Consider the following 115,343-nt stretch of genomic DNA (forward strand, 5'->3'; position numbering starts at 1 on the left):
TGGTTAATTGTTGCCATAATTCCAAGCATAAAGAGTTTCTTAATAATTTCAGACGGCTCTTTGCTTAATTTTTTAGCAAGCTCACCTACTGTAAGACTTCCAGAGAAAGTAATTTTATCTGGTGTTTCTACAGTTTGTGTTTGTTGTCTTCCAGCAAAGTTATCTTGACGTTTGTCTTCATTTCCTTTGCCTTTTTTCTTTTTCTTATTGCTGTTCTTTTTACTACGAACAACTTTTTCTTCTACTTCAAACTCATCTGCAACAGAAGGTTTTTCTGCTTGATATTCATTATCTAATTTGTTTACTACTTCATCGTCTAACATTGTCATATGATTCGAAACCTCGATATTCATTTCTTTTAGTTTTGTCATAAGATCTTTACTTGAGATATTATGTTGTTTTGCATATTCATGCACTCGAATTTTACTCATACCTTCACCCCCGGTAATTTGTATCGAGCATGCTACACAGCTTTTTCGCAAAGCCTTCATCTAACACAGCTACAACGACTCGCTCATCTCTCCCAATCGCATGCCCTAATTGTTGTCGATTTTCGACCTTTCTCATTGGTACGTTGTAATACGTCGTTTTATCCGTGATGCGTTTTGTAGTATTTGCTGACGCATCTTCAGATAGCAATACAAGTTTTGCTTTGCCACTTCGTACTTCTTTTAAAACAAGTTCTTCACCCGAAATAATTTTCCGAGCCCGGTTTGCTAGTCCTAAAAACGATTTCCAATCGGACACTTATTTCGACTCCTTCTCAACAAGCTCAAGAAGCTCTTCGTATAGAGAACCGTCGATTTTCGCTTTTAGATGATGTTCCAAAACATTTTTCTTTTGGGCTTGAAGAATACTTTCTTTATCTTTTGATAAATAAGCACCTCGTCCTGATTTCTTTCCAGTTAAATCAATGGACACTTCTCCCTCTTTGGAACGAACAATGCGAACGAGCTCTCGTTTTGATTTCATTTCTTGCGTTGCAACACATTTTCGTAACGGAACTTTTCGATTGCTCATACTCATCACCTCTATTCGATTTCGTCTTCAACTGAATCGAATCCGAATGCGATTACGCTATCTTCTTCTGTTACAATACCAAGTTGTTTCGCATCAGACTCACTCTTAATATCAATTTTCCAACCTGTTAATTTAGCTGCAAGACGTGCATTTTGTCCACGCTTACCAATAGCTAATGACAGTTGGTGGTCTGGAACAACAACTGTTGTTGCTTTTTCTTCTTCATCTACAAGCACTTTAACAACTTGTGATGGGCTTAAAGCATTTGCAACATATTCTACTGGATCATTTGACCAGCGAACGATGTCAATCTTTTCGCCTTTTAGTTCGTCTACAATGCGTTGTACACGTTGTCCTTTCGGTCCTACACAAGAACCTACTGGATCAACATCAATGTTCTCTGCATGTACAGAAATTTTAGAACGATCGCCAGCTTCACGTGCTACAGAACGAATTTCAACAGTTCCATCATAAATTTCAGGAACTTCCATTTCGAATAAACGTTTTAAAAGACCAGGATGTGTACGTGATACGTAAATTTGTGGTCCTTTCGTTGTTTTTTCTACTTTCGTAATGAATACGCGAATACGATCATGTGGTTTGTACTGTTCGTTTGGCATTTGCTCACTTACAGGTAATAAAGCTTCTACTTTCCCTAAGCTTACATAGATGAAACGAGCATCTTGACGTTGTACGATACCCACCATGATGTCTTCTTCACGGTCACTAAACTCAGAGTAAATAACACCACGCTCTGCTTCGCGCACTCGTTGTGTTACAACCTGTTTTGCAGTTTGTGCTGCAATACGACCGAAATCTTTTGGTGTTACTTCAATTTCTAGTACGTCACCATCTTGATAGTTTGGATTAATTTGTCTTGCTTCTTCAACAGAAATTTCAAGACGTGGATCAAACACATTATCAACAACGTCTTTACGTGCTAATACTTGAATTGTTCCCACTTCTGGGTTAAAGCTCACACGAACGTTTTGTGCTTGGTTAAAATTGCGTTTATAAGCAGAGATTAACGCTGCTTCAATTGCATCAATAATAATATCTTTGCTAATTCCTTTTTCTGACTCTAATACGAGCAAGGCATCTAACAACTCAGTGCTCATGAAGATCCCCCTTCTAACTAAAACGTAACAGCAAGTCGCGCATTTGCAACTTTGTCCATTGGAATTTGGATTTCTTTTTTACGTGTTTTAATTGTTAATAATAATGTAATTGTAATACCATCGTAGGAAAGTAGCTTTCCTTCAAACATTTTTTCACCATCAATCGGCTCATATGTTTTAATTGCCACTTGTTTTCCTACCGCTTGCTGGAAGTCTTTCTCTTTCTTTAATGGGCGTTCCGCTCCAGGAGATGATACATCCAAAAAGTAAAGATGAGGAATTGGATCCTCTTTATCTAAAGCTTCGCTTAAACGTTCACTTACCGCACCGCATTCTTCAATGTCGACTCCCTTTTCAGAATCGATGAATACGCGTAAGAACCAGTCTTGTCCTTCTTTCACATACTCTACATCTACAAGTTCAAGATTTAACTCTTCAACGATTGGCTGCGCAAATGCTTCTACAACTTCTGTGACTTTCTTATCCATAAACAGCCTCCTTCCTGCCGCCATGTACCATTTACAAGAAAAAGACTCCGTCCATAAAACGGTCTATCTTATTCTTTCTCGTTAGCTAACAAAAGCCCCTGCCGTTAAGCAGGGAATATCTGTCTTAGTATTACCAAATTTAAGAAGTAAAACTTGTAACAAAATATGTATATACGACAGAAATTTCTTACCTCTCCACATCAATAAAACGTAGATAGTAACACGAAAGAGTGGGTTTCCCCACTCTTTTTTTCACACAATATACATGACATGGTTATCTCGGTTAATAGTATACCATAGCAAATGTTGATTTGCAAAGACTTTTCCTACCTATTAGAACAGTGATAACTGGTTTTGATCAGGTAGATCGCCTAAGCAACCTTGACTATCTAAATACTCAATAATTGTTTTCGAAACCTTACTGCGCTGCTGCAGGTCTTCTTTTGATAAGAACTCTCCATTTTTGCGTGCTTCTACAATACTTAAAGCTGCGTTTGTACCAAGTCCAGGTACTGCATTAAATGGAGGAATTAAGGTATCCCCATCAATAATAAATTCTGTTGCATGCGAACGGTATAAATCAACCTTTTGGAATGAGTATCCACGCTCACACATTTCCAGTGTCATTTCTAGTACTGTTAATAAACTTTTCTCTTTCGGCGATGCATCCAAACCTTTTTGCGCAATTTCATCAATTCTTACACGTATTGATGCTGAACCTTTCGCCATCGCCTCTACGTCAAAGTCATCTGCACGAACTGTAAAGTATGCCGCATAGAATAGAAGCGCGAAATGTACTTTAAAATATGCAATACGTACAGCCATAAGTACGTAAGCAGCCGCATGGGCTTTAGGGAACATGTACTTAATTTTCTTACATGAATCAATATACCAACCTGGTACATTATTACTTTTCATGTCATCTTCCCATTCTTCCGGTACACCTTTACCTTTACGAACTGACTCCATAATTTTGAAGGCTAATGATGGGTCTAAGCCTTGATAGATTAAATATACCATGATGTCATCACGACAACCGATAACCTCACTCAGCGTACATGTACCGTTATAAATTAACTCGTTTGCATTACCAAGCCATACGTCCGTACCATGTGATAGTCCAGAAATTTGGACTAACTCAGAGAATGTCGTAGGTTTCGTCTCTTCTAACATCTGCCTTACGAATTTCGTACCAAACTCTGGTATACCAAGTGTACCTGTTTTACAGTTAATTTGTTCTTCCGTTACCCCTAACGTTTCTGGCCCAGAGAAAATTTTCATTACTTCCGGATCGTCTGTTGGGATTGTTTTCGGATCAATACCACTTAAATCTTGTAACATACGAATAACAGTTGGATCATCGTGTCCTAGTATATCAAGTTTCAATAAATTATCATGAATGGAGTGGAAATCAAAGTGTGTCGTTCTCCACTCCGCCCCTATTGAATCTGCCGGAAACTGTATTGGTGAGAAATCAAAGATGTCCATGTAATCTGGCACAACGATAATACCACCTGGATGCTGTCCGGTTGTACGTTTTACGCCCGTACATCCTGCTACTAAGCGATCAATCTCTGCATTTCGAATCGTTAAGTTATGATCATTTGCATAACCCTTTACATATCCATAAGCAGTTTTTTCCGCAACTGTACCAATCGTTCCTGCACGATATACATAATCTTCACCGAACAGTACTTTCGTATAGTTATGGGCACGTGGTTGGTATTCCCCGGAGAAGTTCAAATCGATATCGGGTACTTTATCTCCTTTAAACCCAAGGAACGTTTCGAACGGAATATCATGTCCATCTTTTACGTATGGAACATTACATGTAGGACATTCTTTATCTGGTAAGTCAAAACCAGAACCTACAGAACCATCATTAAAGAATTCTGATTGCTTACACTTCGGACATACATAGTGTGGTGGTAATGGATTTACTTCTGTAATTTCCATCATCGTTGCAACGAATGATGAACCTACCGACCCACGGGAACCTACTAGATATCCGTCTACTAATGATTTTTTTACGAGCTTATGTGAAATTAAATAAATTACGGCGAATCCATGCCCAATAATACTTTTTAATTCTTTTTCTAAACGAGCTTCTACAATTTCAGGTAACTCTTCACCATAAATGCTACGCGCCATTTTATAACTCATGTCACGCGTCTCATCATCTGCACCTTCAATTTTCGGTGTATATAGATCATCTTTCACTGGATGAACATCACCAATTAATGATGCAACCTTTTGTGTATTCGTTACAACAATTTCTTTCGCTACGTCTTCACCTAAGAATGAAAAACACTCTAACATTTCATCCGTTGTACGGAAATGTACAGGCGGTAATGAATGTCGGTTTAACGGATTGGCTCCGCCCTGCGAACTGACTAAAATTTTACGATACATCGCATCCTCTGGGTCTATATAATGCACGTTTCCTGTAGCAACAACTGGTTTATCTAACGTCTCACCTAGTTTTACTAAGTTAGAAATAATCGTTTTTAATTGCCCCTCATCTCGAACAAGTTCACGCTCTACTAAATGACGTAACACCTCTGGAGGCATTACTTCAATGTAATCATAGAACTGCGCAATTTCTTCTACCTCTTCAGGAGCTTTTTGCATCATCGCCTCAAACACTTCACCTTTATCGCAAGCCGTTCCTACTAAAATTCCTTCACGATATTTTTTTAATAGTGATCTTGGTACTCGTGGTACACGATAAAAGTAATTTAGGTGAGAATAGGAAACAAGTTTATATAAATTTTTCAACCCTACATCTGATGTGGCAAGTAACGTCATATGACTTGGACGTCCACGCTTATACGCATCCCCTTGCCCCATACTATCATTCAATTGATCGTGATATTCAAATCCCTTTTCAATCACATCTTTTAACATTTTCACAAGTAAGTATCCCGTTGCTTCTGTATCATAAATCGCACGGTGATGTTGCGTTAATTCAATATCAAGCTTTTTACACATCGTATTTAATCGATGGTTTTTCATTTCCGGGAATAAGAATCTTGCAAGTTCTAACGTATCAATAACAGGATTATTCGTTTTTTCTAGTCCAGCCTTTTTAAAACCTACGTTAATAAAGCCCATATCGAAGCTTGCATTATGAGCAACAAGTGTATGGTCGCCCATCCATTCCTCAAACTTTTTAAACACTTCGTCCACTTCTGGTGCATCCGTTAACATATCATCTGTAATACCTGTTAATTCAATAATCGTCGCAGATAATGGTTGATGCGGATTTGCAAAAGATTCAAAGCGGTCAATAATTTCGCCACCTTTTACTTTTACAGCCGCTAACTCGATAACAGTATCATATACAGCTGATAAACCTGTCGTCTCAACGTCGAAAACAACATACGTTTCCTCTGCAAGTAAACGATGCGCTTCGTTATATGCAATCGGTACACCATCATTAACTAAATTCGCCTCTACACCATATATAACTTTAACCCCAGCCTTTTTACCCGCAGAATATGCCTCTGGGAAAGACTGCGCAACCGCATGGTCTGTAACAGCAATAGCCTCATGTCCCCATTTACCTGCTTGGGCAACAAGTCTAGAAACAGGAGTAACAGCATCCATTTGGCTCATCGGTGTGTGAAGATGCAGCTCTACACGTTTTTCACCTTCTGGCGCTTTATCTTTACGAGACGGTCCTGTTATTTCATTTATATCATTTGCAATCATTACTAAATCTCGAACGAATGTATCATTTTGAACAGAACCACGCGCTTTCACCCACATTCCTTTTTTCAAGGATTGCAGCATTGGAATATCTTCTTTGTCACGCGAGAACATTTTGATCATAATTGAATCCGTATAATCTGTTATTTTTAAAGTTAATAACGTACGACCACTACGCAGCTCTTTCGTTTCTACATGGAAGACATACCCTTGAACTGTTTTTCTTCTTTCTTCATCTTGAATTTCTCGCATCGGTGTAATCTCTTCATCCGGCTTAATAAGATATCCGAGTACAACCGGTCCTTCATGCACAACGCTACTTTCTTCAGCTTGCTTCTTCGCCATTTCTTCCATAGCTTGTATAACACGTTCACGATCTTCTTGCTGCGTTTGCTCACGAAACTTTTGCATTTCTTCTGTATTTTGCTGTATATGTGTGTCTAACTGAAAACGCGGGAATCCAAAAGTTTCGTATTGATCCCCTACTGGTTTCGCAACGTTTTTCTTTAAAGCAGTAGATTCCAGCTCATTATTCACATTTATTAGCAACTTCACGCCATTCACCTGTGGAATCTGCTTCTTTAAGTAAGCAAACATAGGTGAAAATGTAATTCGTTCCGTACAAAGTGGCCAATACGCCCTCACTTCTTCTTCTGTAAATTGTTTATTCTCTGTTTCTAATGCAAATGTTGTTCTTGCAATATGAGAAAATGATTGCTTAAGCTTTGTTTCTAGCAATTCATATAATTCTGTAGGCAAAATACGTGGCACTTGTAAATCAAAATGCCAACTTTTATTCGCTTTATCAATAACGAGCCTTTCAATACCACCACCTTGTAAATATTGATTTATAAGGTCGTCTGGTATTTGCAATTGCTGGAGCAAAATTTGAAATCGCTTTTGTTGTTCATTTGTTAAAGACATAAGCACTCTCCTTCCATTTGCTATTATAAATTGAAACGTACTACAAAGAAAGATTTCTCCCTTCTTCTTTTACAAAATACGTTTACAAAGAAAGAGAAGGTACCTCATTACGAGGTACCTCTTCTTATTTTAAAATATTTGCAATATATGTTTGAAGTTCTTCTACTTTCACTTCTTCAGACTCGCCTGTAGCACGTACTTTCACTTCTACAATACCTTCGTCTGCTTTTTTACCAACTGTCACGCGAACTGGAAGGCCGAATAAATCCGCGTCTGCAAATTTAACACCTGCACGTTCTGCACGATCATCTAGTAATACTTCGTACCCTTGTTCTTGTAATGAGTTGTAGATGTTTTCACCCATTTCACGTTGTGCATCAGATTTCATATTTACTGGAATTACATGCACATGGAACGGTGCAACAGCTTTTGGCCAAACTAAACCGTTCTCATCATTAAACTGCTCTGCGATTGCTGCCACTGTACGAGATACCCCGATACCGTAACAACCCATAATAAGTGGTTGTGTTTTTCCGTTTTCATCTAGGAATGTTGCGTTCATTGCTTCACTATAACGAGTTCCTAATTTGAATACATGACCAACTTCAATTCCGCGTGCGAAAAGAATTGTTCCATTTCCATCTGGAGACTGGTCTCCTTCTTGAATGAAGCGTAAATCTGTATATTGACTTACTTTAAAGTCACGTTCTGGATTTACATTTACATAATGGAATCCTTCTTCGTTCGCCCCTGAACATCCGTTAACAATTGATGCTACAGCATGGTCTGCGATAATTTCGATATCACCCGTTACACCAATCGGTCCTAAAGAACCAACTTCACAGTTTAATAATTCTTTCACTTTTTCATGAGAAGCAAGCTCAACAACTGAAGCACCGTATACATTTTTCACTTTTACATCGTTCACTTCATGATCACCACGAACAAGTACAACTACTAATTTCTCATCTACTTTAAATACCATAGACTTAATGCACTTGTCAGCTTCAATGTTTAAGAATGCAGATACTTCTTCAATTGCTTTTTGATCTGGTGTTGCTACTTTTTCAAGTGCCTTTTCTGCTTCATCACTCTTCGTATACATAGCTACAACAGGAGCCATTTCGATGTTTGCTGCATAATTAGATGTATCAGAGTATGCAATTGTATCTTCGCCAACTTCAGATAATACCATAAATTCATGCGTATCTTTTCCGCCCATTGCTCCAGAGTCAGCAATAACTGCACGGAAATTCAAGCCACAACGAGCAAAAATGTTAGAGTATGCTTTGTATAAGCGATCGTATACTTCATCTAAGCTCTCTTGTGTAGCATGGAAAGAGTATGCATCTTTCATTAGAAACTCTCTTCCACGTAATAAACCGAAACGAGGTCTTTGTTCATCACGGAATTTTGTTTGAATTTGGTACAATGTTAACGGTAATTTTTTATATGATTTCACTTCATCACGTACAAGATCCGTAATTACTTCTTCATGTGTCGCTCCTAATGCGAATTCACGAGCGTTACGATCTTTCATACGCATTAATTCAGATCCGTAAGAATACCAACGGCCTGATTCTTGCCATAATTCTGCAGCTTGCATCGCTGGCATTAATAATTCTACAGCTCCTGCGCGCTCCATTTCTTCTCGAACGATACGTTCTACTTTGTGTAGTACTTTTAATCCAAATGGTAGAAAACTATAAATACCAGAAGCATTTTGACGCATAAAACCTGCACGAAGTAGTAACTGATGACTCTTAATCTCCGCATCAGCTGGAACTTCACGTAATGTAGGACTGAATACCATACTTTGTTTCATTTATTCGCACCTCTTCATTTTACTCTTACACGCAGTAAAACCCCTCACCTCGAGTTAGGTGAGGGATTTTATTCTACGAGCTCTATTTCATTATAAGTTTCACTTTATTTTACAAGAAAAACTTACGAATGTCATTCCAAGTTACAACTAACATAAGTAACATTAATAATGCAAAACCAATAAAGTGAACCATTCCTTCTTTTTGGCGGTCAATTGGTTTCCCTCGTAACGCTTCAATTAAGAAGAAGAACAAACGTCCACCGTCTAAAGCAGGGACTGGTAGTAAATTAAATAAACCAAGGTTAATACTTAAAACTGCTGCTAAACTTAATACACGCGTAAATCCATAATCTACAACTTGATCTGTTAGATTATAAATTCCTACTGGACCTGACAACTCATTAATAGAGAATTGACCAGTTACTAATTTCACAAGTGAATCAAAAATTAGTTTTGTCCATTGGTATGTTTGTTCAAATCCTGATTTAATAGAACCCATTACTGTTTTCTCTACTGGAGAGTAAACACCAATTCTACCTACTTCGTCTTTTCCTTCTTTATCAAGCGTTGGCGTTACTTTCACATTAAACTGTTCATTATCACGCTTTACTTGTAACGTAATTTCTTTATTTGGGTTTTCACGTACAACGGTAACAACATCTTTCCATGTACTTGTGTTTTTCCCATCGATTGCTTGAATTGTATCATTTTCTTTTAATCCGGCTTGCTCGGCTGCACTATTCTCCATTATTTTTCCGACCATTGGCTTATCAACAGGAACACCTTGTACAAATCCAAGTATCACAAAAATAACAAATGCTAAAATGAAGTTCATTGCAGGACCTGCAAAGATTGTTAAGGCACGTTGACCCAATTTCTTGGAGCCGAACTGCCTATTATACGGAGCAATTTGTATTTCTTCACCAGCAGTAATAATACGAGCCTTTTCATTCACTCGGAATGTTTGAAGCTCTTCCTCGTACTCTTCATAGCCCGAAATTGTTAAATTATGCTCTAAATCAGCTTGTTCGACTTCAATGACACGAACATTTGGATACTTTTCATATCCGTCAAAAACTAATTTCGCAACTTCGTCTTTTTCATTTAATACAAGGCCAACCTTTTTTCCAGCCTTTAACTCAACTGTGTCTGCATCTTCGCCAGCCATTCTTACATAGCCACCAAGGGGCAGTAATCGAATCGTATACACCGTTTCATTCTTTTCAAATGAGAATATTTTCGGACCAAAACCAATCGCAAACTCACGGCATAAAATACCTGCTCTTTTTGCGAAATATAGATGCCCTAGCTCATGGAAAAATACGAGTGCACCGAAAATTAATATAAAGGCAATCGCTGTATTCAATTCCATAACCACCTTTGCTAAATTTGTTCCATCACAAACCGTCTTGTGGCTGCATCAATTTCCAGAATTTCCTCTAAGCTCGGACGTGCAATGACATTGTGATGGTTCATTGCTTTTTCAATGAGGTCTTCCACTGTTAAGAAACCAATTCTCTTTTGTAAAAAAGCTTCAACAGCTACTTCATTCGCTGCATTCATTACAGCTGGCATACTTCCGCCTGCTTTTCCAGCTTCATACGCAAAACGTAGGCAACGGAAACGTTCTTGGTTCATTTTCTCAAAATGCAACGTCCCTATTTCCCATAAGTTTAACTGTTTTGTGTCTGATAGAGGCAGTCGATCAGGATATGTAAGTGCGTATTGAATTGGTACTCGCATATCAGGTGAGCCAAGCTGTGCCATTACACTACGATCTTCAAATTCAACCATAGAATGGATAATACTTTCTTTATGTAAAACAACATCGATTTGCTCATAAGGGATACCAAAAAGCCAATGTGCTTCAATTACCTCTAGCCCCTTATTCATCATTGTAGCAGAATCAATTGTAATTTTCGAACCCATTGACCAGTTTGGATGTCGAAGCGCATCTTCTACGGTCACATGATGCAATTCATCTCTCGTTTTATCACGGAAACTTCCACCGGAAGCCGTTATAATTAGTCGAGAAATTCTTTTTTCATTTTCACCATTCAAACATTGAAAAATAGCTGAATGTTCACTATCTACTGGAAGTAACGAAATATTATGTTTTCGTGCCGCTTCCATTACAAGATGGCCTGCAGTTACTAACGTTTCTTTGTTTGCAATTCCAATTGTTTTTTTCGCCTCAATTGCACGAAGTGTTGGTAACAATCCTACGCTACCTACAACAGCATTTACTACAATCTCCGCATCTGGATGTAATGCTACTTCTAAAAGTCCTTCACTACCATATACAACTTTTGTATTCCCAGAGACAGCTTGTAATTTTAAAACATCTTCCTCTCTTTGCACAGAGACGATTTGCGGAGAAAATTCTTGAATTACCTTTACTGCGTAGTCAATATTTTTCCCTACAGAAAAAGCAACGAGACGGAATTGGTCTGGGTGCGAGCGTAATACATCTAACGTTTGTATACCAATTGATCCGCTTGCACCTAATAAACTAATGTTTTTCATGACTCCAACCCCTCGTTCATTTATTAATTATATTGTAATAAGAAGTAGAGAATTGGTAAAACAAATAACCAACTATCTGTTCGATCTAATATACCACCATGTCCAGGTAAAATTGTACCTGAATCCTTTACGCCATAATGACGTTTAAATGCAGATTGTACTAAATCACCAATTTGTCCAAAAATAGAAATGATAATTGTCAACACAATTAAAATCCCTACATTAGCCTCCACTGGGAAAAACATATTGTAAACAAGCGCCACAACAATTCCACAAACGATGCCGCCTAATGAACCTTCAATCGTTTTATTCGGACTAATTTCTGGCCATAATTTTCTTTTTCCTAATGCTTTCCCTACGAAATATGCGCCTGAATCAGTAGCCCATATAACAAATAATGCGCAAAACACATATTTAATTCCTAAAATTCTCGTTTCATTCAAATATAAGAATCCCATTGCAACATATGTTGTTGCCATTAGTAAAAAGGAAGCATGGTCAAAAGTAAATGTATTCTTAGAAAGGACTGTATATGATAAAAGTAATAAAACAATCACAAATGTGATTTCTAATTTACCTAATCCAATCTGCGTAAACAGCCCTGATGCACTACTTGGAATTAAAATAACCCATAATAATACTGCAGCTAAAACTGTTGGTACTGAAATAAGCGTAAGCTTATTCATACGAATTAATTCATATAAACCTATAGAAGCAAGTGCATACACTAAAACCGTAAAAGGCACGCCACCGTAAATTACGATGGGAATGAATAGCGCGGCAGCAACCACTCCAGTAATAATTCTCTGTTTCACTACCAAACCCTCTCTTTCTACACGCCTCCGAATCTGCGCCCTCTATGTTGAAAGTCTGTAATCGCATTTAGCAAATGTTCCTCGGTAAAATCTGGCCAATACACATCTGTAAACCAAAATTCCGAATATGCAATTTGCCATAACATGAAATTACTAATACGTAGCTCTCCGCTCGTACGGATTAACAACTCTGGGTCAGGTAAAGAACTCGTCATTAAGTAGGAAGAAAGCATTTCTTCACTTACATCTTCAACACGAATTTTCCCTTCCTCACTATCTTTCACCATATGTTGCACAGCAGAAACGATTTCATCTCGACTTCCATAGTTTAACGCGAAATTAAGAATTAATCCCGTATTCTCTTTCGTATCTTCCATGGCCTTTTCCATCGCTCTGCGTGTATGCGTAGGAAGACGATCTTGTTGTCCTATTACTCGGACTTGTACGTTCTCTTCAATCAATTCTGGTAAAAAAGTACCTAAAAATTCTTCCGGAAGCCTCATTAAGTAGTCAACTTCCTTTTTCGGCCTTTTCCAGTTCTCAGTTGAAAAAGCATAAAGAGTTAATACTTTCACATTAAGTTTGCTTGCAAATTTTGTGATTTTCTTTACAACTTGCATGCCTTCATGATGTCCCGCAATACGAGGCATCGCTCTCCTCTTTGCCCATCTTCCATTACCATCCATAATAATGGCAATATGTTCTGGGATATATCCTTTTTTCACTTCTTCAACGAGATGATCAAACGATGCGACCTTTTTACTTTTAAAAAAAGGAAAGTTTTTAAACATCATTCATACCCTCCAGCAAGCAGACGTATGCCTAAAAGTGTAAAAAGACCCCCTTAAGAAGAGGGTCATATTTGCGAAAGTATCGCTATTACACTTCCATGATTTCTTTTTCTTTGTTTTTTGCGATTTCGTCAACTTTTGCAATATATTTATCAGTTTCTTTTTGGATATCTTCAGTATATCCTCTTAAATCATCTTCTGTAATCTCGCCAGCTTTTTCAAGCTTCTTAAGATCATCGTTACCGTCACGACGTACGTTACGAACAGCAACTTTTGCTTCTTCAGCATATTTTTTCACAACTTTTACAAGATCACGACGACGCTCTTCTGTTAATGCAGGGAATGCAATACGAATTACAGTTCCATCATTAGAAGGATTTAAGCCTAAATCTGCTTTTAAGATTGCTTTTTCAATATCACCGATAGAAGTTTTATCATAAGGTTGAATTACAAGTAAACGTGCTTCTGGAACTGTAATGTTCGCTAATTGCACTACAGGTGTTGGTGCACCATAGTAATCAACTTGTACCTTATCTAATACAGACGAGCTTGCACGACCTGCGCGAACTGTTGCCAATTCACGAGAGTAAGCAGCAACTGCTTTTTCCATTTTTTCATTTGAAGACTTCAATACTTGTTGTCCCATATTTATTTCCCCCTTACAACTGTTCCGATATTTTCGCCTAAAACGGCACGTTTAATGTTACCTTTTTCCATAACCGAGAATACAATTAATGGAATATCATTGTCCATACATAAAGAAGAAGCTGTTGAATCCATTACACCTAAACCTTCTTTTAATACATCTAAGTAAGTAAGTGTTTCGTATTTCGTAGCTGTTGGGTCAAGAGATGGATCTGCATTATATACGCCATCTACATTGTTTTTCGCCATTAAGATAACATCTGCTTCGATTTCTGCTGCACGTAGTGCTGCCGTTGTATCTGTAGAGAAATATGGGTTACCTGTACCTGCTGCAAAGATCACAACACGTTTTTTCTCTAGATGACGCACTGCTTTACGACGAATGTAAGGCTCTGCTACTTGACGCATTTCGATTGAAGTTTGAACACGAGTTTGAATTCCAATGTTCTCTAGGCTATCTTGAAGAGCTAATGAGTTCATAACTGTTGCTAACATACCCATGTAATCTGCTCCCGCACGATCCATTCCCATTTCACTTCCGATTTTCCCACGCCAAATGTTTCCGCCACCAACAACAACAGCAACTTCTACATCAAGTTCTGCAATTTCTTTCACTTGTTCCGCAACTGATTTAATAACAGATGGGTTAATTCCAAATCCTTGTTCGCCAGCTAACGCTTCTCCGCTTAGCTTTAATACGACACGATTATATTTCGGTTTACTCATAATGAACCTCCAATTGCTTACATCTTTATTTTAAAAAAGGGAACACAATGTGTTCCCTAATCTTTATTAGTTGCTACCTTTTACTTGGTTCATTACTTCTTCAGCAAAGTTGTCTTCGCGTTTTTCGATACCTTCACCAACAGCGTAGCGAACGAATCCTTTTAGTGTTCCGCCTTTAGACTCAACGAACTGACGAACTTTCATATCAGGGTTTTTAACGAATGCTTGGTCAAGTAAGCAAATTTCTTCGAAGAATTTGCCTAGACGGCCTTCAACCATTTTTGCAACGATTTTTTCAGGCTTGCCTTCGTTTAAAGCTTGTTGTGTTAATACTTGACGCTCATGCTCAACTTCTTCAGCTGTTACAGCATCGCGGTCGATGTATTTAGGGTTAACTGCTGCAATGTGCATTGCTACATCTTTAGCAGCAGCTTCGTCAGTAGAACCTTCAAGAACTGTTAATACACCAATACGTCCACCCATATGTAGGTAAGCGCCGAATGCATCAGCATCAGTTTTTGTTACGATTTCGAAACGACGAAGTGTAAGTTTTTCACCAATTTTAGCGATTGCTTCGTTGATGTGCTCTTCTACTGTTTTGCCGCCTTCGATTGTTTGAGCCATAGCTTCTTCAATGTTAGCTGGTTTGTTAGCTAATAAGTGAGCAGCTAATTCTTTAATTAATGCTTGGAAACCTTCGTTTTTCGCAACGAAATCAGTTTCAGAGTTTAATTCTAAGATTAAACCTTCGTTACCGTTTGTTTCGATGAAAGTTAAACCTTCAGCAGCGATGCGGTCTGCTTTTTTAGCAGCTTTCGCAATACCTTTTTCACGTAAGAAGTCAATTGCCTTCTCCATGTCGCCATTAGTTTCTGTTAAAGCTTTTTTGCAGTCCATCATACCTGCGCCAGTTTTTTCACGTAATTCTTTTACCATTTGTGCAGTGATTGCCATACTATTCATCCTCCTAAAATATGTATTTATACCTTTTATAAAGGTGTTTATACCTTAAAAAAGGTGATAAAAGGCCGAACCCCTTATCACCTTTCCAACTTTGTTACGCAGTAACAGTTTCTTCACCTTGTTTTGCTTCAAGGATCGCGTCTGCCATTTTAGATGTAAGAAGTTTTACAGCACGAATTGCATCATCGTTTGCTGGGATAACGTGATCGATTTCGTCTGGATCACAGTTTGTATCAACGATACCGATGATTGGAATGTGTAATTTGCGTGCTTCAGCAACTGCAATACGCTCTTTACGAGGGTCTACTACGAATAATGCACTTGGAAGACCTTTCATATCTTTAATACCGCCTAAGAATTTCTCAAGACGCTCTAACTCTTTTTTAAGTTGAACAACTTCTTTCTTAGGAAGTACTTCGAAAGTACCATCTTCTTGCATTCTTTCGATGTCTTTAAGACGCTTGATACGCTTTTGGATTGTTTGGAAGTTTGTTAAAGTTCCACCTAACCAACGTTGGTTAACGAAGTACATACCAGCACGAGTTGCTTCTTCTTTAATAGCTTCTTGTGCTTGTTTTTTAGTACCTACGAATAAGATGTCTCCACCTTCAGCAGCGATGTCGCGCATCGTTCTGTAAGCTTCCTCAACTTTTTTCACAGTTTTTTGTAAGTCGATGATGTAGATACCGTTACGCTCTGTGAAAATGTAACGCTTCATTTTTGGGTTCCAACGACGAGTTTGATGTCCGAAATGAACACCAGCTTCAAGCAATTGCTTCATAGAAATTACTGACATAATATAGTTCCTCCTAAATGGTTTTTGATATCCTCCGTTTACTTCATCTCTAAGCGAAACTACAAACGTAGCACCAACACTTAAATCAGTAAACGTGTGTACTTTGTACTGACACCACTGCTTACTATATCATACTGAAATATTACAATCAAGTCGAAAATGCGAACAATGTAAAACTTTCTTTGTTTACACTCGAATTCTAGTATTACCGACCTGCATTTCTTTTAAGCAAAAAAGGAAATTCAATTCATAGCTTTTCCACAGAACACGATTATGTCGCTTTTTACAAACAACATCAATCTTTTATACACAAAAAACTCTCCTCAAAAAATGAGGAGAGTTTTATAAATTAGTTTGTTTTTAATTTAGCAAGTTCCTGTAGAAACTTGTCGTTTAGCACTTTAATGTATGTTCCTTTCATACCTAAAGAGCGTGATTCAATAACACCAGCACTTTCTAATTTACGTAGTGCATTTACGATTACAGAACGAGTAATTCCTACGCGATCAGCAATTTTACTTGCAACAAGTAAACCTTCTGTTCCATTTAATTCTTCGAAGATATGCTCAATTGCTTCTAACTCACTGTAAGATAATGAGCTAATCGCCATTTGAACAACAGCTTTACTACGTGCTTCCTCTTCGATTTCTTCCGCTTTTTCACGTAAGATTTCCATACCTACTACAGTTGAACTGTATTCAGCAAGGATTAAATCATCGTCTAAGAACTCTTGACCAAGACGAGCTAACACTAATGTGCCTAGACGCTCACCGCCACCAACGATTGGTACGATTGTAGTTAAACCTTGACCGAATAATTCTCTATTTTCTACTGGGAATGCTGTGTAAGCACTGTTTACATCTAAGTTTGAAGATGTTTCTGTAATGTTGAATAAGCTTTGCGTGTATTCTTCCGGGAATTGACGCTCTGCAAGCATTTGTTTCATACGCTCATTCTCAATTTGTTGGTGAATTGCATAACCTAGTAATTTACCACGACGACTTACTACGAATACGTTCGCTTCGATTACTTCACACATTGTGTCAGACATTTCTCTAAAGTTTACAGGCTTTCCTGCTGCGCTCTGTAATAACGCATTTAATTTTCTTGTTTTTGCTAATAATTCCATTTCAAAAGTTCCTCCTACATGTTACTCACATATTTTTTCATCACTTGGAAACTAGGGCGAGTCACCTGATGACACTATTACAAAATAAACTGGCTCACATCTTTATTTTTAGCAATCGTTGCTAATTTCTCCTCAACGTATTGAGGTGTTATCGTTATTTTCTCTAACGTAATTTCAGATGCTTCAAACGATAAATCTTCAAGGAGTTTCTCCATAATCGTATGAAGTCTTCTTGCTCCAATATTATCTGTATCCTGATTAACTTGATAAGCAATCTCAGCAATCTTACGAATAGCTTCGTCTGAAAATTCAATTTCTATACCTTCAGTCGCTAATAAAGCCATATATTGTTTAATTAACGCATTGTCAGGCTCGATTAATATTTTAACAAAATCATCTGTCGATAATTTTGTTAATTCTACTCGAATCGGAAATCTCCCTTGCAGTTCCGGAATTAAATCCGACGGTTTAGACATATGAAACGCTCCAGCTGCAACGAATAAAATATAATCCGTTTTTACTGATCCGTATTTTGTCGCAACATTCGATCCTTCTACAATTGGTAAAATGTCACGTTGCACACCTTCACGTGATACATCTACGCTATTCGACTGCTTACCAGCAATTTTGTCAATTTCATCGATAAAAATAATCCCGAGCTGTTCAGCACGATAAACAGCCTCTTGTGTAACTTCATCCATATCAATTAAGCGCTGTGCTTCCTCATTTGTCAAGAGTTTTCTTGCTTCTTTCACAGAAAGTTTACGTTTTTTTGTTTTTTTCGGCATAAAACTTCCTAACGCATCTTGGAAATTCATTCCCATTTGTTCCATGCCAGTTCCTTGTAACATATCGAACATGGAAGACTGTTGCTCAGTCACTTCAATCGATACAATTTCATCTTCAAGAAGTCCTGCAGCAAGCTTTCTTTCCACGTCTTGACGTTTCTTTTCGATTTCAACATCTTCCTGTGCATCAGAAGTTTGATTCGAATTTTGAGCACCGCCAAATAGCATTTCTAATGGGTTTTTAAATCCAGATTGTTTCTCCGGACTCGGCACTAGAATTTCAACAAGACGTTGGTTCGCTTGTTCTTCTGCTTTGTCTTGTACTTTAATTACCATTTCTTCTTTCACGATGCGAACTGACGTTTCCACAAGGTCACGTACCATCGATTCTACATCTCTACCTACATATCCAACTTCTGTAAATTTGGTAGCTTCAACCTTAATAAAAGGCGCTCCAACGAGTTTCGCCATTCGTCGTGCTACCTCTGTTTTACCAACACCTGTCGGTCCAATCATTAAAATATTTTTAGGCGCAATTTCATCACGTAGATTTTCAGCTAATTTACTTCGACGATATCGATTTCTTAAAGCTACAGCAACCGCTTTCTTCGCATCTTTTTGACCGATAATGTATTGATCTAATTTTTCCACAATTTGACGCGGAGTAAAATGTAAATGCATATAAAATGCCTCCCTTACGATTCTACAATTCTTCCACAATTATATTGTGGTTTGTATAAACACAAATATCACCAGCAATGTCTAAACTCGCTTTCGCAATTTGCTTCGCTGTTAAATGTTCACTTGCATATTGCTTTAAAGCACGACCTGCAGAAAGCGCATAATTCCCACCAGATCCAATCGCTAAAATACCATCATCCGGCTCAATCACTTCTCCTGTACCTGAAACAAGAAGCATAGTTGTTTTATCCATGACAATAAGCATCGCTTCTAGCTGACGTAACATTTTGTCGCCACGCCATTGTTTTGCCATCTCAACTGCAGCACGCTGCAAGTTCCCGTTGTACTCTTCTAATTTCCCTTCAAACATTTCAAAAAGAGTAAATGCGTCAGCAACAGAACCTGCAAAGCCAGCTAAAACTTTCCCTTGGAAAAGTTTACGGACTTTACGAGCTGTATGTTTCATTACAACTGCATTTCCCATTGTCACCTGACCATCTCCAGCCATTGCACATTCTCCATTATGATGAACTGCAAATATCGTTGTAGCGTGGAAATTTCCCATAGAAAAAACTCCTTTATATGTTTTTATAGCTTTAAAAGCAATTTATGCCCGTGGGTGATGCTTCATGTAGACCGAACGCAATCTTTCTTTAGAGACATGCGTATAAATTTGTGTCGTCGACAAATTCTCATGACCGAGTAGCTCCTGTACAGTACGTAAATCTGCCCCTTCATCTAACATATGTGTAGCAAATGTATGCCTTAACATATGGGGACTTATCCGCATTGTTAGTGAAGCCTTCTTAATGAGTTCGTTTAATACATAGCGTACCCCTCGACTTGTTAGCGGCGTGCCTTTCGCATTTAAAAATACCATATGAGAGTGTTCTTCAGTTTTGTGAGCTAACTGTTTTCTCCCGTTCTCTATATAAGTAATTAAAGCATCTTGCGCATAGCTTCCGAACGGAATATACCTTTGTTTTTTTCCTTTTCCCATTACTAAAATTGTTCCCACCGCGAAGTCAATATCGGTAAGTTGTAAATTGACACATTCACTCACACGGATTCCAGTCGCATACATCAACTCTAATAAAGCTTGATTCCTTTGACCTAGCGGCGTTTCCGTATCAGCAACTTCAAATAATTCCTCTAATTCTTCAGCATATAAAAACTTTGGGATTGACAATTCTTTTTTGGGGAGTGACGCAAGTGCAAACGGATTATCTTTCCGATAACCTTCACGCATCAAAAAACGATATAAACTTCGTAAGCTTGATACTTTTCTTGCGACAGATTTACGGGCTAATTTTTCATCGTGCAACGTCGTTAAGTACAAACGAACATCCGCGTATGTAACATCTAAAAAAGAGGATATGCCTTCTCGCTCCATAAATTGCACAAAATGTTCTAAATCATTTTGATAACTTGCAATTGTATATTTTGAATAATTTCTTTCAATTTGTAAATATCCAACGAATAATTGTAACAATTTCTTCACATTCACACAATTCACCTCAATAAAGGCTACTAAATCGTATCACAACTTAGTAGCCTTTGCAAGAAATTTAACTAAATATTTACAAAATTTTGAATTGTTTCTAAAGCGCGTGTTGCATATGCTTCATTTCGTTCTGCTTTTCTCTTAATTTTCTTCTCTAACGGTGCAAACAAACCGAAGTTTGCATTCATTGGTTGGAAGTTTTTCGCGTTTGTCGCAGTAATATAATTCGCCATACTTCCCATTGCAGTTACAGGCGGTAATACAACCGGTTCTTCACCTTTCACAAGTCGAGCAGCGTTAATACCCGCTAGTAATCCTGACGCCGCCGATTCAACATATCCCTCTACTCCAGTCATTTGGCCAGCGAAGAATAAATCATCACGTTGTTTATATTGATATGTTGGACGAAGCAAGTTAGGTGAATTAATAAACGTATTACGATGCATTACACCATAACGTACAATCTCTGCGTTTTCCAGTCCTGGAATTAACTGTAACACTTCTTTTTGTGGTCCCCACTTTAAATGCGTTTGGAAACCTACGATATTGTATAATGTTCCCGCTGCATCATCTTGACGTAACTGAACAACAGCATATGGCGTTTTCCCTGTTTTCGGATCTTCTAATCCAACAGGTTTCATCGGTCCAAATACTAGCGTCTGTCTTCCTCTACTTGCCATAACTTCTACCGGCATACAACCTTCAAAGAAAATTTCTTTTTCAAATTCTTTTAAAGGTACTGTTTCAGCAGCAATTAAAGCCTCGTAAAAACGGTCAAATTCCTCTTCCGTCATTGGGCAGTTTAAATATGCAGCTTCACCTTTATCGTAACGAGACTTTAAATATACTTTATTCATATCAATGCTGTCTTTCTCAACAATCGGTGCTGCAGCATCATAGAAATAAAAATAATCTTCACCTGTTAATTCTTTTAATTGTACAGCAAGATCTGGAGACGTAAGTGGACCTGTCGCGATAACAGTAGGCCCTTCTGGAATTTCAGTAATTTCTTCATTCATCACAGTTACGTTCGGATGGTTTTTCACATACTCCGTTACCTTTGCCGCAAATTCATGACGATCTACAGCTAAAGCCCCTCCTGCTGGTACAGAGCACTCATCAGCTGCACGAATAATAACAGAGTCCATTAGACGCATTTCTTCTTTAATAACACCAACAGCGTTTGTTAATGTGTTTGCGCGAAGCGAGTTACTGCATACTAACTCTGCAAATTTATCTGTGTGATGAGCTGGCGTTTGCCTTACTGGTCTCATTTCATATAATTTTACTTGGACACCACGTTTTGCAATTTGATAAGCTGCTTCACTTCCTGCAAGACCTGCGCCAATGACGTTTACTACTTGTGTTGTCATATTTATCACCTTTCCTTTTCTTCCCGAAAAAAATGTGAGCAGTTACGCTCACATTTGTTGTTCTTCTTCATAATCACACGAAATACATTGTACTTGCACGCCTTTTTTCAACTTCTTCTCTACAAGCATACCTTCGCACTTCGGACATTTACGACCAATTGGTTTATCCCAAGATACAAAGTCACACTCTGGATACGTACCGCATCCATAGAAAAGACGTTTCTTTTTATTACTACGGCGTTCAATAATTTGACCTTTATCACACTTCGGACAAGTAACACCGATTTCTTTCACAATCGGCTTTGTATTACGACAATCTGGGAAATTCGAACAAGCCATAAATTTCCCGTATTTACCCATTTTAAAGACCATTGGGTGATCACATAATTCACAGTCTTCCCCAGCTGGTTCATCTTTAATTTCCACTTCACGCATTTCTTTTTCCGCTTTTTCTAAACGCGGTTCAAAGCCTACGTAGAAATCATCAACAATTTTTACCCAATTCGCATTTCCTTCTTCTACTTCATCAAGACTTTGCTCCATGTTAGCAGTAAATTCAATGTTAATAATTTCTGGGAAAAACTCTAAAATAAGTTCAATTACTATTTCACCAAGTTCAGTTGGAACGAAGCGCTTATTATCCAAACCTACGTATCCACGTTTTTGAATCGTTTCAAGTGTCGGTACGTAAGTCGACGGTCTTCCAATTCCAAGCTCTTCAAGTGTTCTTACTAGACGAGCCTCTGTATAGCGCGGCGGAGGTTGTGTAAAGTGTTGCTTCGGTTCTAAATCCTTCGAAAATACAGTTTCCCCTACTTCTAAAGGTGGCAACATTTTATCCTTTTCTTCAGCCCCGTCATCTTTCGACTCTACATACACTTTCATAAATCCTGGAAACTTTACAACCGATCCACTTGCACGGAACTGAACATTGTTATTAATGAGTCTAGCTGTCACAGTATCCATTATAGCAGACGCCATTTGACTTGCAACAAATCGCTCCCAAATCAGTTTATACAACCGAAGTTGATCACGACTTAAGAAACTCTTTAGTTCCTCTGGCCTTCTCATTACCGAAGTAGGACGAATTGCCTCATGCGCATCTTGTGCGTTCGACTTTTTCGTTTCTTTCTTCTTCTCTGTTCCTATGTATTCCGCACCAAACGCCTCAGTAATGTAAGTACGCACCTCTGTTTGAGCTGTTTCCGAGATACGTGTTGAGTCAGTTCTCATATACGTAATAAGACCTACAGTCCCTTGCTTTCCAAGATCTATCCCTTCATACAATTGCTGCGCGAGCATCATTGTTTTCTTTGCTCGCATGTTTAACTTACGCGCTGCCTCTTGTTGCAAGGAAGATGTTGTAAACGGTAATGCAGGATTACGTTTTCGCTCTTTTCGCGTTACATTTTCAACTGAAAACGCATTATCTTTCATCTGTTCAATTATTTCATTCACTTGCGTTTCATTCGTTAATTGAACTTTTTCACCATCTACACCGTAAAAACTTGCTTCAAACGTGTCTTTCCCTTTCACAAATTCTGTCTTAATTGTCCAGAATTCTTCAGGCTCAAAGATTTGAATTTCTTTTTCACGTTCGATAATTAAACGAACTGCTACAGATTGTACGCGTCCTGCACTTAATCCTTTTTTTACTTTCTTCCATAATAAAGGACTAATATTGTATCCAACAAGACGATCTAGTATACGCCTTGCTTGTTGTGCATCTACTAAATCCATATTAATCGCACGAGGGTGTTTAAATGATTCTTTTATTGCATCTTTTGTAATCTCATTAAACACAACTCGGCAATCTGATTCAACGTCCACATTTAACGTATTGGCTAAATGCCAAGCAATCGCTTCCCCTTCGCGATCTGGATCGGCCGCGAGATAGACTTTCTTTGCTTTTTTTGCCGCTGATTTTAAATCTTTTAAGACGGGACCTTTACCACGAATGGTAATATACTTCGGGGTGAAGTTGTTCTTTACTTCTATCCCCATTTGGCTTTTAGGTAAATCGCGAACGTGTCCCATAGACGCGACAACTTTGTATTTTTTCCCTAAATATTTCTCAATGGTCTTCGCCTTAGAAGGCGACTCCACGATTACGAGGTAATCTGACATGCTAGTGCCTCCTTAAGAGGTGGATTCAAGTCTTCATCAATCTTATTGATTTCTCTTGTTTTTGTCAATCAAGAATGAATATACCATACAGTGCCTATCTACCATTTGTCAATAATTGTTTAATAAAAACATAAAAATATAAGGTTAATTTAAAACCTCTTCCAAGATATCTTCTGCATTTCTTACTAGTTTTGCTCCTTGTTGAATCAGATGATTCGTTCCTGATGCACTATCTATAAATATAGGTCCAGGAAGTGCAAATACCTCTCTATTTTGCTCTAAAGCAAGGTCCGCAGTAATAAGTGTTCCACTTCTTGATTTCGCTTCTACAACTAAAACACCCTTACTTATACCACTAATAATCCGGTTCCTTTTTGGAAAATACCATTTTTTCGGTGCATAGTGCGGCGGATACTCTGTTAATAACAATATATATTCATTCCACGTTTCATATAAATGTCTATTCTCTTTTGGATACATATACGATAATCCATGTCCTAGTATTGCAATAGTCGGGCAATGCCGTCTTACTGTAATTTCATGAGACATTGTATCTATCCCTCTTGCAAACCCACTGACAATTAGCCATTCCCTTTCTAATAATGGGTGTAAAATAAATTTTAAACTCTCATGTCCATATAAAGTCGGTTCTCTCGTTCCAATAACCGCTAATTTATTCGCTTTATTGAGAAAATCCTTCTCTCCTTTTCCATATAACACAAAGGGGGGATCTTGTATTTCACGTAATAATTGTGGATAATCTTCATCCCATATAGTCATATAAAAGATTCGATTTTTCTCTAAATAAGATATATATTGTGGGAGATTTGAACTTTGAAGAAAATTTACTAATTCTGAAGATTTTTTCGAGGATATTCCAGTGTAGTATTCCATTTGTTTTGCATTAAAAGTGTATATTCCCTTCAATTCAGGATCGACATAGAGTAGTCTTTCCATCACCTTCCAATGATCTGCTAAAAAATAATGAAGATGTAATAATCGTTCTCTTTTCATCTTAATTCTCCTTACCCATAATTTTTATTATGTAAACAAGAATTGCGTAAAAAGACACCTTCAAGCAAGAAGGTGTCTTTCAACAGATTAGTAGTTTTTACAAGTCTCAAATAGACCTTTTTCTTTTAAGACAGAGATTAGCGTTTCACCCATAACCGCTGGAGTTTCCGCTACTTTAATACCACAAGCTTCCATTGTTTTAATCTTTTCAGCAGCAGTTCCTTTACCGCCAGAAATGATTGCCCCAGCATGGCCCATACGTTTGCCAGCAGGCGCTGTTTGGCCACCAATGAAGCCTACAACAGGTTTTGTCATATTAGCTTTCACCCATTCAGCCGCCTCTTCTTCCGCTGTACCACCGATTTCACCAATCATAATTACAGCATGTGTTTCTTCATCTTCATTAAATGCTTTTAACGCATCTATAAAGTCCGTACCGTTAACTGGGTCTCCGCCGATACCTACAGCAGTAGATTGGCCAATACCTTCTTGTGTTAACTGATGTACAGCCTCATACGTTAATGTACCAGAGCGAGATACGATACCTACATGGCCTTTTTTATGAATATATCCTGGCATAATACCAATTTTGCATTCATCAGGCGTAATAACACCAGGACAGTTTGGTCCAAGTAAACGTGTATGTTTACCCGCCATATATCTCTTTACGTTTACCATATCTAATACAGGAATTCCTTCAGTAATACATACTACTAAATCGATTTCTGCATCAACTGCTTCCATAATTGCATCAGCCGCAAAAGCGGGTGGGACGTATACAACTGAAGCGTTTGCGCCTGTTGCTTTCACTGCATCTTCTACAGTATCAAATACTGGTACACCTTCAATATCAGTGCCACCTTTACCTGGCGTTACACCACCGACAATTTTCGTACCATATTCAATCATTTGTTTTGTGTGGAATAACCCTTGAGAACCCGTAATACCTTGAACAATAACTTTTGTATCTTTATTAACTAATACGCTCATTTTTCTCCCCCGCTTTCTATTAGCCCACTAGTGAAACAATTTTTTGTGCACCGTCTGCCATAGATTCTGCTGCAACAATATTTAAGCCAGACTCATTTAAAATTTTCTTACCTAACTCTACGTTTGTACCTTCAAGACGTACAACTAAAGGTAATTCAAGACCTACTTGTTTCGTTGCTTCAATAACACCTTCTGCGATAACATCACACTTCATGATGCCACCAAAAATGTTAACGAAGATACCTTTTACGTTTTTGTCAGAAAGGATAATTTTGAATGCTTCTGTAACTTTTTCAGCTGTTGCACCGCCACCAACATCTAAGAAGTTAGCTGGATCACCATGATAATGTTTAATGATATCCATTGTAGCCATAGCTAAACCTGCACCATTAACCATACAACCGATATTTCCATCTAAAGGAATGTAGTTTAAGTCATATTTAGAAGCTTCAATTTCTTTTGAATCTTCCTCATCAAGGTCACGAAGTTCTAAAATGTCTTTATGGCGATATAAAGCATTAGAATCAAAGTTTAATTTCGCATCTAATGCCATAACTTTACCGTCACCTGTTGTAACAAGTGGATTAATCTCCGCGATAGAGCAATCTTTTTCGATAAACGCACGGTATAAGCCCATCATAAACTTCACAGTTTGTCCTACAAGCTCTTTTGGAATATTGATGTTAAATGCGATTCGGCGCGCTTGGAAGCCTTGTAAGCCTACTGCTGGATCAATATATTCTTTAAAGATTTTTTCAGGTGTTTGCTCTGCTACTTCTTCAATCTCTGTTCCACCTTCTTCAGATGCCATTAAAACAACTTGAGAAGTTGCACGATCTAAAACTAGACCAACATAATATTCTTTTTTAATATCGCAACCTTCTTCGATAAGTAAGCGTTTTACTTCCTTACCTTCAGGACCTGTTTGATGTGTCACAAGTGTAGTTCCTAAAATGCTCTCTGCATATGTACGAACTTCATCTAAATTTTTTGCAACTTTTACTCCGCCAGCTTTGCCGCGTCCACCAGCGTGAATTTGTGCTTTTACTACACATACATCCGTTCCTAATTCTTTCGCTGCTTCTACAGCTTCTTCTACTGTAAATGCAACCTTCCCGTTCGGAACGCTAACCCCATAGCTTCTAAGGACTGCCTTACCTTGATACTCATGGATATTCATGGTCCCATCCTCCCCTGTTTTCCTGTTTTACTCGAAAAGTTTTTTAATGTTTAAAAAACATTACATTGCCATTGTATAAGATGATTGGCACGCTGTCTACAATAAAGTGTCAGAAAACTGAAATCGCTTTATTCTTTTTTGAAAATAATAATGTTCGTATACCAAAATAAAAAAATAAGCTGCATATTCGCAGCTTATTTTTGAATCATATCTTTAATTGGCGCAAACGATTTTCGATGTTCTTCTAATACTCCATGCGCTTCAATCGCTTCTAAATGTTGTTTTGTGCCATATCCCATATGTTGTTCAAATCCATATGCAGGATACTTTTCCCCAAGCTCTTTCATCATACGATCTCTCGTTACTTTCGCAATAATGGATGCAGCTGAAATAGAAATACTTTTCGCATCACCTTTAATAATGGATGTTTGCGGAATTGATGTAGGAAGTTTCATCGCATCAATTAATAAATATTCTGGTGCACAAGATAAATTCGCAACAGCATCTAACATCGCTTGTTTCGTCGCTTGATAAATATTTATCTCATCAATAATTTGTGGTGATACAATTCCAACTCCAATTGCAATTGCTTGCGCTTTGATTTCATCATAAAAACGCTCTCGCTTCGCCTCACTCAGCTTTTTCGAGTCATTTAATCCTGGAATATAAAAATCTTCCGGAAGGACAACAGCTGCCGTTACAACAGGCCCAGCTAGCGGTCCACGACCTACTTCATCTATACCTGCGATATATGTGAGACCTTTTTCACGTAATGCAATCTCGTACCTGGACATTTCGAAAAACTTTTCTTTTTCTTTCTGCGCTAACTCTTTTTGTTTATGCCACTTCAAAATGAGCTTTTGTACCCCTTTTCGCTCGTCTTTCATTAATATTTGAAAGCGGTCATCTTCTTCACTCATTATTTCATGCAGTAAACGTTCCGCTTCTTGAATAGTCACTTTTTGCATTCATGCCACTCCCTTTATATACAAAAAAGAAAAGACGTACAAACGCACGTCTTATACTTCTTCTACTTTTTCTGCATCTTCTGTCTGCTCTGCAAACTCTTCTGGTGTTTCAAACGTCATTTTTCCAAGTTTTCCACCACGAAGCTCACGCAGTACAAGCTCAGATGTTTTATCATAATCGATCATTCCGCCGCCCATTAAACAGCCTCTATTTTTTCCAATTGCATCGAATAACTCCACAATATCTTCTGGAATCTCATTTAAATTATATCGCTCTTTCAAACGTTCTGGATAATGTTTCTCCATAAAACGTAGTGCGTAAACAGCAACATCTTGTAAATTTAAAATTGAATCTTTAATTGCGCCCGTTGTCGCTAATCTAAGACCCACTAATTGATCTTCAAATTTAGGCCATAAAATACCAGGTGTATCTAACAATTCCATTTCTTTCCCAACTTTAATCCATTGTTGAGCTGTTGTCACACCAGGGCGATCTCCTGTTTTAGCAATATTTTTCTTCGCCAACTTATTAATTAACGTAGATTTACCAACATTCGGTATACCTACAATTAATGCACGAATCGCTCTCGGTCTAATACCTTTTGCAGCCATTTTGTCAAATTTTTCTTTCACCAATACTTTACAAGCCGCTGCAATTTCCTTCATACCTTGTCCAGCTTGTGCGTTAATTGAAATTGCCATCTGGCCTTTTTCTTTAAAATATGCGATCCATTGCTTTGTTAAACGATCATCTGCCATATCCGCTTTATTTAAAACAACAAGCCTCGGTTTATGTGTAATAATCTCATCGATCATTGGATTTCGAGAAGATAAAGGTAATCGAGCATCTACAAGCTCAATTACAACATCAATTAACTTTAATTTTTCTGTTACTTGGCGTCTAGCCTTTGCCATATGTCCCGGGAACCACTGAATTACCATGTTGCCACCTTCTTTTTCTTTTATTTCACAATACGAGCATCTTTTAACGGCCAATATAGTATATTCGCTTTTCCAATCACTTGGTCCATTGAAATTGTACCAATCGAACGGCTATCTTTACTAAAACGACGATTATCGCCTAAAACAAATAATTGACCTTCTGGAACAGTTTTCTTCCCTGTCATTTCTTCAAGAGTAAAATCATATGTAAGCGGCCCATCAGCAATTTGTTTTTTTTGCTTGTCTAAATACGGCTCCTCATAAGCCTTTCCGTTAACATATAGTTTATCATTACGATACTCTATTTCATCGCCTGGTAGGCCGATAATGCGCTTAATATAATCTTTATCTTCCGTTGCCCGGAATACGATAATATCAAATCGTTTTGGATCTCCTATGTGATAACCAATTTTATTGACAATCATTCGATCACGATCATGTAAAGTAGACGCCATCGACACTCCATCTACGAGAATTGGTGCAAAGAAAAACTGTCTAATAACACCCGCTAATACAACAGCAATCAAAATTGCTTTGATCCATTCCCAAAGTGAACTCTTTTCTTTCTTCATGCATTTCCCCTCCACGATTATGTAAGCTGCTCGTATTATATCAAAATTTTATATAGATTGGAAAAAGGGAGCTTGTGTATTTACAAGCTCCCATACATGTCTTATCGAATTTCTTTAATACGTGCTTTTTTACCGCGAAGGTTACGTAAGTAGTATAACTTAGCACGACGTACTTTACCACGGCGAAGTACTTCAAGTTTCGCGATTCTTGGCGTGTGAACTGGGAATGTACGCTCAACACCTACACCGTAAGAAATCTTACGAACTGTGAATGTTTCACTGATTCCGCCACCACGACGTTTAATTACAACACCTTCGAAAAGCTGAATTCTTTCACGAGTTCCCTCAACTACTTTTACGTGTACACGTAAAGTGTCTCCAGGACGGAATGAAGGAAGGTCAGTTTTTAATTGGCCTTGAGTAATTTCTGCGATTAATTGTTGCATATTAAATTCTCTCCTTTAAACAGATGCTCTTATAAAGTCTTAATAAATTACAGCGGAACATCGTTAATACGGCCACTGATTTCAGTAGCACAAGTGTTATAATAGCATATTGCTAGGACTGTTGCAATAGGAAATATATCAAGCCCTTACTTGTCTTCTTTAATCTGTTCTAGCCATTTCGCTTCTTGCTTAGATAATTCTCGTTCTTCCAGTAAATCCGGTCTACGCGTGTACGTACGACGTAGTGATTCTTTGTGTCGCCATTCATCAATATTTTTATGATTTCCTGACATTAATACATTCGGTACCTTCATACCACGAAAATCAGCTGGACGTGTATAATGAGGATGCTCTAATAAACCTGTACTAAACGAATCCTCGACTTGTGAAGCATGATTTCCTAGCACTCCCGGCAGGAGACGCACGACACTATCAGTAATAACCATAGAGGCTAACTCTCCTCCGGTTAATACGTAGTCACCGATAGAAATCTCATCTGTTACGAGATGCTCACGAATTCTTTCATCGTACCCTTCATAATGACCACACACAAAAATAACATGCTCTTCTTCAGCAAGTTCTTCTGCCTTCTTCTGCGTAAAACGCTCTCCTTGTGGACACATTAAAACAACTCTCGGTTTACGGTCTGTTTCCTTCGTTAACTCTTCCACTGCATCAAAGATAGGCTGAGGGGTTAATACCATCCCAGCGCCACCACCATACGGATAATCATCTACGCTATTATGCTTACTCGTTGTATAATCGCGGAAATTGACAACACGAAGCTCTACCGCTTCTTTTTCTTGTGCTTTCTTTAAAATTGAAGATCCAAACACACCCGTAAACATATCTGGAAACAATGTTAAAATGTCAATTTTCATTATAGCAATCCTTCCATTACATGAATGGTTACTAATTTATTCTCAATGTTAACTTGAAGTACAACATCATCAATATAAGGAATTAACAGATCTTGACCTTTTGGACGTTTAATTACCCAAACATCATTTGCACCAGGAGATAAAATTTCTTTTATTGTTCCTAACGCTTCTCCTTCTTCCGTTACAACACTGCAACCAATAATTTCATGGTAGTAGTATTCGCCTTCAGCTAGTTCACCTAACTGCTCTTCTGGTACTTTTATTAAAGAACCTTTAAACTTCTCTGCTTCATCTACATTGTTGTATCCTTCAAATGTTAATAAATCAAATGTCTTATGCTGACGATGAGAAGTTACTTTCACCGGAAGGTAGTCTGTACTTTTCTCATTACTTATGTATAGCGTGTTTCCTACTTTATATCGCTCTTCTGGAAAATCAGTACGAGAAATAACACGAATTTCTCCTCTTACGCCATGAGTATTTACAATTTTCCCTACGTTAAACCATTTTGTCATAAATAGTATGTCACCCCTGGTTTCTATATAAATTAAGCATTTCCATTTCATATATGGAACATGCAACTTCTCTTTAAATGTTAAAAAAGGGAGAGGAAATAACTCCTCGCCCTTTTTACGTTTATTGAATTTCCAGTGTTACTTTTTCATCATTATGATGTCCCACTGAATACAAGAGCATTCGAATTGCTTTCGCAACTCTTCCTTGCTTTCCAATGACTTTTCCAACATCCTCAGGATGTACAGTTAATCGATACTTTATCTCTCCGTTGTAAAGTTCCTGTGTAACTTTTACATCTTCAGGATGATCGACAAGAGGCTTGACAATCGTCTCGACTAACTTCTTCATAGTCATTGCCTCAATTACTTACCTTGTTTAGATAAGTGGAATTTCTCCATGATACCTTGGTTAGAGAATAAGTTACGAACTGTATCAGATGGTTTAGCACCATTTCCTAACCATTTTAATGCTGCTTCTTCGTTGATCTTAACTTCAGCTGGTTGAGCAACCGGATTGTAAGTACCGATTTCCTCAATGAAACGTCCGTCACGAGGAGAACGAGAATCTGCAACAACTACACGATAGAAAGGAGTTTTTTTAGCTCCCATACGTTTTAAACGAATTTTAACTGCCATTTATAAAGCACCTCCGAATTTATTTCACACAGATAATTATATTAGCAAAAAGACTATTGCTTTGTAAAGTATTTTTTCTTAACAGAGCCATCTTTTTTCCTTACATGAATGGAAACTTCAATCCACCTAGTCCTTTTTTCTTACCTTTTTGCATTCCCGTCATCGTTTTCATCATCTTTTTCATATCATCAAATTGCTTGATTAAACGATTGATTTCTTGTACCGTTGTACCGCTACCTTTGGCAATGCGCTTTTTGCGACTAGCATTGATTATTTCCGGTTGTTCTCGCTCTAATTTAGTCATAGAACGAATAATTGCTTCAATATGCCCAATTTGTTTTTCATCAACTTGCGCATTTTTCAGCCCTTTAATTTTATTTGCACCAGGAAGCATTCCTAACAATTCATCAAGCGGTCCAAGTTGACGCACTTGTCCAAGTTGTTCTAGGAAATCGTCAAGCGTAAACGAAAGCGTACGCATTTTTTGCTCAAGTTCTTTTGCTTTCTCTTCATCAACTGTAGCTTGCGCTTTTTCAATTAATGTTAAGACGTCTCCCATCCCTAAAATACGGGATGCCATACGCTCTGGATGGAACGCTTCAATCGCATCTAGTTTTTCACCCATACCAGCAAATTTAATCGGTGTATTTGTTACCGCCTTAATAGATAATGCCGCACCACCGCGCGTATCACCATCTAATTTCGTTAATACAACACCTGTTAAACCTAACTGTTCATGGAAACTTTGTGCAACATTTACCGCGTCTTGTCCCGTCATCGCATCGACAACAAGGAAAATTTCATCCGGTTTCGCAACTTCTTTCACTTTCGCTAATTCATCCATTAGTTCTTCATCAATATGCAGGCGACCTGCTGTATCAATTAAAACATAATCGTGATGATCTTCTTTTGCTTTTGCAATCGCTTGTTTCGCAATTTCAACAGGACTTACTTGATCTCCTAAAGAGAATACAGGCATGTCCAATTGCTTCCCTAATGTTTCAAGCTGTTTAATCGCTGCTGGACGGTAAATATCCGCTGCAACAAGCATTGGTTTACGATTATGCTTTTTACGAAGCAAATTCGCAAGCTTACCTGTCGTCGTTGTTTTACCTGCACCTTGCAGACCAACCATCATTATAACAGTTGGTGGCCTATTAGCAACAGCAATTTTGCTTTGCTCTCCGCCCATAAGTTCTGTAAGTTCTTCCTGTACGACTTTAATTACTTGTTGTCCAGGTGTCAAACTTGTCATTACATCTTGTCCGACAGCACGTTCAGACACACGCTTTACAAAATCTTTTACTACTTTAAAGTTAACGTCCGCTTCTAAAAGAGCTAGACGAACTTCTCTCATCATTTCTTTCACATCGGCTTCAGAAACTTTTCCTTTGCCGCGGATTTTTTGCATTGTCTGTTGAAGTCGGTCGGCTAATCCTTCAAATGCCATATTGCCGCCCTCCTAATCTAATTTTTCGATAGCTTCAACAACTTGTTTCATTTCTTCATTCACATGCTCTTCTTCGCTGATTAGCTGTTTTAGCTTTGCAACAAGTCGCTGTCGCTCTTGAAACTTTTGAAGTAATACTAATTTATCTTCATATTCTTCAAGCATCGCTTCAGTCCGTTTAATGTTATCATACACGGCTTGGCGACTTACATCAAATTCTTCCGCAATTTCACCAAGAGATAAATCATCTAGATAATAAAGCGACATATAACTTCTTTGTTTTTGCGTTAACAACGATTGATAAAAATCAAATAAATAGTTCATTCTCGTTGTTTTCTCGAGCATGTTGGATCATCCTTTGTTAAGTGATTTCCCTTTACATGAATTAGTTTACATGGAGTACAAAAGAGTGTCAAGTTTTTTTCTTAACATCACATATTTTTTATAGAAAAAGAAGCGGAAAATACCGCTTCTTTCACTTACACTTCTTCTGTTTCTACTAGGTTCGCAAATAAACCATACACATATTGTTCTGGGTCAAACTGCTGTAAGTCATCCATTTGCTCTCCTAATCCAACGAATTTCACCGGTACATCCATTTCGTTACGAATCGCTAATACAATACCACCTTTAGCAGTTCCATCTAACTTCGTTAAAACAATACCAGTAACATTCGTTGCTTCACGGAATGTTTTCGCTTGACTCAAACCGTTTTGTCCTGTTGTTGCATCAATAACAAGTAATACTTCGTGAGGAGCCCCCGGTACTTCACGCTCAATTACACGCTTCACTTTCTCTAACTCTTTCATTAAGTTTACTTTATTTTGTAAGCGTCCTGCTGTGTCACATAGTAATACGTCTACTTTACGTGCTTTCGCGGCTTGTACAGCGTCATACATAACCGCCGCTGGATCAGATCCGGATCCTTGTTTAATCACTTCTACACCAACGCGATCGCCCCATACTTCTAATTGCTCAATCGCTCCCGCGCGGAATGTATCTCCTGCCGCCAATAGGACAGACTTACCTTCTGATTTGAATTTATGTGCTAGTTTACCAATCGTCGTCGTTTTTCCTACGCCGTTAACACCGACAAATAAAACAACTGTTAATTGATCCTCTTGCATATTAATTTCGTTACTAAACTCACTGTCACCTTTGTAAATTCCTACTAACTTTTCTGAAATAACAGCTTGTACTTCTTTTGGATCCTGGATGTTACGACGTTGCACTTCTTCTTTCAATTGATCAATTAATTCCATTACCGTCGAAACTCCGACATCTGCACCAATTAAAATTTCTTCTAATTCCTCAAAGAAATCTTCATCTACTTTACGATAACGATAAACTAAATCATTTACTTTATCTGCAAACGAATTTCTCGTTTTTTCCAATCCATGTTTAAATTTCTCTGTTACCGTATCTGTTTGTTTTGAAATTTTTTCTTTTAATTTTTTAAAAAAGCTCATACTGTCCCATCCTTCCTAATTACTTGCAACTAGTTCTTCTCCATCATCTAAACGAACCGAAACAAGTTTAGATACCCCTGACTCTTGCATTGTTACACCGTACAATACGTCAGACTCTTCCATTGTACCTTTTCTATGTGTAATGACAATAAACTGTGTCTCATCACTAAATTTCTTTAAATACTGCGCAAAACGGGCAACATTCGCCTCATCAAGAGCCGCCTCTACCTCATCTAGTACACAGAATGGGACTGGGCGCACTTTTAAAATACCAAATAACAGCGCAATTGCTGTTAAAGCACGCTCTCCACCTGAAAGTAAACCTAAGTTTTGTAGTTTTTTCCCTGGCGGTTGCGCTACAATATCAATACCCGTATTTAATAAGTCCTCTGGATTCGTCATGACTAAATCCGCTCTACCGCCTCCAAATAATTCAGAGAATACTGATTGAAACTCCATTCGGATTCCTTCAAACGTAGTAGAGAAGCGTTTTTTCATTTCTTCATCCATTTCAGTAATAAGCTGGTGTAATGTCGTTTTCGCTTCTTCTAGGTCATCTTTTTGCTCTAGTAAGAATGTATGACGCTCTGCTACACGCTCATACTCTTCAATTGCCCCTAAGTTTACTGTGCCTAGCTCTTCGATGGATAATTTAATTAGTTTCACCTTTTTACGCGCATCCTCTGCAGGCATCATCATAGTATACTTCAGTTTTGCTGCTTCAAATGAAATTGTATATGTTTCACGTAAATGTTGTAATCTATTTTCTAACTCTACATCAAGTCGGTTTATTTTTACTTCTTGATCTTTCAGCATCTCAAGAATGTATTTATGTTTACCTGTTGTTTCTTTCAGATTACGCTCTAAATGTTCTACTCTCTCTTGTAACGATACGCGTTGTTCACGACGAGAGCGAATTAACTCTGAAGTTTGATTACGATCATATGCTTTCTTCTCAATCATATTCGTAATCTGTTCTTCACCACTTGAATTAGATGTCATTTCTTGTTTTAAGAATGCTAAATCCTCTTTCGTTTTGACAAGCGTTGCATCCGTTTCTTCTTTTTCCTTCGTCAATCGTTCAACTTTTTCTTTTTGATTAGATAAGCGTTGCTGCTTTTCAGCCGCTAACACTTTTAACTCCGTCATTTCTTTTTGCACTTTTTCTTTCGAAGAATGCTGCTCACTTTTTTGTTTTGTTAAAGCGACAATTTTACTATCTAATTCCGTAATCTCTGCTTGAAGCGTTGCTAAAATCTTTTCTAGCTCTTCTTTACGCCCTTGTATTTTCACTTGATCTTGTAAAAATCCTTCAATCTCTAAATCGTAAATAGATAAACGATCATTAATACGATGTTCTTCTAATTCTAAGCGACTAATTTCTTCTCTTAATTTCTGTTCATCTACACGCTCTGCTTCTACACTTTGCCTTAGTTCGCGTATTTTCACTTCTTTTTCTTGAATTTCTTGCTTTACTGCTTTAACAAAGTTTTCTAACTTCGTTGTTTTTTCTTCCATATCAGTCAACTTGCTCGTCCACTCTTCTAGTTCACGTTGACGTCCTAATAAAGAAGATTTTGCCTGCTTTACCGCTCCACCAGTCATAGAACCGCCAGGGTTCACTACATCACCTTCGATTGTAACAATGCGATATCGGTATTGCAGTTGTTTCGCCAACTCATTCGCCCCACGTAAATCTTTCGCAACAATAACAGTACCTAATAAATTTGAAACTACATTTTCATATTTATTGTTATACTGCACAAGTTCTGCCGCCACACCTACAAACGATGGATGTTGATTTACAATACGTAATTGTTCAAATGATAACGATCTACTTTTAATAACAGCTTGCGGTAAAAACGTTGCTCGTCCATGTTTATTTTGTTTTAAAAACGTAATTGCATTACGAGCATTTTCTTCTTTTTGTACGACAATATGCTGCATCGCTGCACCTAGAGCAATTTCCATTGCAATTTCATATTCTTTCGGTACCGTTAGCAGTTCTGCAACAGCACCCTCGATACCTTGCAACCTATCTTCTCTAGCTTTTAATACTTCACGTACTCCTTGATAGAAACCAGAGTAATCTTCTTGCATCTCTTCTAGCATTTCTTTTCGAGAACGTGCCTGTTGTACAAATTGATACGCTTGATACAGTTTTGTTTCATTTTCACTATACTGCGTCTTGCATTTCCCAAGTGCCGCTTCTGTCTTTTGTATATTCGAAAGGATACCAGCTACTTTTTCTTTCACTTGTTCATAACTTTCCACAAGTTTCGTCTTTTTCGCTGTAATTTCCATACGTATTTCTACATATTTCGCATTTTCTTCATCGAGGCGTTCATTTTTTGAGTTTTGTTGTTTAGATTGTTCTTCAATCATAGATAACTCATTACGGTGACTAGCTTGTTGATTTAAAAGTTCAATATAGTCACCTTTTAAATTCTCAATTTGTTCCTCTAAATTGTCAGCAAAAGTTGCAAGCAGTAGCTCATTATCATGCAATTTTGTCTCCAACTCTTTTACTTGATTTACAAATTGCATCAACACTTCTGTACTGGATTCAATTTCACCATCATAACTTGTAGCTTTCTCTGTTAATTCAACAATTAACTGTTCGAGTTGTGCACAATGCGTCGTTGCATTTTGTTTTCTCTCTTTTAATAACTCACGCTGTCCTTCTAACTTTTCTAGCTCTTTACTAGAAAGAAGAAGTACTTCTTGCAAGGAATCTACAGACTCATCTACTGCTTGTAATTGTCCTCGTAATTCCTCTAGCTCTTCTTCACCTTTTTGTAAATGCGTTGACATTTTCACTTCTTCATTTTTATTATGCCCAAACTGATTTCGAAGCGCTTCCCATTTCTCATGTAATTCTTCAATTTCATGTACAATAAGCGCCGCTTCTACTTTCTCTAATTCTTCTTTTTTCTCGAGATAATCTTTCGCAATAGAAGCTTGTCTTTCCAAAGGTTCTACTTGACTACTTAATTCGTGAATGATATCTTGTACACGATTTAAGTTTTCTTGTGTGTCTGCTAATTTCACTTCAGCTTTCTTTTTACGAAGTTTGTATTTCAACACTCCCGCAGCTTCTTCAAATACACCACGACGTTCTTCTGATTTACTACTTAAAATCTCTTCAACTTTCCCCTGGCTAATAATCGAAAAAGCTTCTCTTCCCATACCAGAGTCCATAAATAAATCGATAATATCTTTCAATCTACATGATTGTTTATTAATATAAAAATCACTATCACCCAAGCGAGATACACGACGCGTTACACACACCTCATTATATTCAATCGGTAAACGTTGATCTTCATTATTTAAAGTTATTGTTACTTCAGCAACATTAACCGCTCTTCTCGTATCACTGCCTGCAAAAATAATATCCTCCATCTTTGCACCACGTAATGATTTTGCAGATTGTTCACCAAGTACCCAGCGAATCGCATCAGTAATATTACTTTTCCCACTTCCATTAGGTCCTACTACAGAAGTTACACCTGGGACAAAATCAACAGATACACGCTCAGCAAAAGACTTAAACCCTGCTATTTCTAATCTTTTTAAAAACACGAAAGGCCTTCCTCCTATTCTCCGTTGTTATAACTGTTGTCTATACAAAAACAAGCTATTATACGGATTTCCCTTCCCTTTATTCACAAACAAAAAGAAAGTTTCATTCTATGCATAAGGAATCCCCCTCATTCAAAGGGGGATTCCTTATAGTTGTTCTTTTAATTTTTTCAATGCTTCTGCAGCAGCTTGTTGCTCTGCTTCTTTTTTCGACTTACCACTACCAAGACCTAAAGCCACGTTATTTAAAGTAACACGTGACACAAATTCTCGATTGTGGGCCGGTCCTTTTTCTTGCAAAATTTGATACTCAATATTGCCACTACCATCACGCTGAATCAATTCTTGCAATTGACTCTTATAATCCATCACATGAGAAAAAGCACCTTCATTAATTTTCGGATATACAACTTCTTTTAAGAATCCCCAAACTGTTTCAAGCCCTTGATCAAGATAAAGGGCACCAATAAACGCTTCAAAGACATCCGCTAATAAAGCTGGTCGTTCACGTCCACCCGTCATTTCCTCACCTTTCCCTAATAAAACAAGGCTTCCAAATGACAACTCGTTTGCAAAACGAACAAGAGATGGTTCACATACAATAGCTGCACGTAGTTTTGTTAACTCTCCTTCGCTCATTGTCGGATATTTTTGAAACAGATACTGCGACACAGTAAGTTCCAATACTGCATCTCCAAGGAATTCGAGACGCTCATTGTCTTCATGCGGTTTTTTTCGATGCTCATTCACATACGATGAATGCGTAAATGCTTGAATCAATAATTTTTCATCTGAAAACGTAATACCTATCTCTTCTTGAAATACTTTAAATGCTTCACGATATTTTGTTTCGTATTTTTTTTCTCTATGTTTTCGGTACGGCATAGGTCCCTCCAGATATAAGCCGAGAAGCCCCGCTAAAAAACGGGACTTCACTTAAGCATTATAGATGACTCTCTATGTAAGTCACAGCATCGCCAACAGTAGCAATCTTTTCAGCATCTTCATCAGAAATTTCCATTTCAAATTCATCTTCCAATTGCATTACAAGTTCTACTACATCTAGGGAGTCTGCGCCTAAATCTTCTTTAAAGCTCGCAGCTGGTACTACTTCAGTTTCTTCTACACCTAAACGATCAACGATGATTTTTGTTACACGCTCTAAAACATCTGCCATTCCATTCACCTCCCCTCAAATATTATATTAAATATTGGCCAAAAAAACTAGTTGAAATCGATTCTTTTATTACATTACCATTCCGCCATCAACATTTAACGTTTGCCCTGTAATATATTTGCTTTGATCAGAAGCAAAAAACGTTACAGCATTTGCGATATCTTGCGCTTCACCAAACTGAGCTGCAGGAATTAATTTTAACATTTCGGCTTTTATATTTTCATCTAATACATCCGTCATATCAGTCGCAATAAACCCAGGAGCAATTGCATTTACAGTAATATTACGGCTCGCTAACTCTTTTGCTGATGTTTTTGTTAATCCGATTACACCCGCTTTAGCAGCAACATAGTTTGCTTGTCCTGGATTACCTGTTACTCCAACAACAGAAGCGATATTAATAATACGTCCATGACGTTGACGCATCATATATCGAGATACTGCCTTCGTACATAAGAATACACCTTTTAGGTTTGTATTAATAACTGTATCCCATTCTTCTTCTTTCATACGCATTAACAAATTATCTTTTGTTACACCTGCATTATTTACAAGAATATCAACTTGTCCAAATGTATCTACAGTTTGTTTCACCATATTTGTAACATCTTCAGCATTTGCAACATCTGCTCTTACTGCAATTGCATCCGAACCTAATTTCTTTATTTCATCAACTACTTCATTTGCCTTTTGCTCATTACCAGCATAATTTACTACAACATTTGCCCCTTGTTTCGCTAAATCAATCGCAATTGCACGACCAATTCCACGTGAAGCGCCAGTTACTAATGCTACTTTCCCTTTTAACATCAGTTTTCTCCTCTCAAATTTGAAATGGTATCTTTTAATGTCTCTTCATCGTATATCGCATATGCTTTCACTGATGAATCAATTGACTTCATAAGTCCAGCAAGTACTTTCCCAGGTCCAATCTCAATAAATGTATCTACCCCTTGATTCACCATGTTTTCAATGGACGGGTACCATAAGACAGGCGAATAGAGCTGTTCAATTAGCTTTTCTTGAATATGTGCACCACTTGTAATAACGTCTGCTGTTACATTTGCGATAACAGGAATATTCGTATCTTGAATTGTAATTTCATTTAAGACACTTTGGAACTTCTCCGCTGCTGGCTTCATAAGCGAAGAGTGGAACGGTCCACTTACCTTAAGTGGAATTGCTCTCTTTGCACCATTTTCTTTCGCTCTTTGAGAAGCAATCTCGACTCCTTGCTTTGTTCCAGAAATCACAATTTGCTTCGTACTATTCATATTAGCAATTTGTACTGCATATCCTTCACTTGTTACTTCTTCTGTAACTTGTTTCAGCATATGTGGATCAGCACCTAAAATAGCCGCCATTGCACCTTCTCCGCCAGGAACAGCTTCTTCCATATATTCCCCACGTTTCCTTACAGCATATACAGCGTCTTCAAAAGTTATTGCACCCGCTGCTACAAGAGCGCTATATTCACCTAAACTATGTCCTGCAACAAAGTCTGGTGTAATATCATACTCTTTCAAAGCTGTCAAAATAGCAAAACTCGTTGTTAATAAGGCCGGCTGCGCATTTGTCGTTAACGTAAGTTTTTCCTGCGGCCCTTCAAAAATCACTTCTGAAAGCGAATCTTGCAACACCTCATCTGCTTTGACAAACACATTTGCAACCTCTTTATTATTCTCCGCTAACTGTTTACCCATTCCAACTGCCTGTGAACCTTGGCCCGGAAAAAGAAATGCTAGTTTTCCCATTTCAAATCCTCCTCTTATTGGAGTGGCTCTTTCTCCATTACGCTTGAAATAGTAGGAATAACTTCTTTCGCTACCATTTCTCTCGTTTGACGAATCGCACTAAATATTGATTGGTCATTGGAAGAACCGTGAGCCTTAATGACAGGAGCTTTCAATCCAAATAATGCCGCTCCTCCATACTCCGAATAATCCATTTTATCTTTTAATACCATAAGTTTTGGCTTTAATACCGCTGCTGCTAATTTGCTCGTAAACGAACTCATTAACTGCTCTTTTAACATAGAAAATAACGCAAGTGCTGTTCCTTCTAATGATTTTAGCGCTACATTTCCTGTAAAACCATCACATACAACAACATCTGCTACACCTTGCAATAAATCTCTTGATTCAACGTTCCCAACGAAATTAATTGGGGCATCCTTAAGCATTGCAAAGACTTGTTTTGAAAGCTCGTTCCCTTTGCCATCCTCTGTTCCAACGTTCAAAAGTCCAACGCGAGGATTTTTAATTCCTCTTACTTTCTCAGCGTATACAGATCCCATTATTGCATATTGATATAAATGAATTGGTTTTGCATCAACGTTCGCTCCAACATCTAACATAACAAAACCTTCTCCATCAACAGTTGGCATTGTAGGGGATAAAGCTGGTCGCTCAATTCCTTCCATACGACCTACAACGAACAATCCAGCCGCCATTAAAGCTCCTGTACTACCAGCTGATATACAAGCATCCGCTACGCCGTCTTTCACTTGCTGCGCTGCTAGTACCATTGAAGCTTGTTTTTTTCGACGAACCGCTCTTACAGGTTCATCTGTCGATTCGATTTTTTCATCTGTATGAAGTATAGTAATTCGTTCTTCACTCGTTAAGTATTGACGAATTTCCTCTTCTTTCCCTACTAACGTAATATGTAAATCAGAATATTCCTTAATAGCTTTCATTGCTCCTAATACGACAGCCTTTGGAGCATGATCGCCGCCCATTGCATCTATTGCGATTTTCATAAGTTGTTACCTTCCTCACTATAATTACTAGATCGATACATTTCAAAAGTGCCTGTAAAAACAAGTTCTTCTCCAACAAAGCTACGCACTTTGACAACGGTCCGGCCTTTATCATTCTCTACATCTTCAACGCGCGCTTTTGCAACAACACGCTCTCCTAATTTTACAGGACGAATGTATCGAATGGTAGACTTTGCAGTTAAAGCTAATTCTTCATCAATAACCGCAACAGCTAGTGAGTTTGCTTGTGCAAACAAATGATGCCCACGGGCAATCTGATTTCTTTTAAATACGTGTTCTACCTTCACTTCAAAGATAGAAATCGCATGTCTATCTAATTCTATATCAATAATTTCTCCGACAACCTCTTCTAACGGTAAAGATTTCACATCTTCTTCATGTTGCTTTGTAGCTACATGTTTAATTCTTTCTCTTAATTCAGGAATAGATAATTCCATACGATCAAGACGTACGGTTTGTATACTCACTTGAAATTTTTCTGCTAAATCTTCATCCGTAATAAAAGGATTCGCTTCTATTGTTTGTTGTAATAATTCTTGTCTTTCTTTTTTACTTCTTCTTTTTTTCATACCGCACCATCCATTTTTATGACTAGGTACTAACAGTAGTATATAATCATTAAAAGTAGAATGCAACAAAAACTTTCGTTGCCTCCCTTTAATCGAGCTTCTCTCCTTGGAACACACCTGTCCCGTCAAGATAAGTACGCAGCGAAGCATACTGATCATTATGCCAAAACGCTTCTGAATCTACTAGTAACGCCGCATCTTGTCTAGCTGTTTCTAACGCTCGATAATCATGTACCATATCAGCAACCTTGAATTCTGGTAAACCACTTTGCTTACTTCCAAAGAAATCTCCAGGACCTCTTAACTCTAAATCTTTTTCTGACAATACAAATCCATCATTCGTTTCGGTCATAATACGCATTCGCTCTTTTCCCGTTTCCGATTTTGGATCCGCGATTAATAAACAATATGATTGTTCACTACCACGCCCAACACGTCCCCTGAGCTGATGGAGCTGCGATAAACCGAAACGCTCTGCATCATAAATAACCATTACAGTCGCATTCGGTACGTTCACACCTACTTCAACAACTGTTGTCGACACAAGAATTTGCACTTTATTTTCACTAAATTGTCCCATTATCTCTTCTTTTTCTTGAGATGAGAGTCTGCCATGCATTAATCCGACTTGACATTTCCCTTGATAATGATGAGTCAGCATACTATGTAAGTCGATCGCATTCTGTACATCAAGTTTCTCAGATTCTTCAATAAGGGGACAAATAACATATGCTTGTCTTCCTTTTTTTATCTCCTTCTCCACAAAACCGAGAACTCGATCTAACATATCATGTTTTGCCCAGTATGTTTCAATTACCTTTCTACCAGCTGGCATCTCATCGATTATAGAAACATCCATCTCTCCAAATGCAGTAATTGCTAACGTACGCGGAATTGGCGTCGCCGTCATAAATAAAACATCCGGACTTTCACCTTTCTCCCTTAAAACTCGTCGCTGCGCTACACCAAATCGATGTTGCTCATCAGTAATAACGAGACCTAACCTATGAAAGATAACTTCATCTTGAATTAAAGCATGTGTTCCAACAAGGATATCTATTTCTCCTTGTTCTAATTTTGCCAAAATCTCTCGACGCCTTACACCTTTAACAGAACTTGTTAACAATTCAACCTTCATACCAAAATGCGAGAACGTCTCTGCGAGCGATTGATAATGTTGCTCTGCTAAAATTTCTGTAGGAACCATTAAAGCGCCTTGATAATGTGCTAATTTCGCTGCATAAAGGCCAATCGCTGCAACGACTGTTTTCCCAGAACCTACATCACCTTGCAATAGACGATTCATCCGATAAGGAGATGTCATATCTTTCATAATTTCATCTACAACCCGGCGCTGTGCACCAGTTAACGGAAACGGAAGTGTATCGATAAACTCTTGCAATTCTGCTGAAGGAATTTCTTTTTTCGTCCCTTTCGAATTTTCCCTCTCCATTTTCCGTAATGTTTGCATTTTTAGCTGAAATAAGAAAAACTCCTCATATACAAAACGGCGACGCGCTTGTTTTAAATCTTCCTGCCCTGCTGGAAAATGCAACGCCCGAAGCGCTTCATAACGTGGTAATAATTTATATCGACTTAGCAATCCGTCAGGCAACACTTCAACTATAGATTCTCCATACTCCTTGAACGCTTGGGTAATAAAACGGCGCATCTGTTTTACTGTAAGTTTCCCTTTCACTGAGTATACAGGCTCTACTTCTTGTTGACGTACAACTGGTCCAAAATGAAGCTCTGATACTGCAATCGTTTGACGATGCTGATCCCATTTACCAGTAATCGTTACCGTTTCATCTAAAGTTAACTTCTGCTTATAGTACGGTCTATTAAAACATACAGCTGTAATTAAATAACGACCGACGAGGACACGAACCGTAAGACGCGACTTTTTCTTCCCATAATATTGCAGTAAAGGAGCACTGTGAACTTTCCCCTCAACTGTTACCCGTTCATCATGCTTTACTTCAGCAAGATCTTTCATCGCATAATCTTCATAACGGTACGGAAAATGTTCTAATAGATGAGAAACTGTATAAATTCCCATCTCGTGTAGTAATTCAGATGTTTCGCCTCCGATTCCCTTTACATCCGTAACAGGAACTTGTACAACTTCATTCAAGATTCTCACGCTCCGTCACATTATTTTCTTTGATTCATTATCCATTAACGCGATTTACATCTGTAATCGCTCTATTTCACCTTATATATTCTATCATAGGCATTCTAAGAGAAACTACTCAAATCCCTCATAAGCAATACGAAAGAAAAGAGCCTCACTATTAGCAGCAAGGCTCTTTTTATCTTCAATATGCTAGCCTTTTGAATAAAAACTAGTAATAAACTTCATATTACTACTTCTTATCCATCAGCAAGTAAGTAATCCATTTATTTTCAAAACGAATTTTTTCTTATTCTACAGAGAAGATGAAAGAATACACCGGTTGGTTTCCAGTATGTACTTCTACTTCTGAGTCCTCAAAGTTCTCTTCTACAAATTCAACTAACTCAGCTACTTCTTCGTCAGTTGCATCTTCACCTTGTAGAATCGTTACGATTTCAGAATCTTCATCAATAAGTGCTTCTAGTAATTGCTTCGCAGCTCCTACTTTTTCAGCATTTGTTGATACGATTTTTCCATCTGCGATACACATGAAATCATCTTTTTGAATTGCTACACCATCAATTTCCGTATCACGTACAGCATACGTAATTTGACCGGTTTTCACATGAGATAAAGCTTCTTTCATGTTTTCTTCATTCTCTTCTAACGTTCCAACTGGATTAAATGCTAACATTGCAGCCATACCTTGAGGAACTGTTTTCGAACGAATTACAATCACTTCTTGATCAACAACTGACGCTGCTTGTTCTGCTGCCATCACGATATTCCCGTTGTTCGGTAAAATAATGATTTTTTCAGCGTTCGCTTCTTCAATCGCCTTCACAATATCCTCCGTACTTGGATTCATCGTTTGGCCACCTTCGATAACTTTCGTCGCGCCAATGCTCTCAAATAAAGTTTTGATACCAGATCCCATAGCTACAGTTACGATACCGTACGGTTGTTTCTCTTTAGACTGGCTAGTCGGCTCAGGCATCATAGTCGGCTCATCTAATAAAGCAGTATGCTGTTCACGCATATTTTCTACTTTAATCTTAATTAAACTACCATAACGTTGTCCATAATTCATAGGATCTCCAGGATGTTCCGCATGAATATGAACCTTAACAACCTCATCATCTGATACAACAAGTAGTGAATCTCCGTATACACTAATATCTTCACGGAATTTTTGTTCAGAGAAATTATGTTCTTTCATTTTTTGAGGCTCTAATTTCACCATGAATTCCGTACAATATCCATACTTTATATCTTCTGTACTCAATTGGCTTTGTACACTACGGTGATGTTCTGCGCGTACCATGTCATTCATAGATGGTTGGGCAGACACATTAGAAGAAATCGTTTCTCCTTTTAAGTCAGCTAAAAACCCTTCATATACAACAACAAGACCTTTACCACCGCTATCTACAACGCCAACTTGTTTTAATACAGGTAATAAATCTGGCGTACGATTTAACGATGCATTCGCTTCTTTCACAACGTCTTCCATAAACAAAACAAAGTCGCGCTGTTTTTTCGCAACTGTCACTGCATATTTACCCGTTTCTCTTGCAACCGTTAAAATCGTTCCTTCAATCGGTTTCATAACCGCTTTGTAAGCCGCTTCTACCCCAGCATCTAAAGCTGCAGCAAAATCAACTGTTGTTAATTCTTCTTTTTGTTCAATGGATTTAGAGAAACCACGGAATAACTGAGATAAAATAACACCAGAGTTACCACGAGCTCCCATTAATAATCCTTTGGCTAAACTTACGCCGACTTTACCAGCATGCTGTGAAGGATTTGCTTTCACTTCACGTGCGCCTGAAGTCATTGATAAGTTCATGTTTGTACCGGTATCGCCATCTGGAACTGGAAATACGTTTAATGCATCAACAAGCTGAACATTATTTGTTAAATTATTCGCTCCTTGCATGATCATTTGTGATAAACGTTTCCCATCAATTTTTTGAATTGACACAGATTTTCCTCCTTAATGCACATTACAAGTTTATTACTTTAACTCCTTGTACGTAGATGTTTACTGAATCTACTGCTAGTCCTACAGTTTGATCTAATGTATATTTCACTTTCGTCTGCACGTTATGTGCTACTTCTGAAATTTTCGTACCATAGCTCACAATAATATACATATCAATATGTACTTCATCTTCATCTTTACGAACAATAACACCTCTAGTGAAGTTTTCTTTTCGTAAAATGTCTGTTAAACCATCTTTTAACTGATTTTTTGATGCCATACCTACGATACCATAGCAATCTACTGCGGCACCTCCAGCAATTGTTGCAATTACATCTGTACTAATATCAATTTGACCATACTTTGTTTTAATTTCAATTGACATCTCGTTTCCCCCTTCATAAATGGTGAAAGTGAGCTAGACTACTTTAGTTACTATCATATAATCTTTTTAAAGAAAATTCCATCGTTCTTTCTTTTCACTCTCATATTTTATGTTTTAAATCACATTTTTTATGATGAGCAAAATAGTCCATTGTTATTATACAACATGTACTACTATAATATGTCAAGTAATTTTTCTTGATTTCAACTTTTCATCATCGACATATGGTGTCAAGTAATTTTTCTTGATTTCTTTTTTCTACGGTGTTGCATTCTCTTTTTAGTTGTGTTAAATTATAGTAGTGTTTTTAGCATCGCAAAAAAGACTAACATTGAAAAATTACGTATGGTAAGGTATCAAGGGAGGGAAATATAAATGGCTCGTGTTTGTGCTATCACTGGAAGAAAAGCTCGTTCTGGTAACTCTCGTTCTCACGCAATGAACGCTACAAAACGTAAATGGGGCGCTAACCTTCAAAAAGTTCGCGTACGCATCGACGGAAAAGTTCAACGTGTTTACGTTTCTGCTAGAGCATTAAAATCTGGCAAAATCGAACGTGTTTAATAATAAAAAAAAGAGCCGCTAGGCTCTTTTTTTACTATGACAATGGAAAAAGCACCGGTAATAGGTGCTTTTTTTAATCTTTTTTGAAGGTATTTAACATGGCACGAACAATTCCACCAAGAAATTTAGGTAACTTAATTGTATAAAATCTCATGGTTTCCCTCCTAATCCCCATTACTCCACTTGTTCACTATATGATGTAAGGAGCAAAATTGTTTCTTTAATCAGTGCTTCTTATCACCATTAATATGCCAGAACTAAATGAAAAAGTACCTTTTTCCTCAACGAGTTCATTACTAATACAAAGTGTTGATCCCCATTCTATTGTTTTATTAGTTAGAGGATACTTAAAACCAAGTAATGTAATCCCTTCCACTATTTCAGTAACCGGTACAAAAGATACATAAGGGAAATTTTTATTATCTTCAATTATATGTGTACCTACTTTTTTCACGCTTATTTCATTTTTATTGTCTACAATACACATTTCTATCTCTACTTCTAACCCTCTTAAAAGCATCTGTATATTTGCTAAACCATGATCCAGCCTTCCACCGGTGGCACCAAAAATACGAATCAATGTAGGATTTTGTTCTAACGCCCAGTTAATCGCAATTTCCAAATCTGTTTGATCTTTTTCACGAGGAACAATATGTAAGTCATTTGTTTGCTGGCCCATCCATACTAATTCCTCTTCAGTAACTGAATCGTAATCTCCAAACGCAACAGCTGGAGTAATTCCTCCTTTTAATAAACGGTATACACCTCTATCAACTGCCGCCCAAACTACTTTCTCATTTTCATATCGAGAAAAATCTGCACAATATTCCGCAGGTCCGCCCGCTAAAATATGAATAATCATGTTTCCTTCCCTTTCTATTGTAAAAAGGCAACCTGCCATTCGGTAGATTGCCTTTTTACATATTTTTTCTCTATCCTTTATAAATAGTGAAAACTTACTACACTAGAAGATTCACTGGGATAAAGACTCGCTCATTCATTATCCACGAATGACACGAATTGCTTCACCGCGGTCTTTTTGATTGTATACTGCTGACCCAGCTACAAGTACATTTGCTCCTGCTTCCACACAAAGTCTTGCTGTTTCAGCGTTTACACCACCATCAACTTCAATTTCTACGTCTAGATTGCGCTCTTTAACCATTTCTGCAACTTGTTTAATTTTCGGTAATACAGAATGGATAAATTTCTGTCCGCCAAATCCAGGGTTTACTGTCATAAGTAATACCATATCGATATCCTCTAATACATGCTCAATCGTTGAAACTGGCGTATGCGGATTTAATACAACTCCCGCTTTAATGCCATGAGATTTAATTAACTGAATCGTACGATGTAAATGAGGGCACGCCTCTACATGAACAGTAATAATATCTGCTCCTGCTTTTGCGAAAGTCGGGATATAGTTATCAGGATTTTCAATCATTAAATGTACATCTAACGGTAACGATGTAATCGGGCGGATCGCCTCTACAATTAATGGTCCAATCGTAATATTTGGTACGAAATGTCCATCCATTACATCGACATGAATGTAATCCGCTCCGCCTTTTTCTACATCTTTAATCTCTTCCCCTAATTTTGAAAAATCTGCTGATAAGATCGATGGTGCAATTTTAATCATAACTAATACCTCGGCTTTCTCTCTCTAATTTCTTCTACGAATTGTTTGTAATTCTTATAACGATATTCTGTAATTTTTCCTTCTTCAACCGCAGCCTTCACAGCACATTTCGGTTCAGAAAGATGTGTACACCCTCTAAATTTACAGTATTGGCTCGCTTCTTTCAACTCCGGAAAACAATATGTAAGATCTTCTACCTCTATATCTATGAAATCAAGTGAACTAAAACCAGGTGTATCTGCAACTAGTCCACTTCCAACCGCAATTAATTCCACATGTCTTGTCGTATGTTTCCCGCGTCCTAAATGCGAGGAAATATCATTCGTTTTCAGTTCTAAATCTGGGCGTAAAACGTTAAGCATAGAAGATTTCCCAACACCAGATTGCCCTGCAACAACAGAAACACAATCTTCTAAGAATGGTTTTAAAATATCAATACTTTCCGAAGTGTTGATAGAAGTAAATAATACATCATATCCCATCTCACGATAGTCATTCGCATAAGATTCAACAGTCTCTCTCATTTTTTCATCCACTAAATCCATCTTACTAATGCAAATAATCGGCTTAATGTTATGATATTCAATCAGCACTAAAAATCGATCTAACAGTCCCGGATTAAAATCTGGTTCTACTGCTGAGAAAACGAGAATTGCTTGATCAACATTAGCAATAGGAGGCCTAACAAGTTCATTTTTTCGATCAAATACTTCAAGCACGTATCCTTCACTTGGATTATCTGCTTGAAAAACGACTTGGTCTCCTACCAGTGGTGTAATTTTATTTTTTCTGAACACACCACGCCCGCGGCATTGTGTAATCCCTTCTTCATGCTGAACATAATAAAACCCACTTAGAGCTTTTACAATTTTTCCTTCTGGCATATAATTCTCCTTTATTTTGTATAAAGTGAAGCTGTAATTAATATTGAATGGTTTAAAATTCTTTAAATACTTATTTCAAAACCCGTCATATATACAAGTTAATATATTTAATCTACCATCAAATTTAAAATATTATTTATAACAGTATCACTTTGATAGCTTTTTGAATCATATATTTTTGCCTGTTATACAGTCCACTATATGTAGACAGCATAACAGGCAAGAGTAATACATTCCATCTCCTCTAGAAAGAAAATGGAAGTCATTATTATTGAGTTGGGTATGGTACTTCTTTGTCGATAATCGTTACACCATCTCGTACAATTTTATAGTGTCCTTTTGTACCTTCTTGAATTACAAATTCTAAAGAAATAGTTGCCGACTCTGAAATTGTTCTAGTTTCAATTGGTCTATCCATTTTTTGTTGCATATCTTCTTTATAAATTTCTATCGTTTGTGGTTTTTTCTCACCTATTATAGAAGACTCATAAGGAATAGAGATATTATCCACTTTCACTGTTTTCGTTACTTTCGGCTTAGGACCCTCTGAAATGATAATCGTGACTTTATCTCCTTCTTTTAACGGCGTTCCTGGTTTTGGAGATTGCGAAATTACAAGTCCTTTATCAACAGTATCGGAATACTCTCGTTTTATATCTGGAGTTAGTTTTCTCTCATTCAAATAACCATTTACGCTATTTTCAGTCCATCCTGAAAAATCACCTGGTCTAATTTGATAAGGACCTTTACTTACCCAAATTTTCAGTTCTTGTTCCGCTTCTACTACCATTTGATCCGGCGTCGGGATTTGCTCAACGATTTCACCTTTTGGCCTATCATTTTCAATATAATTTATTGTAACTTGTTTATATTTTTCTTCTAATTCATTCCTTATACTCTCAAAATCTTTTCCTGTGAGATCACTCATCTTATTTTTCTTTTTTCCACCTGATTGATAGATAGTAATTTTAGAGTTCTCTTTCACGACTCTTCCGGCCACAGGGTCTGTTTTTATAACACCACCGACCTCTACATCATCTGTATATACGATATTAGGTTCCGTAACCTCAAAACCCTTTTCAACTAATGTATTTACTGCAGTCGTATATTTCATACCAGCCACATCAGGGACTTTTACATCTTTTGGAATAAAGAATCCTGGAATAACAGTAAGCGCTAACGTTATTCCAATCGCTAAAAGTAAAAATGTTGTAATTAAAATTTTGAGCCATTTATTACTTCGTTTTTTCTTCTTATTTAATTCTACTTCTTCTTTTCTTTTCTGTTCATCCACTTTACTTCCTTTTAAAACAATTGTTTCATCAGTTATATTTTCGAATAATTGTTCTTGTTGAATAATCGGAATCGCTTTCGTCGCTTCCATATCTTCCGGTATGTAAAATGGCTGCTCATTTATCCTCTCTGGATAAAGCGCAGTTTCAATATCTCGTTTCATCGCATTGGCAGATTGATATCGATGAAATGGATCTTTCGCAGTTGCCTTCAATATAATATTTTCAACACTTTGCGGAATATTTTCGTTCCATCTTCTCGGAGACGGAATTTCACTTTGTAAATGTTTTAAAGCTATAGCAACAGCAGATTCGCCAGAAAATGGTTGTCTTCCTGTTAACAACTCAAACATAACAATCCCTAGGGAATAAATATCTGATTGTTTATTTGCTATCCCGCCGCGTGCTTGTTCTGGTGATAAATAATGCACCGAACCGAGTACTGAATTTGTATGTGTAATTGTTGTTGCACTTGTAGCTGTCGCAATTCCAAAATCTGTTACTTTTATTACTCCATCAGCTCGAATTAAAATATTGTGCGGTTTAATATCGCGGTGCACAATTTCAAAATGATGGGCGTGTGCCATGGCGGATGTTAACTGCTCCATAATATCAAGAGCTTCTCCTATCGGTAACATGCCTCGCTCAATTATGTATTGCTTCAATGTTTGTCCTGGTACATACTCCATTACAAGATAATATATACCATCTTCTTCTCCGACATCATACATATTCACAATATTTGGATGCGACAACGTTGTAACAGACTGCGCTTCTCGATGGAAACGTTTAATAAACTCTTCGTTATTTGAATAGTCGAGTCTTAGTATTTTTACCGCTACATCTCGGCCAAGTATATCATCATGAGCTAAATACACATTGGCCATTCCACCGCCACCAATCATTTTCAGTAGCTTATAACGGTCATTTAAGCGTTTTCCAATCAGCACGTTGCACTTCACCTACTTTCGTTTGTCGAACCCGCATAATCAATAAGAACAAGGGTGATATTATCTTCCCCGCCACGATCATTCGCCAATTGAATGAGACGTTGTCCCTTAGTTTCAAGCTGTTCATTTAACTGTAAAATTTGTTGCATATCAGCTATAGAAACTTTGTTAGATAATCCATCAGAGCAAAGAAGTAACTGATCATCTTCCTCAAGCACCAATGTTTTAACATCTAATCCGACTTTTTCTTCTGTTCCTAATGCCCTTAACAAAACATTCTTTTTCGGGTGATATTCTGCGTCTTCTTTTGAAATTTCACCATGTCTCACAAGCTCATTTACAAGTGAGTGATCTTCCGTTACAAGCGAGATTTCGCCCTCTGATACCATATAACAACGACTATCTCCTATATGACCTATTGTCACAAAGTTTGGCGTACAAATCGCTATTATTAGTGTTGTTCCCATACCATTACATTCTACATGTTGCTTAGAGTACTCGTATATACGCTCATTAATAATCCCAACACTCGTATGTAACCACTCTTCTACTTTTTTTGGTTCATTCATATTATGCGTTTGCTTCCAATAATCATGGAATAATTGAATGGTCATCGAGCTAGCTACATCACCAGCTCGATGACCTCCCATTCCATCTGCTACTACCGCTAAAATATTTCCATCTAAATTGTGAAAAACTCCTGCACTATCTTCATTATGTTGACGAACTTTTCCTTTATCTGATAGAAACACGGCCTTCATCTCGTCACCTCGTCTCTTCTTTACGCTCCTTCGCACGTAACTGACCGCAGGCTGCATCAATATCATGACCTTGTTCACGGCGAATTGTTACATTCACTCCACGATCTTTTAACGTTTTTTCAAATAAGAAAATTTGTTCACGTGGCGTACGTACATAATCACGTTCAGGTACGTAGTTTACCGGAATTAAGTTTACATGACATTTTACACCTTTTAAAAGCGCAGCAAGTTCTTCAGCTTGCTCAACTTGGTCATTTTCTCCTCCAAATAAGCCATATTCAAACGTAATACGACGCCCTGTTCTATTTACATAGTATTTAACAGCTTCCATTAAGTCTGGTAGCTTATAAGCACGGTTAATCGGCATTAATTTTGAACGTAACTCTGTATTTGCAGAATGCAATGAAATCGCAAAATTAATTTGCATATCTTCTTCAGCGAACTTATAAATTTTTGGAACAATTCCACTTGTTGAAACTGTCATATGTCTTGCGCCAATATGAATTCCTTTTTCATGATTTACAATGCGTAAGAATGACATTAAGTTGTCGTAATTATCAAACGGCTCTCCAATTCCCATAACAACAAGCGAACTTACACGTTCTTCTGTTTCATCAAGTGCACGTTGCACTTCTACTACTTGCGCTACAATCTCTCCAGCCTCTAAGTTTCGTTTTAACCCACCAAGTGTAGATGCACAGAACGTACAACCAATACGGCATCCGACCTGTGTTGTTACACAAATAGAATTTCCATATTCATGTCGCATTAACACTGTTTCAATAGAATAACCATCATATAATTGGAATAAGAATTTAATTGTTCCATCAGAAGATGTTTGTTTTACTAATGTATTTAAAGTAGTAATATCAAAGGAATTCGACAATTTATCGCGTAATCCTTTAGAAAGATTCGACATGTCGTCATAATTTTTTACACGTTTTTTATATAGCCAATCAAAGATTTGTCCTGCACGGAATTTAGGTTCTCCTTGTTCCTTTAACCAATCTTGCATTTCATGAAGTTGTAAAGAATAAATTGATGGTTTCTTCGTTTCTAGATTTTTCTTTTGTTTTCTCACAGTCGTTTCCACGATGCTACACCTTCTTCCTTAAACAAGCAATATAAAAGCCATCTGTTGCAAAATAATGCGGTAAAATTCGTACTTGACCTTCATCAATATACGGATTTAACTTTTCTGGCATGCGACCTTTTATCGTAGTATCCCATTCAAATTCAGGATGCTCTTGTAAAAATTGCTCTATTACTTGTTCATTTTCTATTTTTTCTATTGTGCACGTACTATAAACAAGGCGACCACCTTGTTTTAATAACGGTGCTATTTTTTCTAGTATTGCAAGTTGAATCGTCGATAATCTTTCACTATCGCCTTTATTTTTACCTAACTTAATATCAGGTTTACGTCTAATCACACCAAATCCAGAACATGGTGCATCTACTAATATTTTATCAAATGTTTCATTCGCAAAGTGTTCTTGCACTTTTCTAGCATCTAGTGCTTTTGTTTCGACATTTTCTAGACCCAGTCGCTCTGCTTGTTGTTTAATTAAACGTACTTTGTGTGCATGTAAATCAAGAGACATAACTTGACCTGTTCCTTTTAATCGCTCTGCAATGTGCGTTGTTTTTCCGCCCGGAGCAGCACAACTATCAAGAACTACATCTCCCTCATTCGGTTCTAAAGCGCGTGCTACAAGCATAGAACTTTCATCTTGAATAGAAAGAAAACCTTTTTTGAACGCATCTGTATGCGCTACATTTCCTCTTTCAATTTGGATTGCATCCTCTGATAAATCGCCGCGCTTCGCTTCTATACCTTCACTAGCCAACAACTCAATTGCTTCGTCTACTGTTATTTTATCAACATTTACACGCGCTGTTGGTACTGGGGGTAACATGTTCACTTCACACATTTTCTCTGCTGTCTCTAAACCATATTCAGAAGCCCAGTCTTGAACAAGCCACATTGGATGACTTGTTGCAATTGCCAAACGTTCTACCGGATCTTTGATTTCATCTACAGAAGGTACACCTTCTCTTTGAATCGAACGTAATACCCCGTTTACCATACCGGCAATCCCTTTATGCCCGCGACGCTTTGCAATCTCAACTGCTTCATGAATAGCCGCTCTTTCGGGCACTCGATCTAAATAAATCATTTGATATAAAGATAAGCGAAGTAATACTCTTACCCACGCCTCAACCTTCTTTTTTAAAAAAGGCTGTAAATAATAATCTAATGTGTCACGACGTTGAATCGTTCCATATACAATTTCAGTTAACAAACCAATATCTTTTCTATCAATTGCATTTTTTTCAATTAGATTATTTAAAAGTAAGTTACTGTATGCACCACTTTTTTCTACTTGAATTAAGCCATCAAGAGCTAACTCACGAACATTTTGTCTCATGCATTTTCTCCTAACTTCGTTCCAATTTCAGGTTTTGTGCCACGTAAAAATTGCGAACAACTCATACGTTTTTTACCAGAGGGTTGCAATTCAGTGATTTTAACACCTGTCTCATTCCCTGTTGCTACAACAAAACCATCTTCTTCGATCGCAACAATCGTACCTGCTTCAGCTGATTTCGTTACAGGTACTTTTTCTCCCCACCATACTTTAACAACCTGTCCTGCTAAAGTTGTATAAGCAACTGGCCATGGATTCAATCCGCGAATGTGATTGTATACTTCTTCACCTGTTTTTGTCCAATCAATTTTCTCTTGCTCACGTTTTATATTATATGCAAACGTTACTTCTTCTTCATTTTGTTTAATTGGTTCTAACTTACCTTGAATTAGTAAAGGTACTGTTTTAGATAAAAGATGTGCCCCTGCTTCGCTTAACTTATCAAATAACGAGCCTGTCGTTTCACGTTCTTCAATTTCCACTTCTACTTGCGTTAAGATATCACCAGCATCCAATTTCTCTACCATATACATAATTGTAATACCTGTTTTTTCTTTACCTTCCATAATTGCATAATGAATCGGTGCACCACCACGAAGTTCAGGAAGTAAAGAGGCGTGGACGTTAATACATCCATACTTCGGTGCCTCTAAAATTTCATTTGGTACAATCTGACCGAACGCAGCTGTTACAATTAAATCTGGCTCTAATGCCAATACTTTTTCATATTCGTCTTTTTCACGAATTCTTAACGGCTGTAACACTGGAATACCATGTTTTTCTGCTTCAACTTTAACAGGTGTAGGTGTTAATACTTTTTTTCTACCTACCGGACGATCGGGCTGCGTCACAACACCTATTACATCATAGCCATCTTCGATAAGACGACGAAGCACCGGCACTGAAAAGTCCGGTGTTCCCATAAATACTACTTTTATCATTTAAAAACCGCTCCTTTTAATACCTATTCTAATTCGTTTTCCTCATAATATCTTGTCACTTTCGATGTAAATAACACACCGTGTAAATGATCGATTTCATGTTGAATTGCACGTGCTAAAAATCCTTCTGCTTCTAGTAAAAATACTTTACCTCGGCGATTTTGCGCACGTACTTTAATATACTCCGCACGTTCCACTTCACCATAAAGTCCCGGGAAGCTTAGACAGCCTTCGGGACCTACTTGTTCACCACGTTTTTCTAGTATCGATGGATTGATTAACTCGATTTTCCCCGTATCATCACCGATATCAACTACCGCCACTTGCAAGCTTACACCTATTTGAGGCGCAGCTAAACCGACCCCGTCCGCAATTAACATTGTTTCATGCATATCTTTCAACAATTTAATTAACTTTTTATCAAAGTTAATTACTCTTTCGCATGGTGTTTCTAACACTTCATTTGGATGCTTTACTATTTCTAAAACTGCCATATTTCCCTCCGCTACATTAACATTGTTGGATTAAAATCAATTGAGATTTGTAGCTCTTTTTGCATTTCTGCTTGATAATGTTCATTTACCATTTTGAGCACGTTCTTTAAGTTTGGTTCCCGTTTGTATTTTATCATGCATTGATAACGATATCTATCTTTTATCCTTGGAATTGCTGAAGCAACCGGTCCTAACACCATTGTTTGCTGCGTGCAGTGCGCCCGTAAATGACCGACAATTTTTTCCGTCACTTGCACTGCCTTTAATAATTCTGGATGAGATACTGTTACAAGTACAACATAGTAATAAGGTGGGTATTGTCTTGTTCGTCTCATTTGCATTTCTTGGTCAAAAAACACATCATATTGTTGGTTCTTCGCTAACTCTATACTGTAATGTTCTGGCGTATACGTTTGAATTATAACTTCCCCTGGCAATTCATGTCTGCCTGCTCGTCCACTTACTTGCGTCAATAACTGATACGTCTTTTCACTCGCTCGAAAATCAGGTAAGTGAAGCATCGTATCTGCAGTTAACACCCCGACAAGCGTTACTTTAGGAAAATCTAATCCTTTCGCAATCATTTGTGTTCCAAGTAGTATATCTGCTTTTTCTTCTCCGAACGCCTTTAATAATTTTTCATGCATTCCTTTGCGACTTGTCGTATCTACATCCATTCGAATGACTCGTGCCTCTGGAAATAATTTTGTAATTTCTTCTTCTACCTTTTGTGTACCTGTACCAAAGAAACGAATATATGTACTTTGACAAGCAGGACACGCAGTCGGCATATTCTCTTCATGACTGCAATAATGACATTTTAAACGATGGTTCATTTTATGATATGTCAGCGAGATATCACAATGCGGACATTGTACAACATACCCGCAATCACGGCACATAACAAATGTAGAATGACCTCTTCTATTTAAGAAGAGCACCATCTGTTCTTTCTTTTCTAATCGATCTGCTATTTTTTCATGCAATGCCTTCGAAAACATGGAACGATTCCCGTCACGAAGTTCCTCACGCATATCAACAATCTCTACTGTCGGTAAAGGTTGTTCATTCATACGTTTTTCCATCGTTAGTAATTCATACACACCTTTTTTCGCTCTTGCAAACGATTCAAGTGTCGGTGTTGCACTACCAAGAACGATAGGACATTTATGATATTGCCCCCTCCACACAGCTACATCCCTTGCATGATACCTCGGATTATCTTCTTGCTTATAGCTCGATTCATGCTCCTCATCAATAATAATAATCCCTAAATTTTCAAAAGGAGCAAATACAGCTGAACGTGCACCAACTACAACTTTCACTTCTTTTCTTAAAATCTTACGCCATTCATCATATTTTTCTCCAACAGACAGCGCACTATGAAGAACCGCAACTTGCGAGCCAAATCTACCTTTAAAACGATCTACCATTTGAGGAGTTAGTGCAATTTCAGGAACAAGCACAATAGCTTCTTTCCCTTTCGCGAGCACCGCTGCTATAGATTGTAAATATACTTCTGTTTTTCCGCTTCCTGTAACACCATATAGTAAAAATGGATTGTAAGTTTCATTTGTAATTGATGATAAAATCGGTGCAATAACTTGCTTTTGTTCCTCCGTAAGCGGGAATGGTTTCGTTTGTTCAAAATCATCATCGTCATACGGATTTCGGTACACTTCCACATACTTTTCTGAAATTAGCCCCTTTTTAACAAGTGCTTTAATCGGAGCGTTTGTTATTTGCAACTCTTCTGTTATTACTTTCAACGGCACACTTTTATAATTTTCCACAAAATAATAGAGTACATCTTGTTGTTTTTTACTTTTCAGTTCAAATGCTGCTAATTCCAATTTATCTTCTGACAACTCCGGTTGAACGACTCTTTGTTTCTTCTTTTGCACTTTATCTTTTACCTGATAAACAACTTCAATCGTGCCATTTTTAATTTCTTGTTGAATCGTGCGGTATAGATGCGGCTGCGTCTCAATCGCTTCCCAATCTATCGCTTCTTTGTCCTGAAATAAAAACAGTAGTTCAGGTGCTACTTCTTCTTGCTTGCGAAGTTGTAGACGCTTTTTATACGTTGCTTTTATCGCTGTTGGAAGCATGACTTGAAAAGCTGAAATCATATAACATAATGTTTCACTCGTAAGCCAATATCCAAGCTTTAATAACTCCTCGTTTATAACCGGTGTTACATCTAATATTTCATGGATTGCCTTTAACTTCTTACTTTCTACTTCAGCCGAATCTTTGATCCCAATAATAAAACCTTGCAATTTCCTTGGACCAAATGGAACTACTACACGCATGCCTGTCTGGACAATATCTTCCCACTTTTTAGGGATAATATAATCAAATGGTCGATCTGTCTGACGTGCAGGTACATCAACAATTACACTTGCAAATTTCATAGACAATCATCTTCTAACATCATTTCAATTTGCTTTAATATTTCACGAGCAACCTCTTTCTTCGTTAAAAGTGGCAACTCGATAACTTCTCCATCTTTTCTATACATTGTTACAATGTTTGTATCTGTACCAAATCCAGCTCCTTGTGCCTTTACATCGTTCGCAACAATCATATTCGCATTTTTCTCACGTAATTTTTTTGTTGCGTATTCCTCTACCTTTGTCGTTTCAGCCGCAAAACCGATAAGTAACTGTTTGTCCTTCATCTCACCTAACGTTTTTAAAATATCTACTGTTCTCTCGAGTTCGATTACAGCATCACCATTTTTCTTTTTCATTTTATTATCATGAACATATTTCGGGCGATAATCTGCAACTGCTGCTGTTTTAATGACAACATCTACGTTTTGATACTGTTGCAGAACTACTTCTAACATATCTTGTGCAGATTCCACTTGTACCGTATTTACATGTAATGGTGGGTTTAATGCTGTCGGTCCCGAAACAAGTATGACATCAGCACCTAAGTTCGCTGCAACTTCCGCAATTGCATATCCCATTTTTCCAGAAGAAAAATTGGTCATAAAACGCACTGGATCAATCTTTTCACGAGTTGGGCCAGCAGTTATTAATATTTTTTTTCCTTGCAATGGTTTTTGTTCGGAAAAAGCTTCTTCTAACCGTGCAATGATTGCTTCCGGTTCTTCTAGTCTTCCCTTCGCAACATAACCACACGCTAAAAAACCTTCTCCAGGCTCAATAAATGTATATCCTAATGTTTTTAACGTCATCATATTTTTTTGTACAATTTTGTTTTCATACATATGCACATTCATAGCAGGTGCAATCCACACTGGGGCTGTAGTAGCTAACAAAGTAGTTGTAATCATATCGTCTGCAATACCACCAGCTAACTTCCCAATACAATTGGCAGTAGCAGGTGCAACAAGTACTACATCTGCCCAATCTGCTAAATCGATATGTGCAATAACAGCTGAGTCTTTCTCATCGAATGTATCTGTATATACGTCATGGCGAGAAAGTGCTTGAAATGTAAGAGGCGTAACAAACTTCATTGCCGACTCACTCATCATTACTTTTACAATAGCACCAGCTTGTGTCAATTTACTAGTTAACGCAGCCGCTTTAAAGACCGCAATGCCTCCTGTTACACATAGAAGTATCTTTTTCCCTTTTAGCATATGGCTCGTCCTCTTTCTTTTTCAAACTTATAATACTGAAACAGAATTCCCAGCTCATCAGTACCAATATTTCTTCCCTATCGTAAAAAAATAACAACCTACTTGTAAATAGGTTGTTACCGTTACATAGAAAATTATAAAGTCTATGTTTTAGTTTGTCGAAAAGAATGTCTTAATCGATGATTTTGTCTTCGCTTGGTACATATTTTAATACTTCTGCATCGATTTCTTCTAATGATTTACCTACACATTTATGAGAAACAGGTTGCTCGATAACACAGTTATCAGCAAGTTGCATTTCACGCGCACGTTTTGCAGCTACTGTTACAAGTGTATATTTAGAATCGATTTTTGTTAATAATGAATCAATTGATGGATTTAACATAATTATAGACCCTCCGTCATTTCTTTATAATATTTTGCTACTCTTTCGCGGCGGCAATGTTCACCAACCACAATTGCTTTAATTCTTTCACAAGCTAGTTCAACTTGATCGTTTTCTACAACATAGTCGTAAGCGTCCATCATTTCGATTTCTTCTTTCGCTACCGTTAAACGATTTTCAATAACATCTTCAGTTTCTGTACCACGGCCGACTATACGGTTCTTTAGTTCAGATAAACTTGGAGGTGCTAAGAAAATAAATACACCTTCTGGGAAAGCTTTCTTAACTTGAATTGCTCCTTGCACTTCAATTTCTAAGAATACATCTTTTCCTTCTTGTAATGTTTTTTCAACATAGTCAATCGGTGTTCCGTAATAATTACCTACGAACTCAGCCCACTCAAGTAATTTTTCATTACGAATCATGTCCTCAAATTCTTCTCTCTCTTTAAAGAAATAATCCACACCATCTACTTCACCTTCACGTGGCTTACGTGTCGTTACTGAAATGGAGTACTGAAAACGTGTATCCTCATGACTAAACAGCTCTTTTCGAACCGTTCCTTTACCAACCCCAGAAGGTCCTGAAAGAACGATGAGCAATCCTCTTCTACTTCTCATAAATATGTAAAACCTACCCTTCCTCACTTAACTCTTCTTTATTATTCAAACGATGTGCAATCGTCTCTGGCTGAATTGGACTTAATACCACATGCCCATCATCCATAACAATAACCGCCCTTGTTTTTCTCCCATACGTAGCATCAAGCAAAGCATTATGTTCGCGTGCTTCCTGTACTGTTCGTTTAATAGGAGCTGACTCCGGACTTACAATAGCAATAATTCGATGAGCAGATACAATATTTCCGTATCCAATATTTAAAAACCGCATGGCCATAGTTTGCGCCTCCTAGTAAGTCTATCCGATTTCTCCACCACGTATAACTTTATATATTTTTTGAAAGCTACTCAATATTTTGTACTTGTTCACGAATTTTTTCAAGGTTATTTTTCATTTCTACAACATATTTTGAAATTGTTAAGTCATTTGCCTTAGAACCAATCGTATTAATTTCTCTATGCATCTCTTGGACGATGAAATCCATTTTCCTTCCAACAGGCTCTTCAATCTGCAGTGTTTCACGAAATTGCTCTAAATGACTTTGCAAACGAACTAACTCTTCGTGAATATCACAACGCTCTGTAAAGATTGCGACTTCTGTTAACAATCTTTGTTCATCTAGTTCTTGATTATGTAATTCTTTTAAGCGATTTTCTAATCGTTCACGATATTTTTGTGTAACAATTGGTGCATGCGGAATAATTGCATTTACACAATTGTGAATCTCTTGTAAACGATACGCTATATCTTTATGTAATCGTTCTCCTTCGCCATCTCTCATCGTTTTTAACATATGAGCAGCTTGGCGAACAGCCTCATATAAACTGTTCTCAAATTGTTCATTTACATTTTCTACTTCTTCAATCGCTGTTACTTCTGGCATTGCCATTAATTGCTGAAGTGTAATAGAATCTTGTAATTGAAATTTTCCTTTTATATCTTCCATAATCGATTGGTACTGCTCAAGAAGCGACCAATTCACACTTAATTTTCTTTCAACAAGCCCTTCACCCGTTATACTAATAGACACTTCTATACGTCCACGCCGAACTTGTTCTGCAATTATTTTACGAATTTTGTCTTCAAATACCATCATTTGCTTCGGAAGTCGAATACTCATCTCTAGAAAACGGTGGTTCACCGATTTCATTTCTACTGTAATTTGAAAAGTATCATTTTCTACTTTCGACCTTCCAAATCCTGTCATACTACAAATCATTTTTATCACATCCAAGCCATGAAATAACTCAATGAAAAAGGTAATAGAGACAAGGCTCTACTACCTTCTGTAAATTATATCACATTTTCATATCATTGACTATTTCAAGTTTAATCCCTTCTTATATAATACTGGCTTTTCCTTCTTCCCCTTTTTTCCTGTTAATAAAGAACCTACTAGTAAGAAGGTCGGAATTGATGACAAACCACCAATTAACAACCAATCTCTCGCTTGTATTGGCATTGTACTAAAGATCGGTTGTAGCGGTGGGTAATATATAACCACTAACATTAACAGTAAAGAAATGATAACCGCTCCTACTAAATACACGTTCCCAAACGGATTACGGTGGAAGATAGAATGTTCACTTCGGCAATCAAATACATGAATAAGTTGTGCAAGTACTAACGTCGCAAACGCCACAGTTTGTGCATATTTCAGTTCATTTGGATGTTGATTATATGCAATAATAAACGCCACTAACGTCACTGCTCCAATTAGAAAGCCACGACTTATAATTTTCCAGGCAAGCCCTCTAGCAAATACCCCTTCTTTCGGATGACGCGGCGTTCTCTTCATCACGTCCCCTTCCGCCTTATCCAATCCTAATGCCATCGCCGGTAAACCGTCAGTAACTAAGTTCACCCATAAAATTTGAATAGGAACCATCGGCAGCGGTAATGCAAGTAACATTGCAAATAGCATGACTAAAATTTCTCCTACGTTCGATGCCAATAAATAACGAATAAACTTACGTATATTCTCGTATATATTTCTACCTTCTTTAATTGCTGATTTAATCGTAGCAAAATTATCATCTAGCAAAACAAGAGAAGAAGCTTCTTTCGCAACGTCTGTCCCTGTAATTCCCATCGCTATCCCAATATCTGCTGTTTTTATAGCCGGAGCATCATTTACTCCGTCACCTGTCATCGCTACTATATGCCCTTTATTTTGCAACGCCTTAACAATTTTTAATTTATGTTCAGGTGATACTCGAGCAAATACATACGTATCTTCTACAACACTTTCTAGTTCCTCTACATCCATATTCGCAAGTTCTACCCCTTCAACAACACGTCCACCAGGTGGTAAAACCCCTAACTGTTCCGCAATTGCCATTGCTGTCACTTTATGATCTCCTGTAATCATCACTGTTCGAATACCAGCTTCTCTGCACTCTTTTACAGCCTGTTCTACCTCTGGTCTTGGCGGGTCAATCATTCCCTGTATCCCGACCAACATAAAATCTTTTTCAACGTCTCTTTCATGTTCAATAGAATCAGTTACTTTTAATGGCTTAAATGCAACTGCAATTGTTCGAAGCGCTTGACTACCTAAACTATGAATAGCCGCCTGTACTTCTTTTCTATACAACTCACTTATCGGTTGTTGCTTATCCCCCCATAAAATCGTTTGGCTCATTTGCAGGAGGACATCTGGCGCTCCCTTCGTAACAAGAAACTTTTTCCCCTCTCTATCTCGCACAATAACACTCATCATTTTTCGAGTTGAATCGAATGGAAATTCACGAATAATTTCAAATTTCCCTTTCAGTGCCTCACGCGTTATCCCCGCTTTCATCGCTGCAGCTACTAGTGCTCCCTCAGTTGGATCTCCATCTAATACATACGCCTTTTTCTTTTGAATAATATTTGCGTTATTACATAGTGAACCAAATGTGAGTAGTTGATACAATGCTTTTGTTTTAGCTGGATCGCATTCTTTTTCACCTTTCAAAAAAGAGCCATTAGGTTCATACCCTTGACCCGTCACTTTCCATAACTCTCCACCTGACCACATATGTGTTACCATCATTTTGTTTTGCGTCATTGTTCCTGTTTTATCAGAGCATATAACAGAAGCGCATCCTAACGTTTCTACCGCTGGTAACTTCCTTACAATTGCTCTCTTTTTAATCATACGCTGTACACCAAGCGATAAAGCTACTGTAACGATTGCTGGTAATCCTTCAGGAATCGCAGCAACAGCTAGTGACACTCCTGCTAAAAACATATGATACACTTCATTCCCTTGATACACACCGGCTAATACGACAAGCGCTGTCAAAATAAGAGCCACAATAATTAATATTTTCCCGAGTTGCTCTAATCTTCTTTGCAGTGGTGTTTCCATTTGCTCTGCATTTTGTAACATATTTGCAATTTGGCCCATCGCTGTATTCATACCAGTTGCTACAACGACCCCTGTTCCAGCTCCTCGTGTAATCATCGTACCCATAAAAGCCATGTTTTTTTGATCACCAATTGAAACATCTTGCCCCTGCAGAGCTTCTATCTTCTTCTGCACCGGTACTGACTCTCCTGTCAAAGCTGATTCTTCGATATATAAACTTGATGCCTCAACAAGACGTACATCCGCCCCAATACGATCACCACTAGAAAATTTAATGACATCACCTAAAACAAGTGCTTTAGACGGTGCTTTTACCCACTTTCCATTCCGCATTACAGTAACTTGTGGGGCGGCTAGCTCTTTTAAAGCTTCCAGTGACTTTTCAGCCTTTCTTTCTTGAAAAAAGCCAAGAATACCATTGATGATAACAATCGCAACAATCGCAATAGAATCAATGTATTCCCCTAAAAAAGCCGAAACTATTGTTGCACCAAATAAAACAAGTACCATAAAATCTTTAAACTGCGCCAAAAATACCATCAGTGCAGAAGGCCTTTTGGCTTCATCTAATTCATTTGTACCAAATTTTTTTATTCGCCCTTCTGCTTCCTTCTCTGTAAGTCCAACCTTCACATTCGTATTCGTTCTTTCTTCCACTTCGTGTGCGCGCATTCCATACCAGTTCATCCCGCTATCGACCTCCTGATTCCAGACATACTCTATTGAAAGCTTATTCAGCCTCGTCCAAAAAAATGCTATAATTAACTTTTAGTTAGAAAGGAGCTAAATACAGTTATATAAAATATAGACCAAAAGAATTTACTGAAATAATCAATATGCCTATAAGAACTTTGCAGAGATGGGATAACAAGAGTGTATTGCCTACTTACCGAAACCCTAAAGGTAGAAGATATTATACAGATAAACATTATAAAGACTATATGGGGATTCAAGAAGAAAATACCGGAGGATGAAGATTTATGAAAAGAGCATATCTAATAGAAATCCATCCGACAAAAGAACAAATAATCCAAATAAACCAGACGATTGGTGTGTGTAGATATGTTTACAACCTGTATATCTCTAAAAACAATGAGCTGTATGAAGCCGAAGGAAAGTTTCTAAGTGGGTATGACTTTTCTAAATGGTTGAATAATGTCTATACAAAAGAATGTGACCAGTGGATAAAAGGAGTATCAAGTAAAGCTGTAAAACAAGCGATTATGAATGGAGATAAAGCTTTCAAACGATTTTTTAAGGGTTTATCTAAATTCCCACGATATAAGAAAAAGAAGAAGCAAGATGTGAAGTGCTATTTTCCTAAAAACAACAAAACAGATTGGACAGTAGAAAGGCATAGAATAAAAATCCCCACAATTGGTTGGGTAAGGTTAAAAGAATATGGATATATCCCTAAAAATGCAACTGTAAAAAGTGGCACAGTGTATCAAAGAGCAGGAAGATATTTTGTATCTGTACTTTGTGAAAGAGAAGAAGTAAGGGTAAAACCAATACTTAATAACATAGGTCTAGGGATTGATTTAGGGGTGAAGGATTTCGCTACACGTAGCGATGGTATCGTTCACGAAAACATCAACAAAACAATAAAAGTAAAAAAGATGGAAAAACGGTTAAAACGTGAACAACGCTCTTTAGCGCAAAAATATGAAAATCTAAAAAAGAGAGGTGAAAAATCTGTTACTAATAAAAGAGCGAATATAAACAAAAATATTCTTAGAGTGCAAAAACTACACGCTCGATTAGCGAATATTCGACTAGAGTATGTAAAGTCTATTGTAACGAATGTGGTGAAAACCAAGCCAACGTTTATTACAGTGGAAGATTTGAATGTGAAAGATATGCTGAAGAATAAACATCTATCTAAAACAATTGCCAAGCAGTCCTTTTATGCTTTTAAAATGTGGCTTTTGACGAAATGTGAGGAATATGGAATTGAATTACGTCAAGTAGAACGGTTTTATCCATCGTCAAAGTTGTGCTCATGTTGCGGTCAAAAGAAAGAGGATTTAAAGCTATCTGACCGGTTATATACATGTGAATGTGGCAATGTAATGGATAGAGATTTGAACGCAGCTTTCAATCTTTTACAAACAAAAGAATATACAATACTAACGTAAATAGATTGTATATATGTACGGTGGGCTACATCGGAATTTACGCCTGTGGAGTGTTACAGCAAACTGTAGTAGCGAGTAATTGGCGAGACAGGACACGTAGAAGCAGGAATACTCTAAGAATATACATTTGTCTATATTTTTAGTAGCAGTGTTCATTTATGGCATTCGATGGATTATTTACAAGAGCAATTACACATGAAATTGCAAATTCTCTTTATACAGGAAGAGTTTCTAAGATATACCAACCTTCAAAATACGAGATTTTATTACATATTCGAGCAAACGGAAAAAATCAAAAACTAATTCTTTCCGCTCATCCGACATATGCACGTTTACACTTAACAAATCAAAATTACGATTCACCTTCACTTCCGCCAATGTTTTGTATGCTTCTCCGCAAGCATCTAGAAGGTGGTTTCATTGAAAAAATTGAACAAATTGATTTAGAGCGTATTATTCAAATTACAGTTCGCAGCAGAAATGAAATTGGTGACGAATCGCTAAAAACATTAGTAATTGAAATAATGGGACGACATAGTAATATCATTTTGGTAGACACAAAAACAAACAATATTTTAGATAGCTTAAAACACGTTTCTTTAGCAGTAAACCGCCATCGAACTGTATACGCTGGAGCAGAATATGTTGCACCACCAGCACAACATAAAATTAACCCACTTCAGATTGAAACAAATGATGAATTTATTAGACCGCTAGACTTTCTATCTGGAAACATGGATAAACAGCTTGTCGGCACCTTTACGGGAATATCACCGTTATTCGCAAAAGAAGTAGTGAAAAAAGCAGGTATGGTAAATGAAAAAGCATTAGCGGACGCATTTTTCTCCATACAAAAACCATTACTAACTCATACGTACTCACCAACAATGACTACTTCAAATGGGAAAGAATTCTTTTATCTTTTCCCTCTTGCACACTTGCAAGGAGAAGACAAGACATTCTCATCTGTTAGTGAATTGCTAGACCGTTTCTTTTTCGGAAAAGCAGAGCGCGATCGTGTAAAACAACAAGCTTATGATTTAGAGCGCTTTATGCAAAACGAAAAAAATAAAAATGAGAAGAAACTCATTAAACTAGAAAAAACATTACAAGATGCCGGAAAAGCAGATAAATATCAACTATTTGGAGAACTACTTACAGCTAACATGTACGCTTTGAAAAAAGGGGATAAAGATATTGAAGTCGTTAACTATTACGACGAAAATGGCGGAACTGTAAAAATTACATTAGATCCTTTAAAAACACCATCTGACAATGCGCAACGCTATTTCCAAAAGTACCAAAAAGCGAAAAATTCAGTTGTTGTTGTAGAAGAACAAATCGAAAAAACAAATGAAGAAATTCTATATTTTGATAGCTTACTTCAACAAATGGAAGCTGCTTCTTCAAAAGATATTGAAGAAATTCGTGAAGAATTAGCTGAAGAAGGTTATATGCGCAATCGTAAAACGAAAAACGCAAAGAAAAAGCCTACTAAACCAGTATTGGACAAATATTTAGCTAGTGACGGAACAGAAATTTTCGTCGGTAAAAACAACAAGCAAAATGATTATTTAACAACGAAGTTTGCCCGTCGTGATGAAATTTGGTTACATACGAAAGATATCCCTGGGTCTCATGTTGTCATTCGTTCTCTTGAACCTACCGAAGAAACTGTGTTAGAAGCTGCTAAAATCGCTGCCTATTTCAGTAAAGCAAAAGATTCTAGTTCTGTTCCTGTAGATTTCACCAAAATACGCCATGTCAAAAAACCGAGTGGTGCAAAACTTGGTTTTGTTACGTACGACAATCAGCAAACTGTATATGTAACACCAGATGCTGATACGGTAATGAAATTAAAAGCATAAATAAAAAAATGCGTTGCTTATAAGCAACGCATTTTTTTATTCGTTCTCACTAGTTCATATACCCATTTACTAATTCATAACACCTTGCTTTTGTCATCTTATATTTTTCCTCAGCAGCTTCAATATATTTCATCGTCCCATTATTTTCATCCTTAGCAATGGCTTTTACCTTACTTTCCTTTTCTTTAATCCATGCAACTTGTTTTGTTTTCAACGACTGAAACGCATCAGCTGACATCGTATTTTTCAATGTACTGTAGAGTTCATTTAGTTTATTATCCCACAGTTGATAATTTCCTTCTATTTCATTTACTATGTCATTTGTTGACGTAACATTTGTATGTTTTTCTTGGTTTTCTAAAGCAGCTAACTCATTTAAAACCTTAGTTTTATCTATTGCTGATGACGTTTCTTTTTTTGAACTAGTAGACATACTAGAATCATTCCCTTTAACTGTTTCTTGCTCTTGAACAAAATCTTTTTTCGTAACCTTTTCTTGCTCTTCATCATCTACATTGTGAGTAATAACAGAGTTTTTGGCGTCGACAGCAACTACTCCGTTACTTTCTTTAAAAACATATTTTTTATTTCCCCTATTCTCTTCTCTAACAAAAGAGACATTCTTGAAACCTTGTACTCTAAGAAGTTCTTTAGCTTCTTCTTTAGTTAACTTTAAATCTACTGACGTATTTGATGACCATCTATCCATTAACCATTTTCCATCGGTATATACGAAAATAAATTCCCACATCTCTGCTTCATTCCCCATATCATTTGCAAGAGTAAGCGTCTCAATCTTTAAAACATCATTTTTCTGTGAATAAGTTGTCCTCACGTCCGGCTCAATATGAATCGGAAATGGTAACATATCAGTTTCCCTTGATCTATTAAATGTATCAAGCAATCCTGGAAGCTCCTTCTCCACAAACTTATCTGAAACTAGCCCCTTAACGCCTTTTTTAGCTGTACCTAAATCTCCAGGATTATTTCGGCTCCATCCATTTTCTTTTTCCATCTCACTAAATGCATTTGCTATTGCATCTACACTCTTTTTTACAATCTTTTTCGCTTCTTTTTCTGTCACTTCTGGCGCTTCATCAAGCTGTTCAATCGTTTCATTTACTTGAACTTTGTTTTCACTTTTTTCACAACCTGCTACAACTAGCATACTAGCCACCAGGCAAAATGACATTACTTTACTTATTTTCTTCATGTACTCACAATCCTTATTCCTTCATATTCGTTACGTTTCCCTATTTTCGAGAGAAATCCAACAATTACCTATTATATCAACAACAACCGTATATTTATATATTTGATTTTACATTAAAACAAAGGACATACTTTCAAAATATATACTAAAAAATCTCTTATCCTTTTCTTCCATATTGTCAAAAAATTGACAGTGCTATTTCTAATTTGTATAAATTTTTTGACACCTTGTGTAGAAAGTGAAATTTGGATCGATATTTTTCTCATTCTCTCACTGATAATTGAAATAATCTGTATTTCACGAGCAGCCCACCACCCACAAATAGCGGGCAAAATTGCCTGCCTACCTAAAATATATGCAACTTCTGCTATTTTTTCTCTAAAAATATTTTTTTGGCACGGTATTTGCTTTATTCAATACTGTGAATAGGGGGAATTAACATGACTTTAAAAATTAATAAAATCCAAAATCAACTACAAAACTACGAAATTGACGGATTGCTTATTACAAAAAAAGAAAACCGCCAATATGCAACAGGCTTTACAGGTAGTGCTGGCGTCGTCTTACTCTCTGCGGATAAGGCTGTTTTTATAACTGATTTTCGCTATGTAGATCAAGCGAAATCACAAATAAAAGATGCTGAAATTATTATGCATAAAGGAAATTTAGAAAAAGAAATTGCACATCAAGTATCGAAATTAAACATTCAAAAGCTTGGAATTGAAGAAAATAACATCACATTGCAACAATATAAAAACTTACAAAAATACGTACATGCGGAAATGGTTCAAGTTTGCGAAATCATCGAAAATATTCGTATTATTAAAGACACGCCTGAAATAGAAACAATGAAAATCGCAGCTCATATCGCGGACGAAGCATTTCACCACATCCTTACGTTTTTAAAACCGGGAATAAGTGAAAATGATGTACGAGATGAGTTAGAATTTTTCATGCGAAAAAAAGGGGCTACATCCTCTTCATTTCAAATCATTGTAGCTTCTGGCGTTCGTTCTTCTCTTCCTCATGGAGTTGCATCAAATAAAATAATCGAACGAGGCGACGTCGTTACATTAGATTTCGGTGCACTTTATGATGGATATTGTTCTGATATAACTCGTACTGTAGCAATCGGGGAACCATCAGAAGAATTCAAAAAAATATACAATGTTGTACAAGAAGCGTTAAAACGTGGGACTGAAGCGATTAAGCCTGGAGAAACTGCGAAAAGTATCGATGATATAACGAGAGATTACATTACAGAACATGGATACGGTCAATTTTTTGGACACTCTACCGGTCATGGTCTTGGGTTAGAAATACATGAACCTCTTCGCCTATCCCAAGAAAGTAAGGCTACTTTAGAAGAAGGTATGGTTGTTACCGTTGAACCTGGTATTTACATACCAAACTGGGGTGGTTGTAGAATTGAAGATGATATCGTCATTACAAAAGACGGATATGAAGTGATTACGAAATCAAATCGAGAACTAATTGTTATTCCTTGTTAAAATCATGACCTTTTTTTAAAAGGAGTTTTTCTCTACACATAGAATTCTTTCTCTGGAGTAATCGTTTAAAGAGGGAGAATTTTAATTGAACTTTGTAATCGACAAGATAGATGGTTTACATCCTGAATTTTCCAAACTTGTTTCCATGATGAATTACGCTCGCTATACAACAATGCAAGCGGTGGAAGGTTTAACCATTGAAGAACTTGATTATTTATATGATGAAGAAGCAAATTCAATTGCATGTTATTGTACCATATGGCCGCTATTGAATTTTACTACCAAATTCATACTTTTAAAGACCGTGAACCAATGGAAGCTGAGTTAGAACGGTGGTTACCTACTATTGAGTTAGGAGATCTTGGACGCGAGAAAATAAAAGGAAACTCTATAGATTTTTTACATAAATACATTACAAGAAGTACGTTCCAAAACGATCGAGACTTTTCAATCGTTACCTGATGAATGGCTATTTAAAACGACAGACTTTTGGTATGACAAACCAGCAAATAACTATTTTAAGTGGTTTCACGTATTTGAAGATGAAATCAATCATCGCGGACAAATTCGTTTAGTTAAAAAGATGCAAAAAGCTCATTCAGTAAAATGAGAAAATGCCACCGAATAAGGTGGCATTTTCTTTTATTCATTAACGAATAACTTTTTGTTTACTTTTTTAGCGATTACCGCTACCGAAATTACTATACATATTAAATATAGCAATTTCGCAATAAATAACCACCCTTGAAACATTACAATTCCATCTATTATCTCATTTCCTTTCAATAACAAAAATGGAATTGTACTAATTATAATGACAAACTCGATGCTGAAAACAATTTTCTTTTTTCGGCTATACGCTTTCCATTCATTCCAACGATACATAGGTGCAAAAATCAATACTCCTATACATAATATAATCGGTATCCAGTCACTTTTAAGAAATTGTCCTGAAATAACTGATAATAGTAAACAAACGAGCACACCATAATACCCTATTTTCTCTCTCATTCATACTCACCCATTCTACTTTCCCTTTAATATGTAACTTGCTATGCTTATAACAATTTTTAGAAAAATAACTACTACAATGACAATATAAAGACCTTTTGCAGACGACATCCATTCTTGAAAAATAGACATTTTCTCCATTTTCTTCTGCCCTTCTATTAAAATAAACCCTACGAAAAATGAGCAAACAACAATAGTACCTATCATAATTCCGATACTTTTCTTACTATATTGTTTCATATCATCCCAGTTATATAGCAGTACAAAAACAAATCCGAAAACAGGTATGATACTGATCCATTCATTGCTTGTAAACATATTTAAAATGATTAATAGACTACAAGAGAGGATGAATCCCCAAAACCCAATTTTTTTGCGCATAAGCCCTCCTTAAATTCCATTTTTAGGATTAATTGTATTGTAACATCCATTTATCGTTCTTACCATTACAGTACATGAAATTTTACTTTTTTCTTTTTCCTATACTCACATACATTTACTGCTTTCATACAATAAACTACACGAATGCCTAAAGGATGTGAATGCTATGGGAGTTGAATTAACGCTATTACATGCTCTCTATATTCTTTGTTTACTCACTATTATTACCTTTTTTATTCTCCGGAAAGATACGACGATTATTTGTATCGTTTTTATCTTTTTATTGGCATTAACCGCTACAAGTTCTATCCCTCTTGCCGTTAGCGGTATTTTTCAAAGTTTCATTTACGCTATTACTGAGCTATTACCAACTATATTAATCATCTCCATTATCGTATCAATGAGCAATCTACTCGTTCATACTGGCATAAATGATACGATGATTTCACCATTTACAAAGATGATTCGTACCCCTACCCTCGCCTACTGGATTATCGGCCTTTTAATGATGACTATTTCTTTCTTCTTTTGGCCTTCTCCAGCTGTCGCCTTAATGGGAGCTATTTTATTACCCGTCGCTGTACGCGTCGGTCTTCCGCCAATTGGAGTTGCCATTGCTATGAACTTATTCGGGCACGGCATCGCCTTATCTGGGGACTTCGTTATTCAAGGTGCACCGAAATTAACAGCGGATGCTGCTGGTCTTCCTGTTTCCAGCGTTGTTTCTGCCAGTGTTCCGCTCGTTATCGTTATGGGCATTGTGACAACTTCCGTCGCATTTTTCTTCTTACGAAAAGAATTTCATACAGGCTTATCTATACAAGAATCTATCCCATCAACTGCGTCTTCTAAAACGCTCACTTCATTATCTCCTCGGATAAAAAAATGGCTCGCTATTTGCATTCCGATCGTATATGCCATCGATATCCTTTGCATGATTCAATTTAAACTACAAGGAAGCGATGCAACTGCACTTATCGGCGGGACGACTGTTATTATGATTATCATCATTTCCCTTATAGCCTACAAAGGTAATGGACTAAATAAAACGACCGATTATTTTATAGAAGGGCTCCAATTTGGATTTAAAATCTTTGGTCCAGTTATCCCAATTGCTGCACTCTTTTATTTAGGAGATAGCGGCTTTGTAAAAATTATCGGGGACTATTTACCGAAAGGTTCACACGGAATCATTAACGACTTAGGAATCGCCTTATCTCAAACTGTTCCTTTAAACCAATATGTATCAGCAGGAACATTAACTATCGTTGGTGTCATAACAGGGTTAGATGGATCTGGCTTTTCTGGTATATCACTTGCTGGTTCAATTGCCAATCTTTTCGGAACAGCACTTGGGCATGGAACAGCTACATTAACAGCACTTGGGCAAATTGCTGCAATCTGGACCGGAGGCGGGACTTTAATTCCTTGGGCGCTTATTCCTGCCGCTGCCATTTGTAAAGTAGATCCATTTGAACTTGCACGCAGAAACTTTTTACCAGTTGTAATTGGTTTAATTGTCACCACCATCGTTGCGATGTTTATTCTATAAAGTAAGCAAGTGTTCTCTTGCTTATTTTTTTATTGTGAAATCAATCATTTATTACGGACTTTCAAAAGGGATTATGTATATGTTAGCGAAGTTATATTAAGAGAGTATTTATTTTAAAACGTTTACGAGAAACAGATTACTTCCATTAGAAAAGGGGACATAACTATGAATGAATTGATTTTCGTCTTATTAATTTGTCCATTACTTATCTTTATCGTTTCTGTTATTGGAACACGCAAGACGAAAACGTATTACGTAATGCCGATTGTAACGTTTGCTAGTTTTTTAATAATAGGTGTTATCGCCTTTACTCCAAAATTTTTCTTTTGGGTTGGCATGTACAGTATCTTCTCATTTATTATTTCTTATATGACGCTATTGTTTGTACGAGGATATGAAGTTGTGGAAAACGCTAAATAGTTATTAGCAAGGAAATTGGTATATGATTTTCTTTGATATTGATGGAACTTCACATAAAATTTTAATAATAATATAAAAGACGACCGCGTTCCCCCGCGGTCGTCTTTTTTCGTGTTACGCTGTGATCCAAGCTTCGTTTGCTGGATTTTTACGCCACTCTTGTAATTTTTTCGTTTCAGCTTGTCCAATCATACCTTTTTCTGCCGCTACTTCAGTTAACGCACTGTAGTCGCTTAAAGAGTATGATGCTACGTTAGCTGATTCTAGTTTTTCTTTTCCTGCTTCTAGCTCGTATGTGAAGATTGATACGATTCCTAATACTTCACAGCCAGCTTCGCGAAGTGCTTCTACACATGTAATTGCACTACCGCCAGTTGAAATTAGGTCCTCTACTACTACTACTTTTTGACCTTTTTCAGCTTTTCCTTCGATTTGGTTCCCTTTACCGTGACCTTTTGCTTTACTACGTACGTAGCACATTGGTAAATCCATACGATCGCTTACCCATGCAGCGTGCGCAATACCAGCAGTTGCTGTTCCTGCAATAACTTCTACAGTTGGGAAGTGCTCTTTAATTAACTCTTCTAATCCAGCTGCAATCGCTTGACGTACTTTTGGATAAGATAAAGTTAAACGGTTATCACAATAAATTGGTGATTTCATACCTGAAGACCAAGTGAATGGATCATTCGGTTGTAAAAACACTGCTCCAATTTCTAATAAATGCGATGCGATTTCTTTTTTCATACTGTTACACCTTCCCACTGTTGTTTTACTGTTTTATACGCTTCAAGCGGATTTTCTGCTTTTGTAATACTACGTCCAACTACGATATAGCTTGAGCCAAGTTCCCTCGCACGTTTCGGTGTTGCTACGCGCACCTGGTCATTTACATCATCGCTTGCAAGACGAATCCCCGGTGTTACTGTTACAAATGCGTTTCCGCATACTTCACGTAATTTTGGAACTTCAAGCGTTGAACAAACAACGCCATCAAGTCCACTTTCTTTCGTTAGTTTTGCATAATGAGCAACCGCTTCTTCTAACGTTTTCTCAATGCCGATCTCTTTTTTCATCATAGCTTCCGAAGTGCTTGTTAGTTGTGTAACTGCAATACAAATCGGTCTCTCTTTTCCTTCTTGCTTACCTTCCTCTAATCCCTCAATCGCAGCTTTCATCATACTGCTTCCCCCAGCAGCATGAACATTTACCATATCAACATCTAGACTAGCTAGGCTACGCATAGCGCTTTTTACTGTATTCGGAATATCATGAAGTTTTAAATCTAGAAAAATCTTATGTCCTTTTTCTTTTAAGTACGTAATAATCGCAGGGCCTTCTTTGTAGAATAACTCCATACCAACTTTGACAAATAACTCTTCCCCTTCAAAGTGGCGCAAGAATTGTTCTACATCTTGTTTCCCCGGAAAATCTAGTGCAACAATTAACGACTGTGACATATTTGCTTCCAGCTCCTTCCTTGACATTCCGAAATGTGATCAAATCCTAATTCATCTAGTAATGCTGGTAACTCTTCAATAATTGTCGGACATACGAACGGATCGATAAAGTTCGCTGTACCTACTGCAACTGCGCTTGCGCCTGCATAGAAGAATTCAATTACATCCTCCGCTGTTTCAATGCCACCCATTCCGATAATTGGAATGTTAACCGCTTGGCTTACTTCATGTACCATACGAATCGCTACTGGCTTAATCGCAGGACCTGATAATCCGCCTGTACGGTTTGCTAAAATTGGTTTAGCTGTTTTTAAATCTAGACGCATACCAAGCAATGTATTAATCATCGTTAAACCATCTGCACCTGCATTTTCAATCGCTTTTGCAATTTCCACAATGTTTGCCACGTTCGGTGACAACTTCACGTATACAGGTACTTCAGAAACCTCTTTTACTCGCTTCGTTAAATCAGCAGCAATTTCAGGATTTGTACCAAAGGCGATACCACCTGTTTTTACGTTCGGACAAGAAATATTTAATTCTAGTGCATGGACATTAGGCGCTTTAGAAATTTCCTTTGCAACCGCTACGTAATCCTCAGCTTGTGAGCCTGCAACATTTGCAATAATCGGAAGATCAAATTGCTCGAGAAAAGGTAATTCAGAATTCATTACCTTTTCTAATCCAGGATTTTGAAGCCCGATTGCATTTAGCATTCCGCCTGGTGTTTCCGCAACACGAGGTGTTGGGTTTCCGTAACGAGGCTGTTCTGTTGTCGCTTTAATCATAATTGATCCAAGTACACTTAAATCATAGAACTGTGCATACTCACGACCAAATCCGAAGCAACCAGATGCTGGGATGATTGGATTTTTTAATGATAACCCTGGTAATTCAACTTGCAATCTGTTCATAGTACAACCTCCCCGATTGGAAATACTGGTCCGTCGCTACACACCTTCTTGTAAGAATGTCCACTCGGATCTACTTGTAAATGGCATACACAGGCGAAACATGCTCCAATGCCACAGCCCATACGCTCTTCTAATGAAATGTAGGCTTTTCTCTCTTTATAGCGTCCTTCTAATGCACGAAGCATCGCTAAAGGTCCACATGAGTATAGAATGTCAAAGTCGATTCCATAGCTATCAATTACATCTGTTACAAAGCCTTCTGTACCATGCGTACCATCAACTGTTGCAACATACGTATCACCAAGCTCTGCGAATTTCTCTTCATAGAAGACAACATCTTTCGTTTGGAAACCTAAGATGTGAATAACGCGTACTCCCTTTGCTACAAGACGCTGTGACAATTCATATAGTGGTGGTACACCAATTCCCCCTCCAACTAATAGAGCCGTTTGTCCAGCTTCTGCTTCTTCTACAGGAAAACCATGTCCAAGTGGGCCTAACACATCTACAAGTTCGCCTTGTTTTCTTTTCGCTAATGTTTTTGTTCCTTGTCCTTCCGCACGATATAGCATTGTAAATTCGTTCTTGTCTTGATCGACATTACAAATACTAATTGGGCGGCGCAGAAGGGGCGTAATGCCCTCTGCTACCTTAATGTGTACAAACTGCCCTGGATCGTTCATTTGCTGCACTAGATCCCCTTGAAGCACTAATTCGTAAATGTTTTTTGCGATTTCTTTTTGGTTAACGACGATCATATTTTGCTTTTGCATCATGCATGTACCACCTCGTGACGCTTCGTTTGCGTAATTTCTTTCATTGAATGAGCTGAGAATGTCATAGATTCTAGTACTCGTAAGATTGCTCTCGTTGTATCAAGTGATGTTAAGCAAGCCACACCATTTTCTACTGATTCACGGCGAATGCGGAAACCATCACGCGCTGGTTGTTTGCCTTTTGTTAATGTATTGATTACAAACTGTGCTTTTCCTTGACGGATAATATCAAGTAAGTTGTATTCTTCAGAATCAATTTTATTTACAACTTGCACTGGAATGTTTTGCTCTGCTAACGATTGTGCTGTTCCAGCTGTTGCTAATAAGTTATAGCCGATTTCATGGAAACGTTTTGCAATTTCCATTGCTTCTTCTTTATCTTTATCCGCTACAGTGATGATTACTGATCCGTGCGTTGGGATGTTAATTCCTGAAGCAACTAACCCTTTGTATAATGCTTTTTCAAGTGTTAAGTCTTTACCCATTACTTCCCCTGTTGATTTCATTTCAGGTCCTAATGTTGTATCAACTGAACGTAGCTTCGCAAATGAGAATACCGGTGCTTTTACATACACTTCTTTCTCTTCTGGGTGATAACCCGTTCCATATCCTTGCTCTACTAGGTCTTGCCCTAAAATAACTTTCGTTGCAACGTTCGCCATTGGTACACCTGTAATTTTACTTAAGAACGGTACTGTACGGCTCGCGCGTGGATTTACTTCAATTACGTACACTTGATCTTCGAATACTACAAACTGGATATTTAGTAATCCAACAATGTTTAATCCTTTTCCAAGTGCAATTGTATGTTCAATTATTTGTTCTTTTAATTTTTCAGATAAGCTTTGTGGTGGATATACTCCAATTGAGTCACCAGAGTGAACTCCAGCGCGTTCAATATGTTCCATAATACCTGGAATGAATACATTCTCACCGTCTGAAATTGCATCTACTTCAATTTCTTTACCAACCATGTAACGGTCGATTAATACTGGGTGATCAGCGTGAACTTTAACTGCATTTTTCATGTAGTGCAGCAGTTCTTCTTGACGATATACGATTTCCATCGCGCGTCCACCTAGTACGTAAGATGGTCTTACTAATACTGGGTAACCAATTTTGTCAGCGATTGCTACTGCTTGCTCTACAGTCGTTGCTGTTTTACCAACTGGTTGCGGGATACCAAGCTGTGTTAGCGCTGCTTCAAACTTATCACGATCTTCTGCGCGGTCTAAATCTTCAAGTGATGTTCCTAAGATTTTCACACCGTGGGCCTCTAATTTAGCAGCTAAGTTAATTGCCGTTTGTCCACCGAACTGAACGATAACACCTTCTGGTTTTTCTAAATCGATAATGTGCATTACATCTTCAATTGTTAATGGTTCAAAGTATAATTTGTCAGAAATACTGAAGTCTGTTGAAACTGTTTCTGGATTGTTGTTAACAATAATTGCCTCATATCCAGCTTCTTTAATTGCCCATACAGAGTGAACTGTTGCATAGTCAAACTCAACTCCTTGACCGATACGGATTGGACCAGACCCTAGTACGACAACACTCTTACGATCTGTTCTAACCGATTCATTCTCGTCACCATATGTGCTGTAGTAGTATGGCGTTGCAGATTCAAACTCTGCCGCACAAGTATCTACCATTTTATAAACAGGAGTTATATTGCTTTCTTTACGCATATCGTAAATTTCACGCTCTGTTTTGTTCCAAGCTGCTGCAATGTAGTGATCGCTGAAGCCCATTTCTTTCGCAGTTTGTAGTACTTCCATATTTCCTACATTCGCTTTTACTTCGCGTTCCATGTTTACGATATTTTCTACTTTTTGTAAGAAGAAGAAGTCCATTTCACACCAATTGTTGATTTCTTCTTTCGTTACACCTTGGCGAATTGCTTCTGCTACAATAAACAGTCGCTCATCATCAGCTTTTATAATGCGTTTTTTCATTGTCTCTTTATCAAGCTCTTTTAAATGCTCTAACTCTAAGTGATAAACGCCAAGTTCTAAAGAACGAATCGCTTTTAATAATGATTGTTCTAAGTTACGTCCGATTGACATAACTTCACCAGTTGCCTTCATTTGTGTACCAAGTGTTCTGTTTGCTGATTCAAACTTATCAAATGGCCAACGTGGAATTTTTGAAACAACATAGTCTAATGCTGGCTCGAAGCAAGCGTATGTTTTTTGTGTTACTGGGTTTATAATTTCATCTAATGTTAAGCCAACTGCAATTTTCGCCGCTAATTTCGCAATTGGATATCCAGTTGCTTTAGATGCTAGTGCAGATGAACGACTTACACGCGGGTTTACTTCGATTACATAGTATTGGAAGCTATGTGGATCAAGTGCAAGCTGAACGTTACATCCACCTTCAATTCCTAATGCGCGAATAATTCTTAATGAAGTGTTTCGTAACATTTGATACTCACGGTCACTTAATGTTTGGCTCGGTGCTACAACGATGGAATCACCTGTGTGAACCCCAACTGGATCGATATTTTCCATGTTACATACTACAATCGCGTTATCATTCGAATCACGCATTACTTCATATTCAATTTCCTTACAACCAGCAATGCTCTTCTCTAATAAACATTGTGTTACTGGACTATGTTTTAAACCACCTGATACGATTTCAATTAGTTCTTCTTCATTACTACAGATTCCGCCACCTGTTCCCCCCATTGTAAATGCTGGGCGAACAATAACTGGATAACCAATTTCTTTTACAAATTCATGTGCTTCTTCTAGCGTATGAATAATGGTACTAGATGGAATTGGTTCATTTAATTCCTGCATTAGTGTACGGAATAAATCACGATCTTCCGCTTGTTCGATTGCTGATAATTTTGTTCCTAAAATTTCAACTCCGCACTCTTCAAGTATGCCTGATTTCGCAAGTTCAACAGCCATATTTAGACCTGTTTGACCACCTAATGTTGGTAAGATTGCATCTGGACGTTCTTTACGAATGATACGGCTTACGAATTCTAATGTTAATGGTTCTATATATACTTTATCTGCTGTTGCAGTATCTGTCATAATTGTTGCTGGGTTAGAGTTAACAAGGATTACTTTGTAACCTTCTTCTCTAAGAGATTGACAAGCTTGTGTACCAGAGTAGTCAAACTCTGCTGCTTGCCCAATTACAATTGGTCCTGATCCGATTACTAAAATTGTGTTAATGTCTAGGCGTTTTGGCATAACTCTTCCCCTTCTTTCTTGAAGTTTTCAATCATTTCTAAGAAATCTTCGAATAAATCATTTGCATCTTCTGGTCCTGCTGAAGCTTCTGGATGGTATTGCACTGTAAATGCTGGGAACTTCGTATGACGAAGACCTTCTACTGTTCCATCATTTAAAGCGACATGTGTAATTTCAAGTTCTGTATTTCCAACTGATTCTTCTTCTACTGCGTAACCATGATTTTGAGATGTAATTGCTACTTTTCCAGTTGCAAGATGTTTTACTGGATGGTTTAAACCACGGTGACCGAATTTTAACTTACTTGTATTCGCACCAGATGCTAGAGCGAATAGTTGATGTCCTAAGCAAATTCCGAATAAAGGAACTTTACCGATAATGTCTTTTAACATTTCAATTGCTTCTGGTACATCTTTCGGATCTCCAGGTCCGTTACTTAACATAATTCCATCTGGGCTAAGACGTAAAATCTCTTCTGCTGTTGTATTGTAAGGTACTACAATTACATCACAGTCACGTTTATTTAATTCTCGTAAAATGCCATGTTTCATTCCGAAGTCTACAAGTACAACTCGGTGTCCACGGCCTGGGCTTGGGTATGGATCTTTCGTTGATACACGTTTCACGTGATCTGTAAATACTGTCGCTTTTAATTGGCTCACGATGTATTCTACATCTGCATCCATGTTACATAGACGTCCACGTAATGTACCGTATTGACGAATTTTTCTCGTTAATTTTCTCGTATCAATTCCTGCTAATCCTGGGATATTTCTTTCTTTTAAATAATCATTTAACGAAATTTCATTACGGAAGTTTGATGGGTGATCACAAATTTCGTTTACGATTAAACCATTTACAGATGGGTGAATCGATTCAAAATCGTCACGGTTGATGCCGTAGTTTCCGATTAATGGGTACGTGAATGTTACGATTTGACCGCAATATGATGGATCAGATAATGTTTCTTGATATCCAGTCATTCCTGTTGTGAATACAACCTCACCTGACTTTTCAATTTCTCCTCCGAAACCTTTTCCAATTAATACTGTTCCATCTTCTAAGATAAGTTGTCTTTTCATACTAATGCACTCTCCTTTTGCCATGCGATCTTACCACCAACGATTGTCATTACCGGCCATCCTTGGCATTTCCAACCTGCGAATGGTGTATTTTTTCCTTTTGATAAGAATGTTGTTGGGTCAATCTCTTCTTCTTGTTCTAAATCAATGATTGTAATATCAGCTGTTCTACCTTCTTTCAGGCGACCTGCTTCTAAGCCGAATGTATCAGCTGGTTTTTCTGTTAAGAATTGAATTAACTGCTCTAATGTAATAATTCCTTTTTTCACAAGGTTTGTGTATAGAAGCGGGAATGCTGTTTCAAAACCAGTAATTCCGAATGGCGCTCTTTCAATTCCTTGTGCTTTCTCTTCTGCTGTATGCGGTGCATGATCAGTTGCAATCATATCGATTGTTCCATCTAATAAACCTTCAATTAATGCTGCGTGATCTTCTTTTCCACGAAGCGGTGGGTTCATTTTAAAGTTAGGATCAGCTGATGGGATATCATCTTCACATAACACTAAGTGATGAGGTGTTACTTCTGCTGTTACTTTAATTCCAGCGCGTTTCGCATCTCTAATTACGCGTACAGAGCCTTTCGTACTCACGTGACATACGTGATAGTGGCAATCTGCCGCTTCAGCAAGCAGTATATCCCTTGCAATATGTACAGATTCACATACTGATGGGATACCGTTTAATCCGTGTTTCTCAGAAAACTTCCCTTCATGTACACAACCTTTATTAATAAGAGTATTCTCTTCACAGTGCGCAACTACTGCCATATTTAATTTCGCTGCACGCTTCATAGCAGCTAACATCATGCTAGCATCTTGTACGCCTACACCATCATCAGTGAAAGCAAATGCTCCAAGTTCTTTTAATGTTTCGAAATCTGTCATTTCAGAACCAGCTTGGCGTACTGTAATTGCTCCGTATGGTAGTACGTTGACATGCGCTTTTTCTTTAATACGTTTTTGCAAGTCTTCCATATGTTCTCTGCAATCTGGTACTGGGCGTGTATTTGGCATGGCACAAATTGTAGTGAATCCACCTTTTGCCGCTGCTAGTGTACCTGTTTCAATTGTTTCTTTATGTTCACCACCTGGTTCACGAAGATGTACGTGTACATCTACTAATCCAGGTGCGATTAACTTTCCGTTCACATCGATTACTTCAGCATTATCTGCCGTAATATTTTCTGCTACCTTAGCGATTTTACCGTCTTGTACGAGAAGATCTGTTGCTACGATTTTTCCTTCTTCATTCATATAACGACCATTTTTAAACAAGTAATTCATGTTTCATTCCTCCTAATACATTTGGTAAGGCGCGTTTTAGTACAGCCATTCTTACGTAAACTCCATTTTCCATTTGTTTAAATATGCGTGAACGCTCACACTCAACAAGTTCACTTGCAATTTCAACATCACGGTTTACAGGAGCTGGATGCATAATAATGCTTCCTTCTTTCATACGCTTTTCTCTTTCCACTGTTAATCCGTGTTTCTCATGATACTCTTTCATAATGTCTGATTCATAATGATCATGACGCTCATGTTGTACACGAAGTAACATCATTACATCCACTTCTGGAACAAGTTCATCTAATGGTTTGTATGTTCCAAATGTGCTGTCTTCATCTTTCCACTCTTCTGGACTTGCAAAGTAAATTGTTGCACCCAGTTTCGTTAATGCTTCTGCATTAGAACGTGCTACTCGGCTATGACGAACATCTCCTACTATCGCAATCTTTAATCCTTCAAATCTTCCAAACTCTTGTTTAATTGTAAGAAGATCGAGTAGGCACTGCGTTGGGTGGTTTCCACATCCATCTCCAGCGTTTAAGATTGGGATATTCACCTGATCTTTTAGTTCATCGAAGTAGCGATCTTGCTCATGGCGGACGATCACCGCTTTTGTTCCGATTGATTCTAGTGTTCTTATCGTATCGTATAAAGTTTCTCCTTTTTGTACGCTAGATGCATCCGCTGAAAAGTTTAAAACCTCAAGTCCTAATCTCTTCTCAGCAACTTCAAAGCTAAATCTCGTTCTCGTACTATTCTCAAAGAACAAGTTCGCAACAAAAGTTTGCTCTGTCGTTTTGCTCTCTTTTCCATTCGCGAAATCTTCTGCGTCTTGTAGGATTTCTGAAATTTCTACTTCCGATAATTCACTCATCGTTAACAAATGGCTCATCGTCATCCCTCATCTTTCTGATTTTTATGTTACCACTTTTGTATTTTTATAACAACTTTTGTATAAAAATACCCTAGTCATGTAAGACTAGGGTGCAAGGAAGAAGCCACCCTTTCCGGTCTCACAGGACTGAATTAAAAGGTTATTATTATGAAGCAATCTGCTTAGATTGTTTTATTTGTTTCGTTTCTGGTAGTAGTAGATTTAATAGTACACCTACAATTGCTGCTAGTGCCATTCCCTCTACTTGGAACGATTCTCCTACTTGAAGTACCGCTCCACCAATACCGATTACTAGTATTACTGATGCAATCATTAAGTTTCGTTTGTCACTTAGGTCTGTTTTTTCATCTACCATCATGCGTAATCCGCTTGATGCGATTACACCGAATAGTAAGATTGATACACCACCCATAACTGGTGTTGGTATGGAGTGGATCAGCGCGGAAATCTTACCGATAAATCCAAACATGATTGCGAATACTGCTGATCCGATGAATAAGTATACGCTGTAAGCTCTCGTAATTGCTAGCACACCGATATTTTCACCATATGTTGTATTCGGCGGTCCACCGATTAGTGATGCAATTAATGTTGCTACTCCATCACCGAAGATTGAGCGATGTAAACCTGGTTTTTCAATTAAATCTCTTTTAATAACATTTCCAAGTACAATTTGATGTCCGATATGCTCTGAAATTGTTACTAGTGCAACTGGTACCATCAAGAGTACAATCTTCCACGAAAACTCCGGAGTATATGTTACAAATGGTACTGTGAAATCTGGTACAACAAACCATTTTGCCTCAGCTACCGGCTTTAAGTTTACTAGCCCTTGGAAGTAAGCGAAGATATATCCGCCGATAATGCCCAGTAACACTGGTATGATACTGAAAAATCCCCTTCCAAATATAGAGCAGATAATTGTAATTGCTAATGTTACTAATGCTACTGAAAAGTGTGTAAAGCTATACTTGCCATCCGCACCGTTCATCGCCATGTTAACTGCTGTATGTGCTAAAGCTAGACCGATTACCATTACGACTGGACCAACTACGATTGGCGGAAGTAATTTCATAATCCACTCTGATCCTGACTTCTTGATTCCGAGTGAGATTAAGATGTACACAAGTCCTGCAAATAGACCACCGAGCATTGCTGCTCCAGGTCCACCTGCTGTTTTCGCTGTTATAATCGGTGCGATAAAGGCGAATGATGATCCTAGATAGGCAGGTACTTGACCTTTCGTTATAAGAAGAAACGCTAGCGTTCCTAATCCACTTGATATTAATGCTACTGACGGATTCAATCCTGTTAAAAACGGAACAAGCACTGTTGATCCAAACATCGCGAACAAATGTTGTATACTTAAAAATAACCATTTTCCCGGTTTCGGTACTTCATTAACGTCTAACACTGGCTTTTGTTCCATTGTTACATCCTCCTTCAGTTTAAATCTTTGCAATAAAAAAACTCTTTGTGCCTGTGCACAAAGAGTCCTACACTTTCGTATGCCAAATTTGACATATGAAAGCCAAGACCCTTTGGCAGCCTCACAGGACTACATTTAAAAGGGCTTTACTTATCGTATATGCTTACTCGATCTTGTTGATCTGTCTCTTGCAAATCAACTTCGATACGCTCTTCACTTGATGTTGGAATGTTCTTTCCTACATAATCAGCGCGAATTGGTAATTCACGATGACCTCTATCAACAAGAACTGCCAGTTGGATTTGTGATGGTCTACCTAAATCCATAAGAGCATCCATTGCTGCTCGAACTGTTCTTCCTGTATATAATACATCATCCACAAGGATAACCTTTTTCTTCGTAATATCTACAGGGATATCAGAACCTTTTACAAGTGGTTCTTCATTTTTCGATTGTAGTGTTAGATCATCACGATATAACGTAATATCTAGCTCTCCAACTTCCATTTCTTTTCCTTCAATTTGACCAATTCGTTCTGCCAAACGTTGTGCAATAAAAATTCCACGAGTTTTAATTCCGACAAGAACACAATTATCGACACCTTTATTTCGTTCCACGATTTCATGACTAATTCGTGTTAAAGCGCGGCGAATCATTTGGTCATCTAAAACGACAGCTTTCTCTTGCATGCTCTACACCTCCAAGCTTTTTTCTTGCGTGAGAGTAATGGTATAAAAAAAGTCCTCTCAGCGTGTGCGAGAGGACTTTTGAAAAAAGGGTACAGCATACCCTATGTATTTCAAACCGTTACCTTCTCAACCTCACGGGGCTGTGTTAAAGGATCATTATTTAACTGTTGTCAGTATCTCAGTTTTCTTATGATTTGTCAATACTATTTCCGTAAAATATTTAATGCATCTTCAAACACTTCTGGAATCGGTGCCTCAAACTGAATATATTCACCAGTACGAGGATGGTCAAACCCTAAAATACCTGCGTGCAGTGCTTGTCCATTTATGTCTAATGTTTTCTTCGGACCATACTTCGGATCTCCTGCAAGTGGATAGCCAATATATTTCATATGAACACGAATTTGGTGCGTACGTCCCGTTTCTAAGCGACATTCTACAAGTGTAAAATCTTTAAAGCGTTCTAACACTTGGAAGTGCGTAACAGCATTCTTACCATTTTCATCCACTGTCATGCTTTGACGTTCTTTCTTATCGCGACCAATTGGCGCATCGATCGTTCCTTTATCATGCGGAATCACACCGTGTACAATCGCTTTGTAACGTCTTGTTACTGTTTTTGCTACAAGTTGATTTACAAGTGACTCATGCGCCACATCATTTTTAGCAACCATTAATAGTCCAGATGTATCTTTATCAATACGATGCACAATACCAGGACGCATTACACCGTTAATACCTGACAGATCTGTACAATGGTGCATAAGTCCGTTTACAAGCGTACCGCTTGTATGCCCTGGAGCTGGATGTACAACCATACCACGTGGCTTATTTACAACGAGTACATCTGCATCTTCATAATAAATTTCTAAGCTCATATCTTCTGCTTGAATATCTAACTCTTCTGGATCAGGAATCGTTACGGTAATTTCATCATTTTCTTTCACTTTATAATTCACTTTTACCGATTTCCCATTAACTGTAACAACATCATCTTTAATCCATTGTTGTACTTGTGAACGTGACCATTCACTGTTTATTTCTGCAACGAATTTATCAATTCGCTCGCTTTTTTGTTCTTCTGCAACTGTTACTTGTACTACTTCACTCATTCAATTACTCCTTCGTTTTCTTTCCTTCTAATAATGTTTGAATAATAATTAATACAACACCAATACATAATGCTGAATCAGCTATATTGAATACTGGATAGTTGTACGAGAAAATATACACGTGAATGAAATCCACTACTTCTTGTCTAAATACACGATCAATGAAATTACCAATTGCTCCGCCTAATATTAGACCTAATGAAATCCCTAGAAGTTTGTCTGTTTTCGCATATTTTTGCATATAAATTACGATAAATACTACAAAAACGACTGTAATAATGTAGAAGAACCACATTTTATTTTCTAAAATCCCCCAGGCAGCTCCTCTATTTCGATGTGATGTTATGTATAATACATTATCGATAATCGGAATGCTCGTACCCAATTCCATGTTCTTTACAATTAGCCATTTCGATATTTGATCGATGGCAATGACAAATAACGCTATTACATAATATATCATTTTCATTTCCCCCACAAAGACAGTGTACCTCAAAATTTTAGCATAGCTGCAACCTTTTCACAATGAACCTTTATAGAAGAATAAAATAAATTAAAAAAAGGTAATATAATATCGTTGTGCGCATTCATACATTTACTATTTCATAGAAAAATTCATGAATGGTACGGGCAGTCGGCATCGTCTTCATTTGTTTTACCGAAATTGCTCTCCCCGTTTCCTCACAAATACCATACATATCTATTTCCATTTTAAATAATGCACGTTCTACATCTTTTAAGTCCTCTTTTATATCATGTAATAGGAGTTTTTTCTTTATCTCTTCCTTCATTTCATATCCAAGCTCTTCGCTAAACTCTGTATCATATTTGTGCATAACCTCTTTAGCTAGCCTCTCTTGTAACTCCTTTCGCATCAATTGCAATTCTTCTTTAATTTCCATATATATTTCATTCACGTGTACATTCCTCCCAGTTGCAATGTACGATTAGTGTGTCCGAAATTTCTATGCTTACCTCACACACATTTTTCCTTCATAGGAAAGAGAGTGAAAGTTATTTCAATATATCGTCAATAAAAAAACTGACTGCACTTACGCACAGTCAGTTTTTTATTATTTTACGTAGTTTTCTTTAACAACTGTTGCACAACGCTCACATAGTGTTTCATGTTCAGCATCTTTACCAATTGTTTCTGAAACTACCCAACAACGTTCACATGTTTCACCAGTTGCTTGAGCAACAACAACGGCTGTATGCTCATACTTCGGTGCACCTGCTGGCGCTTCTTCCATCATGCCACCAAGTTTATACTCAGAAACGATGAATAATTGCTTTAAGTCTTCGCTAATAGACTCTAACATAGCTTTCATTTCTGCAGTTGGATATAACGTAATACTTGCATTTAATGACTTACCGATTACTTTCTCATTACGAGCTACCTCTAACGCTTTTAATACGTCATCACGCAGCGTCATAAATGCATCCCATTTTGTTTTTAATTCTTCCGCACCATCTAATTGTACAGCTTCTGGCATATTAGTTAATTGTACACTTTCTTCTGTTACACCTGGAACGTATGGCCATACTTCATCAGCCGTATGCGGTAAGATTGGTGTTACAAGTTTCGTCAATGCAACAAGAACATCATATAATACAGTTTGAATTGCACGACGATCTTCATGGTTTGCACCTTCAATGTATAAAATGTCTTTTGCAAAGTCTAAGTAGAATGAACTTAAATCAATTGTACAGAAGTTATGAATTGCATGATACACAGCAGCGAAGTCGTATGTTTCATATGCTTCTTTTACTTTTTTAATTAAGTCATTTAATTTCACTAACATGTAACGATCTACTTCACGAAGTTCAGCTACAGCTACTGTATTTTCACTTGGCTTAAAGTCATCTAAGTTCCCTAATAAGAAACGGAATGTGTTACGGATTTTACGATACACTTCTGCTACTTGTTTTAAAATATCATCTGAAATACGCACGTCAGATTGATAGTCAACAGAAGATACCCATAAGCGTAAAATATCTCCACCTAATTGATCCATAATTTTCTTCGGTACGATGATGTTTCCAATCGACTTACTCATTTTACGTCCTTCACCATCTAATACGAAACCATGGCTTAGTACACCTTTATATGGAGCTTTACCTGTTACAGCAACTGCTGTTGATAATGAAGAGTTAAACCAACCACGATACTGGTCAGATCCTTCTAAATATAAATCTGCTGGACGTTGTAAGTCTTCGCGCTCTTCTAATACCGCTTGGTGAGAAGAACCTGAATCGAACCATACATCCATGATGTCTGTTTCTTTACGGAATTCACCATTTGGGCTACCTGTATGTGTAAATCCTTCTGGTAATAGATCTTTCGCTTCACGCTCGAACCATACGTTAGAACCGTGCTCACGGAATAACTCTGCTACATGGTTAATTGTTTCATCTGTAATAATTGGATCACCATTCTCTGCATAGAATACAGGGATTGGTACACCCCATGCACGCTGACGAGAAATACACCAGTCACCACGGTCACGAACCATATTATGAAGACGAGTTTCTCCCCATGCTGGTACCCATTTTGTTTCCGCAACAGCTTCTAATAATTCTTTACGGAACGCTTCAATAGATGCAAACCACTGTGCTGTCGCACGGAAAATAATTGGTTTTTTCGTTCTCCAATCATGTGGGTATGAATGGGTAATGAATGTTAGTTTCAGTAACGCGCCTACTTCTTCTAATTTTTCTGTAATTGGCTTGTTAGCTTTATCATAGAATAAGCCTTCAAATCCAGGTGCTTCATTTGTTAATACACCTTTATCATCAACTGGGCAAAGTACTTCTAATCCATACTTTTTACCAACAACGAAGTCATCTTCCCCATGTCCTGGTGCTGTATGAACACAACCTGTACCTGCATCTGTTGTTACGTGATCTCCTAGCATAACTAATGAATCACGATCGTAGAATGGATGTTTTGCAACTGTGTACTCAAGTTCGCTACCTTTTACCGTTTTCACAACTTCAGCATTTTCCCACTCTAACGTTTTTGCAACCGTCTCAAATAGTTCAGAAGCAATAATATATTTTTCATCATTTATTTTTACAATAGCGTATTCAAGTTCTGGGTGAACAGAAATACCTAAGTTTGCAGGTAACGTCCAAGGTGTTGTTGTCCAGATAATGAATTTCTCATCACCTTCTAATACGTTCTTTCCGTCTTTTACAGGGAATGCTACGTAAATAGATGCTGATTTTTTATCTTGGTATTCAATTTCAGCTTCTGCTAAAGCTGATTCACTCGTTGGAGACCAGTAAACTGGTTTTTGTCCTTTATAGATATAACCTTTTTTCGCCATATCACCAAACACTTTGATTTGTTGTGCTTCATAAGCCGGCTCTAAAGTAATATATGGGTTATCCCAATCTGCACGTACACCTAAACGCTTAAATTGTTCACGTTGACGTTCTACTTGTTCATATGCATACTCTGCACATAACTTACGGAACTCAGCAACTGTCATTTCTTTACGCTTTACACCTTTATTTGTTAAAGCTTGCTCAATTGGTAAACCGTGTGTATCCCAACCCGGTACATATGGTGCGCAGTAACCAGTCATTGATTTATAACGAACAATAAAGTCTTTTAACACTTTATTTAATGCATGTCCCATATGAATGTCACCATTCGCATATGGAGGTCCATCATGCAGTACAAATAAAGGACGACCTTTCGTATGTTCTTGTACCTTTTCATAAATATTCATTTCAGCCCACTGTTCTTGCATTGCAGGCTCACGTTTTGGTAAATTCCCACGCATTGGGAACTCTGTTTTTGGCATTAGTAATGTATTTTTGTACTCCATGCTCAATTCCTCCTTACATGTATAAAAGAAACACTTAAAAAACGGAATAAAAAAGAGACCTTCTCATCCCAAAAAGGGACGAGAAAGTCTCCCGCGGTACCACCCTAGTAGATCCTATACATATGTATACAATCCTCTTTATATTCTTAACGCGAATATACGCCTACGCTTACTCTATTTGTTCAGCGCGGAACTCCAGGGTGATATTCCCATTATCTCCTTATCCTGAGCTTACACCATCCTCAGTTCGCTATATAAGGTATGAAAAAGGTACTTATCCCTATCTTCGTTTTTCTTAATAAATATGTTGTTTAAAATTATATGTAATAATGAGAAAAACGTCAAGCTTACACTGTTTCTTCTTTTTTCAACAGTTCATCTACTTCGTCTTCTAACTCAATTAGTTTATCCCAATCATCGTTGTTTAACATTTCAAGCTGTGTTTCTAATAACATACGGAAACGAGTGCGGAATACTTTCGCTTGTTTCTTTAGCTCTTCAATATCAAAAGCAACTTTTCTTGATTTTACTAACGCTTCGTTAATAATACGGTCTGCATTCTTTTCAGCTTCACGTACGATTAATTTTGCTTCTTTTTGCGCATTACGTTTTACTTCTTCCGCTGCTTCTTGTGCAACGACGATAGATTTGTTTAACGTATCTTCAATATTAGAGAAATGATCTAACTTCCCTTCTAATTGAGCAACTTTTTCTTCTAAAGCTTTTTTCTCACGAATGACTAATTCATAATCTTTGATAATTTGATCAAGAAACTCATTTACTTGATCTTCATCATAGCCACGGAATCCGCGACCAAATTCTTTGTTATGAATATCTAATGGTGTTAACGGCACAACGCCACCTCCAAGTAGTTATCTAAATTTCCTCTTTCAATTATATCTTTTCTTCGACAAAATAGGAGAATTTCCTTCTAAAAAACCAATCATTTTAGTATACCATACAAAATTCTCCATTTGTCGCGCTTTGTTCTACCTTCTACAGAAAACAATTTACTTCGTCCATATCCTCTCACTGAAAAAACATCTCCCGGATAACATTCATAAGAAGTTTGCTCCACTGTTTTCCAATTCACTTTTACTAAACCATTTTTTATGAAAGGTTGTACTTTTTGTCTGGATATATGTAACATTTCAGCTAACATAACATCTAAACGAAGTGAAGAAGCCGTTCCAGATTTCTCTCCCCACGTTTCTTGCATCTGTAGAATTTTCTCTCCTTGCACTGATGATAAGGAAACTTTCACTTTCCCTATAGATTGTAAGTTCATCTCAATATAAGATACAACTTCTTTGGCAACTACAATTTGGGCACGATCTTCTTGAAGCAAAATATCACCACATTTTTCTCTCGTTAAACCAAGAGACATAAATGTACCTAATATTTGCCTATGTTCTAGTGTATAAAACTTGGAAGGATAGTCAATTTCCAATACTTCTACTTGAAATTCCTCTTCATTCACTACTAGATAGTCCGGATAAATGAGTGCTCTCTTACGCTCTGCATGAGGCGTTGCACCATCAAATTGTACAGTAACATCCCCTTGTCCTATTACCATAGTGACAATTTGTTGTTGTCTTGGGTCAAGGAAGTCTGTTAACTTCACTTGATGGTACTCCGCTGCTTGCTTCCACTCTAACACCTTATCCACAAAGACCTCTTCATCGGGTCTGAAATGTTCATAGATGCTCATTTATTTAACCTCTTACTATAAGAAATAGTTGAATATACTTATTAAACCATTCGTAGCAAGCTTTAACGTGAAAATCGCAACGAGCGGAGAGATATCAATCATACCAAGCGGCGGAATAAATCTGCGAAATGGTTCTAAATACGGTTCACAAATACGCGCAAGAATATCTCCGAAAGTTGATTCCTTTGCACCTGGGAACCATGATAGGAGAATGTAAATAATAAGTGCCCACGAGTAAATCTCGATAGCATAAACTAAAAGCCTTAAAACTGTTTCCATGGCGTATTACCACCTCTTTATATTTGTGTCTTCTTCTTCACCGAATAACTCTGAAATTGCACCAACAATATCTACATTTTCAGGTGTACACATAAATGTTTTCGGTCCTATTTTTTGAATATCCCCGCCTATAGCGTATACAGTACCACTTAAAAAGTCAACGATACGTACAGCTTGATCAGTAGACATTCGTTGTAAATTAATCACAACAGCTCGTCTACCTTTTAAATGGTCCGAAATCCCTTGCGCTTCCGAATATGTGCGTGGTTCTAATAAAACAACTTTTGAAGATTGCTTTGCCGTTTCAATGCTCACAACATTTTGTTTCGGTTGCGCTTTTGGAAACGTAACATCTTGTTGTTCTGGCGGATCTTGCTGCTTCTTCATGTCTGTTTGCTCCTTTTCATAACTATATTGAGCTGCTTCTTTTTCTTCCGGTGTATCAAAAAAGAAGTATTTTACTTTTGACCAACTCATAATAAGATTCTCCTTCCTTTTACGCTTTTCCTACTAAAATCGTCCCCAAACGAATATATGTAGCACCTTCTTCAATTGCAATCGTGTAATCATTAGACATTCCCATTGATAATTCTTTACATGGCGCATGTAATAATTCTAGCTCCTGCACCTCTGTTTGTAGCATACGTAACTCCTTAAAACAGCGTCTGATTTCTTCCTCTTCTTCTGTAAACGGGGCCATTGTCATTAATCCAACCACTTCAATCTTATCCAATTCTTGCAAACTTTGAATGAAAGAAACGGTTTCTTCTATTGCCAATCCTTGCTTTGATTCTTCAGATGATGTTTTCACTTGAATAAAACATTTCACTTTCTTATCAGCACGTTTTTGAATTTCTTTTGCAAGTGAAAGTCGATCTAACGAATGTAAATAATCAATTTCATTAATGATTTCTTTTACTTTTCTCGTTTGTAATGATCCAATAAAATGCCAATTCACTTTCTTACCGAAATGTTCGTACTTCTGTAAGAAACCTTCATTTCTATTTTCACCTAAATCACTAATTCCAGCTTCAATTACCTCGTTTGTCTTTTCAATTCCTACCGTTTTTGTAACTGCAACGAGTTTAATATCTTGCAACGAACGTCCCGCTCGTGCGCAAGATTGTTTAATTACTTCGTTTACAGTTGTTAAATTTTTTTGTACTGTCACTTGCTTTCTTCCTCCTTAAAACCTATGAAACTCAACATTCTCCCTGTCTTACCTTGATCACGACGATGAGAGAAAAACAATTGTTCTTCACAGCTTGTACAAAGAGATGACATTACAATATTCTCTTCTTTTATGCCTGCTTGTACACATAATATACGATTAATTTCTTTTAAATTAATTGCGTACTGCCCATCAGAAATTTTTTTATAAGGGACAGAACCGTTTACTACTTGCTCTGCTGCTGTTAACACTCTATCATCAACAACGTAACAACAAGATCCAATTGCTGGTCCAATTGCAACATGAATTTCATCGCTTGAAACCCCTTCTGCATTCCATTTTTGAATCATTTCCTTTGCAATCTCTTTTACAGTCCCTTTCCATCCAGCATGCGCAAGTCCTATCATACCATGTGATGGCGCATAAAAATAGAGTGGAACACAATCCGCGTAACATGATGTTAGAAGAACATCATTATTAGTCGTATAAATGCCATCTGTTTTTGAAATGCCGTCTTCATATGAATAGACGCCACTTCCTTTTTCCTCTTGTCCTACTTTTTCAACATGATGATCATGAACTTGTTCAGAGCAAATCCAGTTTTCTAATGGTTTTTGTAACTTATTTGCTAAAATGCGTCTGTTTTCATGAACGTTCTCCACGATATCATTCACATGTAATCCTAAATTCATCGCATGAAAGGAGCCCGTACTTACCCCACCATCTTTTGTCGTAAATCCAGCAGTAATGTTTCCAAGTTCTTTCCACGCTTGTAAATACAGTATACCGTCCACATATTTAAATGGTTCTCTCATAACAAAGCGGCTCCTTTTAATTAAAATAACATAAAAAAGCATGGTACTTCCTGTCTATTTTACCATACTTTTATTTTTTCATAATGCCAACAAAAAAAAAAGAGGAATTTGTAATATTCTTTATGAAATTGTCGGTGTTTGTATTGATTCTGTTACAGAATTAACAGGATTTACTCTAACAAGTATGACATCTTCCCCAATTTTCATAATTTCCTCCCAAGGAATTACAATTTCTACATCCTTTCCAAAAATTCCTAACATACGTGCCTGTTTAGAAATAATAATAGACCCGATCTTCCCTGTGTTCATATCAATTTCAATATCTCCAATATTCCCAAGCCTTTTTCCATCTGAAACATTTATTATCTCTTTCATCTGCAACTCGGAAATTCTTATCATTTTCATCCTCTCCCTTATATATGACGAATTGAAAAAACACTGTTTCTCAAATTAACAGGAAGCACCCTCTACTAATCCCATATTATTTTCATTATATGAACACAGCTTCCCTACTATGAGCGAAGACAAACTATATTACATATAAAAAGGTTTCACCATAAATGGTGAAACCTTATCCTTGAATCGTTTTATTCATTTGTTTAATAGCTGATTTCTCTAAACGTGACACTTGTGCTTGAGAAATCCCAATTTCTTCTGCAACTTCCATTTGTGTCTTTCCTTGAAAGAAACGTTTTCGAATAATCATTTTCTCACGATCATTTAAACGCTTCATCCCTTCTTTCAGTGCTAACTCTTCAACCCACTGCTCGTCCTTTTGTTTTTCATCACTTAACTGATCCATAACAAAGATAGGATCTCCCCCATCGTTATAAATCGGTTCAAATAATGAAACTGGATCTTGAATCGCATCTAATGCAAAAACAATTTCTTCATGAGTCACTTCAAGCACTTTTGCAATATCCATTGCTGTTGGTTCTTTTGAATTTTCTGCAATCAATTTCTCTCTTACTTGTAACGCTTTATACGCAATATCTCGTAATGATCGAGATACGCGAATCGGATTGTTATCACGCAAATATCTGCGTATTTCCCCAATAATCATCGGCACAGCATACGTTGAAAATTTTACATTTTGGCCTAAATCAAAGTTATCAATCGATTTCATAAGTCCGATGCAACCAACTTGAAATAAATCGTCAACATATTCTCCTCTGTTATTAAATCTTTGGATGACGCTCAGTACAAGACGTAAGTTTCCATTCACTAATTTCTCTCTTGCGCTTATCTCTCCACTTTGCATTTCACGAAATAATTTACGCATTTCATCATTTTTTAGTACGGGAAGTTTAGCTGTATCAACACCGCAAATTTCTACTTTGTTTCTCGTCAAAGTGTTCCCTCCTATCGGGAGTTGCTGTACAGTGTAAAGTATTTCCTTTGAAGGGGATTTTATGCATGCGGTTTTCTCTTCATTTTTCATTTTCGTTGTCTCTTCTCATACAACGAAAGAGAAAAAGACCAGCCTAGATAACGGCTGGTCTTTTTCTTTACACCATTTTATTAAATTCTTTTCGTAATCTTTTTATGATTCTTTTTTCTAAACGCGAAATGTATGACTGTGAAATCCCAAGCATATCCGCCACATCTTTTTGCGTCTTTTCCTCTTCTCCAGCAAGCCCAAAGCGAAGTTCCATAATTTGTTTTTCACGATCATTTAATTGATGCAATGCTTTCATTAGAAGATGACGATCTACAGTAGCTTCTAAATCCTTTGTAATAATATCATCATCTGTACCTAATACATCTGATAACAAAAGTTCATTCCCATCCCAATCGATGTTAAGCGGTTCGTCAAAAGAAACTTCTGAACGATTTTTATTATTCCGGCGCAAATGCATTAAAATTTCATTCTCTATACAACGTGAGGCATATGTTGCTAATTTTATTTTCTTTTCCGGATTAAATGTATTCACTGCTTTAATAAGGCCGATTGTTCCTATACTAATCAAGTCTTCAATATTTATCCCTGTATTTTCAAACTTTCTTGCTATATATACAACTAACCGTAAGTTGCGTTCAATCAGTAACGATCTTGCTGCCTGATCTCCTTTTGGCAATTTATTCAAAAGAACTTCCTCTTCTTCTTTCGTTAACGGTGGTGGCAACGCTTCACTTCCACCGATATAATAAATTTCATCGGTCTTAATTCCTAATTTCAGCAATACTTTATACCAAAGGTATACTAAATAAAATTTTAATTTCATCATATTATCCCGCCTCCCATTATTAAGCAATTACCATTTTTTGTGAAATCAACATTTTCGGATGCACAATACATTGATACTCTCCATTGGTTGACAACTGTTGTGTATTTAATCCAATCAATACTTTGCTGACTACAATCGAGCTACCTTCATGATAAATTTGCACACTGTCTGGCTTAATTGCCCATAAAAATTGATTCTCTACTCCTACTGCTCTGAAAGGAATTAAGCGTAATTTTGTCGCCCACCCAGAATCATTTTCTGGTATTTGAGGAATCTCTGTTTTGGAATACACTTGTTCTGTTAACCAAGCTGGCAAGCAATGCTCTAATGATGAAATATGCATAATCATAACGGGTGTTTTTGTTAACGGGTCGTAAAGTTGGTTCCCACTATCAATTAAACCTGCGAGTTCTAGTTCCTCTTCAGCTAATTGAATTTTCAATTCCACAATTTGATCATAGTGTATTTTTGTAACCTCTACGCTTTCAATACGCTTTTTAGAAAAATAATATATTACTGGAAAACCAAAAACAACAAACAACCAGCTAATTGGATCACCGTAAGAAATTGATTGAGATTGAACCAATCCATTTACCATTTCATTCGTTTGCAAAAAGAAATGAGTCCCAATTAACCCTCCACCAACCATAAAGGTTACAAAGTAAAAAGTAAAAACAGTTTGTGCATAGTTTCTAAACGTTGTGAACCCAAATGCTGTATACACAATAAGTAACGAGTACAGTAGTTTCATAATTGGATGTGTCATCATAGAAGCAAAAGGAGTAAAGGCAAAAATAACAATGGTTGAACCTATAAATGCCCCTAACACAAGCCTCCATCTTTTGATCTTCTTTTTTAACACGGTAGCTGTTAATAAAAGTAAAAGAAAATCAATGCAGGCGTTTAACAACCAAACAACGTCGGCGTAAACAACCAAACAATTCACCTCTTTTTTTAAGTTGAGACTAGTATAATGCATATCCAATAGGAAAGTGTGTCAATTTGCGGAGGTGTTTTTTTGTTATTTTGTGCTTTCTAGACAGAATCTGTCGGTAAAAAATAAAAGTATATGTTTCATAGACTAAAATATTATACTTTTTTGCTTACATATAAAGTGAAACTTTAATCAGCCCTCACCAATCGGGCTTTTACGGGCAGCCCACCCCCCACCTAACATCTTTGCTTTCGCTCAATTTTCAAGTTGGGGTCTTACTACCCGGCAAATAGCGGGATAAATCGAATTATATAAAGTGAAACTTTAATCAGTGGGGGTTTTCTTCATTCCCCACTGATTATTAGTTGAACCAATCGGACTTTTATGGGCAGTTGATCCCCCACCTAAATTCTTTGCTTTCGCTCAATTTTGAGGTGGGGGTCTTACTGCCCATTAAAGCGGGATAAAATAAAAAAAGACCTGCTTAGCAGATCTTTTTCCTGTATAAAACAAAAAAGGAGCATGAAAGCTCCTTTTCTTTTATCGTCTACGACGGTTACGTAAGAATGCTGGAATATCGATGTCATCTGAATCTGTATGACGCTCATGCACAACCGGCTCTTCACGTTTCATTTCACGCTTAACTTCACGTTGTTTTGAAGGTTGAGCTACTTGCTGTTGTTGCGTATGATTCGCAGTCGGACGAATAATTGGTTTTGGTGGCTGCGTCGCAGCACTATCATCAAAACCAGTTGCAATTACAGTTACAACGATATCATCTTTTAATCCTTCATTAATAACAGAACCGAAGATCATATTTACTTCTGGATCTGAAGCTGAAGCTACAATGTCTGCCGCTTCTTGTACTTCATATAAGCTTAAGTTAGCTCCACCCGTAATGTTCATGATAACACCTTGAGCTCCATCAATAGATGTTTCTAATAATGGACTAGAAATCGCTTTTTTCGCAGCTTCAGCAGCACGATTTTCTCCATTACCAGAACCAATACCCATTAAAGCCGAACCTCTATTAGACATAATTGTCTTTACGTCTGCAAAGTCTAAGTTAATTAAACCTGGTGTTGCAATTAAATCAGAAATACCTTGAACACCTTGACGTAATACGTTATCTGCTTCACGGAATGCTTCTAACATCGGCGTATTTTTATCAACAATCTCTAATAAGCGATCGTTTGGAATTACAATAAGTGTATCTACATTTTCTTTAAATGCCGCAATACCAGATGCTGCTTGTGTTGCACGCTTACGTCCTTCAAATGTAAATGGACGTGTTACAACACCAACTGTTAATGCACCTAATTCTTTTGCAACTTGAGCAACAACTGGAGCTGCACCAGTTCCAGTTCCGCCACCCATACCAGCAGTTACGAAGACCATATCTGCACCACGAAGTGCTTCTTGGATCTGTTCTTTACTTTCTTCTGCAGCTTTTTTCCCTACTTCAGGGTTTGCACCTGCACCAAGTCCACGTGTTAATTTTCCACCAATTTGCATTTTTGTTTCAGCTTTTGATAGATTTAATGCTTGTGCATCAGTATTCACAGCGATAAAGTCTACACCTTGTACACCGTGTTCAATCATACGGTTTACAGCATTGTTTCCGCCACCGCCGACACCGATAACTTTTATATTCGCTAATTGATCTTGAGTAGTATCAAACTCTAACATGTCGAAATCCCCCTAGAACCTCATTTTTCGTGTCCAATTTTAATCCCATAAATAACGGAATACACGTTTTACTTTTGACATCATACGGTCATCATTTTGATTATTATTGTTTTGATTACGAGTTTTTTGTTTCGCAGGTTGCTGTTGTACCGGCGTTGGTGCTGGTGCTGGTACTGGTTCAAAATGTTCTTGCTTTTCCTGCACATTTTTTCCACGTAATTTAGCTTTTTGATAAGAATGTTTAATTAATCCTACTCCACTTGTATATTGGGGCTCACGCACACCAATATAATCAGGAGTCGCTATACGAACATTTTCATGTAAAATATCATATGCAAGATCAAGAACACCCGGCATAGAAGCAATTCCACCAGTTAGTACATAGCCAGAAGCTACTTGCTTTACTCCTAACTTACGCACTTCATCTTGAACAAACATTAAAATTTCCTCTACACGAGCCTCTATTATATCCGATAATTCCAACTGAGAATATTGTTCTGTTTGATCGCTTCCCATAATAGGAACCGTAAACATCTCTTCTTCAGATGCTGTATCATAAAAAGCATGTCCATATTTCAACTTAATTTGATCTGCATTTTCTGTTGAAGTTTTCAACCCAATCGCAATATCCTTCGTTATATGGTCTCCACCTAACGGTAATACGCTCGTCGCTTGTAACTCTCCATCTTTAAAAATAGATAAAGTTGTAGATCCTCCCCCCATATCAACAAGGGCTACTCCTCTATGTTTTTCATCTGAAGATATAGCAACTGTTGCAGCCGCTAAAGGTTGAAGACAAATATCAACTATTTCAAGACCTGCTTTTTCTACACAACGAAGTAGGTTATGTAGTAAAGTTCTCGAGCCTGTTATAAGTGTACCTTCCATTTCTAATCTTACACCGATCATCCCGCGTGGATCGTTAATCTCGTCAAGACCGTCTACGATGAACTGTCGAGGTACCACATCAATAAACTCACGTTCTGGAGCAATTGACACAACTTGTGCTGCATCTAGAACGCGTAAGACATCTTCATTCCCGATTTCACGATCTTCATTTGAAACAGCGACTACTCCGTGACAAGGAAGTAGCTGTACCTGGTTTGCATTGACACCTACTACAACTTGCTCAATGTGGATTCCCACCATGCGCTCAGCTTGTTCAATTGCTTTTTTAATTGATCGAACAGTCTCGTCTATATCAACTATCGATCCCTTCTTTAAACCATTTGATTTTACATTTCCAACACCAATAATGTTTAAGCTGTCATTAACCATTTCACCAATGATGACTTTAACATTGGATGTACCGATGTCAAGACTAACATATATTTCATTGCTGTTCATTCTTTGGCACCTCCTTCTTTATTTATACCATACAACTCAATATATGGAACAACAATCGCAACTTTACTATTTATAAGAAAAATATTCAACGTCTTTATACGTTTCCCTTTTTTAACCCTATATTTTTCTTATTTTTATTTAACATTCATTTAAGAATATCGCAGTAAACTGTGAATAACTGCTTATCTTGAAATAATTCTATTTCAAGTGTAAAGATTACCGCCAAGTATAAGTCTACACTAAGATGTACTCATAGAAAAGTGAAACTTGTACCAATCCTAGTATGAATCTAAGAATTTTTACATCTTTTTCATCAAATGAACCATTCTTGTAAATTCAGATGCATCCATTAGAACGTTCGTTTCGTTTTTTCTACAGGAACGTAGTAAAAACTATCGTTCTATTCTTTTTTTTCTTCCGCTCCTAATTCTTTCGTATATGCCCCTACTTCTAAATCAATTAATACCTTTTTACCCGGCTCAATTGTTTTTAAGATAAGCGGATAAGCTTCCATACGCTTTGCGAAATTTTGAATCGTAGTGCTCACTTCGTACCCTTCGTTCATATATAAAGTAAGATGATCTTCATTCGCATTCGTCGGTGAATAACGAATTTCAGAAATAGACCTTAAAATAGTTGGTGTTAATTTTTCAAGCTCAGCAATTAACTCCTTCATTTTCTCCTCTTTAAAAGGTTCAAAAATTGGTGCTGCAACAGGAAGTTTTCCGTTCGGAAGTACATCAAGTGTTTTCCCGTTCTCTAATAACGGTTGTAATTTCCCATCTTTGTTTATATAACCAATCGTTAAATATTCTTCAATATGAACATCAATTTTATTTGGAAAACGTTTTTTTACATTTACTGCTTTAATTTCTTTTCGTTTCGTTAGGTTTTCTTCTGCTTTATGTGCTGTCACTCGGAAATAACTTGTATCATACGTCACACCTGATTCCTTCATCACTTGTTCATCTGTCATATAATGATTTCCAAACACACTTATCTTTTTGATATTGCTTAGCGGAGACCGAAAATAAATCAAAAAGAGCACTAATAAAAATAAAATTGATATGTATAAAATCAACCGATGATTAACATTTTTCTTGTTTTTCTTCTGTTGATTTTTTAACTTTGGTACACGATCCTGTAGTTTAATCACTTTACTATTTTTCATGTACGATCCCCCTACGTAACATAAAGAACGGCATGTTCCTCATGCCGTTCTTATCTTCTTATTATAACATAAATGATAATGAGCGGAACGAATAACCGTTATCTTCCAATGATTTCTACTTCTGTATGCATTTCTACGCCAAATTTATCCTTGATTGTTTGTTTTATTAATGCAATTAAAGATAAGACATCTTGCGCACTGGCTCCCCCAGTATTAATAATAAAATTCCCATGCATTTCAGAAATTTGAGCTCCGCCTATTTGATAACCACGAAGCCCCGCCTTTTCTATTAAGTCTCCTGCAAAGTATGGGATTGGATTCCGAAATATACTTCCTGCACAAGGATGATTCCACGGCTGTGTTTCACGGCGGTAATCTTTATTCTTTTGCATGACGCTTACGATTCCCTCACGCTCTCCTACCTGCAATTGAAACTCCGCTTCCAAAACAATACCAGGACGTTTCGTTTGCAATACAGAAGTACGATAGGAAAACTCCATTTCTTCATGCGTTAACCAATCCATTGTTCCATTTTCAAACAAAATAAGAGCTTTTGATAATATGTTTGATATATCCGATTTATGTGCTCCTGCATTCATATACACTGCACCACCAACACTTCCTGGAATACCACTGGCAAATTCCAGGCCGGATAATCCTTGACGACTAAGTAAAGTTGATAATTTAATAAGGGGATACCCACCACCAACTCTTACTCTATGTTTTTCGACTTCTAAGTGGTCTAATCCTTCTCCTAAACGAATAACGGCACCTTCTATACCTAGGTCAGATACAAGAAGGTTCGAACCGCGACCAATTACAGTCCACTTTGTTTTATATTTTTTTACTAACTGCAACGTTTTTTCAATACCGGCAACATGCTTTGGCACAATTAAAATATCAGCTGGTCCACCTATTTTCATAGTGGTATAACGCGCTAACGCTTCATTCACTAATACGCGACCAACATTTGCTTCTATAAGCTCATTTACTAATTGCTCCATAAACAATCTCCCCCATACTAAATATCCTTATTACAGTAGTATGCAGGGCGTTCACCTAACGTTATTTTTTTACGAGCTTATTCATTACTTCATACAGCTTATTTGCTGCATCTGGAATACCTAATTGCGCCGCAGCCAGCTTCATATTTTGTAATGTTTGTGCATCTAATAAAATCTCATCAATATCACGAATAAGCGTTTCTGCTGTTAAATCTTTTTCAAGCAACATCTTTGCTGCTCCTTTATCGACAACAGAACGTGCATTCTTTTCCTGATGGTTATTTGTTACGTAAGGACTCGGAATTAACACACTTGGCTTACCTAACGCGGTTAATTCTGCAAGTGTTGTTGCCCCCGCTCTTGAAACAACAAGATCTACACCTGTAAGTACCTCTGGCATATTATGAATGAAAGGTTTAATAATAACATTATTCGGATTCCCTTTTTGCTTCACTGCTTCCATCACTTTGTCATAATGAACTTCACCTGTTACATACAATATTTCGTAACTTTTATTTCCAAACTGTTCAATTGCCTCTACGAAAGCATCATTAATCGGTCTAGCCCCACGACTGCCACCAAAAATAAGTACGGATTTTTTAGGAAGAGATAAACCTACTGAACGTTTTCCTTTCATTCCATTCTGATCCATTACTTCTGATGCTCGTGGATTTCCTGTCATAACCACTTTTGACTGTGGAAAATGTTCTGCAGCCGCTTCAAAACAAACCGCAACTTTATCAACATAGCGGCTTAAAAATTTATTCGTTACACCAGGTACACTATTTTGTTCATGTACAATAGTTGGAATACCTAATTTTGCTGCAGCATATACAACTGGCCCACATACATATCCACCCGTTCCAATCACAATATCCGGATTAAAACGACGAATATATCGTTTACTATCTTGTACACCCTTTAGGAAACGCATCACCGTTTTCACGTTATCTAACGATATTTTACGCTTAAATCCACTTATAACAATAGATTGAAACGGTATGCCTGCTTTTGGAACGATTGTGCTCTCTAATCCACTCTCCGTACCAATATATAAAAACCTTGCTTCCGGATTTAATTTTTTTATTTCTCTTATTAGAGCAAGAGCCGGATAAATATGACCTCCAGTGCCCCCACCACTTACTAATACACGCACTACTAACTCCTCCGCTTCTCTTTTCTTATTTCAGTCGTATTTATTTCTATATACATCATGTTTCTTCGCGCACATACGAAAAACCCTGTCTTATAAAACAGGGTTTAGTAGCGAGAATGGCGACTTATATTTAATAATACACCTACTGCCATTAACATTAATGTCAAACTTGATCCACCATAACTTAAAAACGGCAAAGTAATACCCGTAACAGGCATCAATCCTGTTACAACACCAACATTAATCATTACTTGAATCGCAATCATCGCCACAATACCTACTGCTAAAAACGTACCATATAAATCTGGCGCTCCTAAAGCTATACGAATCCCACGCCATAATAATAGACTAAATAATAATAACACAAATGAACCACCAATAAAACCTAATTCCTCGGATAAGATTGCAAATATAAAGTCTGTTTGCGGTTCAGGTAAATAAAGAAACTTTTGTCTACTTTGTCCAAGTCCAAGCCCGAATAATCCACCAGGTCCAATTGCGAGTAACGATTGAATAATTTGAAATCCACTTCCAAGCGGATCTGACCACGGATCTAAATATGATGTAATACGTTTCATTCGATACGGTGCTGATGCAATTAGCCCTACAAATCCTCCTACACCAAGCAAACCAAACATTGCAAAGTGAAAGACCCTTGCCCCCGAGATAAATATCATAATAATACATGTCCCAACCATTACCGTTCCTGTGCCAAGATCTGGCTGTAACATAATCATCCCAAAAGCAAGAAATACAAAACTAAGAGCTGGTAGTAAACCACGTTTAAAAGAGGTAATTAATTTTTGTCGTTCTGCTAAAAATTTTGCTAAGAAAATAATCATCGCAAACTTCATAAATTCTGACGGTTGAATGGAAAATGCCCCGATTCCAATCCAACTTCGCGCTCCTCCTCGAACAAGTCCTACCCCAGGAATAAGAACAAGAATAAGAAGAATGAAGCAAACTAACAAAATTACTTTTGAATACGTACGCCACACCCAATAATCAATTTTCATAATTAAAAACATAGCCACTACACCAATACTTGCAAATAGCAATTGCCTTTTTGCAAAAAAGAATGAGTCCCCCATTTTATAAGAGGCCCAAACCGCACTCGCACTATACACCATAACCATTCCGATTGTTAACAACGCAAGTGTAACGATGATGAGAATAAAATCAGGCGTTTTCTTCATTACCCATAAACACCACCTCTTTAGGCAGAAACTTTTGCCCTATGTAACAAAACATCAGTAGGTGTTAGCCTACTGATGTTTTGATTTACTTTATATAAGTTTATGCACAGCTTGTATAAAAATGTCTCCTCTTTCTTCAAATGTTTTAAATTGATCCCAGCTTGCACATGCTGGAGAAAGAAGAATTACATCGCCATCTGTAGAATGAGCATAAGCTTTCACTACCGCTTCATCTAAAGTATCTACACTTTCAATTGTATCTAATCCCGCTTTTTCTGCAGCTCTTACTAGTTTTGGAGCTGTTTGTCCAAATGTTACAATTGCTTTTACATTTTTGAAATATGGAATTAAATCATCGAATTCATTTCCACGATCAAGCCCACCTGCTAATAACACAATCGGTTGTGTAAACGCAGATAAAGCTTTCTCAGTCGCTAACATATTCGTTGCTTTTGAGTCATTATAAACCTTACGATTGTTAATAGTTGTTACATATTCTAAACGATGTTTTACACCTGTAAAACGTTTTAACACCGCGGTAATCGCTTCATTAGAAACACCCAATAATTTTGCGATACTCATCGCTGCTAAAATATTTTCTAAATTATGTTGACCAGGTAAAACGATATCGCCTACTCCAACAACTTTTTCACCTTTAAAACAAAGGGCATTCTCTTTTATACACGCACCATCTTCAATTTCTTTCGTTGTCGAGAATAGTACTTTTTGCCCTTTACTATAAGCAGATAAAGCCATCACATCTGCATCATCTGCATTTATTACACTATAATCATTTTCTGTTTGGTTTTTAAAAATATTTGCTTTTGCTAAACCATATTCCTTCTTCGTCCCGTGATAATCTAAGTGGGCCTCAAATAAATTTAAAAACGCAGCGATTTTAGGTTGGAACAATTCTACTCCCATCAGTTGGAACGATGAAAGTTCTGTAACTACAACTTCATTTCCTTTTGCATCCTGTGCTACTTCACACGCTACAGTTCCTATGTTTCCTGCAATTACAGGATGCTTTTGTCCTTCTTTTAGCATTTCAAATGCAAGCATTGTCGTCGTCGTTTTGCCGTTAGACCCCGTAATCCCAACAAATGGCGCTTCTGAAATACGATATGCTAATTCAACTTCCGTAACAATTGGAATTTGCTTTTCTTTCGCAGCAACTAATATTGGATTAGAATACGGGATTCCTGGGTTTTTTACAACAAGAGAAATATTTCTCTCTAACAATTCTAAAGGATGACCACCGCATACAACGTCCATTCCTTTTGCTTGTAATTCTGCAGCAAGTACATTATCCGCTAAAGGCTTTCCGTCATTTACAATAACATTTGCCCCTAATTTTTGTAACAGCGTAGCTGCTGCATAACCACTTTTTGCAATGCCTAATACAAGAATATTTTTATTTTGAAATTCAGTTACAGTTTTCAATTACATCCACACCCCGATATAAATTCCTAACACAGCTAATAAAAATCCTACAGACCAAAACGTCACTACAACACGCCACTCTGACCAACCACATAATTCATAATGATGGTGTAATGGACTCATTTTAAAGACACGTTTTCCTGTTGTTTTAAAAGAAATGACCTGAATAATAACAGATAAAGTTTCCATTACGAATACTCCACCAATGATTACAAGTAGTAATTCTTGTTTTAATAAAATCGCTACAGCTGCAATGGCTCCACCTAAAGCTAAAGAACCTGTATCTCCCATGAACACTTTCGCTGGATTTGCATTGAATACTAAAAATCCAAGTACAGCTCCTACAACTGCCATACAGAATATCGCTACTCCAAATTGCTCTTGTGCGACTGCAATAATACTAAACGCTCCAAATGCAATAGCAGCTGTTCCTGATAATAAGCCATCTAAACCGTCAGTTAAGTTAACTGCATTTGATCCACCAATAAGCATAAATAATACAAGTACAAAATACGCCCAACCTAGTTCAAACTTAACATCTGTTCCCGGAATCATGATGTATGTGTGGAACGCTTGCCCTTTTCCAATTAAAAAGAACGCAATAGCAATAACAAGCTGACCTACTAATTTTTGTTTTGATGTTAAACCAAGATTTCTCTTCTTAACTACCTTTATGTAGTCATCTAAAAATCCAATTAACCCGTAGCCAAATGTCACTAATAATAATAACGAAACCTCTGCACCTAAATGATTAAATTTAATTGCCATAATAAGTGAAGTTACCATCATAGATACGTATATGACAATACCACCCATTGTCGGTGTCCCTGATTTTTTTTGATGTGACTTTGGTCCCTCATCACGAATACTCTGTCCGAACTTTAATTTCCTTAAAAATGGAATAAACAATGGCGAAAGGGCAACAGAAATTAAGAATGCTACCCCAGCCGTTACTAATAAACCTTGCTCAAGCACATGTAGTCCTCCTCTCACGTTGTTACTCTTCGTTGTTTAAACGCTCTGTAATTGCTTCTTTAGCGACTTCACGATCGTCAAAATGATGAACGTCTTTACCAATAATTTGATACGTTTCATGACCCTTACCAGCAATAATGATGATATCTTCAACCTTCGCGTTAGCAATTGCATGGTATATCGCTTCTTTTCTATCAATAATTACTTCATAATTATTCCCATTTGCACCCTGCACCATATCATCTAAAATAGCCCCTGGCTCTTCACTTCTTGGGTTATCTGAAGTATAAATTGCATGAGTTGCATATTTTGTTGCAACACTTGCCATGATTGGTCTCTTTGTTCGATCTCTATCTCCGCCACAACCGACGATACAATATACATCGCCTTTTGCAAACTGTTTTGCTGTTTTTAATACATTCTCTAAGCTATCTGGTGTATGCGCATAATCAACAATAACTGTATAATTTTGTCCACCATCAACTACTTCAAAACGTCCCGGAACTCCAGCTAGTTGCTTTATCACATCAATAACCGTTTCTAAACTTACACCAGAAACAAGTCCTGCCGCTGTTGCCGCTAGTACGTTATATACATTAAATTTCCCAATCAATTTCATCGTAACATTTACACTTTCATACGGTGTTACAAGCGTAAATGTAGTTCCACCACTCGTCATAACAATATCTTTGGCCATAATATCACTTGTTGTATCAATTCCATACGTTACAACAGTCGCCGCAGTACTTCTCATATACTCCGCAGTTACTGCATCATCGTTATTCAGTACCGCGTACTTTTCACGATTATGATTATAACTATTGCCAAGTTGTGCAAATAACAACCCTTTTGCATGTTTATATTCTTCCATCGTTTTATGATAGTCTAAATGATCTTGTGTTAAATTTGTAAATACTGCTACATCGTAATCACATCCGTGTACACGACCAAGATCTAAAGCATGTGACGAAACTTCCATTACTGTACTATCTACACCGTGCTCAACCATTTTTGAAAATGTCCGTTGAAGTGTTAGCGCATCTGGTGTTGTATTTTTCACCTCAAATGTTTCATCACCGATTTTCATATTAATCGTTCCAATTAGCCCCGTTTTATGACCATGTGCGCGCATAATCTCATCCATAATATGCGATGTTGTTGTCTTTCCATTTGTACCTGTAATTCCGATTAAATGTAACTTGTGTGTTGGTTGACCATAAAAATAATCAGCTAAAACCGCTAACGAACGAAAAGTGTTTTTCACAAGTACAACTGGAACGTCAACATCAATTGGTCTTTCCGCAACAATAGCAGCCGCTCCTTGTGCCGCTGCTTTCTTAGCAAAATCATGGCTATCAACCGTATATCCTTTCATACATACAAATAAGCTTCCCTCTTTCACTTTACGTGAATCAGCTTCTATAGATGTGATTTCTGGATTTTCTTTTGGAACAACTGGAAAATCATGCAAACATGATAAAAGTGTATGCAACTTCATTTCACTAAACCCTCTCTACATTGTGTATTTATCTCTTTTTTAATAAGCAACACGTTACCTCCTACTTATGTAAAATAGGAGGTAAATGCTACTGTGTCTAATAAATAGACCTATTTATAATTGAGGCTCTTACAGCCTCAATTTAAGTAACTCTTCTATAAAGAACTCACTTCCACCAATTGTACCATAAAACGTACTAGGTTACCTTTAATTCCCGAAGTAAATTCTAATTTTTGAGCCTTCTTTCACTTTAGCTCCTGCTTCTGGCGATTGTTTAATTACTTTCTCTCCGTCTCCACTTATATCAAGCTTCAAATCGACGAGTTGTGTCTGTAAGTCTTTCTTTTTCATACCAATTAAATTCGGAACTTCCACAGTTGGTGTATCGCCCCATTTATATTCTCTCTCAACTTGTTCTTGTCTCGGTTTCACTCCCATAGCAGGAAGTGCATCCCGAAGAATATTCCCAACAATTGGGGCTGCTACTACTCCACCAAACTGCGTTACACCTTTCGGATTATCAACAGCAACATAGACAACAATTTCCGGATCATCTGCTGGAGCAAAACCGATAAAAGATACTATATAATTATTCTCTAAATATTTACCATCTTTCACCTTTTGAGCTGTGCCTGTTTTTCCACCTACACGATACCCATCAATGAAAGCACCTTTACCAGATCCCTTTGCTACAACATTCTCTAATGCATACCGAACTTTTTCTGAAGTTTCCTTGGAAATAACTTTTCTTTTTTCCACAGGTGTCTTTTTACTTACAACTTGATTGTTCTTCGGATCAATAAATTCCTTAGCTATATACGGTTGATACAATGTTCCACCATTTACAGCCGCTGCTACTGCTGCTACTTGTTGAATTGGTGTTACAGAAACTCCTTGACCAAATGAAGTAGTTGCTTGCTCGACTGGACCAACTTTATCTAAATTAAATAAAATCCCACTACCTTCACCTTGCAAATCAATTCCGGTTTTCTGTCCAAAGCCGAAATTACGAATATATTTAAACAATCGGTCTTTACCAAGACGATCACCAAGTTCGATAAATCCTGGGTTACAAGAGTTTTGAACTACTTCTAAAAACGTTTGGCTACCATGGCCTCCCGCTTTCCAGCATTTCAATCTAGCTCCATCCACTTCAGCTGCTCCATCATCATAAAACGTATCTTTCTCTAAGTCTACTAAATTTTCATTCAGGGCTGCAGCTAACGTAATGATCTTAAATGTTGAACCAGGTTCATACGTACTCCATACTGGTAAATTTCTATTATACACTTCTGGAGAAACACTTTGAAAATCTGCTGGATCAAAGCTCGGCCGACTCGACATACCTAAAATTTCACCATTTTTCGGATTCATCGCAATCGCAATCATACCATCTGGATTATATGTCGACTCTGCAATATTCATTTCTCTTTCGATAATTCTATTAATACGTGCATCAATTGTTAAACCTAAATTCAAACCAGCTTCTGGTTTTTTGAAATCATCGCCAACATTAGGCATCCTTTGTCCTTTTGCATCTGCAAAGAAACGTACATGACCTTCATCACCATTTAGCTCTTTATCATAATATTTTTCTAGTCCCATAAGACCTTGGTTATCACTACCTGCAAACCCTAATACGTGTGATAAAAAGTTGCCAAATGGATAGTACCGGATAGAGTCCTCTGCGATATAAACACCTTTCAAACTTAATCCACGTACCTCTTTCGCTTTATCATGTGATATTTTCCTTCCACCTTTATCTAACCTTACAATCGATTCTTTTTTTGTAATTCTCTTATAAATCTCATTTTTTTCCACACCTAATACTGCAGCTAACTTCTCTGCAGTCTCTGCTGGTTTTTCAATTTGCCTCGGTACAACAAAGACAGTTGGGGCACTTTTATTCGTAGCAAGTTCCACACCATTTCGGTCTAAAATTTTCCCACGTTCAGGTTCAAAAGTAATATTACGACTCCATGAATCCTTCGCACGATCCGTTAACATATTGCCAAGAAAAAATTGCACATATCCAAGACGAATATCGATGATAGTGAAAATGAGTATACCTGATATGAGTATAAAAATAAGTCGTTTTCTAACCGTTACATTTGATACACGCATATTGGAACAAGCCTCCCTTACGCCTAGCTTGTTCCAATATATGCTTGTACTTATTTAATTAGAACTTCTTCTCTTTTAACCATTACTGTTTTTCTGCTTCTTGTTGTGGTTCAAGTGGCGGTACAAGTGTTACACCTAACTCTGTGCCAGGTTGTAACAATGTCCCCTCTGCCACACTTTGTTCAGTTACGTATCCGGTACCCGTAGGTTTTAAGTTAAGCTTTAATGTTTTTGCTAAATTCATAACATCACGCAGTGCCCAGCCTTGTATATTTGGCATTGTAGGTTTATCTCCTACTAAGAAGACTCGGTCACCTTTTAATGTTTGCTCCGTTGCTTTTGGCACTTGTTGCTGCACTTTCCCTTCACCTAATACAATTGGACGAAGTTTTGCTTTATCAATTGCTTTTTTCGCTTCTTCCATCGTTTTCCCGGTTACTTCTGGAACAGCAGTTTGTTGTTCTTTCACATATTTTTTCGGGTCTTTTATTTCATTTGGCTTAATCTTTAAATACTCTAAACTATTTTTGGTTACATATTTAAAAATATCAGCTAAAGGCTGTGCGCCATTCTCATCATCTTTCAATTTCGGCTGTTTAACAGCTACATACACAACAAGTTGCGGATCGTCCATAGGTGCCATCCCCAAGAATGAGAATATATAATTCTCTCTTCCCGTCATATAGCCACCTTTTCCATCCGGAATTTGCGCTGTCCCTGTTTTACCACCAACTGAATATCCATCGACTTTATAAGCAGTTCCTGTTCCTTTCGGCGATGTCACAACGCGTTCTAATAACTGTCTTACTTGCGCTGCTGTTTCTTTTGTAACAGGTTTTCCCACTTCCTCTGGCTTATGTTCTAATTTTACTTCGCCTGTTATTGGATCTACAATTTTATCAATTGTATAAGGCTTCATCATTTTCCCATCATTTGCAATTGCAGTTGCAGCTTGCACAAGCTGTATTGGCGTTACAGTAGAACCTTGTCCAAAAGCTGTTGTTACTTGCTGTATTTGCTGATCGAATATAATTGTATTTGAACCTTCACCAGGTAAATCAATGTTCGTTTTTTCATCTAATCCAAAGCTATGAATATATTTTCGGAAACGTTCTGGACCAAGTTTTTGATCTCCTAAAATCGCAAACGCTACGTTTGAAGAGCGCTCTACCCCTTCATCAAATGTGATAGATCCCCATCCAGCGCCGCCGTTATGATCTTTTATTTTTCGGTTCCCGACTTGATATGTACCAGACTGATAATAATCTTGTCCTTTATACACACCTTCATTAATAGCTGCTGCTAACGTGAATATTTTCATTGTTGATCCAGGTTCAAATGCATTTGCAATTGCGTCATTATAAAAGTACTTATTATTCTCTTGGTTCGGATCATAACTAGGCTTACTAGACATTCCTAATATTTTCCCTGTTTTTGGATCCGCAACAATCCCTATCAAACTTTCTGGTTCATAATGTTTACTCGCTTCTTTCATTGCGTCTTCTAAATAACTTTGAATACGCTGGTCAAGCGTTAAATATACATTATCTCCATTTTTAGGTGCCTCTACATTCACTTTCCCGCCGTCAAGAGACACACCTCTACGATCGCCTGTATAAGCTACTTTTCCGTTAGAAGCTCCTAAATACTTATCCAAGCTCTCTTCTAAACCAAATCGCCCTATAGCAATCCCCTTATCATCGGGTCTCGCATGTCCTACGACATAAGATGCGAAATCACCGTTCGGATACACTCTTGCATTTTCAGTAATAAAAGATATACCTGGCAATTTTAATGCTTCTATTTGTTCCTTCTGTTCTTTCGTCAAGCCCTTACCTAATTTCCCAAATTCCACTTGACTTCTACCTTCTTTATTTAACGTATCTAAAATCTTCTTTTCATCTTTTCCGAGTACTCCCGCAATTTTCTTAGCAGTATCCTCTTTATCCTTAACCGGATTCGCACCTTTTAATTCCGCTACAAGTTTATAAGAGTTTGCATCTTGCGCTAATACATGACCGTTTTGGTCATAAATCGTCCCGCGATTTGCTTCCAGAACTCCTGTTTTACTATGTTTTTGCTTAGCAAGTGCATCCAAATCATGATTATGAACTGATCCTGTTGCTTGTATGTAAAAAAATCGGGCTAACAATAGCAAAAAGAGCAGGAGGAATAAAATCATAAAATACCCTGCTCCCTTATTGGTATGAAATTTAGTCATATTTCTGTTCATTTTCCATTCACACCTATT

General features: G+C 37.3%; 107 protein-coding genes, 1 pseudogene and 1 other annotated feature (1 of these 109 only partly in view). Of the genes and pseudogenes, 8 read left to right on the forward strand and 100 right to left on the reverse strand.

The window, feature by feature from the left end; genetic code table 11:
- The 45 genes from infB to F8162_RS09395 all read right to left on the reverse strand — a co-directional run.
- Positions 1–431: the 5' portion of a translation initiation factor IF-2 gene (gene infB, locus F8162_RS09175; RefSeq protein ID WP_151632618.1), read on the reverse strand. It extends 1,630 nt beyond the left edge of the window; only the first 431 of its 2,061 coding nucleotides appear in the window; the start codon lies at positions 429–431; its stop codon lies off the left edge, out of view.
- Positions 432–435: 4 nt separating this feature from the next.
- Entirely contained in the window at positions 436–747 is a 312-nt protein-coding gene (locus F8162_RS09180; RefSeq protein ID WP_151632620.1) for a YlxQ family RNA-binding protein, read from the reverse strand.
- Entirely contained in the window at positions 748–1,020 is a 273-nt protein-coding gene (rnpM, locus tag F8162_RS09185; protein WP_000071127.1) for an RNase P modulator RnpM, read from the reverse strand. It abuts the gene before it with no gap.
- 11 nt (positions 1,021–1,031) lie between these two features.
- Positions 1,032–2,138 (reverse strand): transcription termination factor NusA, encoded by a 1,107-nt coding sequence (nusA, locus tag F8162_RS09190; RefSeq protein WP_000102596.1) that lies wholly within the window; start codon positions 2,136–2,138, stop codon positions 1,032–1,034.
- Positions 2,139–2,155: 17 nt separating this feature from the next.
- Positions 2,156–2,626, reverse strand: coding sequence for a ribosome maturation factor RimP (rimP, locus tag F8162_RS09195; RefSeq protein ID WP_151632622.1), 471 nt, complete (start codon positions 2,624–2,626; stop codon positions 2,156–2,158).
- A gap of 333 nt (positions 2,627–2,959) precedes the next feature.
- The gene (locus F8162_RS09200) at positions 2,960–7,261 is read right to left on the reverse strand and encodes a PolC-type DNA polymerase III (RefSeq protein WP_151632624.1); all 4,302 of its coding nucleotides are present in this window, start codon (positions 7,259–7,261) and stop codon (positions 2,960–2,962) included.
- Positions 7,262–7,385: 124 nt separating this feature from the next.
- Complete coding sequence (locus F8162_RS09205; RefSeq protein WP_151632626.1) at positions 7,386–9,086, reverse strand: proline--tRNA ligase; 1,701 nt, start codon at positions 9,084–9,086, stop codon at positions 7,386–7,388.
- Between the two features lie 109 nt (positions 9,087–9,195).
- The gene (gene rseP, locus F8162_RS09210; protein ID WP_151632628.1) at positions 9,196–10,452 is read right to left on the reverse strand and encodes an RIP metalloprotease RseP; all 1,257 of its coding nucleotides are present in this window, start codon (positions 10,450–10,452) and stop codon (positions 9,196–9,198) included.
- Between the two features lie 17 nt (positions 10,453–10,469).
- A complete protein-coding gene (dxr, locus tag F8162_RS09215; protein ID WP_151632631.1) occupies positions 10,470–11,612 on the reverse strand; it encodes a 1-deoxy-D-xylulose-5-phosphate reductoisomerase in 1,143 nt (380 codons plus the stop codon).
- Positions 11,613–11,635: 23 nt separating this feature from the next.
- Positions 11,636–12,427, reverse strand: a complete 792-nt coding sequence (gene cdsA, locus F8162_RS09220) for a phosphatidate cytidylyltransferase (RefSeq protein WP_151632633.1) — start codon at positions 12,425–12,427, stop codon at positions 11,636–11,638.
- A gap of 17 nt (positions 12,428–12,444) precedes the next feature.
- Positions 12,445–13,221: an isoprenyl transferase gene (uppS, locus tag F8162_RS09225; RefSeq protein WP_144614522.1), complete on the reverse strand. Its 777-nt coding sequence runs from the start codon at positions 13,219–13,221 to the stop codon at positions 12,445–12,447.
- Positions 13,222–13,306: 85 nt separating this feature from the next.
- The gene (gene frr, locus F8162_RS09230; RefSeq protein ID WP_000531505.1) at positions 13,307–13,864 is read right to left on the reverse strand and encodes a ribosome recycling factor; all 558 of its coding nucleotides are present in this window, start codon (positions 13,862–13,864) and stop codon (positions 13,307–13,309) included.
- 2 nt (positions 13,865–13,866) lie between these two features.
- A complete protein-coding gene (gene pyrH, locus F8162_RS09235) occupies positions 13,867–14,589 on the reverse strand; it encodes a UMP kinase (RefSeq protein WP_000042667.1) in 723 nt (240 codons plus the stop codon).
- Between the two features lie 66 nt (positions 14,590–14,655).
- Complete coding sequence (tsf, locus tag F8162_RS09240; protein ID WP_001018585.1) at positions 14,656–15,543, reverse strand: translation elongation factor Ts; 888 nt, start codon at positions 15,541–15,543, stop codon at positions 14,656–14,658.
- Positions 15,544–15,646: 103 nt separating this feature from the next.
- Complete coding sequence (gene rpsB / locus F8162_RS09245) at positions 15,647–16,348, reverse strand: 30S ribosomal protein S2 (protein ID WP_000111485.1); 702 nt, start codon at positions 16,346–16,348, stop codon at positions 15,647–15,649.
- 349 nt (positions 16,349–16,697) lie between these two features.
- A complete protein-coding gene (gene codY / locus F8162_RS09250) occupies positions 16,698–17,477 on the reverse strand; it encodes a GTP-sensing pleiotropic transcriptional regulator CodY (protein ID WP_000421290.1) in 780 nt (259 codons plus the stop codon).
- 77 nt (positions 17,478–17,554) lie between these two features.
- Positions 17,555–18,946, reverse strand: a complete 1,392-nt coding sequence (hslU, locus tag F8162_RS09255; RefSeq protein WP_000550070.1) for an ATP-dependent protease ATPase subunit HslU — start codon at positions 18,944–18,946, stop codon at positions 17,555–17,557.
- A gap of 22 nt (positions 18,947–18,968) precedes the next feature.
- Positions 18,969–19,511 (reverse strand): ATP-dependent protease proteolytic subunit HslV, encoded by a 543-nt coding sequence (hslV, locus tag F8162_RS09260; RefSeq protein ID WP_000526271.1) that lies wholly within the window; start codon positions 19,509–19,511, stop codon positions 18,969–18,971.
- Between the two features lie 42 nt (positions 19,512–19,553).
- On the reverse strand, positions 19,554–20,453 hold the full coding sequence (xerC, locus tag F8162_RS09265; RefSeq protein ID WP_001101235.1) for a tyrosine recombinase XerC: 900 nt from the start codon (positions 20,451–20,453) through the stop codon (positions 19,554–19,556).
- Positions 20,454–20,518: 65 nt separating this feature from the next.
- Complete coding sequence (gene trmFO / locus F8162_RS09270; RefSeq protein ID WP_151632635.1) at positions 20,519–21,823, reverse strand: FADH(2)-oxidizing methylenetetrahydrofolate--tRNA-(uracil(54)-C(5))-methyltransferase TrmFO; 1,305 nt, start codon at positions 21,821–21,823, stop codon at positions 20,519–20,521.
- 48 nt (positions 21,824–21,871) lie between these two features.
- Positions 21,872–23,950 (reverse strand): type I DNA topoisomerase, encoded by a 2,079-nt coding sequence (gene topA / locus F8162_RS09275; RefSeq protein ID WP_151632637.1) that lies wholly within the window; start codon positions 23,948–23,950, stop codon positions 21,872–21,874.
- A gap of 144 nt (positions 23,951–24,094) precedes the next feature.
- Positions 24,095–24,964, reverse strand: a complete 870-nt coding sequence (gene dprA, locus F8162_RS09280) for a DNA-processing protein DprA (protein ID WP_151632639.1) — start codon at positions 24,962–24,964, stop codon at positions 24,095–24,097.
- A gap of 87 nt (positions 24,965–25,051) precedes the next feature.
- A complete protein-coding gene (gene sucD, locus F8162_RS09285; RefSeq protein WP_000115178.1) occupies positions 25,052–25,954 on the reverse strand; it encodes a succinate--CoA ligase subunit alpha in 903 nt (300 codons plus the stop codon).
- Positions 25,955–25,973: 19 nt separating this feature from the next.
- Entirely contained in the window at positions 25,974–27,134 is a 1,161-nt protein-coding gene (gene sucC / locus F8162_RS09290) for an ADP-forming succinate--CoA ligase subunit beta (RefSeq protein WP_151632641.1), read from the reverse strand.
- 194 nt (positions 27,135–27,328) lie between these two features.
- Positions 27,329–28,102 carry a ribonuclease HII gene (locus tag F8162_RS09295; protein WP_151632644.1) on the reverse strand — a complete coding sequence of 258 codons (774 nt, stop codon included), beginning with the start codon at positions 28,100–28,102 and terminating at the stop codon, positions 27,329–27,331.
- Between the two features lie 51 nt (positions 28,103–28,153).
- Positions 28,154–29,044, reverse strand: coding sequence for a ribosome biogenesis GTPase YlqF (ylqF, locus tag F8162_RS09300; protein ID WP_151632646.1), 891 nt, complete (start codon positions 29,042–29,044; stop codon positions 28,154–28,156).
- Positions 29,045–29,064: 20 nt separating this feature from the next.
- Positions 29,065–29,616: a signal peptidase I gene (gene lepB / locus F8162_RS09305; protein WP_000711857.1), complete on the reverse strand. Its 552-nt coding sequence runs from the start codon at positions 29,614–29,616 to the stop codon at positions 29,065–29,067.
- A gap of 101 nt (positions 29,617–29,717) precedes the next feature.
- Positions 29,718–30,062: a 50S ribosomal protein L19 gene (gene rplS / locus F8162_RS09310; protein ID WP_001186518.1), complete on the reverse strand. Its 345-nt coding sequence runs from the start codon at positions 30,060–30,062 to the stop codon at positions 29,718–29,720.
- Positions 30,063–30,208: 146 nt separating this feature from the next.
- Positions 30,209–30,943 carry a tRNA (guanosine(37)-N1)-methyltransferase TrmD gene (trmD, locus tag F8162_RS09315; RefSeq protein ID WP_064475006.1) on the reverse strand — a complete coding sequence of 245 codons (735 nt, stop codon included), beginning with the start codon at positions 30,941–30,943 and terminating at the stop codon, positions 30,209–30,211.
- A complete protein-coding gene (rimM, locus tag F8162_RS09320; RefSeq protein WP_000170282.1) occupies positions 30,943–31,458 on the reverse strand; it encodes a ribosome maturation factor RimM in 516 nt (171 codons plus the stop codon). Before rimM ends, trmD begins: the two co-directional genes overlap by 1 nt.
- Before the next feature lie 121 nt (positions 31,459–31,579).
- Positions 31,580–31,807, reverse strand: a complete 228-nt coding sequence (locus tag F8162_RS09325; RefSeq protein WP_000737399.1) for a KH domain-containing protein — start codon at positions 31,805–31,807, stop codon at positions 31,580–31,582.
- Positions 31,808–31,821: 14 nt separating this feature from the next.
- A complete protein-coding gene (rpsP, locus tag F8162_RS09330; protein WP_000268750.1) occupies positions 31,822–32,094 on the reverse strand; it encodes a 30S ribosomal protein S16 in 273 nt (90 codons plus the stop codon).
- 100 nt (positions 32,095–32,194) lie between these two features.
- Complete coding sequence (gene ffh, locus F8162_RS09335; RefSeq protein ID WP_000863466.1) at positions 32,195–33,544, reverse strand: signal recognition particle protein; 1,350 nt, start codon at positions 33,542–33,544, stop codon at positions 32,195–32,197.
- A 12-nt stretch (positions 33,545–33,556) separates the two neighbouring features.
- Positions 33,557–33,889: a putative DNA-binding protein gene (locus F8162_RS09340; protein ID WP_000891061.1), complete on the reverse strand. Its 333-nt coding sequence runs from the start codon at positions 33,887–33,889 to the stop codon at positions 33,557–33,559.
- 134 nt (positions 33,890–34,023) lie between these two features.
- Positions 34,024–35,013 carry a signal recognition particle-docking protein FtsY gene (gene ftsY / locus F8162_RS09345; RefSeq protein ID WP_000007644.1) on the reverse strand — a complete coding sequence of 330 codons (990 nt, stop codon included), beginning with the start codon at positions 35,011–35,013 and terminating at the stop codon, positions 34,024–34,026.
- Positions 35,014–35,028: 15 nt separating this feature from the next.
- Positions 35,029–38,598, reverse strand: a complete 3,570-nt coding sequence (smc, locus tag F8162_RS09350) for a chromosome segregation protein SMC (protein WP_151632648.1) — start codon at positions 38,596–38,598, stop codon at positions 35,029–35,031.
- 147 nt (positions 38,599–38,745) lie between these two features.
- The gene (gene rncS, locus F8162_RS09355) at positions 38,746–39,483 is read right to left on the reverse strand and encodes a ribonuclease III (RefSeq protein ID WP_001146868.1); all 738 of its coding nucleotides are present in this window, start codon (positions 39,481–39,483) and stop codon (positions 38,746–38,748) included.
- Positions 39,484–39,541: 58 nt separating this feature from the next.
- Entirely contained in the window at positions 39,542–39,775 is a 234-nt protein-coding gene (gene acpP, locus F8162_RS09360; RefSeq protein ID WP_000786062.1) for an acyl carrier protein, read from the reverse strand.
- 69 nt (positions 39,776–39,844) lie between these two features.
- Positions 39,845–40,585: a 3-oxoacyl-[acyl-carrier-protein] reductase gene (gene fabG, locus F8162_RS09365; RefSeq protein WP_151632650.1), complete on the reverse strand. Its 741-nt coding sequence runs from the start codon at positions 40,583–40,585 to the stop codon at positions 39,845–39,847.
- On the reverse strand, positions 40,585–41,529 hold the full coding sequence (gene fabD, locus F8162_RS09370; protein WP_151632652.1) for an ACP S-malonyltransferase: 945 nt from the start codon (positions 41,527–41,529) through the stop codon (positions 40,585–40,587). The genes fabG and fabD overlap by 1 nt, the downstream gene beginning before the upstream one ends.
- 14 nt (positions 41,530–41,543) lie before the next feature.
- A complete protein-coding gene (plsX, locus tag F8162_RS09375; RefSeq protein WP_151632654.1) occupies positions 41,544–42,536 on the reverse strand; it encodes a phosphate acyltransferase PlsX in 993 nt (330 codons plus the stop codon).
- On the reverse strand, positions 42,533–43,126 hold the full coding sequence (fapR, locus tag F8162_RS09380; protein ID WP_071746801.1) for a transcription factor FapR: 594 nt from the start codon (positions 43,124–43,126) through the stop codon (positions 42,533–42,535). Before fapR ends, plsX begins: the two co-directional genes overlap by 4 nt.
- An 88-nt stretch (positions 43,127–43,214) precedes the next feature.
- The gene (gene recG, locus F8162_RS09385; RefSeq protein WP_151632656.1) at positions 43,215–45,263 is read right to left on the reverse strand and encodes an ATP-dependent DNA helicase RecG; all 2,049 of its coding nucleotides are present in this window, start codon (positions 45,261–45,263) and stop codon (positions 43,215–43,217) included.
- A 289-nt stretch (positions 45,264–45,552) separates the two neighbouring features.
- Positions 45,553–47,229 (reverse strand): DAK2 domain-containing protein, encoded by a 1,677-nt coding sequence (locus tag F8162_RS09390; protein WP_151632658.1) that lies wholly within the window; start codon positions 47,227–47,229, stop codon positions 45,553–45,555.
- A 22-nt stretch (positions 47,230–47,251) separates the two neighbouring features.
- Positions 47,252–47,614: an Asp23/Gls24 family envelope stress response protein gene (locus tag F8162_RS09395; protein WP_000021109.1), complete on the reverse strand. Its 363-nt coding sequence runs from the start codon at positions 47,612–47,614 to the stop codon at positions 47,252–47,254.
- A gap of 375 nt (positions 47,615–47,989) precedes the next feature.
- Between F8162_RS09395 and rpmB the strand changes: the two genes are divergently transcribed.
- Positions 47,990–48,178: a 50S ribosomal protein L28 gene (gene rpmB, locus F8162_RS09400; RefSeq protein WP_000124776.1), complete on the forward strand. Its 189-nt coding sequence runs from the start codon at positions 47,990–47,992 to the stop codon at positions 48,176–48,178.
- Between the two features lie 73 nt (positions 48,179–48,251).
- On the opposite strand, the gene spoVM is transcribed toward rpmB, so the two are convergent.
- From spoVM to F8162_RS09485, 17 genes are all read right to left on the reverse strand, one after another.
- Positions 48,252–48,332 (reverse strand): stage V sporulation protein SpoVM, encoded by an 81-nt coding sequence (spoVM, locus tag F8162_RS09405; RefSeq protein WP_001213599.1) that lies wholly within the window; start codon positions 48,330–48,332, stop codon positions 48,252–48,254.
- Positions 48,333–48,398: 66 nt separating this feature from the next.
- A complete protein-coding gene (locus F8162_RS09410) occupies positions 48,399–49,079 on the reverse strand; it encodes a thiamine diphosphokinase (protein WP_151632660.1) in 681 nt (226 codons plus the stop codon).
- 99 nt (positions 49,080–49,178) lie between these two features.
- Positions 49,179–49,823: a ribulose-phosphate 3-epimerase gene (gene rpe, locus F8162_RS09415; protein WP_087958595.1), complete on the reverse strand. Its 645-nt coding sequence runs from the start codon at positions 49,821–49,823 to the stop codon at positions 49,179–49,181.
- Positions 49,824–49,825: 2 nt separating this feature from the next.
- Positions 49,826–50,707: a ribosome small subunit-dependent GTPase A gene (rsgA, locus tag F8162_RS09420; protein WP_151632662.1), complete on the reverse strand. Its 882-nt coding sequence runs from the start codon at positions 50,705–50,707 to the stop codon at positions 49,826–49,828.
- 268 nt (positions 50,708–50,975) lie between these two features.
- Positions 50,976–52,949 (reverse strand): serine/threonine protein kinase PrkC, encoded by a 1,974-nt coding sequence (gene prkC / locus F8162_RS09425; RefSeq protein WP_151632664.1) that lies wholly within the window; start codon positions 52,947–52,949, stop codon positions 50,976–50,978.
- An 8-nt stretch (positions 52,950–52,957) separates the two neighbouring features.
- The gene (locus F8162_RS09430) at positions 52,958–53,710 is read right to left on the reverse strand and encodes a Stp1/IreP family PP2C-type Ser/Thr phosphatase (RefSeq protein ID WP_000648694.1); all 753 of its coding nucleotides are present in this window, start codon (positions 53,708–53,710) and stop codon (positions 52,958–52,960) included.
- A gap of 4 nt (positions 53,711–53,714) precedes the next feature.
- On the reverse strand, positions 53,715–54,803 hold the full coding sequence (rlmN, locus tag F8162_RS09435; protein ID WP_000450539.1) for a 23S rRNA (adenine(2503)-C(2))-methyltransferase RlmN: 1,089 nt from the start codon (positions 54,801–54,803) through the stop codon (positions 53,715–53,717).
- A 4-nt stretch (positions 54,804–54,807) separates the two neighbouring features.
- A complete protein-coding gene (gene rsmB, locus F8162_RS09440; protein WP_151632666.1) occupies positions 54,808–56,142 on the reverse strand; it encodes a 16S rRNA (cytosine(967)-C(5))-methyltransferase RsmB in 1,335 nt (444 codons plus the stop codon).
- Entirely contained in the window at positions 56,139–57,083 is a 945-nt protein-coding gene (gene fmt / locus F8162_RS09445) for a methionyl-tRNA formyltransferase (protein WP_000598790.1), read from the reverse strand. Before fmt ends, rsmB begins: the two co-directional genes overlap by 4 nt.
- A gap of 23 nt (positions 57,084–57,106) precedes the next feature.
- Complete coding sequence (def, locus tag F8162_RS09450; protein WP_151632668.1) at positions 57,107–57,577, reverse strand: peptide deformylase; 471 nt, start codon at positions 57,575–57,577, stop codon at positions 57,107–57,109.
- A gap of 11 nt (positions 57,578–57,588) precedes the next feature.
- On the reverse strand, positions 57,589–59,994 hold the full coding sequence (gene priA / locus F8162_RS09455) for a primosomal protein N' (protein WP_151632670.1): 2,406 nt from the start codon (positions 59,992–59,994) through the stop codon (positions 57,589–57,591).
- Complete coding sequence (gene coaBC / locus F8162_RS09460) at positions 59,991–61,196, reverse strand: bifunctional phosphopantothenoylcysteine decarboxylase/phosphopantothenate--cysteine ligase CoaBC (RefSeq protein WP_151632672.1); 1,206 nt, start codon at positions 61,194–61,196, stop codon at positions 59,991–59,993. The genes priA and coaBC overlap by 4 nt, the downstream gene beginning before the upstream one ends.
- Positions 61,197–61,368: 172 nt before the next feature.
- A complete protein-coding gene (gene rpoZ, locus F8162_RS09465; RefSeq protein WP_000933964.1) occupies positions 61,369–61,581 on the reverse strand; it encodes a DNA-directed RNA polymerase subunit omega in 213 nt (70 codons plus the stop codon).
- 2 nt (positions 61,582–61,583) lie between these two features.
- Positions 61,584–62,201, reverse strand: coding sequence for a guanylate kinase (gene gmk, locus F8162_RS09470; protein WP_151632674.1), 618 nt, complete (start codon positions 62,199–62,201; stop codon positions 61,584–61,586).
- A gap of 13 nt (positions 62,202–62,214) precedes the next feature.
- Positions 62,215–62,478, reverse strand: a complete 264-nt coding sequence (gene remA / locus F8162_RS09475; RefSeq protein WP_001251458.1) for an extracellular matrix/biofilm regulator RemA — start codon at positions 62,476–62,478, stop codon at positions 62,215–62,217.
- Positions 62,479–62,545: 67 nt separating this feature from the next.
- Positions 62,546–63,421 (reverse strand): YicC/YloC family endoribonuclease, encoded by an 876-nt coding sequence (locus F8162_RS09480; RefSeq protein WP_151632676.1) that lies wholly within the window; start codon positions 63,419–63,421, stop codon positions 62,546–62,548.
- A 99-nt stretch (positions 63,422–63,520) separates the two neighbouring features.
- Positions 63,521–66,244 carry a calcium-translocating P-type ATPase, SERCA-type gene (locus F8162_RS09485; RefSeq protein WP_151632678.1) on the reverse strand — a complete coding sequence of 908 codons (2,724 nt, stop codon included), beginning with the start codon at positions 66,242–66,244 and terminating at the stop codon, positions 63,521–63,523.
- 110 nt (positions 66,245–66,354) lie between these two features.
- On the opposite strand from F8162_RS09485, the gene F8162_RS09490 reads away from it, so the two are divergent.
- The 3 genes from F8162_RS09490 to F8162_RS09505 all read left to right on the forward strand — a co-directional run bounded on the left by F8162_RS09490 (position 66,355) and on the right by F8162_RS09505 (position 69,563).
- A complete protein-coding gene (locus tag F8162_RS09490) occupies positions 66,355–66,531 on the forward strand; it encodes a MerR family transcriptional regulator (RefSeq protein ID WP_225990156.1) in 177 nt (58 codons plus the stop codon).
- Between the two features lie 6 nt (positions 66,532–66,537).
- Positions 66,538–67,695, forward strand: a complete 1,158-nt coding sequence (locus F8162_RS09495; RefSeq protein WP_151632680.1) for an RNA-guided endonuclease InsQ/TnpB family protein — start codon at positions 66,538–66,540, stop codon at positions 67,693–67,695.
- 158 nt (positions 67,696–67,853) lie between these two features.
- Positions 67,854–69,563: an NFACT family protein gene (locus tag F8162_RS09505; protein ID WP_151632682.1), complete on the forward strand. Its 1,710-nt coding sequence runs from the start codon at positions 67,854–67,856 to the stop codon at positions 69,561–69,563.
- A 49-nt stretch (positions 69,564–69,612) separates the two neighbouring features.
- On the opposite strand, the gene F8162_RS09510 is transcribed toward F8162_RS09505, so the two are convergent.
- On the reverse strand, positions 69,613–70,776 hold the full coding sequence (locus tag F8162_RS09510) for a lysozyme inhibitor LprI family protein (RefSeq protein WP_151632684.1): 1,164 nt from the start codon (positions 70,774–70,776) through the stop codon (positions 69,613–69,615).
- Between the two features lie 440 nt (positions 70,777–71,216).
- On the opposite strand from F8162_RS09510, the gene F8162_RS09515 reads away from it, so the two are divergent.
- Together F8162_RS09515 and F8162_RS09520 are read left to right on the forward strand one after the other, a co-directional pair.
- Positions 71,217–72,287, forward strand: a complete 1,071-nt coding sequence (locus F8162_RS09515; protein ID WP_151632686.1) for a M24 family metallopeptidase — start codon at positions 71,217–71,219, stop codon at positions 72,285–72,287.
- 85 nt (positions 72,288–72,372) lie between these two features.
- Positions 72,373–72,897: pseudogene (locus tag F8162_RS09520) on the forward strand (DinB family protein).
- Positions 72,898–72,929: 32 nt separating this feature from the next.
- On the opposite strand, the gene F8162_RS09525 reads toward F8162_RS09520, so the two are convergent.
- Positions 72,930–73,298: a YoqO family protein gene (locus F8162_RS09525; protein ID WP_151632688.1), complete on the reverse strand. Its 369-nt coding sequence runs from the start codon at positions 73,296–73,298 to the stop codon at positions 72,930–72,932.
- Between the two features lie 15 nt (positions 73,299–73,313).
- Positions 73,314–73,679, reverse strand: a complete 366-nt coding sequence (locus tag F8162_RS09530; protein WP_151632690.1) for a YoqO family protein — start codon at positions 73,677–73,679, stop codon at positions 73,314–73,316.
- A 166-nt stretch (positions 73,680–73,845) separates the two neighbouring features.
- On the opposite strand from F8162_RS09530, the gene F8162_RS09535 reads away from it, so the two are divergent.
- Together F8162_RS09535 and F8162_RS09540 are read left to right on the forward strand one after the other, a co-directional pair.
- Positions 73,846–75,231, forward strand: coding sequence for a hypothetical protein (locus tag F8162_RS09535; RefSeq protein ID WP_151632692.1), 1,386 nt, complete (start codon positions 73,846–73,848; stop codon positions 75,229–75,231).
- 165 nt (positions 75,232–75,396) lie between these two features.
- A complete protein-coding gene (locus F8162_RS09540; protein WP_151632694.1) occupies positions 75,397–75,651 on the forward strand; it encodes a YbeF family protein in 255 nt (84 codons plus the stop codon).
- A gap of 114 nt (positions 75,652–75,765) precedes the next feature.
- On the opposite strand, the gene pyrE is transcribed toward F8162_RS09540, so the two are convergent.
- From pyrE to F8162_RS09715, 35 genes are all read right to left on the reverse strand, one after another.
- Positions 75,766–76,398, reverse strand: coding sequence for an orotate phosphoribosyltransferase (gene pyrE / locus F8162_RS09545; RefSeq protein ID WP_063260442.1), 633 nt, complete (start codon positions 76,396–76,398; stop codon positions 75,766–75,768).
- Positions 76,395–77,111, reverse strand: a complete 717-nt coding sequence (gene pyrF / locus F8162_RS09550) for an orotidine-5'-phosphate decarboxylase (protein ID WP_151632696.1) — start codon at positions 77,109–77,111, stop codon at positions 76,395–76,397. Before pyrF ends, pyrE begins: the two co-directional genes overlap by 4 nt.
- Complete coding sequence (pyrD, locus tag F8162_RS09555) at positions 77,096–78,025, reverse strand: dihydroorotate oxidase B catalytic subunit (protein WP_098989993.1); 930 nt, start codon at positions 78,023–78,025, stop codon at positions 77,096–77,098. Before pyrD ends, pyrF begins: the two co-directional genes overlap by 16 nt.
- Positions 78,022–78,801 carry a dihydroorotate oxidase B electron transfer subunit gene (gene pyrK, locus F8162_RS09560; RefSeq protein ID WP_151632698.1) on the reverse strand — a complete coding sequence of 260 codons (780 nt, stop codon included), beginning with the start codon at positions 78,799–78,801 and terminating at the stop codon, positions 78,022–78,024. The genes pyrD and pyrK overlap by 4 nt, the downstream gene beginning before the upstream one ends.
- Entirely contained in the window at positions 78,798–82,016 is a 3,219-nt protein-coding gene (gene carB, locus F8162_RS09565; RefSeq protein ID WP_151632700.1) for a carbamoyl-phosphate synthase large subunit, read from the reverse strand. Before carB ends, pyrK begins: the two co-directional genes overlap by 4 nt.
- Entirely contained in the window at positions 82,001–83,098 is a 1,098-nt protein-coding gene (locus tag F8162_RS09570) for a carbamoyl phosphate synthase small subunit (RefSeq protein WP_151632702.1), read from the reverse strand. The genes carB and F8162_RS09570 overlap by 16 nt, the downstream gene beginning before the upstream one ends.
- The gene (pyrC, locus tag F8162_RS09575) at positions 83,095–84,381 is read right to left on the reverse strand and encodes a dihydroorotase (protein ID WP_098758245.1); all 1,287 of its coding nucleotides are present in this window, start codon (positions 84,379–84,381) and stop codon (positions 83,095–83,097) included. Before pyrC ends, F8162_RS09570 begins: the two co-directional genes overlap by 4 nt.
- Positions 84,365–85,279 (reverse strand): aspartate carbamoyltransferase, encoded by a 915-nt coding sequence (gene pyrB / locus F8162_RS09580; protein ID WP_151632704.1) that lies wholly within the window; start codon positions 85,277–85,279, stop codon positions 84,365–84,367. The genes pyrC and pyrB overlap by 17 nt, the downstream gene beginning before the upstream one ends.
- A gap of 148 nt (positions 85,280–85,427) precedes the next feature.
- Complete coding sequence (gene uraA / locus F8162_RS09585; RefSeq protein WP_151632706.1) at positions 85,428–86,711, reverse strand: uracil permease; 1,284 nt, start codon at positions 86,709–86,711, stop codon at positions 85,428–85,430.
- Positions 86,712–86,857: 146 nt separating this feature from the next.
- Positions 86,858–87,400, reverse strand: a complete 543-nt coding sequence (gene pyrR / locus F8162_RS09590) for a bifunctional pyrimidine operon transcriptional regulator/uracil phosphoribosyltransferase (RefSeq protein WP_001156490.1) — start codon at positions 87,398–87,400, stop codon at positions 86,858–86,860.
- A gap of 203 nt (positions 87,401–87,603) precedes the next feature.
- On the reverse strand, positions 87,604–88,512 hold the full coding sequence (locus F8162_RS09595; RefSeq protein ID WP_151632708.1) for an RluA family pseudouridine synthase: 909 nt from the start codon (positions 88,510–88,512) through the stop codon (positions 87,604–87,606).
- Between the two features lie 4 nt (positions 88,513–88,516).
- On the reverse strand, positions 88,517–88,975 hold the full coding sequence (gene lspA / locus F8162_RS09600) for a lipoprotein signal peptidase LspA (RefSeq protein ID WP_000642186.1): 459 nt from the start codon (positions 88,973–88,975) through the stop codon (positions 88,517–88,519).
- A gap of 124 nt (positions 88,976–89,099) precedes the next feature.
- Positions 89,100–89,429 carry a molecular chaperone DnaK gene (locus tag F8162_RS09605; RefSeq protein WP_151632710.1) on the reverse strand — a complete coding sequence of 110 codons (330 nt, stop codon included), beginning with the start codon at positions 89,427–89,429 and terminating at the stop codon, positions 89,100–89,102.
- 156 nt (positions 89,430–89,585) lie between these two features.
- Positions 89,586–92,351 carry an isoleucine--tRNA ligase gene (gene ileS2 / locus F8162_RS09610; protein WP_151632712.1) on the reverse strand — a complete coding sequence of 922 codons (2,766 nt, stop codon included), beginning with the start codon at positions 92,349–92,351 and terminating at the stop codon, positions 89,586–89,588.
- 71 nt (positions 92,352–92,422) lie between these two features.
- Positions 92,423–92,647, reverse strand: a binding site (T-box leader).
- A 51-nt stretch (positions 92,648–92,698) separates the two neighbouring features.
- The gene (gene divIVA / locus F8162_RS09615) at positions 92,699–93,205 is read right to left on the reverse strand and encodes a septum site-determining protein DivIVA (RefSeq protein ID WP_001131611.1); all 507 of its coding nucleotides are present in this window, start codon (positions 93,203–93,205) and stop codon (positions 92,699–92,701) included.
- An 89-nt stretch (positions 93,206–93,294) separates the two neighbouring features.
- On the reverse strand, positions 93,295–94,062 hold the full coding sequence (locus F8162_RS09620) for an RNA-binding protein (protein WP_151632714.1): 768 nt from the start codon (positions 94,060–94,062) through the stop codon (positions 93,295–93,297).
- Positions 94,063–94,077: 15 nt separating this feature from the next.
- On the reverse strand, positions 94,078–94,341 hold the full coding sequence (locus tag F8162_RS09625) for a YggT family protein (RefSeq protein ID WP_064474975.1): 264 nt from the start codon (positions 94,339–94,341) through the stop codon (positions 94,078–94,080).
- Positions 94,342–94,347: 6 nt separating this feature from the next.
- Positions 94,348–94,818: a cell division protein SepF gene (locus tag F8162_RS09630; RefSeq protein ID WP_064474974.1), complete on the reverse strand. Its 471-nt coding sequence runs from the start codon at positions 94,816–94,818 to the stop codon at positions 94,348–94,350.
- A gap of 19 nt (positions 94,819–94,837) precedes the next feature.
- Positions 94,838–95,512 (reverse strand): YggS family pyridoxal phosphate-dependent enzyme, encoded by a 675-nt coding sequence (locus tag F8162_RS09635; protein WP_151632716.1) that lies wholly within the window; start codon positions 95,510–95,512, stop codon positions 94,838–94,840.
- Positions 95,509–96,327, reverse strand: coding sequence for a peptidoglycan editing factor PgeF (gene pgeF, locus F8162_RS09640; protein ID WP_151632718.1), 819 nt, complete (start codon positions 96,325–96,327; stop codon positions 95,509–95,511). Before pgeF ends, F8162_RS09635 begins: the two co-directional genes overlap by 4 nt.
- Before the next feature lie 120 nt (positions 96,328–96,447).
- Positions 96,448–96,726 (reverse strand): YlmC/YmxH family sporulation protein, encoded by a 279-nt coding sequence (locus F8162_RS09645; protein ID WP_000619414.1) that lies wholly within the window; start codon positions 96,724–96,726, stop codon positions 96,448–96,450.
- Positions 96,727–96,898: 172 nt separating this feature from the next.
- The gene (sigG, locus tag F8162_RS09650; RefSeq protein WP_000197753.1) at positions 96,899–97,678 is read right to left on the reverse strand and encodes an RNA polymerase sporulation sigma factor SigG; all 780 of its coding nucleotides are present in this window, start codon (positions 97,676–97,678) and stop codon (positions 96,899–96,901) included.
- 157 nt (positions 97,679–97,835) lie between these two features.
- A complete protein-coding gene (gene sigE / locus F8162_RS09655) occupies positions 97,836–98,555 on the reverse strand; it encodes an RNA polymerase sporulation sigma factor SigE (RefSeq protein ID WP_000976947.1) in 720 nt (239 codons plus the stop codon).
- A gap of 19 nt (positions 98,556–98,574) precedes the next feature.
- Entirely contained in the window at positions 98,575–99,492 is a 918-nt protein-coding gene (gene spoIIGA / locus F8162_RS09660; RefSeq protein ID WP_151632720.1) for a sigma-E processing peptidase SpoIIGA, read from the reverse strand.
- A 537-nt stretch (positions 99,493–100,029) separates the two neighbouring features.
- The gene (gene ftsZ / locus F8162_RS09665; protein ID WP_097816879.1) at positions 100,030–101,178 is read right to left on the reverse strand and encodes a cell division protein FtsZ; all 1,149 of its coding nucleotides are present in this window, start codon (positions 101,176–101,178) and stop codon (positions 100,030–100,032) included.
- 39 nt (positions 101,179–101,217) lie between these two features.
- Positions 101,218–102,525 carry a cell division protein FtsA gene (ftsA, locus tag F8162_RS09670; protein WP_001087544.1) on the reverse strand — a complete coding sequence of 436 codons (1,308 nt, stop codon included), beginning with the start codon at positions 102,523–102,525 and terminating at the stop codon, positions 101,218–101,220.
- A 400-nt stretch (positions 102,526–102,925) separates the two neighbouring features.
- Positions 102,926–103,696, reverse strand: a complete 771-nt coding sequence (divIB, locus tag F8162_RS09675) for a cell division protein DivIB (RefSeq protein ID WP_000798232.1) — start codon at positions 103,694–103,696, stop codon at positions 102,926–102,928.
- Between the two features lie 98 nt (positions 103,697–103,794).
- Complete coding sequence (murB, locus tag F8162_RS09680) at positions 103,795–104,700, reverse strand: UDP-N-acetylmuramate dehydrogenase (protein ID WP_151632722.1); 906 nt, start codon at positions 104,698–104,700, stop codon at positions 103,795–103,797.
- Positions 104,701–104,761: 61 nt separating this feature from the next.
- A complete protein-coding gene (gene murG, locus F8162_RS09685; protein WP_061678246.1) occupies positions 104,762–105,856 on the reverse strand; it encodes an undecaprenyldiphospho-muramoylpentapeptide beta-N-acetylglucosaminyltransferase in 1,095 nt (364 codons plus the stop codon).
- A gap of 104 nt (positions 105,857–105,960) precedes the next feature.
- Complete coding sequence (spoVE, locus tag F8162_RS09690; RefSeq protein ID WP_151632724.1) at positions 105,961–107,052, reverse strand: stage V sporulation protein E; 1,092 nt, start codon at positions 107,050–107,052, stop codon at positions 105,961–105,963.
- Positions 107,053–107,142: 90 nt separating this feature from the next.
- A complete protein-coding gene (murD, locus tag F8162_RS09695; protein ID WP_151632726.1) occupies positions 107,143–108,495 on the reverse strand; it encodes a UDP-N-acetylmuramoyl-L-alanine--D-glutamate ligase in 1,353 nt (450 codons plus the stop codon).
- Positions 108,496–109,470 (reverse strand): phospho-N-acetylmuramoyl-pentapeptide-transferase, encoded by a 975-nt coding sequence (gene mraY, locus F8162_RS09700; protein WP_000893058.1) that lies wholly within the window; start codon positions 109,468–109,470, stop codon positions 108,496–108,498.
- A 22-nt stretch (positions 109,471–109,492) separates the two neighbouring features.
- Positions 109,493–110,968: a UDP-N-acetylmuramoyl-L-alanyl-D-glutamate--2,6-diaminopimelate ligase gene (gene murE / locus F8162_RS09705; protein WP_151632729.1), complete on the reverse strand. Its 1,476-nt coding sequence runs from the start codon at positions 110,966–110,968 to the stop codon at positions 109,493–109,495.
- A 207-nt stretch (positions 110,969–111,175) separates the two neighbouring features.
- The gene (locus tag F8162_RS09710) at positions 111,176–113,092 is read right to left on the reverse strand and encodes a stage V sporulation protein D (protein WP_151632731.1); all 1,917 of its coding nucleotides are present in this window, start codon (positions 113,090–113,092) and stop codon (positions 111,176–111,178) included.
- An 82-nt stretch (positions 113,093–113,174) separates the two neighbouring features.
- Positions 113,175–115,274, reverse strand: a complete 2,100-nt coding sequence (locus F8162_RS09715; protein WP_151632733.1) for a penicillin-binding protein — start codon at positions 115,272–115,274, stop codon at positions 113,175–113,177.
- Between the last annotated feature and the right edge of the window lie 69 nt (positions 115,275–115,343).

The organism is Bacillus sp. CH140a_4T (assembly GCF_008923725.1).
Lineage (GTDB): Bacteria > Bacillota > Bacilli > Bacillales > Bacillaceae_G > Bacillus_A.

Bases quoted from the DNA above. Each gene is read 5' to 3' on its own strand.
- rnpM (WP_000071127.1), bottom strand. From the start codon at position 1,020: ATGAGCAATCGAAAAGTTCCGTTACGAAAATGTGTTGCAACGCAAGAA.
- nusA (WP_000102596.1), bottom strand. From the start codon at position 2,138: ATGAGCACTGAGTTGTTAGATGCCTTGCTCGTATTAGAGTCAGAAAAA.
- rimP (WP_151632622.1), bottom strand. From the start codon at position 2,626: ATGGATAAGAAAGTCACAGAAGTTGTAGAAGCATTTGCGCAGCCAATC.
- F8162_RS09200 (WP_151632624.1), bottom strand. From the start codon at position 7,261: ATGTCTTTAACAAATGAACAACAAAAGCGATTTCAAATTTTGCTCCAG.
- F8162_RS09205 (WP_151632626.1), bottom strand. From the start codon at position 9,086: ATGAAACAAAGTATGGTATTCAGTCCTACATTACGTGAAGTTCCAGCT.
- dxr (WP_151632631.1), bottom strand. From the start codon at position 11,612: ATGAAAAACATTAGTTTATTAGGTGCAAGCGGATCAATTGGTATACAA.
- uppS (WP_144614522.1), bottom strand. From the start codon at position 13,221: ATGATGTTTAAAAACTTTCCTTTTTTTAAAAGTAAAAAGGTCGCATCG.
- frr (WP_000531505.1), bottom strand. From the start codon at position 13,864: ATGGGACAACAAGTATTGAAGTCTTCAAATGAAAAAATGGAAAAAGCA.
- pyrH (WP_000042667.1), bottom strand. From the start codon at position 14,589: ATGAGTAAACCGAAATATAATCGTGTCGTATTAAAGCTAAGCGGAGAA.
- tsf (WP_001018585.1), bottom strand. From the start codon at position 15,543: ATGGCAATCACTGCACAAATGGTAAAAGAATTACGTGAAAAAACTGGC.
- rpsB (WP_000111485.1), bottom strand. From the start codon at position 16,348: ATGTCAGTAATTTCTATGAAGCAATTGCTTGAAGCTGGTGTTCATTTC.
- codY (WP_000421290.1), bottom strand. From the start codon at position 17,477: ATGGAATTATTAGCAAAAACAAGAAAATTAAATGCGTTATTACAGAGC.
- hslU (WP_000550070.1), bottom strand. From the start codon at position 18,946: ATGCATTTACATTTTACTCCGCGTCAAATTGTGGAAAAATTAGATCAA.
- hslV (WP_000526271.1), bottom strand. From the start codon at position 19,511: ATGGGAAATTTCCACGCTACAACGATATTTGCAGTTCATCATAATGGA.
- trmFO (WP_151632635.1), bottom strand. From the start codon at position 21,823: ATGACAACACAAGTAGTAAACGTCATTGGCGCAGGTCTTGCAGGAAGT.
- topA (WP_151632637.1), bottom strand. From the start codon at position 23,950: ATGTCAGATTACCTCGTAATCGTGGAGTCGCCTTCTAAGGCGAAGACC.
- dprA (WP_151632639.1), bottom strand. From the start codon at position 24,964: ATGAAAAGAGAACGATTATTACATCTTCATTATTTTTTAGCAGATCAT.
- sucD (WP_000115178.1), bottom strand. From the start codon at position 25,954: ATGAGCGTATTAGTTAATAAAGATACAAAAGTTATTGTTCAAGGTATT.
- sucC (WP_151632641.1), bottom strand. From the start codon at position 27,134: ATGAATATCCATGAGTATCAAGGTAAGGCAGTCCTTAGAAGCTATGGG.
- F8162_RS09295 (WP_151632644.1), bottom strand. From the start codon at position 28,102: ATGCAAAAAGTGACTATTCAAGAAGCGGAACGTTTACTGCATGAAATA.
- ylqF (WP_151632646.1), bottom strand. From the start codon at position 29,044: ATGGTAATTCAGTGGTTCCCGGGACATATGGCAAAGGCTAGACGCCAA.
- lepB (WP_000711857.1), bottom strand. From the start codon at position 29,616: ATGAAGAAAGAAAAGAGTTCACTTTGGGAATGGATCAAAGCAATTTTG.
- rplS (WP_001186518.1), bottom strand. From the start codon at position 30,062: ATGCAACAATTAATCGCAGAAATTACTCAAGGCCAATTAAAAACTGAC.
- trmD (WP_064475006.1), bottom strand. From the start codon at position 30,943: ATGAAAATTGACATTTTAACATTGTTTCCAGATATGTTTACGGGTGTG.
- rimM (WP_000170282.1), bottom strand. From the start codon at position 31,458: ATGACAAAATGGTTTAACGTAGGGAAAATTGTAAATACTCATGGCGTA.
- F8162_RS09325 (WP_000737399.1), bottom strand. From the start codon at position 31,807: ATGAAGAAGTTAGTCGAGACGATTGTCAAGCCTCTTGTCGATCATCCT.
- rpsP (WP_000268750.1), bottom strand. From the start codon at position 32,094: ATGGCAGTTAAAATTCGTTTAAAACGTATGGGAGCTAAAAAAACTCCT.
- ffh (WP_000863466.1), bottom strand. From the start codon at position 33,544: ATGGCATTTGAAGGATTAGCCGACCGACTTCAACAGACAATGCAAAAA.
- F8162_RS09340 (WP_000891061.1), bottom strand. From the start codon at position 33,889: ATGCTCGAGAAAACAACGAGAATGAACTATTTATTTGATTTTTATCAA.
- ftsY (WP_000007644.1), bottom strand. From the start codon at position 35,013: ATGAGCTTTTTTAAAAAATTAAAAGAAAAAATTTCAAAACAAACAGAT.
- rncS (WP_001146868.1), bottom strand. From the start codon at position 39,483: ATGCCGTACCGAAAACATAGAGAAAAAAAATACGAAACAAAATATCGT.
- acpP (WP_000786062.1), bottom strand. From the start codon at position 39,775: ATGGCAGATGTTTTAGAGCGTGTAACAAAAATCATCGTTGATCGTTTA.
- fabG (WP_151632650.1), bottom strand. From the start codon at position 40,585: ATGTTAAAAGGGAAAGTAGCATTAGTAACTGGCGCTTCACGTGGAATT.
- fabD (WP_151632652.1), bottom strand. From the start codon at position 41,529: ATGGGAAAACTAGCATTTCTTTTTCCGGGCCAAGGTTCACAGGCAGTT.
- plsX (WP_151632654.1), bottom strand. From the start codon at position 42,536: ATGAAAATCGCAATAGATGCAATGGGCGGCGATCATGCTCCAAAGGCT.
- fapR (WP_071746801.1), bottom strand. From the start codon at position 43,126: ATGAAAAAAAGAAGAAGTAAAAAAGAAAGACAAGAATTATTACAACAA.
- F8162_RS09395 (WP_000021109.1), bottom strand. From the start codon at position 47,614: ATGTCAATTGAAATTAAAACAAAGTATGGTCAAATTGATATTAGTACA.
- rpmB (WP_000124776.1), top strand. From the start codon at position 47,990: ATGGCTCGTGTTTGTGCTATCACTGGAAGAAAAGCTCGTTCTGGTAAC.
- spoVM (WP_001213599.1), bottom strand. From the start codon at position 48,332: ATGAGATTTTATACAATTAAGTTACCTAAATTTCTTGGTGGAATTGTT.
- F8162_RS09410 (WP_151632660.1), bottom strand. From the start codon at position 49,079: ATGGCAGGTTGCCTTTTTACAATAGAAAGGGAAGGAAACATGATTATT.
- rpe (WP_087958595.1), bottom strand. From the start codon at position 49,823: ATGATTAAAATTGCACCATCGATCTTATCAGCAGATTTTTCAAAATTA.
- rsgA (WP_151632662.1), bottom strand. From the start codon at position 50,707: ATGCCAGAAGGAAAAATTGTAAAAGCTCTAAGTGGGTTTTATTATGTT.
- F8162_RS09430 (WP_000648694.1), bottom strand. From the start codon at position 53,710: ATGAAGGCCGTGTTTCTATCAGATAAAGGAAAAGTTCGTCAACATAAT.
- rsmB (WP_151632666.1), bottom strand. From the start codon at position 56,142: ATGAGACAAAATGTTCGTGAGTTAGCTCTTGATGGCTTAATTCAAGTA.
- fmt (WP_000598790.1), bottom strand. From the start codon at position 57,083: ATGATAAAAGTAGTATTTATGGGAACACCGGACTTTTCAGTGCCGGTG.
- def (WP_151632668.1), bottom strand. From the start codon at position 57,577: ATGGCAGTTTTAGAAATAGTAAAGCATCCAAATGAAGTGTTAGAAACA.
- priA (WP_151632670.1), bottom strand. From the start codon at position 59,994: ATGAAATTTGCAAGTGTAATTGTTGATGTACCTGCACGTCAGACAGAT.
- coaBC (WP_151632672.1), bottom strand. From the start codon at position 61,196: ATGCTAAAAGGGAAAAAGATACTTCTATGTGTAACAGGAGGCATTGCG.
- rpoZ (WP_000933964.1), bottom strand. From the start codon at position 61,581: ATGTTAAATCCATCAATTGATTCATTATTAACAAAAATCGATTCTAAA.
- gmk (WP_151632674.1), bottom strand. From the start codon at position 62,201: ATGAGAAGTAGAAGAGGATTGCTCATCGTTCTTTCAGGACCTTCTGGG.
- remA (WP_001251458.1), bottom strand. From the start codon at position 62,478: ATGGCCATGCGGTTTTTAAATATTGGATACGGAAATATTGTATCTGCT.
- F8162_RS09480 (WP_151632676.1), bottom strand. From the start codon at position 63,421: ATGATTTGTAGTATGACAGGATTTGGAAGGTCGAAAGTAGAAAATGAT.
- F8162_RS09485 (WP_151632678.1), bottom strand. From the start codon at position 66,244: ATGAACTGGTATGGAATGCGCGCACACGAAGTGGAAGAAAGAACGAAT.
- F8162_RS09495 (WP_151632680.1), top strand. From the start codon at position 66,538: ATGAAAAGAGCATATCTAATAGAAATCCATCCGACAAAAGAACAAATA.
- F8162_RS09505 (WP_151632682.1), top strand. From the start codon at position 67,854: ATGGCATTCGATGGATTATTTACAAGAGCAATTACACATGAAATTGCA.
- F8162_RS09510 (WP_151632684.1), bottom strand. From the start codon at position 70,776: ATGAAGAAAATAAGTAAAGTAATGTCATTTTGCCTGGTGGCTAGTATG.
- F8162_RS09515 (WP_151632686.1), top strand. From the start codon at position 71,217: ATGACTTTAAAAATTAATAAAATCCAAAATCAACTACAAAACTACGAA.
- F8162_RS09525 (WP_151632688.1), bottom strand. From the start codon at position 73,298: ATGAGAGAGAAAATAGGGTATTATGGTGTGCTCGTTTGTTTACTATTA.
- F8162_RS09530 (WP_151632690.1), bottom strand. From the start codon at position 73,679: ATGCGCAAAAAAATTGGGTTTTGGGGATTCATCCTCTCTTGTAGTCTA.
- F8162_RS09535 (WP_151632692.1), top strand. From the start codon at position 73,846: ATGGGAGTTGAATTAACGCTATTACATGCTCTCTATATTCTTTGTTTA.
- F8162_RS09540 (WP_151632694.1), top strand. From the start codon at position 75,397: ATGAATGAATTGATTTTCGTCTTATTAATTTGTCCATTACTTATCTTT.
- pyrE (WP_063260442.1), bottom strand. From the start codon at position 76,398: ATGAAAAAAGAAATCGCATCGCATTTATTAGAAATTGGAGCAGTGTTT.
- pyrF (WP_151632696.1), bottom strand. From the start codon at position 77,111: ATGTCACAGTCGTTAATTGTTGCACTAGATTTTCCGGGGAAACAAGAT.
- pyrD (WP_098989993.1), bottom strand. From the start codon at position 78,025: ATGAACAGATTGCAAGTTGAATTACCAGGGTTATCATTAAAAAATCCA.
- pyrK (WP_151632698.1), bottom strand. From the start codon at position 78,801: ATGATGCAAAAGCAAAATATGATCGTCGTTAACCAAAAAGAAATCGCA.
- carB (WP_151632700.1), bottom strand. From the start codon at position 82,016: ATGCCAAAACGCCTAGACATTAACACAATTTTAGTAATCGGATCAGGA.
- F8162_RS09570 (WP_151632702.1), bottom strand. From the start codon at position 83,098: ATGAAAAGACAACTTATCTTAGAAGATGGAACAGTATTAATTGGAAAA.
- pyrC (WP_098758245.1), bottom strand. From the start codon at position 84,381: ATGAATTACTTGTTTAAAAATGGTCGTTATATGAATGAAGAAGGAAAA.
- pyrB (WP_151632704.1), bottom strand. From the start codon at position 85,279: ATGAGCCATTTGTTAACGATGAGTGAATTATCGGAAGTAGAAATTTCA.
- uraA (WP_151632706.1), bottom strand. From the start codon at position 86,711: ATGGAACAAAAGCCAGTGTTAGACGTTAATGAAGTACCGAAACCGGGA.
- pyrR (WP_001156490.1), bottom strand. From the start codon at position 87,400: ATGCAAGAGAAAGCTGTCGTTTTAGATGACCAAATGATTCGCCGCGCT.
- F8162_RS09595 (WP_151632708.1), bottom strand. From the start codon at position 88,512: ATGAGTGAAGTAGTACAAGTAACAGTTGCAGAAGAACAAAAAAGCGAG.
- lspA (WP_000642186.1), bottom strand. From the start codon at position 88,975: ATGATATATTATGTAATAGCGTTATTTGTCATTGCCATCGATCAAATA.
- ileS2 (WP_151632712.1), bottom strand. From the start codon at position 92,351: ATGGAGTACAAAAATACATTACTAATGCCAAAAACAGAGTTCCCAATG.
- F8162_RS09620 (WP_151632714.1), bottom strand. From the start codon at position 94,062: ATGAGCATCTATGAACATTTCAGACCCGATGAAGAGGTCTTTGTGGAT.
- F8162_RS09625 (WP_064474975.1), bottom strand. From the start codon at position 94,341: ATGGAAACAGTTTTAAGGCTTTTAGTTTATGCTATCGAGATTTACTCG.
- F8162_RS09630 (WP_064474974.1), bottom strand. From the start codon at position 94,818: ATGAGTTGGTCAAAAGTAAAATACTTCTTTTTTGATACACCGGAAGAA.
- pgeF (WP_151632718.1), bottom strand. From the start codon at position 96,327: ATGAGAGAACCATTTAAATATGTGGACGGTATACTGTATTTACAAGCG.
- F8162_RS09645 (WP_000619414.1), bottom strand. From the start codon at position 96,726: ATGATAAGAATTTCCGAGTTGCAGATGAAAGAGATAATAAATGTTTCA.
- sigE (WP_000976947.1), bottom strand. From the start codon at position 98,555: ATGATGAAATTAAAATTTTATTTAGTATACCTTTGGTATAAAGTATTG.
- ftsZ (WP_097816879.1), bottom strand. From the start codon at position 101,178: ATGTTAGAGTTTGATACTACTCAAGATCAATTAGCGAATATAAAAGTT.
- ftsA (WP_001087544.1), bottom strand. From the start codon at position 102,525: ATGAACAGCAATGAAATATATGTTAGTCTTGACATCGGTACATCCAAT.
- divIB (WP_000798232.1), bottom strand. From the start codon at position 103,696: ATGAAAAATAGTAAAGTGATTAAACTACAGGATCGTGTACCAAAGTTA.
- murB (WP_151632722.1), bottom strand. From the start codon at position 104,700: ATGGAGCAATTAGTAAATGAGCTTATAGAAGCAAATGTTGGTCGCGTA.
- spoVE (WP_151632724.1), bottom strand. From the start codon at position 107,052: ATGAAGAAAACGCCTGATTTTATTCTCATCATCGTTACACTTGCGTTG.
- murE (WP_151632729.1), bottom strand. From the start codon at position 110,968: ATGAAGTTGCATACACTTTTATCATGTTTGCATGATTTTCCAGTTGTT.
- F8162_RS09710 (WP_151632731.1), bottom strand. From the start codon at position 113,092: ATGCGTGTATCAAATGTAACGGTTAGAAAACGACTTATTTTTATACTC.
- F8162_RS09715 (WP_151632733.1), bottom strand. From the start codon at position 115,274: ATGATTTTATTCCTCCTGCTCTTTTTGCTATTGTTAGCCCGATTTTTT.